This is a genomic window from Haladaptatus litoreus, from assembly GCF_900156425.1.
Lineage (GTDB): Archaea > Halobacteriota > Halobacteria > Halobacteriales > Haladaptataceae > Haladaptatus > Haladaptatus litoreus.
This window is the reverse complement of sequence record NZ_FTNO01000005.1, coordinates 223,931-337,384: the sequence shown is the minus strand read 5'-3', so window position 1 is coordinate 337,384 and position 113,454 is coordinate 223,931. Positions and strand designations below refer to the sequence as shown.

Annotated in this window: 112 protein-coding genes and 3 pseudogenes (2 of these 115 only partly in view); 60 read left to right on the top strand and 55 right to left on the bottom strand. The window is 59.3% G+C overall.

Annotated features, from left to right (window positions below):
- Both BW974_RS19670 and mct read right to left on the bottom strand, forming a co-directional pair.
- A protein-coding gene (locus BW974_RS19670; RefSeq protein ID WP_076432115.1) for an enolase crosses the window boundary here: on the bottom strand, positions 1–984 show its 5' portion. Its footprint begins 57 nt before the window's first position; 984 of the gene's 1,041 nt are visible here — the first part of the coding sequence; the start codon lies at positions 982–984; its stop codon lies off the left edge, out of view.
- A 72-nt stretch (positions 985–1,056) separates the two neighbouring features.
- Positions 1,057–2,211 carry a succinyl-CoA:mesaconate CoA-transferase gene (gene mct, locus BW974_RS19665; RefSeq protein WP_076432113.1) on the bottom strand — a complete coding sequence of 385 codons (1,155 nt, stop codon included), beginning with the start codon at positions 2,209–2,211 and terminating at the stop codon, positions 1,057–1,059.
- Between the two features lie 152 nt (positions 2,212–2,363).
- On the opposite strand from mct, the gene glmS reads away from it, so the two are divergent.
- The 12 genes from glmS to BW974_RS19605 all read left to right on the top strand — a co-directional run bounded on the left by glmS (position 2,364) and on the right by BW974_RS19605 (position 16,829).
- Positions 2,364–2,804 (top strand): methylaspartate mutase subunit S, encoded by a 441-nt coding sequence (gene glmS / locus BW974_RS19660; protein ID WP_076432111.1) that lies wholly within the window; start codon positions 2,364–2,366, stop codon positions 2,802–2,804.
- Between the two features lie 11 nt (positions 2,805–2,815).
- The gene (locus BW974_RS19655) at positions 2,816–4,264 is read left to right on the top strand and encodes a methylaspartate mutase subunit E (protein WP_076432109.1); all 1,449 of its coding nucleotides are present in this window, start codon (positions 2,816–2,818) and stop codon (positions 4,262–4,264) included.
- A complete protein-coding gene (locus BW974_RS19650; RefSeq protein WP_245800204.1) occupies positions 4,261–5,571 on the top strand; it encodes a methylaspartate ammonia-lyase in 1,311 nt (436 codons plus the stop codon). Before BW974_RS19655 ends, BW974_RS19650 begins: the two co-directional genes overlap by 4 nt.
- Before the next feature lie 3 nt (positions 5,572–5,574).
- On the top strand, positions 5,575–6,648 hold the full coding sequence (gene mch, locus BW974_RS19645; RefSeq protein WP_076432107.1) for a 2-methylfumaryl-CoA hydratase: 1,074 nt from the start codon (positions 5,575–5,577) through the stop codon (positions 6,646–6,648).
- A gap of 32 nt (positions 6,649–6,680) precedes the next feature.
- Positions 6,681–7,703 (top strand): L-malyl-CoA/beta-methylmalyl-CoA lyase, encoded by a 1,023-nt coding sequence (gene citE / locus BW974_RS19640; protein WP_076432105.1) that lies wholly within the window; start codon positions 6,681–6,683, stop codon positions 7,701–7,703.
- A gap of 107 nt (positions 7,704–7,810) precedes the next feature.
- The gene (acs, locus tag BW974_RS19635; RefSeq protein WP_076432103.1) at positions 7,811–9,745 is read left to right on the top strand and encodes an acetate--CoA ligase; all 1,935 of its coding nucleotides are present in this window, start codon (positions 7,811–7,813) and stop codon (positions 9,743–9,745) included.
- 157 nt (positions 9,746–9,902) lie between these two features.
- Positions 9,903–11,798, top strand: coding sequence for a bacterio-opsin activator domain-containing protein (locus BW974_RS19630; RefSeq protein ID WP_076432101.1), 1,896 nt, complete (start codon positions 9,903–9,905; stop codon positions 11,796–11,798).
- Between the two features lie 159 nt (positions 11,799–11,957).
- Positions 11,958–13,949 carry an acetate--CoA ligase gene (gene acs, locus BW974_RS19625; RefSeq protein WP_076432099.1) on the top strand — a complete coding sequence of 664 codons (1,992 nt, stop codon included), beginning with the start codon at positions 11,958–11,960 and terminating at the stop codon, positions 13,947–13,949.
- A 63-nt stretch (positions 13,950–14,012) separates the two neighbouring features.
- Positions 14,013–14,441, top strand: a complete 429-nt coding sequence (locus BW974_RS19620; RefSeq protein WP_076432097.1) for a DUF4212 domain-containing protein — start codon at positions 14,013–14,015, stop codon at positions 14,439–14,441.
- Positions 14,438–16,081 (top strand): VC_2705 family sodium/solute symporter, encoded by a 1,644-nt coding sequence (locus BW974_RS19615; RefSeq protein ID WP_076432096.1) that lies wholly within the window; start codon positions 14,438–14,440, stop codon positions 16,079–16,081. Before BW974_RS19620 ends, BW974_RS19615 begins: the two co-directional genes overlap by 4 nt.
- A 54-nt stretch (positions 16,082–16,135) precedes the next feature.
- Complete coding sequence (locus tag BW974_RS19610) at positions 16,136–16,609, top strand: universal stress protein (RefSeq protein WP_076432094.1); 474 nt, start codon at positions 16,136–16,138, stop codon at positions 16,607–16,609.
- Positions 16,602–16,829, top strand: a complete 228-nt coding sequence (locus BW974_RS19605) for a DUF8119 family protein (RefSeq protein WP_076432093.1) — start codon at positions 16,602–16,604, stop codon at positions 16,827–16,829. Before BW974_RS19610 ends, BW974_RS19605 begins: the two co-directional genes overlap by 8 nt.
- 37 nt (positions 16,830–16,866) lie before the next feature.
- Here the strand turns inward: BW974_RS19605 and BW974_RS19600 are convergent, their stop codons facing one another.
- The 4 genes from BW974_RS19600 to BW974_RS19585 form a co-directional block, all read right to left on the bottom strand.
- Complete coding sequence (locus BW974_RS19600; protein ID WP_076432091.1) at positions 16,867–17,484, bottom strand: class I SAM-dependent methyltransferase; 618 nt, start codon at positions 17,482–17,484, stop codon at positions 16,867–16,869.
- 118 nt (positions 17,485–17,602) lie between these two features.
- Positions 17,603–19,798: an amino acid permease gene (locus tag BW974_RS19595; RefSeq protein ID WP_076432089.1), complete on the bottom strand. Its 2,196-nt coding sequence runs from the start codon at positions 19,796–19,798 to the stop codon at positions 17,603–17,605.
- A 67-nt stretch (positions 19,799–19,865) separates the two neighbouring features.
- Complete coding sequence (locus tag BW974_RS19590) at positions 19,866–20,297, bottom strand: NAD-binding protein (protein ID WP_076432087.1); 432 nt, start codon at positions 20,295–20,297, stop codon at positions 19,866–19,868.
- Between the two features lie 134 nt (positions 20,298–20,431).
- A complete protein-coding gene (locus tag BW974_RS19585) occupies positions 20,432–20,893 on the bottom strand; it encodes an Lrp/AsnC family transcriptional regulator (protein WP_049972385.1) in 462 nt (153 codons plus the stop codon).
- Positions 20,894–21,210: 317 nt separating this feature from the next.
- On the opposite strand from BW974_RS19585, the gene BW974_RS19580 reads away from it, so the two are divergent.
- Genes BW974_RS19580 through BW974_RS19540 form a run of 9 tightly spaced genes read left to right on the top strand, consistent with a single transcriptional unit; the run spans position 21,211 to position 29,160 of the window.
- On the top strand, positions 21,211–22,254 hold the full coding sequence (locus BW974_RS19580) for a monovalent cation/H+ antiporter subunit E (RefSeq protein WP_175609750.1): 1,044 nt from the start codon (positions 21,211–21,213) through the stop codon (positions 22,252–22,254).
- Positions 22,251–22,526 (top strand): cation:proton antiporter, encoded by a 276-nt coding sequence (locus BW974_RS19575; RefSeq protein WP_049972384.1) that lies wholly within the window; start codon positions 22,251–22,253, stop codon positions 22,524–22,526. The genes BW974_RS19580 and BW974_RS19575 overlap by 4 nt, the downstream gene beginning before the upstream one ends.
- On the top strand, positions 22,526–22,840 hold the full coding sequence (gene mnhG, locus BW974_RS19570) for a monovalent cation/H(+) antiporter subunit G (RefSeq protein ID WP_049972383.1): 315 nt from the start codon (positions 22,526–22,528) through the stop codon (positions 22,838–22,840). Before BW974_RS19575 ends, mnhG begins: the two co-directional genes overlap by 1 nt.
- On the top strand, positions 22,837–23,370 hold the full coding sequence (locus BW974_RS19565) for a DUF4040 domain-containing protein (protein ID WP_076432085.1): 534 nt from the start codon (positions 22,837–22,839) through the stop codon (positions 23,368–23,370). Before mnhG ends, BW974_RS19565 begins: the two co-directional genes overlap by 4 nt.
- Positions 23,367–23,855 carry an MnhB domain-containing protein gene (locus BW974_RS19560; protein ID WP_076432083.1) on the top strand — a complete coding sequence of 163 codons (489 nt, stop codon included), beginning with the start codon at positions 23,367–23,369 and terminating at the stop codon, positions 23,853–23,855. The genes BW974_RS19565 and BW974_RS19560 overlap by 4 nt, the downstream gene beginning before the upstream one ends.
- Entirely contained in the window at positions 23,852–24,208 is a 357-nt protein-coding gene (locus tag BW974_RS19555; protein WP_076432081.1) for a cation:proton antiporter subunit C, read from the top strand. The genes BW974_RS19560 and BW974_RS19555 overlap by 4 nt, the downstream gene beginning before the upstream one ends.
- Positions 24,201–25,724, top strand: a complete 1,524-nt coding sequence (locus BW974_RS19550) for a monovalent cation/H+ antiporter subunit D family protein (RefSeq protein ID WP_076432079.1) — start codon at positions 24,201–24,203, stop codon at positions 25,722–25,724. Before BW974_RS19555 ends, BW974_RS19550 begins: the two co-directional genes overlap by 8 nt.
- Positions 25,721–27,442, top strand: a complete 1,722-nt coding sequence (locus BW974_RS19545) for a cation:proton antiporter (protein WP_076432077.1) — start codon at positions 25,721–25,723, stop codon at positions 27,440–27,442. The genes BW974_RS19550 and BW974_RS19545 overlap by 4 nt, the downstream gene beginning before the upstream one ends.
- Positions 27,442–29,160: a Na(+)/H(+) antiporter subunit D gene (locus BW974_RS19540; protein WP_076432075.1), complete on the top strand. Its 1,719-nt coding sequence runs from the start codon at positions 27,442–27,444 to the stop codon at positions 29,158–29,160. The genes BW974_RS19545 and BW974_RS19540 overlap by 1 nt, the downstream gene beginning before the upstream one ends.
- Positions 29,161–29,207: 47 nt before the next feature.
- On the opposite strand, the gene BW974_RS19535 is transcribed toward BW974_RS19540, so the two are convergent.
- Positions 29,208–29,993 (bottom strand): HAD-IIA family hydrolase, encoded by a 786-nt coding sequence (locus BW974_RS19535; protein ID WP_076432073.1) that lies wholly within the window; start codon positions 29,991–29,993, stop codon positions 29,208–29,210.
- A 208-nt stretch (positions 29,994–30,201) separates the two neighbouring features.
- Here BW974_RS19535 and BW974_RS19530 point away from each other — a divergent pair, with 208 nt between their 5' ends.
- Positions 30,202–31,836, top strand: coding sequence for a potassium channel family protein (locus tag BW974_RS19530; RefSeq protein ID WP_076432071.1), 1,635 nt, complete (start codon positions 30,202–30,204; stop codon positions 31,834–31,836).
- A 12-nt stretch (positions 31,837–31,848) separates the two neighbouring features.
- Here the strand turns inward: BW974_RS19530 and BW974_RS19525 are convergent, their stop codons facing one another.
- Positions 31,849–33,321, bottom strand: a complete 1,473-nt coding sequence (locus BW974_RS19525; RefSeq protein ID WP_076432069.1) for a stage II sporulation protein M — start codon at positions 33,319–33,321, stop codon at positions 31,849–31,851.
- Positions 33,322–33,602: 281 nt separating this feature from the next.
- Here BW974_RS19525 and BW974_RS25865 point away from each other — a divergent pair, with 281 nt between their 5' ends.
- The 8 genes from BW974_RS25865 to BW974_RS19490 all read left to right on the top strand — a co-directional run bounded on the left by BW974_RS25865 (position 33,603) and on the right by BW974_RS19490 (position 39,739).
- Positions 33,603–33,746, top strand: a complete 144-nt coding sequence (locus tag BW974_RS25865) for a hypothetical protein (RefSeq protein ID WP_175609747.1) — start codon at positions 33,603–33,605, stop codon at positions 33,744–33,746.
- A gap of 57 nt (positions 33,747–33,803) precedes the next feature.
- Positions 33,804–34,760, top strand: coding sequence for a DUF3179 domain-containing protein (locus BW974_RS19520; RefSeq protein ID WP_076432067.1), 957 nt, complete (start codon positions 33,804–33,806; stop codon positions 34,758–34,760).
- A gap of 73 nt (positions 34,761–34,833) precedes the next feature.
- Entirely contained in the window at positions 34,834–36,177 is a 1,344-nt protein-coding gene (locus BW974_RS19515) for an MmgE/PrpD family protein (RefSeq protein ID WP_076432065.1), read from the top strand.
- 331 nt (positions 36,178–36,508) lie between these two features.
- Entirely contained in the window at positions 36,509–36,847 is a 339-nt protein-coding gene (locus BW974_RS19510) for a hypothetical protein (RefSeq protein WP_076432063.1), read from the top strand.
- Between the two features lie 172 nt (positions 36,848–37,019).
- The gene (locus BW974_RS19505) at positions 37,020–37,340 is read left to right on the top strand and encodes a hypothetical protein (RefSeq protein WP_139328943.1); all 321 of its coding nucleotides are present in this window, start codon (positions 37,020–37,022) and stop codon (positions 37,338–37,340) included.
- Between the two features lie 289 nt (positions 37,341–37,629).
- Positions 37,630–38,457: a phosphosulfolactate synthase gene (locus BW974_RS19500; protein ID WP_076432059.1), complete on the top strand. Its 828-nt coding sequence runs from the start codon at positions 37,630–37,632 to the stop codon at positions 38,455–38,457.
- A 72-nt stretch (positions 38,458–38,529) separates the two neighbouring features.
- Complete coding sequence (locus BW974_RS19495) at positions 38,530–39,348, top strand: aldo/keto reductase (protein ID WP_076432057.1); 819 nt, start codon at positions 38,530–38,532, stop codon at positions 39,346–39,348.
- A 1-nt stretch (position 39,349) separates the two neighbouring features.
- Positions 39,350–39,739 (top strand): DoxX family protein, encoded by a 390-nt coding sequence (locus BW974_RS19490; RefSeq protein WP_076432055.1) that lies wholly within the window; start codon positions 39,350–39,352, stop codon positions 39,737–39,739.
- 218 nt (positions 39,740–39,957) lie between these two features.
- On the opposite strand, the gene BW974_RS19485 is transcribed toward BW974_RS19490, so the two are convergent.
- A complete protein-coding gene (locus BW974_RS19485; protein ID WP_076432053.1) occupies positions 39,958–41,532 on the bottom strand; it encodes an acetolactate synthase large subunit in 1,575 nt (524 codons plus the stop codon).
- Positions 41,533–41,724: 192 nt separating this feature from the next.
- Between BW974_RS19485 and BW974_RS19480 the strand changes: the two genes are divergently transcribed.
- Complete coding sequence (locus tag BW974_RS19480) at positions 41,725–42,654, top strand: calcium/sodium antiporter (RefSeq protein ID WP_076432051.1); 930 nt, start codon at positions 41,725–41,727, stop codon at positions 42,652–42,654.
- Positions 42,655–42,742: 88 nt separating this feature from the next.
- Here the strand turns inward: BW974_RS19480 and BW974_RS26645 are convergent.
- A pseudogene (locus tag BW974_RS26645) lies at positions 42,743–42,949 on the bottom strand (IS5/IS1182 family transposase); the annotation flags it as partial.
- Positions 42,950–43,093: 144 nt separating this feature from the next.
- Here BW974_RS26645 and BW974_RS19470 point away from each other — a divergent pair.
- The 4 genes from BW974_RS19470 to BW974_RS19455 all read left to right on the top strand — a co-directional run bounded on the left by BW974_RS19470 (position 43,094) and on the right by BW974_RS19455 (position 46,956).
- A complete protein-coding gene (locus BW974_RS19470; protein WP_245800208.1) occupies positions 43,094–43,948 on the top strand; it encodes a succinate dehydrogenase/fumarate reductase iron-sulfur subunit in 855 nt (284 codons plus the stop codon).
- Positions 43,949–44,040: 92 nt separating this feature from the next.
- Entirely contained in the window at positions 44,041–44,382 is a 342-nt protein-coding gene (locus BW974_RS19465) for a hypothetical protein (RefSeq protein ID WP_076432049.1), read from the top strand.
- A 586-nt stretch (positions 44,383–44,968) separates the two neighbouring features.
- Entirely contained in the window at positions 44,969–46,714 is a 1,746-nt protein-coding gene (gene ctaD / locus BW974_RS19460; RefSeq protein ID WP_076432289.1) for a cytochrome c oxidase subunit I, read from the top strand.
- The gene (locus tag BW974_RS19455) at positions 46,714–46,956 is read left to right on the top strand and encodes a DUF6684 family protein (protein ID WP_076432047.1); all 243 of its coding nucleotides are present in this window, start codon (positions 46,714–46,716) and stop codon (positions 46,954–46,956) included. Before ctaD ends, BW974_RS19455 begins: the two co-directional genes overlap by 1 nt.
- A gap of 11 nt (positions 46,957–46,967) precedes the next feature.
- On the opposite strand, the gene BW974_RS19450 is transcribed toward BW974_RS19455, so the two are convergent.
- The 5 genes from BW974_RS19450 to BW974_RS19430 form a co-directional block, all read right to left on the bottom strand.
- Positions 46,968–47,990: a Gfo/Idh/MocA family protein gene (locus BW974_RS19450; RefSeq protein WP_076432045.1), complete on the bottom strand. Its 1,023-nt coding sequence runs from the start codon at positions 47,988–47,990 to the stop codon at positions 46,968–46,970.
- Between the two features lie 102 nt (positions 47,991–48,092).
- Positions 48,093–49,334: an outer membrane protein assembly factor BamB family protein gene (locus BW974_RS19445; protein WP_076432043.1), complete on the bottom strand. Its 1,242-nt coding sequence runs from the start codon at positions 49,332–49,334 to the stop codon at positions 48,093–48,095.
- A gap of 94 nt (positions 49,335–49,428) precedes the next feature.
- On the bottom strand, positions 49,429–51,057 hold the full coding sequence (locus BW974_RS19440) for a glycosyltransferase family 39 protein (RefSeq protein ID WP_076432041.1): 1,629 nt from the start codon (positions 51,055–51,057) through the stop codon (positions 49,429–49,431).
- Positions 51,058–51,263: 206 nt separating this feature from the next.
- Positions 51,264–52,523: an ABC transporter permease gene (locus BW974_RS19435; protein ID WP_076432039.1), complete on the bottom strand. Its 1,260-nt coding sequence runs from the start codon at positions 52,521–52,523 to the stop codon at positions 51,264–51,266.
- Between the two features lie 135 nt (positions 52,524–52,658).
- Positions 52,659–53,090, bottom strand: coding sequence for a universal stress protein (locus tag BW974_RS19430; protein WP_076432037.1), 432 nt, complete (start codon positions 53,088–53,090; stop codon positions 52,659–52,661).
- A 136-nt stretch (positions 53,091–53,226) separates the two neighbouring features.
- Here BW974_RS19430 and BW974_RS19425 point away from each other — a divergent pair, with 136 nt between their 5' ends.
- The gene (locus BW974_RS19425; RefSeq protein WP_076432035.1) at positions 53,227–53,733 is read left to right on the top strand and encodes an immunoglobulin-like domain-containing protein; all 507 of its coding nucleotides are present in this window, start codon (positions 53,227–53,229) and stop codon (positions 53,731–53,733) included.
- A gap of 47 nt (positions 53,734–53,780) precedes the next feature.
- Here the strand turns inward: BW974_RS19425 and BW974_RS19420 are convergent, their stop codons facing one another.
- From BW974_RS19420 to BW974_RS19400, 5 genes are all read right to left on the bottom strand, one after another.
- Positions 53,781–54,218 (bottom strand): CopD family protein, encoded by a 438-nt coding sequence (locus BW974_RS19420; protein ID WP_076432033.1) that lies wholly within the window; start codon positions 54,216–54,218, stop codon positions 53,781–53,783.
- 108 nt (positions 54,219–54,326) lie between these two features.
- Positions 54,327–54,725 (bottom strand): helix-turn-helix domain-containing protein, encoded by a 399-nt coding sequence (locus tag BW974_RS19415; protein ID WP_076432031.1) that lies wholly within the window; start codon positions 54,723–54,725, stop codon positions 54,327–54,329.
- Between the two features lie 99 nt (positions 54,726–54,824).
- A complete protein-coding gene (locus tag BW974_RS19410; protein WP_076432029.1) occupies positions 54,825–55,322 on the bottom strand; it encodes a DUF6691 family protein in 498 nt (165 codons plus the stop codon).
- Positions 55,319–55,837: a YeeE/YedE family protein gene (locus tag BW974_RS19405; RefSeq protein ID WP_076432027.1), complete on the bottom strand. Its 519-nt coding sequence runs from the start codon at positions 55,835–55,837 to the stop codon at positions 55,319–55,321. The genes BW974_RS19410 and BW974_RS19405 overlap by 4 nt, the downstream gene beginning before the upstream one ends.
- A gap of 18 nt (positions 55,838–55,855) precedes the next feature.
- Positions 55,856–57,049, bottom strand: a complete 1,194-nt coding sequence (locus BW974_RS19400) for an MBL fold metallo-hydrolase (RefSeq protein WP_076432025.1) — start codon at positions 57,047–57,049, stop codon at positions 55,856–55,858.
- Positions 57,050–57,271: 222 nt separating this feature from the next.
- Here BW974_RS19400 and BW974_RS19395 point away from each other — a divergent pair, with 222 nt between their 5' ends.
- The 6 genes and pseudogenes from BW974_RS19395 (at position 57,272) to BW974_RS19370 (ending at position 62,661) form a co-directional block, all read left to right on the top strand.
- The gene (locus BW974_RS19395; protein ID WP_076432023.1) at positions 57,272–57,529 is read left to right on the top strand and encodes a sulfurtransferase TusA family protein; all 258 of its coding nucleotides are present in this window, start codon (positions 57,272–57,274) and stop codon (positions 57,527–57,529) included.
- Positions 57,530–57,531: 2 nt separating this feature from the next.
- A complete protein-coding gene (locus BW974_RS19390) occupies positions 57,532–58,107 on the top strand; it encodes a DsrE/DsrF/DrsH-like family protein (RefSeq protein ID WP_076432021.1) in 576 nt (191 codons plus the stop codon).
- A 265-nt stretch (positions 58,108–58,372) separates the two neighbouring features.
- Positions 58,373–59,737, top strand: coding sequence for a GTPase HflX (gene hflX / locus BW974_RS19385; RefSeq protein ID WP_245800203.1), 1,365 nt, complete (start codon positions 58,373–58,375; stop codon positions 59,735–59,737).
- 217 nt (positions 59,738–59,954) lie between these two features.
- Positions 59,955–60,569 (top strand): annotated as a pseudogene (locus tag BW974_RS19380) (NADH-quinone oxidoreductase subunit B); the annotation flags it as partial.
- Positions 60,566–62,203, top strand: coding sequence for an NADH-quinone oxidoreductase subunit D (locus tag BW974_RS19375; protein ID WP_076432017.1), 1,638 nt, complete (start codon positions 60,566–60,568; stop codon positions 62,201–62,203). The pseudogene BW974_RS19380 and the gene BW974_RS19375, both read left to right, overlap by 4 nt.
- A complete protein-coding gene (locus tag BW974_RS19370; RefSeq protein WP_076432015.1) occupies positions 62,200–62,661 on the top strand; it encodes a NuoI/complex I 23 kDa subunit family protein in 462 nt (153 codons plus the stop codon). Before BW974_RS19375 ends, BW974_RS19370 begins: the two co-directional genes overlap by 4 nt.
- Here BW974_RS19370 and BW974_RS19365 read toward each other — a convergent pair whose 3' ends face one another.
- From BW974_RS19365 to BW974_RS19335, 7 genes are all read right to left on the bottom strand, one after another.
- Entirely contained in the window at positions 62,662–64,059 is a 1,398-nt protein-coding gene (locus BW974_RS19365; protein ID WP_076432013.1) for an arylsulfotransferase family protein, read from the bottom strand.
- Positions 64,060–64,256: 197 nt separating this feature from the next.
- Complete coding sequence (locus tag BW974_RS19360) at positions 64,257–65,138, bottom strand: methyltransferase domain-containing protein (protein ID WP_076432012.1); 882 nt, start codon at positions 65,136–65,138, stop codon at positions 64,257–64,259.
- On the bottom strand, positions 65,135–66,220 hold the full coding sequence (locus tag BW974_RS19355) for a glycosyltransferase family 4 protein (RefSeq protein WP_076432010.1): 1,086 nt from the start codon (positions 66,218–66,220) through the stop codon (positions 65,135–65,137). The genes BW974_RS19360 and BW974_RS19355 overlap by 4 nt, the downstream gene beginning before the upstream one ends.
- Positions 66,220–66,597: a 6-pyruvoyl trahydropterin synthase family protein gene (locus BW974_RS19350; protein WP_076432285.1), complete on the bottom strand. Its 378-nt coding sequence runs from the start codon at positions 66,595–66,597 to the stop codon at positions 66,220–66,222. The genes BW974_RS19355 and BW974_RS19350 overlap by 1 nt, the downstream gene beginning before the upstream one ends.
- Before the next feature lie 29 nt (positions 66,598–66,626).
- On the bottom strand, positions 66,627–67,655 hold the full coding sequence (locus BW974_RS19345; RefSeq protein WP_076432008.1) for a zinc-dependent alcohol dehydrogenase: 1,029 nt from the start codon (positions 67,653–67,655) through the stop codon (positions 66,627–66,629).
- Between the two features lie 37 nt (positions 67,656–67,692).
- A complete protein-coding gene (locus tag BW974_RS19340; protein WP_076432007.1) occupies positions 67,693–68,286 on the bottom strand; it encodes a hypothetical protein in 594 nt (197 codons plus the stop codon).
- Positions 68,287–70,983 (bottom strand): PAS domain S-box protein, encoded by a 2,697-nt coding sequence (locus BW974_RS19335; protein ID WP_076432005.1) that lies wholly within the window; start codon positions 70,981–70,983, stop codon positions 68,287–68,289.
- A gap of 136 nt (positions 70,984–71,119) precedes the next feature.
- On the opposite strand from BW974_RS19335, the gene BW974_RS19330 reads away from it, so the two are divergent.
- The 3 genes from BW974_RS19330 (at position 71,120) to BW974_RS19320 (ending at position 74,486) form a co-directional block, all read left to right on the top strand.
- The gene (locus BW974_RS19330) at positions 71,120–71,746 is read left to right on the top strand and encodes a phosphoribosyltransferase (RefSeq protein WP_076432003.1); all 627 of its coding nucleotides are present in this window, start codon (positions 71,120–71,122) and stop codon (positions 71,744–71,746) included.
- Between the two features lie 354 nt (positions 71,747–72,100).
- On the top strand, positions 72,101–73,090 hold the full coding sequence (locus BW974_RS19325; RefSeq protein ID WP_076432001.1) for a transcription initiation factor IIB: 990 nt from the start codon (positions 72,101–72,103) through the stop codon (positions 73,088–73,090).
- 106 nt (positions 73,091–73,196) lie between these two features.
- A complete protein-coding gene (locus tag BW974_RS19320; protein WP_076431999.1) occupies positions 73,197–74,486 on the top strand; it encodes a hypothetical protein in 1,290 nt (429 codons plus the stop codon).
- A gap of 7 nt (positions 74,487–74,493) precedes the next feature.
- Here BW974_RS19320 and BW974_RS19315 read toward each other — a convergent pair whose 3' ends face one another.
- From BW974_RS19315 to BW974_RS19290, 7 genes are all read right to left on the bottom strand, one after another.
- Complete coding sequence (locus BW974_RS19315; protein WP_076431997.1) at positions 74,494–75,555, bottom strand: DUF7350 domain-containing protein; 1,062 nt, start codon at positions 75,553–75,555, stop codon at positions 74,494–74,496.
- A gap of 199 nt (positions 75,556–75,754) precedes the next feature.
- Positions 75,755–76,111 carry a hypothetical protein gene (locus BW974_RS24930; RefSeq protein ID WP_139328942.1) on the bottom strand — a complete coding sequence of 119 codons (357 nt, stop codon included), beginning with the start codon at positions 76,109–76,111 and terminating at the stop codon, positions 75,755–75,757.
- Between the two features lie 106 nt (positions 76,112–76,217).
- Positions 76,218–77,504 carry a DUF7405 family protein gene (locus BW974_RS19310; protein ID WP_076431995.1) on the bottom strand — a complete coding sequence of 429 codons (1,287 nt, stop codon included), beginning with the start codon at positions 77,502–77,504 and terminating at the stop codon, positions 76,218–76,220.
- A gap of 79 nt (positions 77,505–77,583) precedes the next feature.
- Positions 77,584–79,038 carry a hypothetical protein gene (locus BW974_RS19305; RefSeq protein WP_245800202.1) on the bottom strand — a complete coding sequence of 485 codons (1,455 nt, stop codon included), beginning with the start codon at positions 79,036–79,038 and terminating at the stop codon, positions 77,584–77,586.
- A gap of 1 nt (position 79,039) precedes the next feature.
- Positions 79,040–79,345, bottom strand: a complete 306-nt coding sequence (locus BW974_RS19300) for a DUF7344 domain-containing protein (RefSeq protein ID WP_076431991.1) — start codon at positions 79,343–79,345, stop codon at positions 79,040–79,042.
- A gap of 97 nt (positions 79,346–79,442) precedes the next feature.
- Positions 79,443–80,555: a tyrosine-type recombinase/integrase gene (locus BW974_RS19295; RefSeq protein ID WP_076432283.1), complete on the bottom strand. Its 1,113-nt coding sequence runs from the start codon at positions 80,553–80,555 to the stop codon at positions 79,443–79,445.
- Between the two features lie 175 nt (positions 80,556–80,730).
- Entirely contained in the window at positions 80,731–81,042 is a 312-nt protein-coding gene (locus tag BW974_RS19290) for a HalOD1 output domain-containing protein (RefSeq protein WP_076432281.1), read from the bottom strand.
- A gap of 334 nt (positions 81,043–81,376) precedes the next feature.
- Between BW974_RS19290 and BW974_RS19285 the strand changes: the two genes are divergently transcribed.
- Together BW974_RS19285 and BW974_RS19280 are read left to right on the top strand one after the other, a co-directional pair.
- Positions 81,377–81,595, top strand: coding sequence for a DUF8028 family protein (locus BW974_RS19285; protein WP_076431989.1), 219 nt, complete (start codon positions 81,377–81,379; stop codon positions 81,593–81,595).
- 45 nt (positions 81,596–81,640) lie between these two features.
- Positions 81,641–82,060, top strand: a complete 420-nt coding sequence (locus tag BW974_RS19280) for a DUF192 domain-containing protein (RefSeq protein ID WP_245800201.1) — start codon at positions 81,641–81,643, stop codon at positions 82,058–82,060.
- Here the strand turns inward: BW974_RS19280 and BW974_RS27050 are convergent.
- Both BW974_RS27050 and BW974_RS19270 read right to left on the bottom strand, forming a co-directional pair.
- Positions 82,057–82,188 carry a hypothetical protein gene (locus BW974_RS27050; RefSeq protein WP_281247718.1) on the bottom strand — a complete coding sequence of 44 codons (132 nt, stop codon included), beginning with the start codon at positions 82,186–82,188 and terminating at the stop codon, positions 82,057–82,059. The two genes, BW974_RS19280 and BW974_RS27050, sit on opposite strands and share 4 nt — an antisense overlap.
- A gap of 655 nt (positions 82,189–82,843) precedes the next feature.
- Positions 82,844–83,881: an NAD(P)/FAD-dependent oxidoreductase gene (locus BW974_RS19270; RefSeq protein WP_076431985.1), complete on the bottom strand. Its 1,038-nt coding sequence runs from the start codon at positions 83,879–83,881 to the stop codon at positions 82,844–82,846.
- Positions 83,882–84,192: 311 nt separating this feature from the next.
- On the opposite strand from BW974_RS19270, the gene BW974_RS19265 reads away from it, so the two are divergent.
- Positions 84,193–85,938, top strand: coding sequence for an ATP-binding protein (locus BW974_RS19265; protein ID WP_076432277.1), 1,746 nt, complete (start codon positions 84,193–84,195; stop codon positions 85,936–85,938).
- Positions 85,939–85,947: 9 nt separating this feature from the next.
- Here BW974_RS19265 and BW974_RS25860 read toward each other — a convergent pair whose 3' ends face one another.
- The 5 genes from BW974_RS25860 to BW974_RS19245 form a co-directional block, all read right to left on the bottom strand.
- Positions 85,948–86,109, bottom strand: coding sequence for a hypothetical protein (locus BW974_RS25860; RefSeq protein ID WP_175609746.1), 162 nt, complete (start codon positions 86,107–86,109; stop codon positions 85,948–85,950).
- A 17-nt stretch (positions 86,110–86,126) separates the two neighbouring features.
- The gene (locus BW974_RS19260) at positions 86,127–86,372 is read right to left on the bottom strand and encodes a hypothetical protein (protein WP_139328941.1); all 246 of its coding nucleotides are present in this window, start codon (positions 86,370–86,372) and stop codon (positions 86,127–86,129) included.
- A 146-nt stretch (positions 86,373–86,518) separates the two neighbouring features.
- Entirely contained in the window at positions 86,519–88,300 is a 1,782-nt protein-coding gene (locus BW974_RS19255) for an asparagine synthase-related protein (RefSeq protein ID WP_076431981.1), read from the bottom strand.
- Between the two features lie 169 nt (positions 88,301–88,469).
- Complete coding sequence (locus BW974_RS19250) at positions 88,470–89,879, bottom strand: DUF4397 domain-containing protein (RefSeq protein WP_076431979.1); 1,410 nt, start codon at positions 89,877–89,879, stop codon at positions 88,470–88,472.
- A 414-nt stretch (positions 89,880–90,293) separates the two neighbouring features.
- A complete protein-coding gene (locus BW974_RS19245; protein WP_076431977.1) occupies positions 90,294–92,153 on the bottom strand; it encodes a bacterio-opsin activator domain-containing protein in 1,860 nt (619 codons plus the stop codon).
- 166 nt (positions 92,154–92,319) lie between these two features.
- Here BW974_RS19245 and BW974_RS19240 point away from each other — a divergent pair, with 166 nt between their 5' ends.
- Together BW974_RS19240 and BW974_RS19235 are read left to right on the top strand one after the other, a co-directional pair.
- Positions 92,320–93,672, top strand: a complete 1,353-nt coding sequence (locus BW974_RS19240) for a M28 family peptidase (protein WP_076431975.1) — start codon at positions 92,320–92,322, stop codon at positions 93,670–93,672.
- A 106-nt stretch (positions 93,673–93,778) separates the two neighbouring features.
- Complete coding sequence (locus BW974_RS19235; protein ID WP_076431973.1) at positions 93,779–93,985, top strand: hypothetical protein; 207 nt, start codon at positions 93,779–93,781, stop codon at positions 93,983–93,985.
- Positions 93,986–94,077: 92 nt separating this feature from the next.
- On the opposite strand, the gene BW974_RS19230 is transcribed toward BW974_RS19235, so the two are convergent.
- Positions 94,078–94,605, bottom strand: a complete 528-nt coding sequence (locus BW974_RS19230) for a DUF6789 family protein (protein ID WP_076431971.1) — start codon at positions 94,603–94,605, stop codon at positions 94,078–94,080.
- Between the two features lie 89 nt (positions 94,606–94,694).
- Here BW974_RS19230 and coxB point away from each other — a divergent pair, with 89 nt between their 5' ends.
- From coxB to BW974_RS19215, 3 genes are read left to right on the top strand one after another with little or no spacing between them, the layout of a single operon-like run.
- Entirely contained in the window at positions 94,695–95,465 is a 771-nt protein-coding gene (coxB, locus tag BW974_RS19225; RefSeq protein WP_076431969.1) for a cytochrome c oxidase subunit II, read from the top strand.
- Entirely contained in the window at positions 95,462–97,924 is a 2,463-nt protein-coding gene (locus BW974_RS19220; protein ID WP_139328940.1) for a cbb3-type cytochrome c oxidase subunit I, read from the top strand. Before coxB ends, BW974_RS19220 begins: the two co-directional genes overlap by 4 nt.
- A 39-nt stretch (positions 97,925–97,963) precedes the next feature.
- On the top strand, positions 97,964–98,224 hold the full coding sequence (locus BW974_RS19215; RefSeq protein WP_076431967.1) for a cytochrome C oxidase subunit IV family protein: 261 nt from the start codon (positions 97,964–97,966) through the stop codon (positions 98,222–98,224).
- Positions 98,225–98,250: 26 nt separating this feature from the next.
- Here BW974_RS19215 and BW974_RS19210 read toward each other — a convergent pair whose 3' ends face one another.
- A complete protein-coding gene (locus BW974_RS19210; RefSeq protein ID WP_076431965.1) occupies positions 98,251–98,709 on the bottom strand; it encodes a hypothetical protein in 459 nt (152 codons plus the stop codon).
- A gap of 68 nt (positions 98,710–98,777) precedes the next feature.
- Complete coding sequence (locus BW974_RS19205; RefSeq protein ID WP_076431963.1) at positions 98,778–99,530, bottom strand: SIR2 family NAD-dependent protein deacylase; 753 nt, start codon at positions 99,528–99,530, stop codon at positions 98,778–98,780.
- A 127-nt stretch (positions 99,531–99,657) separates the two neighbouring features.
- Between BW974_RS19205 and BW974_RS19200 the strand changes: the two genes are divergently transcribed.
- Both BW974_RS19200 and BW974_RS19195 read left to right on the top strand, forming a co-directional pair.
- Complete coding sequence (locus tag BW974_RS19200) at positions 99,658–100,056, top strand: universal stress protein (protein WP_076431961.1); 399 nt, start codon at positions 99,658–99,660, stop codon at positions 100,054–100,056.
- Between the two features lie 246 nt (positions 100,057–100,302).
- Positions 100,303–102,033, top strand: a complete 1,731-nt coding sequence (locus BW974_RS19195; RefSeq protein WP_076431959.1) for a cbb3-type cytochrome c oxidase subunit I — start codon at positions 100,303–100,305, stop codon at positions 102,031–102,033.
- A 97-nt stretch (positions 102,034–102,130) separates the two neighbouring features.
- Here the strand turns inward: BW974_RS19195 and BW974_RS19190 are convergent, their stop codons facing one another.
- The 3 genes and pseudogenes from BW974_RS19190 to BW974_RS19180 form a co-directional block, all read right to left on the bottom strand.
- Entirely contained in the window at positions 102,131–103,054 is a 924-nt protein-coding gene (locus BW974_RS19190; RefSeq protein WP_076431957.1) for an NAD-dependent epimerase/dehydratase family protein, read from the bottom strand.
- 119 nt (positions 103,055–103,173) lie between these two features.
- Positions 103,174–104,080, bottom strand: a pseudogene (locus BW974_RS19185) (NAD-dependent epimerase/dehydratase family protein).
- Positions 104,081–104,442: 362 nt separating this feature from the next.
- Positions 104,443–104,934, bottom strand: coding sequence for a DUF6789 family protein (locus tag BW974_RS19180; protein ID WP_076431955.1), 492 nt, complete (start codon positions 104,932–104,934; stop codon positions 104,443–104,445).
- Positions 104,935–105,048: 114 nt separating this feature from the next.
- Here BW974_RS19180 and BW974_RS19175 point away from each other — a divergent pair, with 114 nt between their 5' ends.
- Positions 105,049–105,894: an aldo/keto reductase gene (locus BW974_RS19175; protein WP_076431953.1), complete on the top strand. Its 846-nt coding sequence runs from the start codon at positions 105,049–105,051 to the stop codon at positions 105,892–105,894.
- 34 nt (positions 105,895–105,928) lie between these two features.
- Here BW974_RS19175 and BW974_RS19170 read toward each other — a convergent pair whose 3' ends face one another.
- Positions 105,929–106,369 (bottom strand): DUF6653 family protein, encoded by a 441-nt coding sequence (locus tag BW974_RS19170; protein WP_076431951.1) that lies wholly within the window; start codon positions 106,367–106,369, stop codon positions 105,929–105,931.
- Between the two features lie 104 nt (positions 106,370–106,473).
- Between BW974_RS19170 and BW974_RS19165 the strand changes: the two genes are divergently transcribed.
- Positions 106,474–107,016, top strand: coding sequence for a SprT-like domain-containing protein (locus BW974_RS19165; protein WP_076431949.1), 543 nt, complete (start codon positions 106,474–106,476; stop codon positions 107,014–107,016).
- Positions 107,017–107,046: 30 nt separating this feature from the next.
- Here BW974_RS19165 and BW974_RS27550 read toward each other — a convergent pair whose 3' ends face one another.
- From BW974_RS27550 to BW974_RS19150, 3 genes are all read right to left on the bottom strand, one after another.
- Positions 107,047–107,409 (bottom strand): DUF7344 domain-containing protein, encoded by a 363-nt coding sequence (locus BW974_RS27550; protein WP_076431947.1) that lies wholly within the window; start codon positions 107,407–107,409, stop codon positions 107,047–107,049.
- 82 nt (positions 107,410–107,491) lie between these two features.
- A complete protein-coding gene (locus tag BW974_RS19155) occupies positions 107,492–107,938 on the bottom strand; it encodes a universal stress protein (RefSeq protein ID WP_076431944.1) in 447 nt (148 codons plus the stop codon).
- A gap of 72 nt (positions 107,939–108,010) precedes the next feature.
- Complete coding sequence (locus BW974_RS19150; protein WP_076431941.1) at positions 108,011–108,670, bottom strand: helix-turn-helix domain-containing protein; 660 nt, start codon at positions 108,668–108,670, stop codon at positions 108,011–108,013.
- Between the two features lie 88 nt (positions 108,671–108,758).
- Between BW974_RS19150 and BW974_RS19145 the strand changes: the two genes are divergently transcribed.
- Positions 108,759–110,114, top strand: a complete 1,356-nt coding sequence (locus tag BW974_RS19145; RefSeq protein WP_076431939.1) for a cytochrome P450 — start codon at positions 108,759–108,761, stop codon at positions 110,112–110,114.
- 40 nt (positions 110,115–110,154) lie between these two features.
- Here BW974_RS19145 and BW974_RS19140 read toward each other — a convergent pair whose 3' ends face one another.
- Together BW974_RS19140 and BW974_RS19135 are read right to left on the bottom strand one after the other, a co-directional pair.
- Positions 110,155–110,409, bottom strand: a complete 255-nt coding sequence (locus BW974_RS19140) for a hypothetical protein (protein WP_076431937.1) — start codon at positions 110,407–110,409, stop codon at positions 110,155–110,157.
- 303 nt (positions 110,410–110,712) lie between these two features.
- Positions 110,713–111,408 (bottom strand): SDR family NAD(P)-dependent oxidoreductase, encoded by a 696-nt coding sequence (locus tag BW974_RS19135; protein WP_076431935.1) that lies wholly within the window; start codon positions 111,406–111,408, stop codon positions 110,713–110,715.
- Positions 111,409–111,710: 302 nt separating this feature from the next.
- On the opposite strand from BW974_RS19135, the gene BW974_RS19130 reads away from it, so the two are divergent.
- Positions 111,711–112,508, top strand: coding sequence for a DUF7344 domain-containing protein (locus BW974_RS19130; protein ID WP_076431933.1), 798 nt, complete (start codon positions 111,711–111,713; stop codon positions 112,506–112,508).
- Between the two features lie 44 nt (positions 112,509–112,552).
- A complete protein-coding gene (locus tag BW974_RS19125; RefSeq protein WP_076431931.1) occupies positions 112,553–112,816 on the top strand; it encodes a HalOD1 output domain-containing protein in 264 nt (87 codons plus the stop codon).
- Between the two features lie 22 nt (positions 112,817–112,838).
- Here the strand turns inward: BW974_RS19125 and BW974_RS19120 are convergent, their stop codons facing one another.
- The gene (locus BW974_RS19120; protein ID WP_076431929.1) at positions 112,839–113,381 is read right to left on the bottom strand and encodes an Ntn hydrolase family protein; all 543 of its coding nucleotides are present in this window, start codon (positions 113,379–113,381) and stop codon (positions 112,839–112,841) included.
- Positions 113,382–113,441: 60 nt separating this feature from the next.
- Positions 113,442–113,454 carry the 3' end of an MFS transporter gene (locus BW974_RS19115; protein ID WP_076432275.1) on the bottom strand. It continues 1,232 nt past the right edge of the window, so only the last 13 of its 1,245 coding nucleotides appear in the window; its start codon lies beyond the right edge, outside the window — the gene reads right to left on this strand; it ends in the stop codon at positions 113,442–113,444.

Genomic DNA, 113,454 nt, shown 5'->3' with positions numbered 1-113,454 from the left:
TTCGGTCGGTTCCGGGTCGTTGTAGCCGCGCGGAGCCACGTCGTTCGGCGAATCCGGGTAGAACAGAGACGCGAGCAGTTGAATCTGTCCGCGGGCGATGCTCAACTCGAACTGGCCGCCGCCGTACAACTGTATTCCGTTGCGGTCACAGTGTTCCAGCGTGTCGAACAGCGATTTCACGCTTCCGAACCGCGACGGCTTGATGTTCAACCAGTCGGGTTCGAACGGGAGTGACTCCACGCTTTCGACGCCGGTAATCGGCACGTCCCACGAAATCCGCTCCTGTGCGGCGTCGAGAATCGGTTCGGTTTCGTCGGTGTACGCCGGGTCTTCGATAATCGCGCTCGGGAGTCCGTCCCGAACGCGACGATACAGTTCGGGGTCCGCGGATTGGCCGACCTCGGTGTTTTCGTACTGGGATTTCAAATCCACGATTCGGACTTTTTCGGTGTCGGCGAGTGCCGAAATCAGGTCGGCAGACCACTCCGGCGTCGGGTCGAGTTTGAACGCCAGCGAAGGGTCGATGTCGAGCCATCGCGTCACGCGCTCCGCACTTGGCGGGTCGCCAAGTCGTGTGCTCATCACGAACGTCACCGGAGACGGCGTGCGACCCAGCGCGGTCGGCAGGTCGGTGTCGGCCTGCCGGAGCGCCAAATCCAACGCCGCACTCTCGAATCCCCACTGTCTGTAGTGGCGGAAATCGTCGCGCGATGGCCCTTCGGGAAACAAATCGAGGTCTGAAATTTTCGCGGAAAACTCGTCGAACGTGTATTCCCCGGACAAATCGAACGCCGCGTCGGCCAGCGCGTACTGGTCGTCCGCGTCGTAGGTTACGTCCTCACCTCTGCCGGTTTCGTCAGCGCCGCGCAGAACGATTTCTGTGGTGACACGCGTGAAATCGCTGGACGTTTCGCGTTCGTGGGTTTCGTACTCGCAGGTTTCGATGGAGAGCGGGAGGTCTTTGACTTCATCGTAGAGCGCCATAGGTTGAAAACGGTGGCAAGGGGGATAACTGTCGGGTGAAATTTCGCCTTCTGTAACCGGCCGTTTCCGCCTTCAGACGGATTTTTCCTCGCCGAGCAGTTCCTCGCGGTGTTCGTCCAGCAAGGGCGCGCGGGTGCCGGGTTTCGGCGGCGTTTCGCTCATTTTGATGGGCGACCCTGCGATAGTCACCGACTCGTCCGTTCCCGGTTGTTCGACGTTCACGAGCATGTCGCGGGCATCGACGTGGTCGTCCTCGAACACGTCGGCCACGTCCTGCACCGGGGCGCAGGGAACCGAGCCTTCGAGGACGGTGCACACGTCGTCAGCGGAGTGGACGGCCGTCCACTCCGCGATTACCCCACGGAGCAGCTCTCGGTGCTTCAGACGGTCGGCCGTCGTTGGATAGTCGGCGGCGAGGTCGGGGCGCTCCATCGCCTCGCAGAGCGCGGTCCAGTGGTTGTCGCCGAACGCGGCGATGACGACGTAGCCGTCCGCGGTTTCGAAGGCGTTGTAGGGAAACAGCGTCGGATGGGAGTTGCCGCGGCGATTCGGAACCTCGTCGGTGTAGGAGTACTGATAGACGGTTCGTTCGCACAGCGAAATCATCGAATCGTACATCGCGGTATCGACGTACTGGCCCTCGCCGGTTCGGTCGCGGTGGTGGAGCGCGGCGAGGATGCCGACGGCGTTCAGCGTGGCGGTGAACAGGTCGCCGATTCCCGGCCCGACTTTCGTCGGCGGGCCGTCCTCGTCGCCGGTAATCTGCATCACGCCGCCGAGGGCTTGCGCGATGAGGTCGAAGGAAGGTTGCCCCTGGCGGTGGGTTTCGCCCGTGCGCGGGTCGCCGAATCCGCGGATTGACGCGTACACCAGTTCGGAGTTGCGTTCGCGGAGGGTTTCGTATTCGAGGTCGAACTTCTCCATCGTCCCGGCGCGGAAGTTCTCCACGACCACGTCGGCGTCCTCGGCCAGTCGGAGGAAATCCGCGCGGTCGTCCTCGTCGGTCAGGTCGAGTTCGAGACTTCGTTTACCACGGTTGATACTCTGGAAATACCCTCCGTAGGCGTCGTCGTCCCCGACGAACGGCGGGTTCGGCCTGATGAGGTCGCCGCCGGGGCGTTCTACTTTTACCACGTCGGCTCCCAAATCCGCGAGAAGCATCGTGCAGTACGGCCCGGCGAGCACCTGTGTGAGGTCGAGAACGCGCAGGTCATCGAGCGCTGGCATCGCTCCATCCGTCGCTAACCCGAAACAAAAACCTTATCAATTAATAATGTGGTTTGTGAATTAGGCACACACTAGCTCCCTAAAGGGCCTTAAACGCATTAATCATGAAAAAACATTACCTTTAACTTCTGTCCATTGTAGATACCGATGCGATGTCTGCTACAATAATCCTCGGTGTTATCGGGTCCGACGCACACGCCGTCGGCATCACGATACTCGACCAAGCGCTCTCGACGGCTGGCTTCGATGTCGTCAACATCGGCGTCCAGTCCAGCCAGCAGGACTTCATCAGCGCGGTGGAAGCACACGAGGGTGATGCGGTACTCGTCTCCTCGTTGTACGGCCACGCCGAACAGGACTGCCGTGGTTTCCACGAGGCCATCGAGTCCGCCGGTCTCGACCCCATCACCTACATCGGCGGTAATCTCGCCGTCGGGCAGGACGACTTCGAGCAGACGAAGGCGTGCTTCCGAGCGATGGGGTTCGACCGCGTTTTCGACTCCGAAACGAAGCCGATGGAAGCGATTGCCGCCCTCAAAGCGGACATGAACATCACGGAATCCGAAGCCGAACGAACGAGGCTCACGTCCTGAATCCCCTCCCCATGTTACGCGATACACGACTTTCCGCAGAGAAGCTGTCACGAATCGACGAACGAATACGCGACGACTGGTCGGTCGAGCCGTTCGATTTCGAGGAAGCAGTCGCCTACCACGACTCGCTTCCCGACAAAAAGCGGTTTGCGAAGGTGCTCCAGCGCGCCGACCGGCCGCTTCTCCAACCCCGCGCTGGCGTTCCGCGGCTGGACGACCAAATCGCACTTCTCCGCCACCTCGAAGGCGCGGGCGGCGCGGACTTGCTCCCGACGACCATCGACTCGTACACGCGGGACAACGAGTACGAAAAAGCCCAGCAGGGCCTCGAAAACGCCCGCGAAAGTGGCGACGACACGCTCAACGGGTTTCCCGCCGTCAACCACGGCGTCGAAGGTTGTCGGAAACTCATCGAAGGCGTTGACGCCCCAATCGAAGTGCGCCACGGAACGCCCGACGCTCGCCTCCTCGCGGCCGTCACCTTCGCTGGCGGGTTTCAGAGTTTCGAGGGCGGCCCAATCTCGTACAATATTCCGTACACGAAAGAGCGCGACCTCGCCCAGACAATCGAACACTGGCAGTACGTTGACCGCCTCGCCGGGGCCTACACCGCACGCGGCGTCGAAATCAACCGCGAACCGTTCGGCCCGCTGACCGGCACGCTCGTCCCGCCGTGCATCGCGATTGCAATCGGGGTGGTCGAAGGCTTACTCGCCGTCACGCAGGGTGTTCGGAGCATCACGCTCGGCTACGGACAAGTCGGCAACCTCGTGCAGGACATCGCTGCCCTGCAAGCCCTTCGTGAACTCGGCGAGGAATACCTTCCCGGCGACGTGACCGTGACGACGGTTTTCCACGAATGGATGGGTGGTTTCCCACCCGACGAGGCCCGCGCGAACGGCGTCATCGCGCTCGGCGCGGCCACCGCCGCAATCGCAAACCCGGACAAGGTTATCACCAAATCGCCGCAGGAGTTCGGCGGCGTTCCAACGAAGGAGGCAAACGCCGCAGGACTGCGAACCACCAGACAGATACTCGATATGGTGTGCGAACAGGACATCGACGTGGACGGCATCGAGGAGGAGCGCGAGTTCATCGAGGACTCCGTGCGGTCGCTGCTGGACACGATTCTCGAACTCGGCGACGAAGACGTTGCACAGGGCATTGTTGCGGCGTTCGAAACCGGAACCATCGACGTTCCGTTCGCTCCAAGCGATAGCGCGAAGAGCGCGGTGTTACCGGCCCGCGACGACGACGGGCGGGTTCGAATCCTCGAATTCGGCGACCTCGCGCTCGAACCGGAACTCAAGTCGGTTCACACCAACCGACTCGACCGCCGGGCGCGCGCGGAGAACCGAACCACTTCGTTTCAGATGGTCGCGGACGACGTGGACGCCATCAGCGACGGCCGACTCATCGGCCGTCGCGGAAGCAGTCAGTCCGGGGGTGGCGGAGCGTGACTTCCGCCGAATCCGGCCACACGAGAATCATCGAATCAGTTCGTGCGGTGCCCGCCGTCTCCGGATTTTTCTTCGACGACCAGCGCGCCATCAAGGCGGGCGCAGAACAGGACGGATTCGCGTATCGGGGCGACCCGGTGACGCCCGGTTTCGACCGCGTTCGACAGGCCGGAGAGGCCGTCAGTGTCCTGCTCGAACTCTCCGACGGCACAGTCGCTCGCGGCGACTGTGCCGCAGTTCAGTACTCCGGCGCGGGCGGCCGCGATTCGCTCTTTCGAGCGCCGGAGTTCGCGCCGGTAATCGAAGAAATCGTTTCGGATTCACTCGTCGGACGCGCCGCGGGACAGTTCCGCGACAACGCGGACATCCTCGAAGGACTCACCACCGACGGCGAACGACTGCACACCGCGATTCGGTACGGCGTCTCGCAGGCGCTGCTCGACGCCGCCGCAATCGCCCGCCACGGTACGAAAACCGACGTTCTGGCCGACACCTACGGGACTGTTCCCGCGAGCGACCCGGTTCCCGTCTTCGGGCAGTCGGGCGACAATCGGCGCAAAAACGCAGAAAAGATGCTGTTGAAGGGCGTTCCCGTCCTCCCCCACGGTCTATTCAACAGCGTCGAGAAGGTGGGTTCGGACGGCGAGCGATTGGTCGAGTATCTGGCGTGGCTCTCGAACCGTGCGGTCGAACTCGGCCCGGAGGGCTACGACCCGCGATTCCACGTTGACGTGTACGGCATCCTCGGGGAACTTTTCGTGCCGCCGTACGACCGCGCGGAAATCGCGGACTACTTCGCCGACCTCCGGGAGGCCGCGGCCCCGTTCCCGTTGCAGGTCGAAGGGCCGATGGACGTTGGCGGACGGGAAGAACAGATTTACGCCATGGCCGAACTCCGCGACGGACTCGCCGACGCGGGCGTTAACGTGGACATCGTGGCCGACGAATGGTGCAATACGTTCGAGGACGTGCGGGCATTCGTGGACGCGGGCGCGGCCGACGTGGTGCAAATCAAGACGCCCGACCTCGGCGGCATCGGGCGAAGCGCGGAAGCAGTGCTGTACTGCGACGGTACCGACACTCGCGCGTATCTCGGCGGGACGTGCAACGAAACGGTCACCTCCGCGCGAGCGTGCGCGCACGTCGCGCTCGCCACCGACGCCGCCCAGACCCTCGCCAAACCGGGCATGGGCTTCGATGAAGGGTACATGGTGATGGAAAACGAAATGCGGCGGGCGATTTCCCGCCGCAAAGCACGGACGAAGCAGATAGGAACGAAAGAGACACCGAATGAAACTCGGAGATAACAGATGACAGATTGGACAGACTCACGAACGTTTTCGAACGCGCTGGAGCGAGCAGAGACGCTGGAAAAGGGGAGCTGCTTCGAGGATTTCAGCGAGGGACAGACTATCGAACACGCGGCGGGACTCACGCTCTCGGCGCACGCCAACGAGCTGTGGATGAGCCAAACGCTCAATCACGACCCGGTCTACTGGCGGTCCGACGCCGCGCGAGCAGTTGGCTACGACGACTCCCCGATTCATCCGGATTACCTGCTCGCCAGCGTGATGGGGCCGAGCGTCGAGGATTTGAGCGAGAAAGGCGGCTACTTCCTCGGCAGAGACGACGTGTCGATTCACGACCCGACGGTCGCGCCGGGAACCGAGATTCGCGTCGAATCGATGGTCGAAGCCAAACGCGAATCGAGTTCCCGTCCCGACTACGGCATCGTGACGTGGGAGACGACCGGATTCGACGCCGAAACGGGCGACTCCCTCCTGTCGTACACCCGAACGAACATGATTCCGCGCCGGGAACCGATGGCCACGGACGGCGGGCGCGAGAGTCCGACGGACTCTCGCGCGACCGGGGAAACCGACGACTCCGGCCTCCCGAGCGAGTTCGTTTCGCCCGACGGCCCGTATTTCGAGGACTTCCGCGACGCTCACGAACGAACGACCAACCGTGATGCGGCGGTCGCTTACCGCCACGAACGCGGGCGAACGATGGACGACGTGATGGTGGCGACACTGCCGCTCGTGACGCTCAACACGGCGAAACAGCACCACAACGACGACTACATGGCCGACTCGCCATCCGGCGAAATCGTTGCGTATGGCGACGTGACCCGGTCGGTCGCGCTCGGGCACGCACGCTCGGACGAACGAACCTACCGCGAAATCGGATACGGCGACGAGCAATTTCACGACTTCGTGACCGTCGGCGACACAATCTATGGATTCACCCGTGTCCTCGCTACCGAGGACACGGACGACTCGGAGGCCGGGGAAGTCACGTTCGAACACTACGCGTTCAACCAGCGCGACGAACCGGTGTACTCCGGCACCCGAACCGCACTGATTCAGAAACGAAACCAGTAGGCGAAATCACGAAACACACCCACGAAATACCAATGACAAAGACGAGACTCTGCCGAACGTTCCAGACCGCACCCGCCGCCGTCCCCCGGGACGACAGCGCGAAATACCTCCGCTCCGGCCTCACCGCGGAGGGATTTTCGGCCCCCGACTGGCTGGTGCCCGACCTCGAAGACGGCACCGCGCCGGAGATGAAAGACGAGGCGCTCGAAAACGTCCGGGAGTTGCTTCCGGAGTACGCGCCCGCATTCTCCGGCGAGATCTGGCCGCGCGTCGAGTGGGCCTACGACAGCGAATCGCTCCGCGAGCGCGGCGTCGAACAAATCGAGACGCTCGCCGAAACCGTCGGCGAACACGTCGATGGATTCGTGGTTCCGAAAGTCGGGCGTCTCGAAGACGTGAACGCCGCGGAATCGGCGGTCGCCGCCGCGGGCCGCGAAACCGGCACTGACATCGAACTGGCCGTCATCGTCGAATCGGCGCGCGCCCGTTCTGACCTTCGGGAGATATCCAAATTCGGGCACGAATCCCTTCTGACCGCGCTCGTGTTCGGGCCGGTCGATTACACCGCGGAACTCGGCGGGCGCGAAATCGGGAAACGACCCGACTGGTCGGGACTCTGCGAAGCCCTCTCGAACGAAGCGAGCGCGAACGACCTGCTTTCGATTGGCGGGCCGTTCGACCGCCTGTTCCGCGAGCGCGCGGGTGTCACGTTCTACAACGGCGACGGCTACGCCGACCACGTCGAGCGCGAAGCGCGGGTCGGCCTCGACGGCAGTTGGTCGCTCCACCCCAATCAGACCGCGCAAGCGAACCGCATCCACCTGCCGACCACCGACGAACTTCGCACCGCGGTTTCGAAAATCGAGACGTTCGTCGAAGCGAAAGGAACCGGGACGGGGGCGGTCGCAATCGACGGTCAGATGGTGGACGAAGCGACGCTGAAGAACTTCGAAAACACGGTCGAGACGGTTGCTATCGTCCACGGGATGCAGGACGAGCAGACGAAAGAACGGTACGACGACGGGTTGCTCGACCGGGCGCTCGCACTCCGATAATCCGACCTAGCGGAAACGTGCCCGCTTTTCGCACGTCTCTTTCTGTCACTTTCGTCAACTCTGTGTAGGCGAACGATTTTTGTCTTTTTGCACGAACCTCGAAACGAATGGCCAACGGGAGTAGAAAGGAGACAACCCACGGACGCGACTGGGAGACGCCGCCATCGTCGTTCGTTAGCGGAGCAAACGTCACCGCGGGCGACCGCGACGCCCTCCGCGAAACGGGATGGCCGTCGTGCTGGAAGACCGCCGCCGAACTTCTGGACTGGCATCGTTCGTTCGACGCGGTACTGGACGACGATGGTTCGACGCGCTGGTTTCCCGGCGGTCGGTTGAACGCCTCGCACAACTGCATCGACCGCTACGTAGCGAATGGTCGCGGCGACGAGACGGCGCTTATTTGGGAAGGAAAACTCGGGGAGACGCGAACCTACACCTACCACCAACTTCGGGATGAAGTGAATGCGTTCGCGGCGGCCCTCCGAAATCTCGGCGTCGGCGAGGACGACGTCGTCACGCTCTATATGCCGATGGTTCCGGAACTGCCGATTGCGATGCTGGCGTGTGCGCGAATCGGCGCACCCCACAGCGTCGTCTTCGCCGGTTTTTCGGCCAACGCGCTCGCAACTCGGTTGGCCGGTGCAGACTCCGAATATCTCGTCACCTGCGACGGTTACTACCGCCGGGGAACCGCGCTCCATCTCAAAAGCATGGCCGACAATGCCTGTCTCTCCGTCGAACAGGACGTCGAACAAATCGTCGTCAATCGACTCGGTGACGACGGGGAAATCGGTGACGCTCGTTCCTACGCCGACCTCGTTGCCGACCACGACGGGGTCGAAATCGACCCCGTCGAGCGCGATTCGGACGATTCTCTGTTTCTCATCTACACCTCGGGAACCACGGGCGAACCGACGTTAGTCGAGCACACGACCGGTGGCTATCTGTCACACGTCGCGTGGACGAGCCACGCGGTGTTCGACCTCAAGCCGGAGGACACGCACTGGTGTTCTGCCGACGTCGGCTGGATTACCGGCCACTCCTACGCCGTTTACGGCCCCCTCGCGCTCGGGGCGACGACCATTTTGTACGAAGGGACGCCCGACCATCCCGAAAAGAACCGTCTCTGGGAAGTCATCGAGCGCAACGAGGTGGACGTGTTCTACACCGCGCCGACCTCCATTCGGGCGTTCATGAAGTGGGGAAGCGAATATCCAGAACAACACGACCTCTCCAGCCTTCGACTTCTCGGAACCGTGGGCGAACCCATCGACGAAACTGCGTGGCGCTGGTACCGCGAACACGTGGGCGGCGGCGAATGTCCAATCGTGGATACGTGGTGGCAGACCGAAACCGGCGGCGTCGTCCTTTCGACGCTCCCCGGTGCAGACCGAATGCGACCGGGTGCAGTCGGACGGGAACTCCCCGGAATCGGGGCGACAGTCGTCAACGAAGTCGGTGAGGAAGTCCCGCCCAGAGAATCGGGACGCTTGGTTCTCACTCGCCCGTGGCCGGGGATGGCGCGGTCGCTTTGCGAAGACGCTGGATGGGGTGTCCGCCGAACGAGTCGTGCCGACGGCCAGTGGCAGTACGACACCGGCGACAACGCCGTCCGGGACGAGGACGGCTATCTCCACCTTCTCGGGCGGGCCGACGACGTGCTCAACGTGTCTGGCCGTCGGTTGAGTACGGCGGAAATCGAATCGGCCATCGTCGGCGTAGACGGCGTCGCGGAAGCCGCCGTCGTCGGCGGGACGGACACGATGAAAGGGTCGAAAGTTCACGCGTTCGTCAGTCCCGAATCGAACGTCGCGGGCGACGAGGTGCTCAGAACGCGCGTCCAGTCGGCCGTCGAATCGGCCATCGGGTCGATTGCGGCACCCGATTCCGTCACGTTCACGCCATCTCTACCGAAAACGAGGTCGGGCAAAGTCGTCCGGCGGTATCTGAAAGCCATCGCAAACGGAGAAGACCTCGGCGACACGAGCGCGCTCCGAAACCCGGAGGTCGTCGGGGAACTCGAATCGCTTCTGAACGAGTAGTTTCGCGCTTTCGCACAAAGACGAAACGACTCGTTCCCGCTCTGGAAAACGGTTCTCACCTAATTTTGTGCAGTTCTCTTCTTTCGAGGGGAAGAACAGTCGAGAGCTGTCCGTTCTTACCCGAAGATTTATTCGTCTCTCCAGAGAAATACGAAATATGAGCGGTGCGGAAGACACGGAGTTCCTGACGACGCCGGAGTACGAGCGTCTCCGTCGCGGAACCGAAACCTACCGTGAAGACCTCGTCGTGGCGCTGGCAGGACGCGTCGGACTCCGTCCCTCGGAACTGACCCGCATTTGTCCCGCCGACATCACCGAGCGCGAACGCGACGGAGAACGATTCTATTTCCTCTCCGTCCCAGATGGAGACGGCGAAACGCGGGCGGCATACGTCCCGCCCGAAATCGCCCACGACCTCCGAAAGTTCGCTACCGCGAACGACGTTTCCCGGTACGACCCGTTTATCGCGGTGTCACCACGCCGCGTTCAGATGGTGGTAAGCGACGTCGCAGACCGCGTTGACGACCTTCGAGACGTTACCTGCCGCGACCTCCGCAAGTACTTCGCGTGGCGGAGCCTCGTCGAGGAGGACATCGACACGCGGGTGGTGCAGACCGTCGGTGGGTGGAAGAGCCTCGAAAGCCTCGCCCCGTATCTCGACAGGCCGACCACGACCGACATTATCGACGCGTTCGCGAAGCCGCACCGGCAATCGAGTCGTAACGGCGGCCGGGTCGGCCGCCGTTACGACCACCGCGAACACCGTCACGACCCCTGCAAAGACGACCACTGGGAACACGACCACCGCGAACACAATAGCCGGGCGGACTCTCGCCGCTCCGAACTGCTTCGATGTATGGGTGAGTTGGGCGAAACCCTCGCGGAGGCGTCCACGACTGAAGCCGTGGAACGCACCGTTTGCGACCATCTCTCGGGCATCTACCGCGCCGTCTGGATTTGCGACGCGGACGGCTCGCCACGAACGAGTGCTATGCCCGAACGAAACAACACTGACGACGTTCTCGATGCCGTCCTCGACGGTATCGGCGTGCTGAAAGACGAGATTCCCGACGTGACGATAGTCGGCGAAGCGGTGACCGACGACCCATCAGCCGATGGGTCGTCGGTCGGTGTGTCGGCCGATATGTCGGCTACTTCGTCGGTCGATAAAGTGCCGCTTACCGGGCCGCTGTCCCGGTGTTCGTTCGCCGTCGCGCCGCTCCGGTCGAACGAAACCGTTCACGGACTGCTCTGTGTCGCCAACGACGCGTTTCGGCCGACAGACAGGACGCTCCTCGCCGATGTCGGCAGACGAGTCGGCCGAACTATCACGTCGATTGCGCGCAAACGCCTGTTGTTGGCGGACACCGGCGTAGTGCTTTCGCTGCGCAGCACCGACGATGGTGTCTTTCTCGTTTCGGCTTCGGCGGAACTCGACTGTCGGTTCGCGCTCGAAGGTGTGGTGCCGATAGCGAACCATTCGCTGCTCTACTTCGTCACGGCCAGCGGGGCCGCCGTCGGCGACGTTCTCGATAGGATAACCGCCGCGGACGCTGTCGAGGATGCTCGTCTCATCCGCGACTACGAGGACGACGCGCTTTTCGAGTTCGTCGTTTCCGGCGACTCGCTCGCGACGATACTCGTGGAACGCGGCGGCACCGTCCGCGAACTGTCGGCCGAATCGGGTGTCCTCGACGTTTCCGGCGTTTTTTCGGAGCAGGTAGATATTCGTCGCGTCGTGGAAACCGTCGAACGGTCGTTTCCGGCGACGGATTTGCGCTCGAAACGCAAGGTTTCCGAACCCGCCCGGAGCACGGTCAATGTCCAGCAGACGGTACACGACCGGTTGACCGAGCGCCAGCAGACGGTTCTCCGGGCCGCCTATCTCGCCGGATATTTCGAGTGGCCCCGCGGGAGTACCGCCGAGGAACTCGCGGCGTCGATGGACGTTTCGTCGCCGACGCTTCACAACCACCTCCGGAAGGCACAACAGAAAGTGTTCGATACAGTGTTCGAGGACGACAGCGGGTCGGCGGACGCAAATAGACACTAACTGTTTAATTTCACTCGGCTGCTGGCGTCGGATTCGTCCTCTCTCGTCGGTAGTGAACTCCTACCCTCCCCGAGGAGCGTCTCTGTGTTGGAAAATCGACTGTTTTGTATAGTTAGCTCCACCACTTATATAATATCGTGAGTCTTGTGAACTTGGCCCATGACGGAAAATAACGATGTCGAACTCGAAGCGCGTCTCGAAAACCGAGAGCGGTTCGAGCCCCCACAGTCGTTTGTCGAGCAGGCGAACATCGTGGACGACGCCATCTACGACGAGTTCGAGCAGAACTGGCCGGAGTGTTGGACGCAAGCGGCCGATTTGCTCGATTGGGAAGCGGAGTACGATACGGTTCTCGACGATTCGAACCCACCGTTTTACGAGTGGTTCACGGGCGGGTCGCTGAACGCCTCGGCGAACTGCCTCGACCGCCATCTCGAAAATCGCGGGGACGAGGTCGCAATCGAGTGGGTCGGGGAACCGACCGACGAGGACGACCGAACTTACACCTACAACGACCTCCATCGGGAGGTCAACGAGTTCGCAGCAGCACTACGCGACCTCGGCGTCGGTGAGGACGACATCGTTACGCTGTACATGCCGATGGTGCCGGAACTGCCGATAGCGATGCTGGCGTGTGCGCGAATCGGCGCACCCCACAGCGTCGTCTTCGCCGGATTCTCCGCGGACGCGCTCGCAACCCGGATGAATGCGGCGGATTCCGAGTTCCTCGTCACCTGCGACGGTTACTACCGTCGCGGTGACGCCCTCGAACACAAAGCGAAGGCCGACGAGGGGCTTTCGGGCGTAGACCACGAGGTATCCGCGGTGGCCGTCGTTGATCGACTCGGCGACGAGTACGACCATCCGATGGCCGAGACGCACCACGATTACGACGACCTCGTGGCCGAAAACGCGGGAGCAGACGTCGAACCCGTGTCGCGGGATGCAGAAGACATGCTCTTTTTGATGTACACGTCCGGAACGACCGGACAACCGAAGGGCGTGAAACACACGACGGCGGGCTATCTCTCGTGGGCGTCGTGGACATCGCAGGCGGTTCTGGACATCAAACCGGAGGACACCTACTGGTGTGCGGCGGACATCGGCTGGATTACCGGCCATTCGTACATCGTCTACGGCCCGCTCGCGCTCGGGACGACGAGCGTGATGTACGAGGGAACGCCGGATTATCCCGACCGTGACCGTCTCTGGGAAATCGTGGACGGGTACGAGGTAGACCAACTCTACACTGCTCCAACCGCAATTCGCGCGTTCATGAAGTGGGGCAGTCAGTATCCGGAACGACACGACCTCTCCTCGCTCCGATTGCTCGGCACCGTCGGTGAACCCATCAACCCGCGCGCGTGGAAATGGTACTACAAGCACATCGGAAACGAGGACTGCCCAATCGTGGATACGTGGTGGCAGACCGAAACCGGCGGCATGATGCTCACCACGCTTCCCGGCGTGAAGGACGCGAAACCCGGCAGTGCTGGCCCGCCACTTCCCGGCATCGACATTCGCGTTGTCGATACGCGCGGTGAGGAAGTCGACCCCGGACGGGCAGGCTACCTCACGGTCAACAAGCCGTGGCCGGGGATGCTCCGGACGCTGTACAACAACGACGAGCGCTTCATTTCGGAGTACTGGGCCGAATACTCGGACACCGAGAGCGACGACCCGGCGGACTGGGTGTACTTCCCCGAAGACGGCGCGAAGATAGACGAGGACGGCTACATCACGGTTCTCGGGCGCGTGGACGACGTTATCAACGTCTCCGGCCATCGCCTCGGAACGATGGAAATCGAGAGCGCAATCGTCGGCGTGCAAGGCGTCGCCGAGGCCGCCGTCGTCGGTGGCCAACACGACATCAAAGGCGAGGCTGTGTACGCCTACGTCATCACGGAGGAGGATTCCGAGGGCAACGATGACCTGCACGACCGAATCGTCGAGGGCGTCGAAGACGCCATCGGTCCAATCGCGCGCCCCGAGGAAATCGTGTTCACGCCGGAACTGCCGAAAACGCGCTCCGGGAAAATCATGCGTCGGTTACTGGAAGACATCGCCAACGGCGAGGAGTTGGGCGACACTTCGACCCTCCGCAATCCGGATGTCGTCGAAGACATCGCGGAAACGGTCGGAGACGACTGAACGCCGCTCGAATCAGGACGACCACGAATCGGGACGACCACAACTCATCGAAACCAGTCAACAATGACAGATAATAGCTCACAATCAGACGGGACAGCTCCCGACATCGAGACGGACGGCGGCGTCCAGACCAGTCGGCGGAACGTCAACTATCTCGACGCGCAAATCAACATTTTCAAACCGGCGACACCGTTCATGCGCGACCACCTCAAAATCGTGTGGACGATGTTCGTCGTGTGGGCCATCATCGTATTTGGCCCCGTAACGGCGACGTTTCTCGCACCCGACGTCATGACGAGCATCACCGTCCTCGGGTTCCCACTGCACTACCTGCTGACCGCGATGGGTGCGCCGAGTGGTGCGCTGATTCTCTCGTTCATCTACGCGCGAAAGCGTGACCAACTGGACGAGAAGTACGGTATCGACCACTCCACAAAGCAGGCCGCGCCGGACACCGAAACCGTCGCGCCCGACGGAGGGACCGAACAATGACCTTCACGCCGCTTCAACTGCTTCCGGACGCGCTCAACGCGTCGTTCAAAATCGTCCCGGCCGCCATCGTTTCGGGAATGTTACTGCTGTTTCTGGGCATCGGATACGCATTCCGCGTGGCCGACACCGAAGACCTGTGGGTCGCCGGTCGTTCCATCGGTAACGTCGAAAACGGGATGGCAATCGGGTCCAACTGGATGTCGGCGGCGTCGTACCTCGGTATGGCCGCACTCATTGCGCTGTCGGGGTATTACGGACTCGCGTTCGTTGTCGGCTGGTCAACCGGCTACTTCGTCCTACTCATCTTCATGGCCGCGCAGATGCGCCGGTTCGGCAAGTACACCGCACCCGACTTCGTCGGCGACCGATTCAACTCGGACACCGCACGCGCAATCGGCGCGCTGACGACGATTCTCATCGGGTTCGTCTACTCGGTCGGACAGGCCCGCGGCATGGGATTGGTCGGTATCTACGTCTTCGGTGGCGACTACGCCACTATGGTGATTCTCATGATGGGAATCACCGTCGGCTATCTCGCGCTGTCGGGAATGCTCGGAGCGACGAAAAACATGGCCGTCCAGTACGTCATCCTCATAGTGGCGTTCCTCGCAGGCCTGTACGCCGTCGGCTACACACAGGGTTATTCGACCTTCCTGCCGCAAATCGAGTACGGCGCGCTGTTGAGCCAACTGAATTCGGAGTTCACCGAACCGTTCAGCGGGACTAGCTACTTCCTGTGGATTGCGACGGCGTTCTCGCTCATCGTCGGCACCTGCGGCCTTCCGCACGTGCTGGTTCGGTTCTACACGGTCGAAAGCGAGCGAACCGCTCGCTGGTCAACCGTCTGGGGGCTGTTTTTCATCTGCCTACTGTACCTGAGCGCCCCCGCGTTCGCGGCGTTCGGAACCGACCTCTACGCGAAGAATGTCGGCCCCGTCTACGGAGCGAATGGAATGAGCGGCGCAGAGGGTGACGTAATCGTCGTTCTCGCATCGCAACTCGCGAACCTCCCGACGTGGTTCGTCGGCCTCGTCGCGGCGGGCGGTATCGCTGCCGCGATTGCGACGACCGCCGGGCTGTTCATCGCCGCCTCGTCGGCCGCGGCGCACGACATCTACACGAACATCATCAACCCCGATGCGACACAGCGCCAACAACTGCTCATCGGTCGTACCACCATCATCGTGCTGGGGGCCATCGTGACGGTTACCGCACTCGATCCGCCAGCGCTGGTCGGCGAACTCGTCGCGCTCGCCTTCTCGCTGGCCGGACTGGTGTTGTTCCCGATGTTCTTCCTCGGCCTGTGGTGGGAGAACGCCAACCGACAGGGTGCGCTCGCGGGCATGACGACCGGACTCCTCATCTGGACTGCCGCCGTGTTCAACGAACTCATCCTCGCCACCGAATCCGGCCCGCTCGTGCCGATTTACGCCGAAGTGTTCCCAGCGGTCGGGGCTGCACTCGTCGGAACGCCAATCGTGTTCGCCGTCACCATCGGCGTGTCGATGGCGACCAGCGAACCGCCGGAGCGAATCAAACAAATCGTTCGGCAGTGTCACAGCCCCGAACCGATGGGCCAACAGCAGAGCGCCGAGGACATCGTCGATGCAAAGAGCGGACACAGCCCCGCAGACGACTAGCTACCGATAGATAATCACCACCGAACTATCAACGAATCCCAAAGCCACTAATCAATGTACGAACGCATCCTCATTCCCACGGACGGGAGCAAAACGGCGGAACTGGCGGTCGAATCCGCGCTCGACATCGCCGAAAAGTTCGAGGCCGAGGTTTACACGCTCTACGTCGTCGATACCGACGCCATGGACGTGAGTCTCGGCACCGAGCAAATCGACCGCATCCGGGCCGGTCGATTCGGCGAGATGGACGACCTCGAAGACCGAGCGGGAGAAGCGACCCAGTACGTCGTCGAGCAGGGTCGAAACCGAAACCTTTCGGTCGAAGAGCATTTCCGAGCTGGACAGCCCCACCGAGTCATCGCGGATTTCGCCGAGGACTACGACATCGACCTCATCGTGATGGGCAGTCACGGTCGGAGCGGTGTCCGGCGGATGCTCCTCGGCAGCGTCACAGAACGCGTCCTCCGCTCCACGCATCGCTCGGTTCTTGTCGTGGACGAGCGAGCCGAACCGGAGGACGGTGAGTAACGTGCAGTTCACCGGAACAATACTCGACCACGTCAGGGAACATCGCTCTGGCATGGTCGCAGACCTCGCCTTCGCCGTGATTTGGGTCGCGGTCGTCACCGCCCTGTTCGACCTTCTTCAGGGACCGACGTGGGCGTACCACCTGTCCCTGTTCGCTGGCGTTATCGGCTACTTCGCCTTCTTCATGTCGCTGGAGTCGGCGCTCGACGCCGACTCCTAACACCTCGGTTGTTTTGTTGTTATTCGAATAACTGCCATCAGAGCACTCGAAACACGCGAACCGTGTCGCGACTCCCCGGTTCGCAGACGAGTTGGGCGAGGCCGAGGCCGGAGAACACCTGTTTCCAGTTCCGGTGATAGAGCGGGAAATCGTCGTGCACGTAACTGACTTCGGCATCTCCTCGGCCTCGTTGCGGGCTGTTACCCTCGTTCTCGGCGGTTATCAACAGGTCGCTCGTGACGCGAATCAGTTCCTCGAACACCCACTCGTTTTCGGGGTGGATGTGCTGCAGCGTCTCCACCGAGTAAATCACGTCGAAGGCATCGTCAGGGTATTCGGGAAGCACGTCCTCTATCGCGCCAGTTCGGAACGTCCCAGTCTCCGCGAGTCGCGGATACCGGTCGGCCATCACGTCGAACGACTCGTCGTTGATGTCGATGCCGGTGAGGTTTGTGTAGCCATCGTCGCGGAGGCGGGCGAGGTGACGGCCGGAGCTACAGCCGATTTCGAGGATTTTGGCGTCCTCGTCCGCGTAGTACTCGAACACGCTGGCGAGAGTGTCGCTCACCTCGTTCGAGCCGATTTCGGCGTAGTAGGCGGGCGAAAAATCCCCCGACCGTTCGGCCCAACTGCGATGATTGTCGTCCGGTTCCATACCGACCGTCTCGTGGCCGGAAAGTTAAGCGTCATCGTCTCACCCCGAAATACGGGGCAAATTCGGGTCGATGCCGTTCGGTCGTGACAGAGGTCTAGAGAAAAAATGCCGACGGCGGCTAGAAGACGATTCGGTCTACCAACCGACGTAAGAGGCCGGGACGACGCGATTCGTGTGGATAGACCGTTACCTCGGTGCAATCGACGGCGGTGCGCTCCTGCGAGTCGCTTCCGCCCCATACTCGGGTGACGACGCCGCGACGGATGACGACCTCCGGATTCGGGATGTTGTCGCCGCCGTCCGACCGGACGACGTTTGCGGACACCGACGCGGAGAGCAGTTCGGCGAGTTCCGCCTGATACTCCTCTATCGTCTGTTGGCGCTGATTTGATTGGCCGTCCGCCATGCTGAACTGGAGGGTGACGCGCCCGCCAGTTTCACGCGCGATGGCGTCGGCCACGGCGACCGTCGTCGGGTCATACGGGCCACCCTCGCTGGAGAGCACGACCTGCTGTGGTCGGTCGTACCCGCGATTTTCGACCAACAGCACGTCACACGGAGCGTGTCGAACGACCCAGTCGATTGGGTCGGCCAACAGCCGCGACCGCAGACGCAGTCGTTCGTGTTCTGCGACGACTGCGGATACGTCGCGCTCGCTCGCGAAATTGACGATAGCGCGCTTCGTGTCGTGACTGACGATTTCACCGTACTCGACCTCGACATCCAGTTCGTCGGCGAGCGTGTCGGTCTGTTCTTCGAAGCGAACGTCCGCCGGCGACTGGACTTCTGCGGCATGGTCGAGCGGTGCTTGGTCGGGGACTTCGTCGAACCGAACGACGATCAAGCGGCCGTCGTCTGGCCTGGCGAGGTCGGCCGCAAGCCGCAGTAGCGACCGCTCGCGCTCCAATTCTACGTCTCGTGTCAGTGCGACCAGTATCTCGTTCCCGTTCCGTTCGGTGACCGATTCTCCCGTCATTAGCGTCTCCGTTTCGGCGAGGACGTTTTTGCCGACTCGGCGACGGACAACGTCTGTTGCGACCCCCTCGCGTTCGATGCGTGGGCGCGCGTAAACTATATACCAGATAATGCTCCCGACGATGATAATCGCCGCTCCCACGAGCGGGACGAGTCCCATCTGCGTGAGCAACAGGAGGCCGCTGATGACGCCGAAGCCCTGCATCCACGGGTAGAGCGGCGATTCGAAGACGGGTTCGTAATCGGCGGCTCCGTGACGGAAGGCGACGACGGCGAGGTTCACCAGCACGAACACGAGAATCTGGAACGCGCTGGCCAACTTGGCGATTTCGAGGATTGGAACGAAGGCGATGAGTAGCAGTACGACGACGCCGGTCAGCGTGATAGCGGAAACCGGGGTGCCGAAACGGTCATTTATCGTCGCGAACGAGGGCGGAGCGAGTTTGTCGCGGCTCATGGCAAACGGGTATCGCGACGACGAAAGGACGCCAGCGTTCGCGGTCGATACCAGCGCGAGAATTGCTGCGCCGATGACCGCCCACACACCGGCTTGCCCGAGCGTCGCTTCCGCGGCGACCGCAACCGGGGTATCCGACCCTGCGATACTCCCTGCCTCGGTTACGCCGACCATGACGGCGACGATTGCGACGTACAGCAACGTCGTGAACGCAAGCGACCCGAGAATCCCTAGCGGGATGTTCTTCCCCGGGTCTTCTACTTCTTCCGCGACACTTGCGACTTTCGTCACTCCGGCATAGGAGACGAACACGAGTCCCGTTGCGGCCAGCAGCCCTTCCAAGCCTCCGACAAAAAACGGCTCGTAGTTGGTCGTTTGGGTGCTTCCAGCGCTTCCCGCAACGAACCAGCCGAGCGCCGCGAGCATGATGACGACGATGCCGACTTGCAGTCTACCGGTCTGTTTCGCGCCGAGCATGTTTACGAGAATGAGAAACGCCGCCAGTCCGAGGGCGACGGGTTTCACCGGCAGGTCGAACAGCAGGACGAGGTACGGGACGCCGCCGACGAGTGCGAGCGCGCTCTTAAACGAGAGGGAAAACCACGTTCCGACGCCCGCGATCGTCCCCAAAATCGGCCCCATTCCGCGCTCGATGTAGATGTACGTGCCACCTGCTTCGGGCATTGCTGTCGCCATCTCAGATTTCGAGAGGGCGGCCGGGACGACTAACACCCCGGCGAGCAAGTACGCGAAAATCACCGCTGGCCCTGCGATTTTGAGTGCCAATGCGGGGAGGATGAAGATACCGCTGCCAATCATCGCGCCGATACTGATAGCGAACACTGCACCGAGTCCGAGGTCCCGTTCGAGCGTTTTTACCATATATGAAATCCCTTCCTGTTATCGAGCGTAACAACTTGTGGTGGCTCTTGTACTGCGATTGTGGACATTACCATCGCTCCGTAATCACGTGGCTAAGAGCGGCCGTGGCGTCGATTGCCTCGATGTCGAGGTCTTCGAATGCGCTCACACGTTGTGGGTCGTTCACTCGTGCGATGACCCGGTTGACGCCGAACTTCGTCCGGGCCAGTTGCGCTATCAACAGATTTGCGCTGTCTTTCGGACTAATCGCCAAAATTGTCGTTTCTTCGTGGACGTCCATGTGACGGAGTTCGGTCGCATCGAGCGATGTGACGTGATGAACCGTCAGTTCAGGGGGTGGGTCGCTCGGTGGCATCGAATCCACCAGCGTAACCGACACTCCTTTGTCGACGAGTTTGGTCGCAACGTCGCGGCCGACGTGGTCACCGCCGACGATGCACGCGTCGGGACTGTCTGTCTGTCGTGTGTCGTTAATCGAATCCTTCTGTGACTGACTCATGGTATAGTTCTCTATTGTTCTCGCTCGGCTACGAGAAGCACCTTGAACTCTTTTGAGAGATGAACGAATATAAATGTAGCTTATTTTCTGCGCCTATCGGAAAAATACGGGCAAAATTTACTATTATGTCCTCTTCAGCATTTGAAGTCATCCGACGGACAGGTGTACTCGTTTCTGATGAGGTCTTCGTCCACCACCTCCAAGCCGAGTTCGTCGAGTTCGCGTCCGATACGACTCAAATCGTCGCTATCGTTCCCGACGACGCTGACGTGGACGTTGTTCTCCCCGGTCATTACTTCCGTCACGCGAACGACGCCGGGAACGTTGAGTGCGGCTTCGGCGAGTTCCTCCCGATTACGGACGGACGCGCTACAGATGATGAGTGTGTAGAGTTGGTAGCCCGCTTGTTCGTAGTTCACATCAGCATCGTACCCCTGAAGAATCCCGTTTTCCTCCAATCGCTCGATACGGTTCCGGACTGTGCTTGCAGAAACGCCTGCGGCTTCGGCGATATCGTTGGAGGTCGTTTTCCGCGCGTCGCGCTGGAGCATATAAAGAATCGTTTGGTCTAACTCGTCAATTCCTTCGAGTGTCATGTACCTGTTCTCGAATCCGTGGAATATATGCCTGTTGAATACGAGAGTCCGTACAACCCGGACTGCACTGGCCGACGATTGGATGTCGAACTGTTGACTTCTACTCTCGCGTAAGTAGGAATATACCGTCCGTTCTACACACGTTGCGTCGAATTATGGGGTGATTTTTTGACTAGGTCGCAGATTATCAGATGAGAATTGGCGAAACTGACTCGATAAAGAAACCCTTTAAACTGTGTGGTCAAAACGTTACGCGAAGCATCGATGTCACCTACTCTCGTTCGAACAGCAACCCCGCCTCTATCGAGGTGGTCACGCTGACCAGTTCACGGCTACTGGTCCCGGTTTCAGAGTCGAGAACCCTCCGGAACACGGTTGCGTATGTCGTTCAGGAAGCTCTCGAACGTGCCACCGAAACCGGTTCATCGGCAACAATCCACTTCGTCTATCCACTCTCGGAGCGACTCACGTACGATTCGGAGACGAAGGAAACGGAGACGGCTCACACGCTTCTCGACCGAGTGGCCGTTTGGGCCGAAGAAGACCTCGGCGACAATGCCGACGACGTGACCCTCGAAACCACGATGGTCGGCGCCCGCGAATACCTGTTCAGCCCTGCAGATTACGCCGATGTTTTCGTCCGGTACGCTCGTGACCACGACCTCGACTGTGCGGTGTTCGACCCCGGGTTCAATCCGATTGGAACAGCGCCGCTCCTGCCACCGTTGGAGGCTGAAGTCCGCAGGACGGGTCTCTCCGTCGAAGAGGCACCAGTCCAGCGAGAACGACGGAGTCCACTGCTGGTAAAACGCGGGACGCTCGCACAGTTCTTTTCTCTGTTCAGCGTCTCGTATCTGTTCTACCTGCTGCTCGCAGGTTCCCTTGCGCCGTTCGAACTCGCGACGGGCGCAATCACCGCCAGTATCGTCGCGGTGTCACTTTGGGGCATCTCGCTTACGACCCCGGTTCACCCCATCCGGACAATTAAACGGCTTGGACGGTTCGCACTGTACATCCCGTATCTGCTGTGGCAAATCGTGAAAGCAAACGTCGAAATCGCTCGGGTCGTTCTCCACCCCGACCTTCCAATCGACCCGAAAATGGTGGAGTTCGACGCCGCCGTGTGGTCTGAACTGCCAGTGACGACGCTCGCAAACAGCATCACCCTCACTCCGGGTACCCTCACGGTGGACGTTTCTCGACGACATTTCACCGTCCACACGCTCACCGGTAGCTCACGCGAGGATTTGTTCGACGGTTCCCTCGAACGAGCGGTTCGATTCGTTTTCTACGGACTCTCGGCCGCACGCATTCCGAGTCCGGTTGAGCGAATGGACAGGGACGAGGAGGATACTCGATGACGCTCATCAACGATATTCTGTTGACGGCCGCCGCGGGATTCGTCCTCACCTCCTTGGTCGGCGTCTACCGCATCATCAGCGGCCCGACGATGCCCGACCGCGTCATCGCCATCAACGTCATCGGTTCGAACGTCGTCATCGTCATCGCGCTGTTGGCGGCGGCTATCGGCGAACCCGGTGCGCTCGACATCGCGCTCGTGTACGCACTGCTCAACTTCCTGTTGAGCATCGCCATCTCGAAGTTCACCGTCGAACGCGGAGGTGTCCTGTGATGACGCCACGGGAAATCGCGGTGCTCGTGCTCGCCGCTGGCGGCGTCTTCTTCGCCGTCGTCGCCGTCATCGGACTGGTTCGACTTCCAGACCTCTACACGCGTGCCCACAGCACGTCGAAGAGCGAGACGCTTGGCGCTATGTTGACGCTCACGGCGGTCGCAATTTCGTTCGGCATCGACCTCTCGACCGTGAAGGTCGTCTTGCTCCTGTTGTTCATGTTCATCACGAATCCAACCGCCGCACACGCCATCACTCGTGCCGCAACCGAACAGGGTATCGAACCGTGGACCGTAGATGAGGACGAATCATGAGCGCGATAGAAATCGCACTACTGGTGTTCGTCCTCTCCTGTGCGCTCGCGACGGCGCTCCTTCGGGACGTTCTCGGTTCGATTATCGCGTTCAGCGCGTACAGCCTCGGCATCGCAATCGTCTGGGTGTTCCTCAGAGCGCCCGACGTGGGCCTCACGGAGGCCGCAGTCGGTGCCGGAGTGATGACCGTGTTGTTCCTGCTGACCATCGCAAAGACGGTTCGACCGACGGACAATCAGACCCTCGAAAACATCGATTTCCGTGCGTTGGGGGTCGCGGTCGCGCTCGTCGCGGTGCTTTCGACGACGCTGTTCGCGCTTCCGCCGGTTGGCGCCGCCGACTCGGCGGTCGCCACCGACGAGGTAACGGAGTACTATCTCGAAAATGCATACGAGGAAACGGAAGTGAAAAACGCTGTGACCGCCGTCCTCGCGTCCTATCGTGGGTTCGATACGCTCGGTGAGGCCGTCGTCGTCTATTCGGCAGGCGTTGGGCTGTTGCTGGTTCTCCACAAGGAGGCGTTCGAATGAACGAAGACACAAACGAGGGTAACGAGGCCGCGGTGAACGACTCACGGATACCCTACGTCGAGAGTCCCATCATCATGGCGACTGTCCGAGTCATCACGCCGTTCGTGTTCACGTTCGGACTGTTCATCATGTTCCACGGTGCCGACACGTCGGGCGGCGGCTTCCAAGGCGGCGTCATCGTCGGCACCGTCATCCTCATGCTCGGTATTGCGTTCGGCATCGAAACGACGCGCGACTGGGTCGGCCCGAAGCTTCCGGTCGCACTCATCAGCATCGGCGTTCTTGCCTTCTTGCTGACTGGCGTCGGTTCGGTGATACTCGGCGGCGGATTCTTGGAGTACTCCGTCTACGGTATCCACCACGCGTCGAAATACGGAATCGAGTTCGTGGAGTTAGCCATCGGCCTCATCGTTTCCAGCATCGTCACCGGCCTCTTTTTCGCCATCGCGGCCGGAATGCGGAACAGCGGAGGTGAGACTGCATGATAGACCTACTCGCGTCTCGAATCTACTACCTCGTCGCGTTCTCTCTGCTAGGTGTTGGCACGTACATGATGATAGGAAATCAGAACCTCGTGAAGAAAGTCATCGGTATGAACATCTTCCAGACGGGGATTTTCCTCTTCTTCATCGTCACCGCGTTCGTCGAGGGAGGAAGTCCCCCACTGCTGACCGCCCCGGAACCGCACGTCAGCCCGCTTCCACACGTGCTGATACTCACGGCCATTGTTGTCGGCGTGAGTCTCACCGCGGTCGCACTCGGCCTCATCGTCCGCATCTACAACGAGTACGGAACGCTGAACGAGGAGGCTATCCAGAAGGTGACCACCGATGAATGACCTCGCTCCCTTGCTGGTCGCGCTCCCCATCTTCGGGTCGATTATGGTGTTCCTCGCCGGACTCGTCCGGTCGGAATCCGGGTGGCCGATTGCAGTGCTCGCGTCGCTCGCGCAACTCGGTGCCGCGGGAATGATTGCGATTCGGGCGTTCGGCGAACAGCCAGTCCAGTACGTCGTTGGTGGGTTCACCGCACCCTACGGCATCGAACTCGTCATCGACGGACTTTCCGCGACGATGGTCGTGCTCATCGCGGTGGTCGCACTCGGTGTCCTTGGCTATGCACGCGTTGCGGGCCCGCGTTCAAACTCGTTTTACGCGACGTACCTGCTCCTCGTCGCCGGACTGACCGGTATGAGCATCACTGGCGACATCTTCAACATGTACGTCTTCCTCGAAATCACGGGGCTGGCGGCATACGCGCTGGTCGCAAGCGGCAGGGGCGGACGCTCCGCGCTCGCGGCGTTGAAGTATCTGCTCGTCGGAACCGTCGGCGCGTCGCTGTTCCTGTTGGGAATCGGCTACGCCTACGTCGCCACGGGAACGCTCAACATGGCCGACCTCTCACAGCAACTCGCGGTGGAGGGGTACACGTCAACGCTCGTGCAGGCGTCCTTCGGACTCCTCGTCGCTGGCCTCTTCGTCAAGGTGGCTGTCTTCCCAGTTCACACGTGGCAACCGGAGGCGTACGCCGGGGCACCGGATTCGGTGAGTGCGTACATCTCCGCGCTCGTCTCGACCGTCGCGGCCTACGCGCTGATGCGCATCGTCCTCTCGGTTTTCACCGTGGACTTCTTGGCCGCTAATTCGTTCGCTCGCACCGTCCTCGTGGTGGGTGCCGTGGTGAGCATCATCCTCGGAAGCGTTCTCGCGGTCACGCAGACCGAAATCAAACGGATGCTCGCGTACTCGTCGGTTTCGCAGTTCGGCCTCGTCGTTGGTGCTATCGCAGTCGCCAACGTCTCCGCGCTGACGGGTGCGATGATTCACCTCGTCGGCCACGCCATCATGAAAGGTGGCTTGTTCCTGACGACCGGCCTGGTCGCAAACTCGACCGGTGACCGCACCATCGACGGTTACGAAGGACTCGCCGAGCGCTCGTCAATCGGCGCGGCGGTGTTCGGCGTCCTCGCGCTCGCGATGGTGGGCGTTCCCCCGGCAGTCGGATTCGTCGGGAAGTGGTACATCGCGGTGGGTGCAGTCGAAGCGGAAGCGTGGCCGCTCGCGGTCGTTATCCTCGCGAGTACGCTTCTCACGCTCGCCTACTTTATCCGGATTGTCGAGCGGATGTACTTCCGTGAACCCGCAAAACCGTCCGAAGCAGTCGAAACCGCGGAAACCGAGATGGCCGCAAGCGTCGTTGCGGATGGACACGGAACCGATGCCGAACTAGCACCTGTCTCGACGGGGATGCGAGCGACGATTCTGGCGGCGGCAGTGCTGGCCATCGTTCTCGGCCTCGGTGCTTTCGAGTACGGACAGCTCCTCGAACCAACGATTGAACGCCTTCTCGCATGACAGAAATAGATTCCCTCAGACCGTTTGCGGCAGTGTTGGTATCGGCTATCGCTATCGTTCCGATTCTCGCCTCGCGAGGACGGCCGAACGTTCGAGAATTTTGGACCATCCTCGCGGCCGTCGCAAACCTCGGTATCGTGGCGAGCATGGTTCCGGGCGTCCTCGACGGAAACGTGTACGTCACCGACTTCGGAACGTTCGTTCAGGGCGTGCAGTTTTCCTTACAAGCCGACGCTCTCGGCATCCTGTTCGGCCTGTTGGCGAGTCTGCTGTGGTTGGTGACGAGTTTCTACAGCATCGGTTACATGCGCGGCTTAGACGAACACGACCAGACGCGATACTTCGCGGCGTTCGCGGCCAGCGTTTCCGCGGCAGTGGGAGTCGCTTTCGCTTCTAATCTGCTCGTCCTTTTCGTCTTCTACGAACTGCTCACGGTGGCGACCTATCCCCTCGTCGCGCACGACGAGACCGACGAGGCGCGCGCCGCCGGGAGAAAGTACCTCGCGTACACCTTCGGCGGTGGCGTTGCGGTACTCGCTGGCGCGGTGCTGGTGTTTTGGATGACCGGCACGACGACGTTCACGCCCGGCGGAATCGCCGACTTGGCGGACGCCGACCCGATGTTCGCTCGTGCCGCGTTCGCGCTGTTGATGACCGGATTCGGCGTCAAGGCCGCGCTCATGCCGCTCCACTCGTGGCTTCCCGATGCGATGGTCGCTCCGACGCCGGTTTCGGGACTCCTGCACGCCGTTGCAGTCGTCAAATCCGGCGTCTTCGGAATCGCCCGCGTCATCCTCGACGTGTACGGGCCTGACGTGGTCGCAGACCTCGGCCTCGGTTTGTTGTTGGCAAGCGTCGCGGCGTTCACGCTCGTCACCGCGAGCATCATCGCGCTCCGACAAGACAATTTGAAGCGCCGACTCGCCTTTTCGACGGTGAGTCAGCTTTCGTACATCGTCCTCGGACTGGCGGTGCTGAATCCGATGTCGCTCGTCGGCGGTCTACTCCACATCCCCGCACACGCGTTCATGAAACTCACGCTGTTCTTCTGTGCGGGAGCTATCCACGTCGAGACGCATACCGACGACATCAGCAACATGGCAGGTATCGGCAAGCGAATGCCGTTGACGATGACCGCCTTCGGCATCGCGGCGTTGGGGATGGCCGGAATCCCGCTGGTCGCAGGATTCGTCAGCAAATACTACCTGCTCATCGGAACCGTTACCGCCGGGGACGTGGTGTTCACCGGCGCACTGCTCGTTTCGGGCGTGCTCAACATCGCGTACTTCTGGCCGGTCATCTACACCGCCTTTTTTGAATCGCCCGGGAAGGCCGACCCGAAACCGGTCGTCGAAAACGTGCTGGGCGGCCGATACGGTGAAGCAGACGCAACTGCCGGAACGGCCACCGATGGCGGCCGTTCCCCCGACGACGACTCTATCGAGCGAGACGACCACGGATACGCACCCGACCACGAGGGTCAAGGAGCCATCGACCGGAGCGAAGCCGAGGCGCACATTCGACCGGAACACGGTCACGACGACAGCCTCGCGTGGGAACACCGTAGATGGAACGGCGACGAATCGACGTGGTTCATGCTCGGACCGATTCTCTTCGCGGCGGCCGGGTCGATTGTCCTCGGCATCGTGCCCGGCAGCGCCGTCTTCCTTCGAATCGTTAGGCTCATCGTCTCCGGCGTTACGGGGGTGACCGTCTGATGGTAGACCCACTCGTTCCGCCGTTCGTTCCGGTTCTGCTCGCCGCCATTTTACTGCCGTTCGTCGGTCGGAAAGTCGGCCACGCGCTCGGCATTCTGGCCACGGCCGCCGTCGTTCCATACGTTTGGCTGTCGCCGGAGGGCCAACACCTCCCCGTCTCGCTGTTCGGTTTCGACGCGGTTCTGTACAACGTGGACGGCTTCTCAACGCTGATGGGACTCATCTTCGGGTTCATCGGTGCAGTCGCCGTCCTCTACTCGTTCTACTCGAAGGCGGACTCGATTCAGACCGCGTTCGCGCTCTCTTACGTCGGGACGAGCCTCGGCGCGGTGTTCGGCGGCGACTGGCTCACGCTCATCCTGTTCTGGGAGCTGATGGCGATTACCAGCACCCTGCTTGTCTGGTACTACGGTGGTCGAGCAGTTCGCGCAGGCTTCCGGTACGCACTCCTGCACGGCGTTGGCGGGACGCTCCTGCTCGGAGCAGTGGTGTGGCACTACACCGAAGTCGGGTCGTTCCTGTTCACGGCGACCAGTGCCGATGTCGGTATGGCGGGTGACGTTGCACCAATCCTGGCCGCAATCGGTATCGGTGTCAACGTCGGGTTCGTCGGCCTCCACGCGTGGCTTCCGGACACCTACCCGCGACCGCACATCGCCGCGAGCGTCTTCCTCTGTGTCTACACGACCAAAACCGGCGTGTACGGAATGTATCGGGTGTTCCCGGACGGTCACCTCACCATCGCGTACATGGGTGCGTTCATGGCCGTCTTCGGCGCGAGCATGGCGCTCTTGCAGAGCGACATGCGACGACTGCTTTCCTACCACATTCAGTCGCAGGTCGGCTACATGGTCGCTGGCGTCGGTATCGGCGGCGCGCTCGCAACCGGCGGCGCGTTCGGCCACGTCTTCAACCACATTCTCTACAAGAGCCTGCTGTTCATGACCGTCGGCGTGATTATCTTCCGGACGGGGGAGGAGAACCTGAAGAAGGTGGGCGGCCTCGCGGGGAAGATGCCGATTACTGCCATCACGTTCACCATCGCGGCGCTTTCTATCGCTGGATTCCCCGGATTCAACGGCTTCGTCTCGAAAGGGATGGTTCTCGCGGCGGCGCACAAGAAACATTACGACATTCTCTGGTATCTCCTACTGGCTGGTGGCGTCGGAACCTTCCTCTCGTTCATCAAACTGGGTTACAGCGCCTTCGTCGAAGGTGAGTACGATAGCTCGGTAAAAGACGCCAACTGGGGGCAGTCGGTCGGCATGATTCTCGTCGCTGGGCTGTGTGTGGTGTACGGATTGTTCCCCTCGGCGCTGTTCGCTATCCTTCCCACGGAAGGGTTCGACTACACGACCTACACTCTCGGGCACATCGAAGAAGGGCTGATACTGGCAGCTATCGGTGCCGTCGGCTACGTGTTCCTGAAAAAACCGCTCAAGAAAGTCGGTCGTGTCCCTGACATCGACAACCTGTACAATCCACTCGCATTGTACGGAACTCGCGCAGTGGTCGTCGGGACGACGAATCTGTACGCTGGCGTTGACCGTGCGGTAGTGAAACTGTCACGCGTTTCGACCGATGCCGTCAAACATCCCGACTCTGCCCTCGGTCGGCTTACCGGCCACGGCCGCGTTCGCTTGAGTGCGGGCATCGGAATGAGCGTCGTCCTCGTGGTGCTCGTTCTGGTTAGCATCCTCTCGCTGATGCTGATATAATCTCCATCTCACGCTTCGAACACCAATTTTCGATTCCTATCAGCAGTTCAGTTTTCAAGCAGTTCTCTAATCTGTCCGACGTTGTCGAGAATATACTCCGGTTGCACAGCGTTTTCGTCGAGACTGTCCGGCGTTGTTACTCCTGACCGCACGAGCACCGTCGTCGCGCCGATACGCTCCCCGAGCGCAATGTCGGTGTCCAATCGGTCGCCGACGACGAGACAGTCTTCCGCTCGAACACCGAGGCGTCCGAGCGCCGCCGCTCCCGCTTCCGGCGCTGGCTTACCGAGGATGTGCTCCGGTTCCCTCCCGGCAACGCCCGCGATGGCGTTGATGATGGCACCCGACCCGGGGACGAGACGTTTCGAGGCCGGAATCGTCACGTCCGGGTCGGTGCCGACGAAGGGTGCACCGTCTTCGAGCGCCCAGAGTGCGCGCGTGAGTTCGTCGTAATCGAACTCGCGGTCGATAGAGCCGACGACCAGTTCCGCGGCGTCTGGGTCGTCACGTACCGTAAATCCCCGTTCGCGCAGGAGGTCGCAGAGATACGTCTCTCCGACGACGAACAGGTCGCGTTCGCCGTACTCGGCTTCCAGAAACTCGGCGGTGACGAGCGCCGACGTGAGCACCTGCTCTTTGCTGATGCTAATGCCGTGTACGGCGAGTCGCTCGATGTACCGCTCGGGTGGTTGTGTCGGATTGTTCGAAAAGAGGAGGAGGTCTGTCCCGTTCTCTCGGAGTGCTCGTATCCCCTCGTTTGCCCCGGGAAGGAGGCTGCCGCCCCGAACCAACGTTCCGTCCATATCCACGATTGCACCGCGATAGCTCGCCATTACGCTGAATAACGAACCGAATGGTGTTCAATCGCCCGCACGAGTTGTGATACGGGAAGTGCGAAAGAAACGCGAACACGAACGATGGTACGGGCATCCAGCGGTTTTGGTGTCGGTTTGTGGTATAATTCTATGCCCACTCACACAGGAGGCTGTTGTGGTAAAGGCGGCAAGGTAAAGGGGATAGGGTGATAGACCGAACATAAGAATGAAACGACAATGGCGACGGGCGCTACTCTACATCAGCGCATTCTTCACTATTCTCGTCGTGTACACGTTTCTCTATTCGTGGGCGATGGGAACCTTCGAAAATGTCGACCGGAGCTTCATCGAATCATTCGCTATCGTCATCGAGACGTTCACGACGACCGGATACGGGATAGACTCCATCTATTGGGATTCCTCGGAGATGAAATTTCTCATGATTGCGATGCAGATGACGGGTGTCATTCTCATTTTCATTGCCTTGCCGCTGTTCGTCGCGCCGTGGATACAGGAGGTGATACGCGCGAGTCCACCGACCTCTGTGGACGAACTGGACGATCACGTCGTCATCTGTGGTTACTCACCACGAGCCGAGACGCTCATCGATGAACTTCTGGCGTGGAACCACGACTACGTCATCGTGGTTAGCGACCGCGAGTCGGCCCTCGATTTGTACGAACAGAACGTCAACGTCGTTCACGGTGACCCCGAATCCGCTGACGTACTCGAAAATGTTCACGTCCAGCAGGCGGACTCGGTCATCGCGGATGCGACCGACGAACAAAACGCCAGTATCGCGTTGGCGGTTCGAGAAGTTTCATCGGACGTGCGGATCATCACCCTTGTGGAGGATGCCAGTCTCACCAGCTATCTCGAATACGCCGGAGCAGACCAAGTGTTCTCCCCGCGCCACCTCCTCGGGCGCAGTCTCGCGGAAAAGGTAACCGCATCTGTGTCTACCGACCTCGGCGGGACGGTCACCATCGGCGAGGATTTCCAAATCGTCGAGTTGTCGATTCAAGACGGCAGTGAGGTTGCGAACACGAAACTCGCGGAAAGTGAAATTCGCGAACGAACAGGGGCGAGTATCATCGGCCTCTGGCGGCGCGGCGAGTTCCAGAGTTCACCGTCTCCCGATGTCCTGCTGGACGAAAATACGATTCTGCTCGTCGCGGGTAGAGGGGCACAACTCGAACGCTTAAAGGAGATGACTCTCTCGAACGAACTCGATACGGCACGCAGTTCGGTCATCGTTGCAGGATACGGAGAAGTCGGTTCGACGGTCGAGAGCGAAATGCAATCGACGGCCATGCGACCTGTCGTGGTCGATAGTGAAGAGAAACCCGGCGTCGATGTCATCGGGAACGTGACCGAGGAGAACGTTCTGCGCGATGCCGGTGTCGAACACGCGAACGCGCTTATTTTGGCGCTCGGCGATGACACGACGACGATTTTCGCCACGCTCGTCGCGCGCGAACTCGCGCCCGGCGTCGAAATCGTCGCTCGGGCCAACGAGACGGACAACATCGGCAAACTGTACAGCGCGGGTGCGGACTACGTCCTCGCACTCGAAACGGTCAGCGGTCGGATGCTCGCCTCGACGATTCTGGACGAGGAGGAAGTCATCTCGCCGGACAAGCAGGTAGACATCGTCCGAACGACCGCACCGGGCCTCGTCGGGAAGAGTCTCGGAGATGCCGAAATCCGTTCTCGAACGGGATGTACCGTCATCGCAGTCGAACGAAACGGCGAAGTCATTACCGACCTCGGCCCGAGATTTACGATTCGGGCGGGCGACCAACTCATCGTCGCCGGGACTGACGAAGATACGAATCAGTTTGCCGAACTCGCACAGTGACGGTTGCCTGCTTTACGTGAGCGCGGCGGCGACCCACCACGTCACGAACGCTTCGATGAACGCCGCGACGACGAACACCGGGAGGAGTCCGAGGAGGATGTAATACGCTCGGCCGAGTTCTCCCGCGAGGTCGGTTGCAGTCGCGGAACCGCGAACGTACGACCACGCTGAACCGCCGAGGTGGAGGCCGAGCGCGCCTGCAATCGCCAGTGCGGGAATTTCGATGATACCGTGCGGCGCGATGAGCGCGACGGCGAGCGACGTGTCGGGAAGCAGTCCGACCACAGCGCCGACGATGAGTCCGTTGAACACGAGTGCGATGACCGTCGGCGCGCCGAACGCGAGTCCGGAGAACGCCGCGGAGATGGAGACGAGCCAATTGTTGGCCGTCAGCATGACGAATGTATCGACGGGGAGGGCACCGAACACGTTCTGGGAGACGTCGGTCTGGAGGCTTTCGAGCGCGAACTGACTGGTTGCGAGCCAGCCGCCAGCAGTTCCGGCGGCGAACAGCGCAGTCGAAACGACGACGAGTCCGGGGCGTCCGAAGACGAACGATTTGAGTTCGCCGAGTCCGCGTCCGAACGCGCCGCGAACCGACCCGCGCGCTCGGGGTTCGAGGGGCGATTTATCGAGATAGAGCGCCGTCTTCAGCACGCCGAGCGTCGGTAGCAGGAAGAACGCGACGACGATTCCGAGGAGGCGGCCAACGCCGAGGAGTTGGAAGAAAAACGAGACGAAGCCGAATATTCCCACGAGGCCAATCACGACGACGAAGTAGGCTCCGACGCGGGCTTTGTTGTTCCACACGAAGCGTCCACTCCGGCGGATTCCCGTTCGGACGCCGACGCCGTCGATGACGATAGCCTGCGGAACGAACATGAACAGGAGGTAGACGAGGAATCCGCCCGGAATCAGTAGGAGGCCACCAAGGAAGACCAACAGAAAGAGCGCAGGGCTAACAGTGACTGAAAGGTACGCCAGTATTCCAATCGGAGTCAGCAAGAAGAGGTACGCAAGCACGCGGACGACCGCGAGTTTGATAAACGTCCACCAGTCGTCGCTCGCACCGGCGACTCCCGACAGGAGTGCCGGTTCGTTTCGAAGCGCCGCCGTGGTCGTGTGAACTTGTGCCGCTTCTGCGATGGCGCGGCCGAGGATTCCTACGACGATTGCGCCGATAACCGAGAGGACGAGGATGGCGATTACTTCCGGCGTGAACAACTCCATCATCGCTTCCCTGATTCGCTCGCTTTCCGCCTCGCTCAGGGTCGATTGGTTGAAATCAATGCCCTGAATCGTCGTGAAAACCGATTCGATGCGGCCCGACCCGAGGAGGAGCAGATAGGCCAACACGACGCCGACGATCGGCACCGACTGTGCGACCATGCCGACGCTCGTCCCGGCGAAAAATACTGGGAGTATCGTCGCAGGCCGGGAGAGGAGGACTGCCCGAACCGAGGAACTTGCGTCACTGAACTTCATACCATTTACATTTCACTCGGGTTAGATATGTGTGATGGTGTCCCCATCGGCAAAATGGGCCACCCGTTGGATTCATCTTCGAAAATGTTCGTTCGGTGGAAATAGCCGCCACTTACCTGTTCTCGAACGGCGAGCGACAACTTCTCCGAGAACGCACCATCGAAATTCCCCCACTAGAATGTTCACGGTAACCGATTAGTCGGTTCTATGTTCAAATTCAGTCGTTCCCTGTCGGTGGGTTATTCGGTTCATAATAAAGGACGATGAGGTGTTTTATACACATGATGATTGCCACAGAAACGAAATCGAAGAAGACGAAAACGACCGAGATGACGCAGGAAGAAGCGGACGAAAAACCGCGTCGTCGCCGGTCGTTTTCGCTCCGCGCGCTGCTTCCCGGTCCCTACGTCCGGTATCCGAAATAACCGCCCGGAAACGCCATCTTCCTCAATTTTTTATCTCATCACGCGGAATCCCCGCTTATGAACGTCAGGCAGGTCATTCCACGCGACGCGATTCCGAGCGTGGACGACCCCGAATTCGGTTCTGCGTACGACGGCGACGACGACGACCGAGTCGTCGTCTTCGCCCCCGAAGAGGGGCCAGCGAGGGCGTATCCGATTCGGTATCTCCACTATCACGAAATCGTCAACGACCGGGCCGGAGGAACGCCGATTGCGGTGACGTGGTGTCCCCTCTGTGGCAGTGCGGTCGTCTACTCCCGTGATAGTGACGGGAAGACGCTTCAGTTCGGCGTCTCGGGCAAGCTCGCGGACGACGACTTCGTGATGTACGACCGCGAGACGGAAACCGAATGGAAACAGTCGAGCGGCGAGGCAATCGCGGGTGAACTCCGTGGCGAATCGCTCACCGTCCTCCCCGCCGGACTCCTTTCGTGGGAACGATACCGCGACCGGTATCCGAACGGCCTCGTCCTCCAGTCGCCGGGGGGCGAGAGCGAAGCGAGCGGCCCCGGCGACGACCCGGAGCCAATCGACTACGACGAGGAACCGTACCGGGCATACTTCGAGCGCGACGGGTTCGGACTGAATGCCCACCGCGGCGGCGATTCGCGCGAATGGAATCGTGACGACTTCGGCCCGAAAACGGTCGTCCTCGGCGTGGAATCCGACGGCGAAGCAGTCGGATTCCCCCTTCCTCGGGTGGAGGTGGCTGGTGACGTTGTTACTGCGACAATCGGCGAAATTGATGTGGTCGTCCTTTCCGGCGACGGGATTCACGCCTACCAAAATCCCGCCCCCGACTACGAGTTCGAACACGACGAGGGGCCGTACTTTTTCGCCGACGGAACCCGCTGGCACGCGGCGAGCGGCGAAAGCGAGGACGGTCGCGAACTGACGCGACTCCCGGCCCGGAGATTGTTCGCGTTCGCGTGGCAAGACGACCACGGCGCGGACAGTTTTTGGTCACCCGAGTAACGCCGACTTTCCGCTACGAACCGCGCTGAACGCCCAAGGGTGCTTTTGGTCGTGCCGGTTGCAGGGGCCTCACATGACGACGACAACAGAAATCGCAGAGTTCGTCATCGAAACTGAGTTCGACGACCTCTCGGGCGAAACCGTCGATGAACTGAAAAAGCGCGTTCTCGACTCGATTGGCATCGCGGTGGGGGCGATGGGAGAAGACCCAGTCGAAGCAGTTCGCGCGACAGTCGAGGAGATGAACGGCGAGGGATGCACACTCTGGGGCGGCGGCGCGGCCTCTCCTCCGGATGCGACCATGCTGAACACTGCATACGTCCGGTATCTCGACTACATGGATTCGTTTCTCGCGCCGGGCGAAACGCCGCATCCTAGCGACAATATCGCGGCGATAATCGCGGCCGGGGAGTACGAGGACAGTTCAGGGAAAGACCTGCTCACCGCGATTGGAATCGCCTACGAGGTACAGGCCGAACTCGCGTGGAACGCGCCGGTTCGTGACCGGGGGTGGGACCACGTCACTCACACGGTCATCTCGGCGACTGCGGGTGCGGCGAAACTGCTCGGACTCGGTTCGGAAGAAATTCGGTCGGCAATCGGCATCGCGGGAACCGCACACAACGCCCTTCGGGTGACGCGAACCGGGGGGATTTCGGAGTGGAAAGGAATCGCTTCGGCGAACGCCGCCAGAAACGGCGTCTACTCGGCCATGCTGGCGAAAAGCGGCGTCGAAGGGCCGACGAACCTGTTCGAGGGCCAGAAAGGGTGGAAACAAATCGTCTCCGGCGATTTCGAGGTCGATTTCTCGCCGGGCGAGCGCGTCCACGACGTGATGACGAAAAAATACGTTGCCGAGACGTACGCCCAATCCGCCGTCGAGGGCATCATCGAACTGGCGGAAGGGGAGGACATCGACCCCGAAGACGTGGATTCGATTCATCTCGACACCTTCGCGGGCGCGAAACTCATCATCGGCGGCGGGGAGGGAAGCCGATACGAAGTGGAGACGAAGGCGCAGGCAGACCACTCTCTTCCCTACATGCTGGCCGCGGCGCTCATCGACCGTGAGATGACGAACGCGCAGTACGACCCCGAACGAATCCAGCGCGACGACGTGCAGGAACTGCTTCGAACCGTGGACGTGGCGGAGGACGACGAGTTGACCGACCGATTTGAGACGGGCGAGATGCCAGCGATTATCGAAATAACGATGGCGGATGGAACGACACACCGCGTCGAAAAGGACGATTTCGAGGGCCATCCAAACAACTCGATGTCGTGGGAGCAGATAGAGACGAAGTTCGAGCGGATGACTGAAGCGAGATACGACCACTCACGGCGGGAACGAATCGTGGACACCATACTGCAACTCGAAAATCATGATGCCGCAGACCTCGTGGCGCTCCTCGACTGATTTTTCGTCGCTAATCTCTCACTAACTCGGATAGTCTTTGTTGCCTGGTAACCTATGACATTGTGGATGGGGTGTCAATGTTACCACCTGAGTGTCATTATATCGGCGAGTAGAACGAGCATATTCGATAAGCGCTTCCAAATCTATTCGCGTTTATCCGCCGAAATTTGGCTCCTCGGGCGTTTTAATTGCTTATACGAGGTTAGCCATTCCCGTCACCGGTGGCGGCTGAATTGAACGGTACTGTGGGTTGAAATACAGTCGCGGCATCACGAGTAATTGGCCGACACGGGGCACAACGGTGCTCCCGACGTTGGCCGAGGTTACAACCATGAAGAAAGCAATCAGGCTACTACTCGCACTCTCGCTCGTCGGCGCGCTGTTCGCCGCCGGGTTCGCCGGAACCGCCGCCGCAACCGACAAACACGACAAAAAGGACAAATGGTGGAAAAAAGTAGAGCAGAAACAATCGAGTTGGCAGTACGCTGACTCCGACGTTGACCAGAAGCAGTACGTGAAGCAGTCCAACGCCAACAAGCAGAGCTACGCGGTCGCTAAGGCGTACTACGGTGAAGCCGAGGCCGAGCAAGAAAACGAGCAGTACAACACGAACGTCCAGTACGCGGACTCCGAAGCTGAAAACGAAAACGAGCAGAAGCAGAAGGCATAAGCTCGCAGCACACTCGGCGCTGAATCATCGAGGGGAATTCTCCCCACACAATCGCGTTTTCGGTTTTTTTGTACGACACGACAGAGATGGCCGTGCTTTTCGTTTCGGTAATCCGGAGTACGGTACTGGTGTCCGCCGAATAACAAAGGACGAGTGTCTCTTTCGGAGGAGTATGTCCGGACGGCGGAGTGGGAGTAATCAGATAAATAAGTTGAACCACGAAACGATCATAATCTGCGTCGTTTTGCTCTCCGTGCTGGCGGTCAGCGTCGTTTTCGGCGCGATGGTTGGGACAAATGTGGCCAGTTCGACGGTTCAGAGTGGGCCGCCAGCAGGGGATTTCGCACCTATCGAGGATACCGCGGATGCGTGTGTCCCTGACGAAGGCGACACTGTTCTGTGGCATCTGGAACGCTACGGTACCGGGTGTCCAGAGCAAACTGGCGGTTCTCCTGTGGGGAAGCGAACCAACGGAATCGACTCTTCGCCGTGAAAATCGACGCTGAGAGGGATGGTCGAACGGCAGATTCGACAATCACAAGGATGCGCCAGCGCACTTCGCGCGAACGGTGAGCGGAGCAAACCGTGAGCGCAACCCCGCGTTGGCGGGGTGGAGCGGGGGAGACTGCGGTGGCGGTGCGGAGGCGGTTACTGTGGAGTCGGGAACTGCTCGTCGTTCGTTTCACTTCACACGTTCGAGAACACTGATTTAAGTGGTGTCGAACTATTCTATCCGCCCCACTTCTTTTGTAGGTGTTCGTCGTACCGGATTCGGGGGTTTCATGACCGACAGAGCATTCGACTTTCTGCACGTCAACGAGCGCGAATCGAAACCACGCGAGAAGGGAATCACAGAGATGCGCGGGCCGTACTACGACCCGATGGGGCCGCGCGAGCTACAGGACATCCTCGACACGATGGGCGAGTACGTGGACATCTACAAGTTCTCGGGCGGGTCGTTCGCCCTGATGCCCGAGGACGTAGTGGAAGAACTCATCTCGGTGTGTCACGACTACGACGTCCAAGTTTCGACGGGCGGATTCATCGAGAACGTTCTCGTACGCGACAGCGACAAGGTAGAACAGTACGTCGAGGAAGCCGGAAACCTCGGCTTCGACATCGTAGAAATTTCCTCGGGGTTCATCGCCATCGACACCGATGATCTGGTGGCGCTGACCGAACTGGTGCAAGACCACGGCCTCAAGGCGAAACCCGAAATCAACGTCCAGTTCGGCGCTGGCGGGGCCTCGGCGGTCGAAGAACTGGAGAGCGAGGAGGCTATCGACCCGGCGAGCGCGATTCGGGAGGCAAATCGCCATCTCGACGCCGGAGCATACAAAATCATGGTCGAATCGGAAGGCATCACGGAGCAGGTGCGCGAGTGGCGAACCGACGTGGCCTTCGCTATCGCCAACGAGGTTGGTATCGAAAACTGCGTGTTCGAGGCCGCAGACCCGGAGGTGTTCGAGTGGTACATCAAGAACTTTGGGCCCGAGGTGAACCTGTTCGTGGATAACTCCCAAATCGTCGAGTTGGAGTGCATGCGCTCCGGCCTGTGGGGGAAAAAGAGTTCGTGGGGACGGGTGGTGTCCTACGACGGCGAGGAGTAGAAACGCCACCTCGAATCGGTTCCCGCACCAGTCCGCCATTCCCTATTTACACTTCGGTAGCGACTGCCATCCATGGAGTACGAGACGATACAGGACACGGACATTCCGAAAATCGGCCTCGGAACGTGGCGAATGGAGGGCGCGACCTGCCGAAACGCGGTCGCAACAGCACTCGATTTGGGCTATCGACATATCGACACCGCACAAGCCTACGGAAACGAGCGACAGGTCGGACAGGCCATCCGGAATTCGGATGTCAGCCGCGATGAGGTCTTCCTGACCACCAAGGTGTGGCCGATGCACCGGAAATACGACGCGATTATCGACTCGATTCACGAAAGTCTGGCGCGACTCGGAACGAAGTACGTCGATTTACTGCTCATTCACTGGCCGAATCCGGCAGCGTCCACCAGCGAAGTGATGCGTGCGTTATCGGATGCGCGAAGTCGCGGACTGACCAGACATATCGGCGTGAGCAATTTCGACGCAGAACAGCTCGAATCGGCGCAAGAGAGCGCAGATGCACCGATTCTCACCGACCAAGTACAGTTCCACCCGTACAGCCCTCAGCGTGAGCTGCTCGACTACTGCCAAGCAAACGACGTGGTGCTGACGGCCTACAGTCCGCTTGCCCACGGCGGGGCGATGCACGATGAACCCCTCGCGACACTTGGCACAAAATACGGCAAAACCCCGGCGCAGGTCGCGCTTCGCTGGGTCGTCCAGCACGAGGGCGTAGTGACGATTCCGAAATCAACGAGCAGAGCGCATTTAGAAGAAAATCTCGACATATTCGATTTCGAATTGACCGAAACGGAGATGGAAGTCATCAGTCGCCCGTCGCGCGTTCGAACCGGGCTGTCGATGCTTCGCGGTCGATTCGGGGTGTAAAATGAGCGTCACGAGCCAACTCAGAACGTGGCTTCCGCTCGTCCTTCGAGTGCTGATTGCCCTTCTCGTCGCGCTTCCCGCCGCTGGCAAGTTTTTGGATTACGCCGGACAAGTAGAGTTTTTCACCAGCCTCGGTATTCCGGCACCCGAACTGATGGTTCTCGTGGTTGGCACTGTCGAGGCGGCATCTGCTGTCATGCTTCTACTGGGAATCGCCGGGCGAGTCGCGGCGCTCGCACTGACGAGCATCATGCTCGTCGCCATCGTCACCGCCGGGGCGAACCCGCTTAATCTCACCATACTGCTCGCGTCGCTCGTCGTTCTCGCTCTCGGCACTGGGCCGTACTCGCTCTGGGAACCGGAAAATCGACTTCGGCAGTCAACTGCATGACGGTGAGCGACTGACCAGTCGCTCACCGTCTTTTTGGTTGCTCACGTCTCCCTTTTCTCGCCTTTCGCTTTCCTCACTTCTCTCGTTTCACTGTACTCGCAATCCGTTCACTATCCGCGACCCGACTCGAAAGCTGTTCTCCACTCCGAGTTCCACGGCGGGGTCGCCGAGGTTCGATGGCGGATGTATGCTGATAGCCAACTGCCGATGGTTGGTCGCTACATCGGAATTTCGACCAGCATCATCTCGTCGCTTTCGACCGCGGATTGCAGTGCATCTCCGATTTCGTTCCACGATTCCGCGCGAATCGCGTCGATACCGAAGCTTTCGGCGAACGCCACGAAATCCGGATTTGTCAGTTTGGTGCCGTAGTGTTCCTCGCGGTCTTCTTCTTGTTCTTCGGTGATGAGTCGATACTCGGAATCGTTGAACACGACTATCGTGTAGCCACAACCGAGTCGCGTCGCCGTCTCGATTTCCGCCGCGTTCATCATGAAACCACCATCCCCTGTCGCGACCACGACGTTCGAATCGACCGCGAGGTCTGCTGCGATTCCGCCCGGAACCGCGATTCCCATGCTGGCCAGTCCGTTGGAGATGATGACCGAGTTCGGTTCGTAGGTCGGAAACGCCTGCGCGATGGCCATCTTGTGACTGCCGACATCGGAGATGAGCACGTCTTCGTCGGCCATCACATCGCGGAGGATGGGCAGGAGGTTCCGTACCGTCACGGGGTCGGGTTCGCCCGGCGTGCTCGTCGTCTGCTCCACGAGTGCTTCGCGCTGGTCGCGGTACCAAGCTTCGGGGCAGGCCACATCGACGTTGTCGAGCAGCGCGTCGAGCCCCGCGGAAATGTCACAGACGATTTCCACGTCAGGGTTGTAGTGTTCGTACACTTCGGCGGGTTCGTGGTCAAGATGGACGATATTCTTGTCGAGGTTCGGGTTCCACTTCTCGGGGTCGTGTTCCGCGATGTCGTAGCCGACGGCGAGGATGCAGTCCGCCCGCGAGATGGCGTCCGCGGATTCGCCGTTTTCCCCCGAATCGAGCGTGAAAAGAGAGTGGTCGTTCGCGTCCGAGAGCGCCCCTTTTCCCATATAAGTTCCGACGACCGGAACCGCGGTTTCCGCGACGAACTCGCGGAGGCTGTTCGCGGAGCGCGTCCGAACCGCACCATTTCCGGCAATGACGAGCGGATGGTTCGCGTTTTCGAGCAGTTCTGCGGCCTGCTCCACGGACTTTTGGTCAGGGTCGGGCCGTCGAACCTGCTTTCGCGGTTCGAGCGGTTCGGCGTCAGTTTCCTCGCCCGCCACGTCCTCCGGAAATTCGAGGTGGGTCGCCCCGGGCTTTTCGTACTCGGCGAGTTTGAACGCCTTCCGAACCGATTCGTTGACGATTTCCGGGTCGCTCAACTGTGCGTTCCACTTCGTCACCGACCGGTAGGTGTGAAGGATTTCGAGCGCCTGATGGCTCTCCTTGTGGAGTCGTTCGAGTCCGGCCTGTCCCGTGATTGCCACGAGCGGACTTTTGTCGAGATGGGCGTCTGCAACCCCCGTCAAGAGATTCGTCGCGCCCGGCCCGAGCGTCGAGAGGCAGACCCCTGCCTGCCCGGTCACGCGCCCGTGAACGTCGGCCATGAACGCCGCGCCCTGCTCGTGACGCACGGGAATGAACTCGATGTCCGAATCACGAATCGAAAATAATACGTCTTCGAGTTCTTCGCCGGGAAGGCCGAACACGTACTCGACTCCCTCGATTTCGAGACACTCGACAAGTAAGTCGGATGCTTTCATCGTCGGAGGTACGACGGAGGGCGATTAGTTCTTGTTGGCACCTCTGTAAGGGGGTCGTTTAGAGGCGTGATGAGTCCGATGCTAACTGTTAGTTACGCTCAGTAGTCCAGTTCGGGACCAAGAGTTTATTGAACTATGGGATGGTGATTGTAAAAGTGTGATAGGAACGAGCATTCCCTGGTGTGTGGGCGGATGACGGACGGCGGATTGATTGCACTCGTCACGTTCGGTCTGAGCATCGGGGCCTTGTGGGTCGGTGCGGAAGTATTCGTGTCCAATGCAGCTAGGGTAGCACGTCGCTTCGGCCTCTCAGAGCTTGTCGTCGGTCTCACGGTGGTCGCGCTGGGAACTTCGGCACCGGAGGCTGCCGTCAGTATCGACGCCGCGCTCGTCGGAAATGGTAATATCGCAGTCGCGAACGTCGTCGGCTCAAATTTCTTCAACATCGGGGTCGTTCTCGGCGGAATCGCTGTCGCCGTCGGCGTTCGAAGTTCTTCTCGGATGGTTCGCCGGGACGGATTGGCAATGATACTCTCGGCATTGCTGATGTTGGCGCTTCTGTGGAACCTCCAAGTGAGCCGTCTCGATGGGATTGTCCTTCTCGTTACGTTCGTCGGCTATCTCGCCATCCTGTTTATCCGACCGGACGAACCGGTGAAACCGCCGACTGATGAACGTGCGACAACGTGGCACACGGCCCTCCTTCTTGTCGGCGGGCTTGGCATCATCGTCGTTGGCGCGCACTTCCTCGTGGAGTCGGCGGTGTTCATTGCTGCGGCGGTGGGGCTCTCCGAGTGGGTCATCGGGGAGACTATCGTGGCAGTGGGCACGTCAACCCCGGAGGTCGTCGCCTCCGCCGCTGCCGCCCGGAAAGGAATGGGCGATATTGCCGCTGGCAACCTCATTGGGAGCAACGTGTTCAACTCACTGTTCATTTTAGGTATCACGTCGACGCTAACGCCTATCGAGGTCGTCGAGACTGCCGTTGGGACTACAATCTGGCTGCTTGGCCTCTCCGTGCTCACCGTCGTACTCCTCGGAACGAAAGGAAAGTTAGGTCGGCTCGAAGGGGCAGTGCTCGTAGTGATAAACCTGACCCGGTGGATACTTGACGTATTGTAAGTGTCGGATAGATACTGAATCGGAGACTCACCTGTCCACGTTGCCTTGGCATATCTTCTGCAACAGACATCCTCCGTACTGATCAAAGTTAGAGAGCACGTTCAAAATTTTCCACAGCCGTTTTCGGAACGACCTCTCGGAATTGTCCGACCCACGTTCGCGCCCGGAGCGTGTCGCCGCACCGCTGTTTCAGCGCCAAAAAGACCGCCTCAACGATTGACCGCTGGTGGTTGACATCGTCGTCGAGGCGATTGTCGTGCGCCGTATCCAGTGAATAGAACTCACGGTGCTTGATACTGGCCGAACGCTATCGAAGAGCATGCGGCGGTGACGAGGTTTATTGTTCTTCATCCCGACAGAGACTTAGAAGGGGTTTCCAGTGAGTCAACAGGAAGCGGAGCAGTCCGAGGGGGAGGGACAGATGCGAGCGGAGGAACCGATGGAGGATACGCAGGCCGAGGAGTTCCGGGCCAGCCAATCGCCGCAGGAACGTCGCATGGCGGAAAAACGGCAACGACGGCGGGAACAACGCGAAGCCGAAATCCGGGCGGAAGAAGAAACCTCGGCCGACACGGTTCACCTCAAGGTGTTCCGGTACGACCCGGACGTTCCGGAAAAGCAAAAGCCGCGATTCGACCATTTTCACGTTCCATACGAGCGCGGGCTGACCGTGTTGGACGCGCTTCTCTACGCCCGCGACGAGTTCGATTCGACGCTGACCGTGCGCCACTCCTGTCGGCAGGCCATCTGCGGAAGCGACGCCGTGTTCATCAACGGTCGCCAACAACTCGCCTGCAAAACGCAGGTCACCGAACTGGACGAACCGATACAGGTCGAACCGCTTCCGCATCAGGAAGTCATCAAAGACCTCGTCGTGGATATGGAACACTTCTACGACCAGATGCACGCGATAGAGCCGTTTTTACAGACCGACTCGCTTCCGGACGACGAATTGGTTGAACAGCGCCAATCGCGCGAGAACCGGGAGGAAATCAAGATGGCCACGCGCTGTATCTGGTGCGGTGCCTGTATGTCTTCCTGCAACATCGCGGCGGGGGACAATCAGTACCTCGGCCCGGCGGCCATCAGCACGGCCTACCGGTTCGCCATGGACGAACGCGAGGACGAGGCGGCGACGGAACACCGAATCAACCTCATGGACCAAGAACACGGCGTTTGGCGCTGTCAAACCCAGTTTTCCTGTACCGAGGTGTGCCCGAAGGACATCCCGCTGACCCAGCACATTCAGGAACTCAAGCGCGAAGCGGTGAAGCGAAACCTCAAATTCTGGTAATTTTTATTATCACTTGCGTTGTCGTTAGATCGCATGACGTCGAATCGAAGGGACAGGGCTAGCATATCGCCCGAAAGCCGAAACTGTGGGCGATGGTGTTCGTCACCATTTCTTCCACGCTGACAATTCTCCTGTGGAACACGAGAGACGCGGCGTGGCCGGGAGCTCTGACTGGTGGGGGTGTGACGCTGTACCTGTTCGCCGCCGCGAAGATTAACGAGTGGGCCTCTCGTGGCGATGGTCGTCCCACTGCCCGACCTGAACTCTGGTTCGGCGTGTGGTTCGTCGTCTCCGCGACTTTTGCCCTGTTGGAACTGCCATCCTCCAGTGGCACCGTTGTTGGAATTGCACTGTACGGCCTATTCGTCGGCGCGGGTGTAACTATCGGCCTCTTTCTCGTGGCTCTTCTGAACCGTGTGTTTTTCTCACGATAACTGGGTTTGGGTGAGGTCTTAATTGTTCAGCCGAAAGGGTGCGCCAGCGTGATTCGCGTGAGGGGTGAGCGAAGCGAACACCGAGCGTACTTCCGCGCTGGCGGGGAGGTGTGGGGAGACTACGGTGCGGAGGCGGTATTTGGAGTCGTGATTTGCTCACTCTCGTCTGATTGTACAGTGTTTCAGCAAATCACGACTCCAATCATACCGCAAACCGCCCCGCACCGCAAACTACATGCCTCCCCAACCGATTCCCATCATTCGTTTCACTCATTCCGGTCATCCCTCGCGCGGAAATCAGCAGGCTCTCGGCGTGACTCGCGGTTACACCGCTCGCTTTCGAGATTTCGGAGAAATCTCGCTTGCCTCAAGCCTGCCGACGTACGCGCCATCATGGTTTATCGAAATTCCGTAACTCGAATTTCACTCAGGATTTTCGAACTCCTCCCGTCGCACACAATTCAGGTAATAGATTGGACGCTATCCTCCCCGAAACAAATGACAATTCACCGAAAGGAATTACCCCACTCCGCCCAACTACAGTACGATGGCAGCGCTACCAATGGACTTGGCGCTCACCGTCCTGATGGGTGGGTTCTTACTCGCCGTTCTGTTCTTCGTCCTCCGGGTCGAAGACTGGCGGTCGTACACGCCCGCGGGAGGGGGGTTGGGGCAAGTCGAAGAGCGACGCGTCGAATACGCAGAGAAACCGAGCGGAATCCTTCGCTGGTTGACGACGGTTGACCACAAGGACATCGGCATGCTGTACGGCCTGTATGGTCTCATCGCGTTCATCTGGGGGGGATTGGGTGTTCTTCTGATGCGAATCGAACTCCTTGCTCCCGACATCGACCTCATGCAGGCGGGGTTCTACAACGCGCTACTCACCACGCACGGGTTGACGATGCTTCTCCTGTTCGGAACGCCGATGATTGCGGCGTTTGCGAACTACTTCATCCCGCTGCTCATCGGGGCCGACGACATGGCATTCCCGCGCATCAACGCTATTGCGTTCTGGCTCCTGCCGCCCGCCGCAATTCTCGTCTGGATAGGCTTCCCGCTCGCGGCGATGGGAACGGGTATTCAAGCCCCGCAGACGAGCTGGACGATGTACACACCGCTTTCGGCGGAACAGCCGAGCCCCGCGACTGACCTGATGATTCTTGGCCTGCACCTTTCTGGTATCAGCGCGACGATGGGGGCGATAAATTTCATCGCTACCATCTTCACCGAACGCGATATCGGATGGCCAGAACTCGACCTGTTTTCGTGGACGATGCTCACGCAGTCAGGGCTCATCCTGTTTGCGTTTCCGCTGTTGGGCAGTGCGTTCATCATGCTCTTGCTCGACAGAAACTTCGGTACCACCTTCTTCGCGGTGGACGGCGGTGGCGGGCCGCTCCTCTGGCAACACCTCTTCTGGTTCTTCGGCCACCCCGAGGTGTACATCCTCGTCCTGCCGCCGATGGGTCTCGTTAGCCTCATCCTCCCGCGCTTCTCCGGTCGAAAACTGTTCGGCTACAAGTTCGTCGTCTACTCGACGCTCGCAATCGGCGTCCTCTCGTTCGGCGTCTGGGCGCATCACATGTTCGCCACTGGAATCGACCCGCGAATTCGCGTTAGCTTCATGGCAGTGTCGATGGCGATTGCGATTCCGAGTGCCGTGAAGGTGTTCAACTGGATTACGACGATGTGGAACGGAAACCTCCGGATGACTGCGCCGATGCTGTTCTGTGTCGGGTTCGTCCAGAACTTCATCATCGGTGGCGTCACAGGTGTCTTTCTGGCGTCTATTCCCGTGGATTTGGTGCTTCACGACACCTACTACGTCGTTGGCCACTTCCATTTCATCGTAATGGGTGCCATCGCGGTCGCTTTGTTCGCAGGCGTCTACTACTGGTTCCCGATTTACACCGGAAAGATGTATCAGACGAGACTCGCCCACTGGCATTTCTGGTTGACGATGATCGGCTCGAACGTCACGTTCTTCGCCATGATATTCCTCGGCTACGGCGGCATGCCGCGCAGATACGTGACCTACCTTCCGCAGTTCACGACGTGGCATCAAGTCGCGACCCTCGGGGCGGTTATCCTCGCAATCGGTCAACTCATCTTCATCTGGAACATCGTCCAATCGTGGCTCGAAGGCCCAGTTGTCGAGGACGGCGACCCGTGGAATCTCAAAGCCGACGGAATGGAATCACCGGAGTGGACGTGGTTCGAGAAGAAACGCGAGACAGCGTTGGCGGACGGTGGCGAAACGGCTAATAGCGAATTGGAGGGGGAAAGCGAATCTGACGGCGAGCGCGAATCAACGGAGGATGATAACTGATGGCCGAGACGGAAGCCAACCCCGAATCGGAATCCGACGTCGTGTTCGACCGCGAAACCCTCCTCGACATCTCGGTTAACATCGTCCCGATGGTCATTCTCCTCTTCTTTATCGTCCTGTTTGTCGTCTGGACGCCGTGGTCGGGGGAACCGCTGATTTCTGCGATGTCCCACCTGCTGACCATCATCCCCTTCGTCTTGCTCGGCCTACTGACGTGGATTGCGGCCCACTACGTCAGATAGCTTTTCTGCTCTCAGTCCAAATTTATCGAAATCCGTTCGCCGGTTCGCGCCGATTCGTATGCGGCCTCGGTCAGCGCAGTCACGGCGAACGCATCGCGGGCGGTTGCGGGCGGTTCCTTCCCGCTCTCGATGCAGTCGATGAACGCTCCGGCTTTGCTCTCGTGGACTCGGTTGTCCATGTACGGAATGACGGTCGTGCTGTCCTCTTCGATTTCGGTCAACTGACGCGGTTCCCACTGTCTTCCTTCGAGATAGAGCGCGCCCTCGTCGTCCCAAACGTGGATGTGCTCGCGCACGCACGGCGCATCGCTGTACACTGAAATGCTGGCAGACGACCCGCCTTCGAACTCGACGATGAGCTGTGCGCGTTCGTCCACCCGATTTTCCTCGTCGGCGAATTTCATCTCCGCCTGCACCGAGGTCGGTTTCAACCCGGTCGTCCACAGAACCGCGTCGATGAGGTGACTGCCGGTGTCGTAGAGGTTGCCGCCACCGGAGAGGTCGGGATCGGTTCGCCACGTCTCCTCGAACCGGGAAATCCAGTTCTGCGTGATTTCGGCGCTGATGAACCGCGGCGTCAGATTCGTCTCGTCCCATCGCTCTCGCGCCCGGATGAACGCCTGATTCAAGTGTCGTTGATAGCCGACCATCAGCAGTTGGTCACTCTGCTCGCTTCGCTCGGTGAGTTCGCGGGCCTTCCCGCGGTCGGTCGTAAGCGGTTTGTCACAAAGGACGTGAAGTCCCTCGTCCAGCGCGGCCATCGTCTGCTCGTAGTGGAAGACGTGCGGCGTTCCGATGAGAACCGCGTCCAACTCTTCGGCAGCCAGCATTTCGGTGTACTCTTCGTACCGCGAACCTTGACCGACGTAGAGGGTATCTCCGGCCTCGTCTCGGGCCGGTTCGCTCACGTCTGCAATCGCGACGACCGTCGAACGTGGGTCTTCTTCGAACTGTCTACCGACTGTCGTGCCGATGTAGCCACCGCCGATGACGCCGACGCGGAGCTTTTCGGGATTTGTGGTTGTTCCTGACATAATTTCACCGTACGAGGACAAAAATCCGTACTGTCGTACAGTGCGGAGGGGCTTAATTCATGCCCTCGTGGCAAGTTCCAGTACCGCTTCCACACGCGTCACTTACGATTCGTACGAGAGCGAGACGACCCGCCCGTCGCCGTAGATGACGTATATCTCCTCGGCACCGTCGCCGTCGAAATCCGCCAGCGCCGGATGGGTGTAAATTGGCACCGACCGTTCGTAGGTCGCCAACACGTTTCCGGAGTCAGGCGCGACGACGGTTACCTTTCCGTCGTTCGTGGCGGCCACGATTTCCGTCTCGTCGTCGCCGTCCACGTCGCCGACGATTGGCGGCGGCGTCATCTGCGTTTCCGTCGTCAGCGAGGTTTCCCACTCGACGCTCCCGTCGGTCGCGTCGAGCGCGAACAGCGTGCCTTCGCGGGAGACGGCGTACACTTCCGGAGTTCCGTCCCCGTCTCCGTCCGTAATGTCGTGCACTGCGGCGAGGTCGCCGACCGACCGCCGCCATTCGACGCTTCCGTCAGCGCCATCGAGAACGACGATTTCGCCGTCCGAGGTCGCAACCGAAATCTCAATCGCGGGGTCGTCGTCCGCTTGTCCGTAACCCATCCAGAGAACGGAGCCGGTGATGTCGTCGTTTTTCCAGACGGTTTCGTTGTTGCCGTCCAACAGACGGACGTGGCTACCGCCTCCGGGTGTGACACCGACCGCGAGTTCGTTGCTGCCGTCCGCATCGAAATCATCCGCCATGGGGCGTGCCCACACCATGCCGCCCAAATCCCGCGACCAGAGTTCGGTTCCGTTCGTTCGGACGAGCGAGAGTTGTCCCTGTACGTCCACGACGGCGGTTTCCGGCTCGGAATCCGCTGTGAGGTTCGCAACTACCGGTTTCGTGTAGCCGTACTCATCGAGTTCGTGTCGCATCTCTTCGTCTCCCGAAAGTACGTCGTAGGCTGTCACACGCTCTTCCGTGCTCGCGGCGAGAACCTCCTGCGTGCCGTCGCCGTCGAAATCGGAGACGGTCGGGTCGGCGACGGCGTGAATCGTGCAGTTTGCGGGCGGAACTTGGTATTTCCAGACGGTGTCCCCGGTTTCGCCATTGAGTGCGAATAGGCCGCATCCAGTTCCGTTTCCTCGGTCGCTAATCGGTGCGAAGACGAACGATTGATTTCCAATCGTGGCCGCCGCCGGAGCGTGATGATTTCCTTTCATATCTCGGCCGGTGTCGCTCACCCAGCGTTCCGAGAGGGTTCCGCCGTCGTCTCCCGTAAACGCGACGACGCCGACACCCGCGAGGACGGCGACGATGATGAGGAGGACTGCTCCGGTTGCGAAGCGCATCGGTTACAGTTGGCAGTCATCGGGCAAAAGCCCTGTCCATCGGTGGCCGGATTCGAGCCGTGAACCACGGTTATCAGTCGATTTTCGTCGCCGACTATATTGGAACCGGCCCCGCCGTTCCCGGCCTCGGTGGATGCCAGCCGTCGGACAGTCTGAAGATGGCGACATCTTCGTTCTCGAACGCGAGGTGATACTGTGGCGATGTCACCATCCTCGACACCATTTCTCTCGGCTGTTCCCGCTGCATCCCGCGAACCGTGTAGGTGCCCTTCGGGATGTAGACGTAATCCGGATGGACGTTCATCTGCATCAATCGCACGGTCAGGCAGTTAGAACTGTGACACCGCGACAGTTGGCGGAACTGTCGTAACTGCGTGCTGTACTGTTGGTGCCCTTTCCATTCGACGCCCCACGGAGCCACCAACATCGTTCTGTCCGTTTGCTGTGGGAACCACTCCGCGGCATCACCGAGAACGACGAACTCCGCCGATGGGTCGGTGTTCTCTTTCGTCCACTCCATCGCTTCCACGTCCCCGTCGGTCACGAACTGCGGGAGCGACGGGCTTCCGGCGTGGGCATTCAGCCCACCTGTCGCGTACAGCGCGCCGCCGCTGAGACTGATGGTGACCAGTACCACGACTGAGAGCGTTACGATTTCTTCCCGGCCAAGCATTCCCGACGATTCTCGTCGAAGCCACGGAACGAGTCCGGTGAAGACGAACCGCGAACTCACGAGCGCCGCGATGAGAAATATGAATCGAGCTTCCTCGATTGTTACGGCGATGAGCAACAGCCACGCTGGGAGGAAATACTCGCGTTTCAACACTAACCAGAGACAGCCGACGATGGCGGTTAGATGCCACACCGACAACAGTGGCGATTCGCTGAACTGCTGTTCGACTAGTCGTTCGAGCGTCGGAATCGTGTTCCCGATTCCGCCGTGCGTTCCCGCCGCGGCGGTGAACACGGTCGAACCGTGTGCGACCAGTACCGAACTCCACCACGGTGTCGTCAGGAGAACGCCACCGACGCCGACGAACAGTCCTCGGAGCAAACCGTTGAGCGACCGGTCGAACCGAACGTACAGCAGGAGATAGCTCATCACGAAGAAAATAGTGTACATCGGATGGGTGAGAATCGTCAGCGTGAAGGCGACGAGCGCGGGAACGAGCCACCTCGTATTCTGTTCCCGAAAGAGATGTAATCCGGCGTAAAGTCCGATGAGCGAAAACAACAGAGCTGGTGCGCGAACGATGCCTCCGGCTGAGATGTGCCACTGCAAAACCGGCGGACTGACGGCGACGATGAGCGTCGCCAAGGACGCTTGTGGGCGTGACCCCAGCAAATCGCGCGTGAAAAAGTACAGCGGAATCAGGTACGCGATGCTGACCAGTCCAGGAAGATACCGCGCGATGGTAAACGGGTCGAGTCCGGTCACGTCGAGTAGTACCGCAGAAACGTAAAACATGAGCGGTGGGTACGCGAACGGCACCCCATCGGCGGTGTACCCCGGTATGGTTTCGGGGAGCGCGTATCCGTTTTCGACGATACGTTCCGCGATGTGGAGGTAGAGTCCAGCGCCGAACGACGGGTACGAATGCGAACTCACGTAAAAATAAAGAATACAGATTCCGGCCAGCAGTCCCGGAACGAGCCATGGCAGTTCGTATCCAAGTCCGCGCGATTCCGGCGTCGTTTTCGAATCCGTCTGATGGCTGGCCATGGGTGGAATCCGAGCGGCCGCTCAAGAACGCGTGGCGGCGGTATTCTCGTTCGAGAAAACTATCGCAGGATTCACTCTTTGTTATCCAGTGGCTATCCGGATGATACCGTCGAATACTGATTGTGAAGTGATGCTAGGTGTTCGTTCACGCCGCGGTAACGGTTGCTTGCGACGGTCGTCGCGGCCCGAACGCACAAAAATCAAAATTATTCGTATCGCAGCGCGTCGATGGGGTCTGTCTGGGCGGCGTCCCACGCGGGATAGATTCCCGCGAGGACGCCGACTAACACACCCACTACGACCGCGATACCGAACCACTCGGGGCGGAACGCCAACGGCAGGCCGATAATCGAAGCGGCGACGTATCCGCCGCCGAGTCCGACGAGTGCGCCGACTGCCGACCCGAACAGGCCGAGCAGAACCGCTTCGAACAGGAACAACTGGAGCACGTCGTTGTTCCGCGCTCCGACGGCTTTCATGATACCGATTTCGCGGGTTCGTTCCGTGACGCTGACGAGCATGATGTTCGCAATGCCGATAGCGCCGACGACCAGCGAGATGAGCGCGATACCAGTGATGTACGCCGTGAAGGTGTTGCTTACCTGTCTGACCTGATTGACGAGTTCGTCCTGTGTCGTAACTTTGAACCGATAGCTATCGGATTTCAGTTCCCGTGCGTCGGACTGTTCCCCGAGATACGTATATACGCGCCCCTGCACCGCATCGACTTGGGATGGGCTTTCGGCCAGCACCAGCGCACGTCCATACACGCGCTGGTTCTCGTTCGCGGAGGGACTGTACACCGTCCGCTGGTAGAACGGGTCGGTCGGCGCGTAGATTTGCGGTGACGCACCCTCACTGATGCCGAGCGCCGACTGGTCGGTGGGTTCGACGATGCCGACCACCGTCGCGTTCACTCGCTCCCCGCCCGCGGCGCGCGTGACGGTGATGTTGTCCCCGACGGTGACGTTTTCCTCGCCGAACATGCTCACCGCCGGGCGGTTCAAGACGACTTCCCGCTCGCCGCTTTGGAACGACCCGCCCGAAATGAAGTCTTGGTTTCTCACGTCGAAATACGGCGGCGTCGTCACTACGACCCACTGTCGCCCGACCGTCGAGTTGTTGAACTCGACGGTCGAAGCCGCAACGCCACTTTCGGGGACGGCGGCCTCGACTCCCTGCAACGACCGAATTCCGTCTATATCGTGTTCCGTGAGAACTGTTTGCCCTCCGTCTCCGATGTCCGGAAGTCCGGTTTCACTCTCCGACTGCGCCGATACGTACATCGTCGCGGCGTTTCCCCCCGCGACGGTGCTGATGATGTCCGCCTGCAAACTTGCGCCGAGCGTGACGAACGTGATGACTGCGGCCACGCCGATGATGACGCCGAGCGTCGTCAGCGTCGAGCGAAGTTTGTGTTCGCGGATGTTTCGCCAACTGATTCGAAGGCTTTCGAAAAGGTTCATCCGCCCCAATCGTTCATTGTGTCTTTCATTTTCTCGACTACCCGTCACGCTCTACGGTAGCATCCATCAAAAGCTTGTGACCGGAAACGCGGGCTTAAACGCTTGAAACGCGAGATTATCGACTATTCGCGGATTTTACGACGGTTCGTCCATTCGAACCGTTAGCACCGGTCGCTCGGAGAGGCGAACGACCTTCTCCGTCACGCTTCCGAGGAGGTAGCGGTCGATGCCGCGTCTCCCGTGCGTTCCCATCACGATGAGGTCTACGTCATGGTCGTCCGCGAAGTCGAGGATGGCCCTGTACGGCGTTCCGCGGGGAATCGACGTTCGAACGTCGATTCCCGCGTCTCTCGCTTTCTGCTCGATGTCGTCCACCGCCCGCTCGCCTTCCTCCTGTAGCTCTTCATACAGTATATCTGCCCGAACGTCCGGCGGAATCGCTGTTTGGTCAACTATCGAAATGACGTACAGCCGCGCGTCGTAGGTTTCTGCCAGATTGAGGGCCTGTTCGATTGCTCTGTCCGCGGCGTCGCTCCCGTCCGTGGGCAGGAGGATTCGCTCGTACATCCATCTCTTTCACGTTCCCTATCGGCAAATGGCTACTGGTGGTTCACATAGTCTGGATTAAATTTCCATTACCAAATTCAAACAGAAAATATATATTATTCAAATTAGGATTTACGGCTGTAATCCCCTCCAACACATGAAACGAAGAACATTCATTGCATCCGGTTCGGTCGCCCTCCTCGGTGGTGTCGCAGGAACTACACTCGGTTTCAAATCGCAGTTCTCGAAGGACGAATCGCAGGCCGATTACCAAGATGATGACCGAATTGTCTACGAACACGACAATATGAAACTGCGTCCTCGGCAGGAAAGTGCCAATCTTGGAGATACAATCCAGTTCGAGGTGACCAATACGAGTGATTCGAAAATCGTTCTCGGATGCAACAATCCGTGGGCGATACAGCGGTTTTCGGACGGCAAATGGCGACACGTCGCGTGGACTAAAGACAGATACTACCAGATGTGCGCACAAGAAGTCGGTTCGGGTGATCTGTACACACAGAATGTCACGATGTCGAAATCCGGCCTCGAACGGCAATCAGGTAACGTCGCTGGCAAACTCGGTCCCGGTCAGTACCGATTCGTCCTCCTCGGCACGTCACCCTTTTTAGCGACCGATTTCACCGTCCTCGATTCCGAGTAGTACGGTGCGCCCACAACCCCTAACGTTCGAAATTTATCGTCTAAACTTTACAATCGCCCGGCGACGATGAGCAGGCCGATAGCCACGACGCCTCCGGCGTAATACCACGATGCGTATTTGGAGGCGGCACGCATCGCGCCATCATCGAGATTCTTCAGTAGACCGCTGCTTGCGCCGTGGCTGATGCCGGTCAGGACGAACCAGAGTGCGACCATCGTAAGGACGAGGTGGCCGCGCGGGCTTCCACCGAGGAGTTCGACGGTGTACCGGGTTCCAGCGAGATGGCCACCTGTGGCGAACAGAACGAACGAAGCTAGCATGGAAAACCGCGAAAATCGTTTCGTGAGCCATCTGAGGCCCTCTGTTCCGAGATGACCTTTCTGCGCCGCCGGAATCACGAGGAGCGCCATGAACAGCGCCCATCCTGCCCAGACGCCAGCGAAAACGGTGTGCAAAACCTGCATCAGTACGTCGATTACTGCCATTTTCCGGAAGTTGTCACAGACTCCTCAAATAGCTTCCCATGACTTTCGAAAGCGTAGAATCGACCACGAAATACCAAGTGGACAGCAGACAGATACGAACGAGTTCGGTTAGACCGGTTGGCCGGGTCGTTCGGTTTCGTTGTACTTGTCCTCGAACTCCTGAATCAGTTGGCCCATCTTCGCGTACCACTCGTTCAGCATTCGCTGCATCTCGTGGGATACCTCGCCGGGGTCGGTCGGCCGGTAGACGTGGTAGTAGCCGCCTTGGTCGTAGTTCACCTGCTCTTTCTGGATGAAGCCTGCCTGAAGCAGTCGCTGGATGGAGCGGTAGGCGGTCGAACGCTCGCGCTCGATGCGGTCTGCGATGTCGTCGATGGTCAGCGATTCCTCGCTCTCGACGACGACCTGATAGCACTGTCTGTCGAGTTCTTTTAGTCCGTGGATACACTCCAGCAGGCCTTCACACTCCATATCCTGCTGAAGATACTCCGCCATCGAGTTTGCCATTGTCTACGCGAAAGTTGGTCGCTGAGACGTAAAAGGATTTTGCAAGGTTTTCACAACACTCCACTCGGCAGAGGTGGATAAATCGCTCACCCAGCTTGCTCAGTCTGCACTCGTCGCCGGACTGGTTGCGTCTGCACGGTGTTTTCGCCACAACCCTTGGAGATACGCACCGAGGAACATTCCGCCGATGCCGAACAGGATGAGGTAGTTTCCGAGGCCGACGCTGGCGTAGGCGGCCCCCGGACAGATGCCCGAAATACCCCAGCCGACGCCGAAGATTCCGCCGCCGACGAGGACGTTTTTGTCGAACGATTTCAGCCGTCGGGTGTACGATTTCCCGGTCAACGGCGCGTTCCCGGACAGTCGAGTTGCGACGGCGAACGTCGTTCCAGTAACGACCGCCGCACCACCCATGACGAACAGCAGGCCGAAATCGTCGAACTGGAGAAACTGCAGCACGACTTCGGGTTTGGCCATCTGACTGAAACCGAGTCCGAACCCGAAAACGAGGCCGCCGACCAGTACCAAGGGCATGAACAGCGGCCCGCGTTCGTTCGTGTCCACGCCAGATTTTCCCGCCCTCGATTTCCCGCTCATGGCGAAATCCCCATTCCCATCGCCTGCATCAGTTGTGCGGTTCCGATTGCAATCGTCATGAACGTCGCCACGTTGACGATGGAGGTGAACGAGGCCGAACCAACGCCACAAACACCGTGGCCGGACGTACAGCCCTTCCCGATTCGCGTACCGATACCGACGAGGATACCGCCGCCGAGGAGTCGCCACCACTCCACATCAGTCGTCCAGATTTCGCCGTGGAAGGCGGCCTGGTAGATTGCCGCACCGCCGATGATTCCCAGCGTGAAGACGACGCGCCAATCGCGGGAGGCGACGTATTTTCCTCTCTGAAATCGCGGCACGTTGGAGACGTACGACAGCGTCGTCTCCAAGAACGTGCTCGCCCCTGCGATGATGCCTGTGCCGAGGTAGATGACGGCGACGCCGAGTCCGATGAATACGCCGCCGATGGCGTAGTGGGAAACGCCGTTCGGGAATAGCTCTGCGAACGTGAGTGCTGGCATGAGTGCTGATTGTAGTAACGAAATTGCCATATATTCTCCCCCGCCGCGTTAGTCGCTCGTGAGCGAGTCTCGACTCGCGGCGCAGTTGTTCGGTCCGAGTTCGAGCTCGAACGCTTCTTCGTCTTTTGTGTGCTGTTTACCCAAGTTCGTTGCGATGATGTCCTCGTAGTTCGCAGGACGTGGCGGCATATCCGACAGCACGAACTCCACGAACTCCTCGCGGCTCATCGAGAGCGCGTCCATCGAGTCGGCCAAATCGCCGATTGTCGCGGTGTAGGTGCCATCCTCGGCAGGAACCGCCGAATCGCTGAAATGTGCCGGCGCGACCACGGTTTCGTCGGGAAGCGACAGAATCCGCTCTTGAAGCGTCTCGTGGAGGATTTTCGCGGCCTCCGGCGCGCCTTCGTCACCCTCTTCGAGGTCGGGGCGGGCCACGCTCTCGGTGAAGAGGGTATCTCCAGTGAACAGCACGCCGCCGACCCCGTAGGAGGTCATTCCCGTCGTGTGGCCGGGGGTGTGAATCACGTCGATTTCGGTGTTCCCGAGCGGGAGTTTCTCGCCGTCTTCGACGGTTCGGTACGGCACGTCGTACTCGATGCCGCGGGCGTCTGCGGGTGCGGGAACGACCGATTCAGCACTGCCGGATTGCGTTACGGTTCGAACGCCGCTGACGTGGTCGGCGTGAACGTGCGTGTCGATGGCGTATGTGAGTTCGGCATCCCGTTTCTCTGCGTCTTCTGTGTACTCCTCCTCGAACGCTCGAAGCGGGTCGATGACCGCCGCCTCGCCGTCCGAAACGACGAGGTAGGACAAACATCCGCTGGAGGGTCGTTGATACTGGATAATCGCTGTGTCTGCGTTTTCACTTTCGATTTCACGCCGTTCGAGGACGCGCGCCCAGCCTTTCATTCCGTCTTCGAGATGGTTCACGTCGTAGCCACGCTCGGCGAACAGCCCGGCGATGTACTCGCTCGACCCACCTTTTGCGCACAGAACGGTCACGTCCTCGTCCTTCGGAACCGGGTCGAACAGTTCGTCGTCCGGGTCGTCCGCGAGATATTCGAAATAGGGGACGTTGCTACTCTCGACGTTTTCGCCGTCGATTTTCCACTTTTCGTACTCGTCGGTCGCGCGAACGTCGAGTAGCGTGACGGATTCGCCCGCGTCGATTCGCTCGTACAGTTCGTTCGGGGTTACCGACGCGACTTCGGCGCTCGGTGATGGGAACGGTGATTCGCTCATGGACAGCAGTAGGTATCGGACACAGACACAAAAGGGTTCGCATAGTATTCCAAATTCTCTGCAATACCAATATCGGATTCGCTTTTGCTAGGCTCAATTAGGCCTTTAAACACTGCTTTCGCACTATTTTGTTGTGCGCATTAAGCACAATATCCAACACACTTTTAATGGTTCGGGCGGTATTGTCCAATACATCCAAGACAACACATTGGTGACCTCACAATGAGTACGAAATTCGACATCACGGAGACGCTGGACGTAACAGGACTGAACTGCCCGATGCCGGTCGTCAAGACGAAACAGGCGACCGACGAACTGACCGAAGGCGACGTGCTGGAAGTCGTCGCAACCGACTCCGGGAGCATGAGCGACCTGAAGGGATGGGCGAACACGACCGACGGCGTCGAACTGCTCGAACAGCAAGAAGGCGAGGACGGCGGCGAAGCGGTCTACCGCCATTTCGTCCGGAAAACGGAGTAAGCATGAGTACGGATACGCCATCCACCGCGGAAGCAGACGAGACGAACGAAACAGCACTCCGCGAGCGAATCGAGCAGTTGGAGGGCGAACTCGCCGACCTGAAAGACGAAATCGGCGGTCAGAAGAAGATGACCATCATCGCTACGAAGGGCACACTCGACATGGCATACCCCCCGCTCATCCTCGCCAGCACTGCCGCCGCGTTCGGGTGGGACGTGGTCGTCTTCCACACGTTCTGGGGACTAGACATCCTCCACGAGAAAAAATCCAAGAACCTCAAACTCAGCGCGGTCGGCAATCCGAGTATGCCGATGCCGAACGCGATGGCTGCGCTCCCCGGCATGGACTCCATGGCGACGAAGATGATGCAGAAGAAAATCGAGGAGAACGGCACCGCGACCATCGAGGAACTCATCGACGTGTCGTTAGAAACCGGCGTGGAACTGCAGGCCTGCCAGATGACGATGGAGTTGATGGACTACGACGAAACTGAGTTCTACGACGGCGTCGTTTCGGGCGTCGGCGCGGCCACCGCCCTCGAACATATGGCCGAGGCGGACATCCAACTGCTCGTCTGACGATTCGTTCTCGGTTTCCAATTAGTTCCCATCGTTGACACCACCACAAAGCTTTTCATGGGTGTCGTCATATCGGGAAGCAAGGTCGAATCATGACCACCTCTCTCCTTCACTGACCGGGCCACTGCGGGGTAGTACACCGTCTATCTTCGGATAGCCACGGCTGTCTCCCCTGTTTCCCGGTTTCGTTCGTTACCGTCGAATAGCGTCGACTGTCGATGTTCGACAGTCGGCTTGACAGAAATACACCACATAAGCAATCACTATGCAATCAGGTTCAGCAATTATCGCACAACGGATGGACAGCGGAGCGGCAACTGACGGAACGGCGGATGACGGAACGGCGGACGACGAAAATATGGGCGGCGAAACGACGACTCCGCGGGACACGGCGGAGATTCGCGCGCTCGCCGACGCGGCAGGGTACGACGTGGTTGGCGAAGTCACGCAAACACGGGTCGAGGATTCGAAGTACCAGTTCGGGCGCGGAAAGGCCGAAACGCTAGCGGAGCGAGTGAAAACGAGCGACGCACGCAACGTCATCTTCGACAACCCGCTTTCGCCACAGCAGACCTACGAACTCGGCCAGTTGTGCCCCGACGAAACTCAACTCATCGACCGTTATCGACTCGTTCTCGAAATATTCAGCCAGCAGGCCGGAACTCGCCGGGCGAAACTACAGGTCGAACTCGCGCAGTTGCAGTACGAGCTTCCGCGGGTGCAGGCCGAAATCCGCTTGGAGAAGGAAGTCGCCAACGAACGCCGTTCTCGGAACGGACTCGGCGAGAAAGAAGACAGGCGAATCACGGACATCAAAGACCGAATCGACCGCATCAAATCGAAATTGGACAGTCTCTCCGACGTGGGCGACCAGCGACGCGAAAAGCGCAGGGAACAGGGCTTCGACCTCGTCGCACTCGCGGGCTACACCAACGCCGGGAAATCGACGCTTCTGCGTCGATTGGCAGACGAAATGGCGTTCGACTCGGATACTCACGACGACCTCCACGAGAGTGCGGCGGCGGAAGACAGACTGTTCAAGACGCTCGAAACGACGACCCGCCGGGCCGAGATTCAGGGCCGGAGGACACTCATCACGGATACGGTCGGATTCATCAGCGACCTGCCCCACTGGCTGGTCGAATCGTTCGAAACGACGCTCACGGAGACGTACGAAGCCGACCTCGTGCTTCTCGTTGCCGACGTGAGCGACCCGCTTCCCGAACTACGCGAGAAGCTTCAAACGTCGCTCGATTTGCTGGACGGCGACGCGGAGCGAATCGTAACGGTGCTGAACAAGGCCGACTGCGTTTCGGGCGAGAAATTGGACGAGCGAGTTTCGGGCGTGTCCGACCTCGTGTCGAATCCCGTCGTCGTCAGTACGACCGAAAACGACGGTATCGACGCGCTTCGGGAGCGAATCGTGGACGAACTACCGGAGTGGCAAACCGACCGACTGACGCTTCCCAACACGAGCGAAACGATGTCGCTCCTCTCGTGGCTGTACGACCACGCCCGCGTCGAAGCCGTGTGGTACCCGAGCGAGAGCGAGGACGTGGTGGTCGAGTTCGCCGCAGACCCCGCGATAGCCGAGCGCGCGACGGTGAAAGCCGACACGATTTCGGCGTGAGTAGAGCCAAAACGCCGTTTCGAAACTGACCCTTGAAATAGCCACCAAATATTCATCACTGTCCTTCCCTTACGCCCACTGATGCCCGGTAACACGGGTTTCGGGGGAAGGGGATATGAGCCACGATTCACCGTCAGCAACAGGGATGGATAGTCCGCCAGACCAGCGCCCGGTCGGCCAAGCCAGTCGCTCCGAGGCGAAAGACCAACTGCCGAGTCGGTTCGATTCGAAACTCCGCGATGCGCTCGGAACGTCGCCGTTCATTTTGACGAAGTTCGACGCGTTCATGAACTGGGTACGAGGGTCGTCGATGTTCATGCTCCAGTTCGGTATCGCCTGCTGTAGCATCGAGATGATGCACACCTACGCGGTCAAACACGATTTGGACCGCTTCGGTGCGGGGGTTCCGCGAGCGTCGCCTCGGCAGGCCGACGTGATAATCGTGCCGGGAACCATCGTCTCGAAGTTCGCGCCGCGGATGAAGCGCATCTACGACCAGATGCCGGAACCCAAGTTCGTCGTCAGCATGGGGTCGTGTACCTGCTCCGGCGGGCCGTTTCAGGAAGGATACAACGTCATCAAGGGTGCAGAAGAGGTCATCCCGTGCGACATTCACGTTCCCGGCTGTCCGCCGCGCCCGGAGGCGCTCATCTACGGCGTCGCCAAGCTACAGGAACGAATCGCCCACGGGGAAGCCAGTCCAGTCGTCGTGAAGCCCTACGAACTGGAGCAGTTCGGCGATTTAGAACGTGACGAACTGGTACAGTCGCTCGCCGACCAAATCGACGAAGAGACGCTCGTCATGCGGTACAACTGGGTGGATTCGCCATGAGCGTACAGGAACAACTGGTGGACGGCGACGAACTCGCCGACCTACTCGGCGAGTTCGTCATCGGGCGCGAAGAGCATCTGAACGCGCCCGCGTTCGTTATCCGCCCGGACGAGGTACAGGACGTGCTGAGCGTCCTTCGCGGCGAGGCCGGATTCGACCATCTCTCGTGTTTGACGGCTCAGCAGTACGAAGACCGGTACGAGAGCATCTACCATCTGAAAAAGTACGACGACCCGCGACAGGAGGTGAGCGTCGTCGTCCCGACGGCCATAGACGAACCGAGAAGTCAGACGGCGGAACCCGTCTACACGACCGCGAACTGGCACGAACGCGAGGCCTACGACCTCGTCGGAATCGAGTACGACGGCCATCCGGATATGCGCCGGATTCTGTTGCCCGAGACGTGGCAGGGCCACCCGCTTTCGCTCGACTACGACCAAGACCGACCGCAGGTCGTGGCGTTGGAGGAACATCAAAACCCACTGTTAGAAGACCACGTCGGCGGTGACTCCGACACCGTCTTCATCAACATCGGGCCGCACCACCCGGCCACGCACGGTGTTCTCCATCTGGAAACCGTCCTCGACGGCGAGCAGGTGCTCGACGTCGAACCCGACATCGGCTACCTCCATCGTTGTGAGGAACAGATGGCCCAGTCGGGCAACTACCGGCACGAAATCATGCCGTACCCAGACCGCTGGGATTACACTGCGAACATGACCAACGAGTGGGCCTATGCGCGGGCCATCGAAGACCTCGCGGACATCGACGTTCCCGATTACGCGAAGGTGCTTAGAACGCTCGGCGTCGAACTCTCGCGGATGGCGGGTCACTTCCTCGCCCTCGGAACGTTCGCGCTGGACGTGTACGGAGACTTTACCGCCATCTTCCAGTACGCGTTCCGCGACCGCGAGAAGGCACAGAACGTCTTGGAGGATTTGACCGGCCAGCGAATGATGTTCAACTACTTCCGCATCGGCGGTGTCATCTGGGACCTCCCGGAACCGCGCGAGGAGTTTTTCGACAAGACGATGGATTTCGTCGACGAACTGCCGCAGGCACTCGAAGAGTACCACGACTTGCTCACGAACAACGAAATCTTCCAACTGCGGTGCGTCGGAACCGGCGTCCTCGAACCCGACGTTGCGAAGCAGTACGGCGTCACCGGCCCGGTTGCTCGCGGTTCGGGCGTCGATTACGACATCCGTAGAGACGACCCCTACGGCTACTACGACCGACTCGATTGGGATGTCGTTACGGAACCCGGTTGCGACAACTTCTCCCGCGTCCTCGTGCGACTGCGGGAAGTCGAACAGTCCGCGAGAATCGTAGAGCAGTGCGTCAATATACTCGACGACTGGCCGGAAGACGACCGAGAACTCCAATCGAACGTGCCGCGAACGCTCAAACCGCCGATGGATGCAGAAACGTATCGCGCGGTCGAAGCCGCGAAGGGCGAACTCGGCGTCTACATCCGTTCTGACAACACGTCGAAGCCAGCACGGTTCAAGATTCGAAGCCCGTGTTTCCACAACCTCTCGGCGCTTCCCGAGATGGCGAACGGAGAGTACGTGCCGGATTTGATTGCCTCGTTGGGAAGTCTCGACATCGTCCTCGGGAGTGTTGACCGATGATTGGCCTACTCAAAGGAATGGCGACGACGATGAAACACGCGCTCGACGGCGAGACGTTCACCGTGGAGTATCCCGACGTACCGCCGGAAGTCAGCCCGCGATTCCGCGGGATTCACAAGTTCAGTCAGGAGCGATGTATCTGGTGTCGCCAGTGCGAAAACGTCTGTCCGAACGACACCATCCAAATCGTGATGGACGACCAGCGAAACGGCGAACAGTACAACCTCCACGTCGGGCAATGTATCTACTGCCGACTCTGCGAGGAGGTTTGTCCAGTGGACGCAATTTTGCTCACGCAGAACTTCGAATTCACGGGGGACACGAAGGACGACTTGGTGTACAACAAAGAACAGTTGAAAAACGTCCCGTGGTACAAGGATATCGACCCGCTCGAATCGCGCGAACCAGATAGGGGTGCGTGGATTGGGGAGGGAGAGGGGGACGTGGATTATCAGTAATCAGGCGAACCGGTGTTTCACGCCGGAGTAAATCCGGCGTCGCTGGTACACCAACTCACCGATGAGCCAGCCCAGCACGATCAGGATGGCGAAGATTGCGGCGATGAAGGCGTACTCGTTCATCCAAATTGGGCGGATGAACGGCGTGGCTTGGTCCCACACCTCGCCGTATTCTCGCATGTCTTCCTCGATGGCCGTTCCCGAGAAGGTGTTGCCGAGGAGGACGGACATCTTCACGCGGTCACCGGTTCCGGGGTCGATGTTCGCACTACCCGAAACTTGGTAGTCGCCGGTCGTTCCGTGGTCGGCCATCGTCGGGCCGTTCGAACCGTCACCGTGAACGACGCGCTCCGCGTCGTAGGGAAGCCACGGCGAGTAGAACTCCCAGACGATTTCGCCTTCCGGCGTCACTTCGATGACGCGGTGGTTCGAGGAGTCGGTGATGAGCGTGTTGCCGTTCGGCAGGCGGTCTGCGTCACGGGGCCAGTTGAACTTCTCGGAGGAACCCATCTCCCACGTCGATTCCCACTCGTTACCGCGTTTTTCGTACTCCACGATGCGGTGGTTCTCGGAGTCGGCGACGAGGATGGTCGGGTTGCCCGATTCGCTTTCGAGATAGTCCGGATTGTGCTGTTCCTGAAGCGTGTCGTAGTCGCCGTCCTCTCCGAGCTTCATCGTGACTTCTTTGGACTCACGGTCGACGACGATGACTTCGTCCATGTTTCGCGGGTCGGCCATGTACTTACCGGGGCCGATTTTGTCAACGTCGTTGACGTGCGTCCAGTCGTCCGTGTAGTCGCCGCCGTTCTTTTTCTCGTAATGGCTGCGGAAGTACCACTCCCACGTGATTTCGTCGTCCTCTAAATCGTAGATGAACAGTCGGTCGTCGTTCTGGCCGGTGCTCTCGTTGTAGGCGCGCATGTTGGCGACGAGCAGTTGGTCACCGTTGATGAGGTCAACGTCGTGGGTGTCGTGGATTTCGAGGAACTGCTCCCACTCCTTTTCTTGCGTGTCGGGGTTGTACTCGTAGACGAGGGTGCCACCGCGCTGTGTCGAGGTGACGAGCAGGTTGCCGTTGTCCAGCGGGTCAACGTCGTAGAACCACGACGCACCTTCTTTCGAGCCGTTGTGAACCCATTCGACGTTTCCGTTCGGGCCGACGGCGACGAGGCGAGCGGGCTTTTTCTTGTTTCCTTGTCCTTGGAAGTGGTATCCCTGAACACTGATAACTGTCGTGCCGTTAGCAGGGCTTTCGATGGTTCCTTTGGTCAGATTCGATTCCTCCTGGTCGTAGGTAATCGCGGAGACGGCGGAGGGGGCGAGTAGGGAGACGACCAACAATAAGACGACTCCGCGCACGAGCCACGGCCGTGGCGGGAGTCGTTCCGTCCAATCCATAAGCTATACTCGGTAACCTTCACTTTGTATATTTTGTGTTTTCTCTACCATTTCCCGACTGCTGATTTCGGTGACACGACCCGGATACGAAATGGACAGTTCGAAAATAATTTCTCGAATTGGTTAGTAAGTAGACCACTCTTTGGCGGGAACCGGTGAATCTTCTCCGAAGCAATTCTCTCCCCCACCTACCGCGGTCACACCATCTTCGCCAGCACGTCGAACTGGTGGGCGATGTAGGTGAGTTCCCCTTCACCGACCTGTCTGTGGCGCGTCGCCAACCAGTCGGAAAACGCCTCCGTGTCGATTTCCGAATGGCCGTCGAGAACGCCCGCAATCGTTCCGAGAATGTGCCGGAGGAAAATCCCCTCGTCCGCGTGGTACGACCCGTTTTCGGGATACACCACCCAGTCGGAACTTCCGACAGCGAGCAGTTCCGTCTCTCGGTTTCGACATTCGGCGAGCAGTCGTCGCCCTGCTCTGCTCGACCCGTCGCCGTCGTCCATGTGCCGGTGGTACAGTTCCGTGACTCGTTCGTCCAGTTCGTGTGCCGGTTCGAACATCGTCTCTCCATCGAAAGTAATCGGGAAGTAGCACAATCCGCCGGAGTCGACTACCGAACGGAACGCCGGAAATGCCGACTCCAAATCGAATAGGTCGGCGACTGCGTGCCCGACGAGGGCGTCCCACTGTCTATCGGTTTTCTGTGCAAATTCGACTGCCTCCGCGACTTCGAAACGAACCGTAAGGGACTGCCCGTTTCGCTCGTACCGGAGTTCGTCTCCGTCGCCGTCTCGTTCGAACCCACCCGATTGTAGTCGCTCGCGGGCCATCTCGACGTTTTCCGGATTAATATCGAGTGCGGTGTACTGCACCTGATTCGGCAGGCAGTTCCACGAGCGAAGTCGCTCTATCATCGTGCCGATTCCGGCCCCGATTTCGAGCACTCGCACGCGGTCGGCAGGGGTGGCGGATTCGGCGGCGTCGCACAGTTCGCGCTGAAATCGGCGGAGTACCCGCCGATTCAGCGCCCGGTCGTCCACTGTTCGTTTCGCGTCGAGATATTGTTGAAACGTCATTGCTCCGGTGGAACCCTTCTATCTTGGTAGATTTCTCTCAGCAGTCTTTCGGCCGATTCGGTCGCCTCATTCCATCCCGGTTGGCGTTCGTACCGCTCCCGCGCCGAGATGCTCATTTGCGCGAGTCGGCGTCTGTCATCCCGAAGCGTGCGAACTGCGTCGGCAATCGCACTGGGGTCGTCGGGGGGAAGCAAAAATCCGTCGTCGCCGTCCGAGACGATTTCTCTCGCACCCCCTGCCGTCGTGGCAATCGCGGGCAGACCGAACGCCATCCCTTCGAGGTAGACGAGGCCGAAGCCTTCGTACAGCGACGGAACCGCGAGAACGTGGCTCCGGGCGAGCTGTCCGGCGACGGCCTCGTCCGGCAGTCGGCCCGCAAACGAAACCTTCTCGCGCAGGCCGAGTTCATCGCGGAGACGACGAACTCGGGTGGCGTACTTCCCGTCCGTTTTCGCGCCGATAACCGTGAGATGCCAGTTTCCCGAGACGGAGGAAAGACCACCTAGTAGGACGTGAAGCCCCTTTCTGGGAACGACGTTTCCGAGAAAGACGAGTCGAAGCGTGCCCTCGAACTCCCGGCCAATCGACAGCACTGGAACGAATCGCTCGAATCGGTCGCCTGCGGGGTATGCCACTGCTGCCTTCAGGTCGCTTCGCTCCTGCGAATCGAGCAGGTCGAAAACCGACTGTCGCGTCGTCTCGCTGTTGCAAATCACGCCGTCGAGATGCCGGAAATAGTCACGCTCAATCGCACGGTACCCCCGATTTTTCCACGCCGCTCGTGGTTCGTCCGACCGAAGATGGTGGACGACGGCAACGATTGGCGCGTCTATCTCGCGGTTTGTCCGAACCAGCGACGGATGACAGAGGTGGTCTTCGAGCAGCACGTCGAATCCCGAAAGTCGGGAGCGACGTCGGCGCGAAAAATTGTGCAGGAGACAGCGCCGGTACGACTCCCACGGAAAGCCGATGATTTCTACGCTGTGGCCTCGTTTCCGCAGTCCCTCGACCAGTTTCCTGTCGTACCGAAATCCACCGGAACGCTCGGAAAGCGAACCGTATACGACGAGTCCGAGATTCATCACACCGACCGTTCGAAGCTAGCCCACGCGTCGTCGTCCTCTCGCAGTGTTACCTCGATTTCGCTGACCTCCGGGGCGTCGATTCCGGCGAGAACGCGGTCACAGAACAGCCGTGAAAAATGCTCGACGCTGGGGTTCAATCCCTCGAACTCCGGCAGGTCGTTCAGCGTCTCGTCTCGATAGTGGGCGATGGTGTCGTCCAACGACTCACGCAATCGGTCGATGTCCACGAGATAGCCGAATTCGTTCAGCGACTCGCCCCGGAGACGAATCTCGGCCCCGTAGCGATGAGAGTGCAATTCCCCCTCCGGGCCGGGATTCGGAACTGTCAGGTAATGCTGTGCGACGAACGGTTTGGAAACGGTTACTTCGTACATGTTCGGTAATCTGATGTCCTCCATTGCTGTTAGTCGTACGTCAGAAGGACGCCCACTGCCTCGTTCGGGCGTTCGTCCAACAGTCGATATGCGTTGTGGGCGTTCCCAATCGAAATTCGGTGAGTGACGAGCGACGTCACATCGAGATTCGAGAGTCGCCGCCACGCCACCGCGAGTCTGCGGTCTGCATCCCATCGTCCCCGCAATTCCGGGGAAATCGTACTCACCTGCGTGCTCTCGATGTCGATGCGACTCCGGTGAAACCCCCCACCGAGATTGATGTCGGCGCGCTTTTCGCCGTACCACGACCCGACCAGAATCCGTCCGTCGTATCCCGTCACCGCGATTGCGTCGTCCAGTGCGGATGGATTACCGGAGAGTTCGTATGTCAAATCTGCACCCGCGGGCGTTTTTGGACGGGAGAGTTCGGCGTCGATTTTTTCGCACACGTCGCCTGTCGCATCCAGACTGCAATCCGCACCTATCGCTTCCGCGAGTTCGCGCCGCTGGGGATAGCAATCAACAGTTACGAGGTCGGAAAGCGGACAGTCAGCGAGCAGCCCCGTCGTCACCAATCCGACGAGTCCTTGCCCGAAAACGACGGCCTGCTCCCCGATTCGCGGTGTCCCATCGAGGACGAAGTTCACCGCCGTCTCGACGGTCGGTAGGAAGACCGCTTCCGCCAGAGTGACCCCGTCCGGAATCCGGACGAGGTCGGACGGTGACGCGAGAAAATGACTCGCGTGCGGGTGGAACGCGAACACGGATTCGCCAATCCAATCGTCGGAAACGTTCCCGCCGGTCGAGACGACACTCCCGGCGGTCGCGTAGCCGTATTTGAGTGGGAACGCAAGCGACCCGGACAGCGCGTCGATAGTCGCGTCGGTCGCCAGTTCGGTCGGTGCGTCCCCTCGATAGACGAGGAGTTCGGTGCCCGGACTGACTGCCGACACCTCGGCGCGAACGAGCACCTCGTCCTGCCCCGGTTCGGAAACCCCTTCCACGCGAACGTCGAGTTCGCGCGGCCCCGTGAAGTAGACCGTCTGTGCTGATGGCACGTATGCTATGCGACGGATTTAAAGAAATTCCTTTCGGCTACCACGTTCGCCGACGGCGTCGGCGAACGAGTTCACAGACGAACTTCCGAATCGGCTTCAGAACGGGTCGGGATGGAACACCGACATACGCCGAAACTGGGTCGTAGGTGCCTGTTTCGACGAGGTTCAGCGCCCGCGCCGTCGCCCGGTAGTTTCCGTCCATGACGCGCGGAGGGCGGCAGTTCCGACGGTCAACCAACACCAGTGGTTCGTCGGGCGGGTTTTCGGCAATCGAACGTACCTGACGAACATCGACTCCGGTTTTTGCGGTCAGGTCGTCCGGGTTTCCAGTCGATACATTGCGCGCCGCCCCGAGAACCGTTTCGTCCGGCGAGAGCGCCCGCCACGACAGGTTTTCCGGGCCGTCGATGACGCGCAGTCGCTCGAATGCGTGTCGAGAGAGCGTCACTTCTCTCCACTCAATCGGTGCCTCGCGCCAGAGGAACGATGCGGCACCCGGTTTCGCGTTCAGCAGTTCGTCCAGCGCCTCGCGCTCTGTGAGCGACTCGGCGTCCACCGAGGGAACGTCGGATTTTCGAGTTTCGAGTTCGAGCCACCGTTTGATGACGTGTTCCTGTGAAACGCGCGTCATTCACTCTGCCAGTTCGACGCCAGTGAACTCGAATCGTGTGCCTCCAGTTTCGCCCTTTCGGAGTGACACGTTCCATCCATGCGCCTCGGCAATCTGTTTGACGATAGTTAACCCGAATCCGGTGCCGGTTTCGGCGGTGGAGTAACCCGTTTCGAACACCGATTCGCGCGACGATTCGGGAATCCCGGGCCCGTCGTCTTCGACGTAAAACCCAGCGCCGGAGTCGATGGACGAAACGCTCCTCGCAGTTCCTGCTCCGCTTGTGTTTCTCCCGACTTTCCCCTCGCCGACTGCATTCAGTTCGCCGACGGTAACCGCCACGTCCGACCCGGCGTGTTCGATGGCGTTTCGGAACAGGTTTTCGAGCACCTGCTGGAGGCGACTCGCGTCCGCGTCGATGGTGGTTTCCCACGAGACATCGAGCGTGGCCGACCCCGTTTCGACGGACGCCCACGCGTTCGTCGTGATTTCTGACCCGTACACCGGTTTGGTCTCGCTCACCGTCTGGCCCTGTCGCGCCAGCGTCAACACGTCCTTTACGATTCCTGCCATTCGCTCGTGGGCGTTGTCCACTCGCGCCAGATGCTCCGATTCTTCCGTCGCCCGGTACAGGTCGAGATAGCCCTGTGCGACGTTGAGCGGGTTTCTCAGGTCGTGTGAAACGAGGTTTGCGAACTCCTCGAGTCGCTCGTTCTGGCGCTCCAGTTCGCGCTGGTTCGCCTTGCGCTCGTCCTCTCGCTCCGCTCGGTCGAGCGCGGCGGCGGTGTTCGCGGCCAGCAGTTGCGCGTAGTACACGTCGAAGTCGTCCAATTCGTCGCCACCGAACGCCATCACGCCGCGACTGCCGAGCGGGACGAACGCCTCCGATTTTTTCGATTCGGTTTCGTTTTCCCATTCTTCTTCCCGTTCTTCCTCACCGTCTCGTTCTTCCCATTCTTCTCCGTCTTCCTCGCCCTCCCGTACTTCCCCGTCTTCCTGTTCACGTCTGATGATCGTTTCGTCCGCTTCGAACGCTTCCAACGTGGCACGCCGGTCGGAGATGGAGACGCCCGTTCCGTACTCCTCTCGATGCATTTCGGTTCTGGCGGCCAGTCGGAACTCGTCGTTTTCGTGCTGCCAGATGCCGGTGACCGGCAATTCGAGAACGTCGGTTGCGATTGTGACCGCGAGTTCGCTCACGTCGGCGCTCGTTTCTGCCTGCATGAGTTCGCGGGTCGAATCGTGGAGCGATTCGAGCGTCTCCTCGCGGTTCTTGCGCTCGGTTACGTCCCGAAGGTAAATCGACACGCCGTTGTCGGACGGATAGACGTTCGCTTCGAACCACCCGTCGAGGGGTTCGTAGTATCCTTCGAACGTGGTCGGTTCCTGTGTCCGCATAGCCTCCCGAAATCCTTCGTAGAAGAACGAATCGACCGTTTCGGGAAACAGTTCCCAGATGTTCTCGCCGATGATTTCCGGAGCGGTTCGGCGAAGAATCTGCTCCGCTCGTCGGTTCAGATACGTAAATCGCCATTCGTCGTCCAGCGCGAGGAAGGCGTCGGTCATTCGGGCGAGAATTTCGTTACGCTCTTCTTTCATCCGCCGGAGTTCGGTCACGTCCCGCGAATTGAGAACCAAGCCCTCGACTGCGGGGTCGGTGAGATGATTTTCACCCGTCGTTTCGAGGTAGTTCCACGACCCGTCCGCGTGCTGGAACCGATAGGTAATCGTCGGTGTGACGGTCGGGTCTTCTAGCGCCCGGTAGAACGTTTCCATCACGTGCTGGCGGTCGTCGGGGTGAATGTAATCGAATGCAAGTTCGCCCAACAGGTCGTCCATGTCGTAGCCGAGCCGGGAGACGGAGGGGCTTTCGTACCGGATAATGCCAGTTTCGTCGATGAGCGTGACGATGTCCTGTGAGTGTTCGATGAGGGCTTGCAGGCGTCGCTCGCTTCGTTTGCGGTCGGTTACGTCGCGAACGGTTCCGATTGTCGCCGGTTTGCCGTCGTAACTCGTTCTGCGCACGGAGAAGTCGCCGTATCGAACGTCATCGTCCTTCGTTTTGAACTTCGCTTCGTAGGTCGAAACGGAGTGGTTGCCGCGCTTTCGACTCGCCGCGATTTCTTTTATGCGTTCGTGGTCGGCAGGATGCAGGAGCGTCCAGACGTTCATCCCTCGCAGTTCCTCGGCGTCGTAGCCGGTAATCTCGCAGACGCGTTCGTTGACGAAGGCGAAGCGGTTGTCCTGATAGATGTATATCGCGTCGTGGCTTCCTTCCACGACGGTTCGATAGCGTTCCTCGCTCTCTCGAAGCGCGTTCTCGGTGCGATAGGTGTGAACGGCGTTCTCGATTCGGTTTGCCAACACCGCACAGCCGTCAGACGTGATTTCCTTTTCGATATAGTCGGTGACGCCAGCGGAAATCGCACGGCTCGCGATTTCCTCGCTTCCAGCACTGGTAAAGAGAACGAACGGAAGTTCGGGATACTCTTCCCTGACGACATCGAGGAGTTCGAGGCCGTCCATTTCGGGCATTTCGTAATCGCTGACGATGCAGTCGATGGCCGTCTCTCGAAGCACGGAAAGCGCCGCTTCGCTGGAGGTGGCGGTGTGAATGCGTAGCTGTTCTGACTCTCCTTCGAGAAAGGTCTTCGTGAGGTCGAGCAAACTGTGGTCGTCGTCAACGTGGAGAACGACGATGGGGGACGTATCACTCATTTTGCTCAGGATACTCGATAGAGATGGCATACTGCCATAATTGTTATGAATGGAATATTTGATTTATAATTGACTTGTACGGTGAGGCGTCCATCTTTATCCGCGCTTCGCTCGTATCTAAAACGGGTGGAAGGTCATGTTTAAGGACAGAACTGACGCAGGCGAGCAACTCGCGGAACTCGTTCAACACGAAGGTGTCAGTGCGGACATCGTACTCGCAATTCCACGCGGCGGATTGCCGATTGGGCGACCGGTCGCCGACGCGCTACAAGCGCCGCTCGACGTCGTCGTTGCGAAGAAGTTGGGGGCACCACGGAATCCAGAACTCGCAATCGGGGCCGTCGGTGCCGACGGAAGCGTGTGGCTGAACGACGCACTCATAGAGCGAATCGGGGTGGATGACACCTACGTCGAACGAGAGCGGGAACGGAAAGCAGAACAGGCTCGTGTGAAAGCCACACAATACCGTGGTAACGGGCCGATACCGAGCCTCGATGGCGAGCGAGTCGTGGTCGTGGACGACGGCGTTGCGACCGGTGCGACGACTATCGCGTGCCTTCGGCAGGTGAGAAACGCGGGTGCAGACCACGTCGTTCTCGCGGTTCCGGTTGGGTCGCCCAGCTCCATCGAGCAACTGCGTGGGGAGGCGGACGATGTAATGTGTCTCGAAGCGCCACCGCATTTCAGTGCAGTCGGGCAGTTCTACCGAGTGTTCGAGCAGGTTCCGGACGAAGTCGCACGGACGTATCTGCGCGAGGAGTGAGACGACACACCGATATCTCCGCAAATCGTGTGGTGTGCAAACAGTCAGCGTATGCACCCATTTTCGACCGAAGAGCGAGGACACAACTGACAGCAACTCGGCAACCGGAACCGCAACCGTCCGACGGTAACCGACAGATTTTTGTCCGTTTCGATGCACGTTTCGTGGAATGTTAGGCGCTCAAACTGCGATTAATGCGAGGTACAGGCTTCATTAACTCGAAATACGGTACAGTGAATACTGCACCATACACCGAAACACTTAAGTATATTTCGTCCTAACCGATAGTTAGGAAGTAAGCTTCCGGGTTTTTCAGGATTTACCCTGCCGGGAGCCTCCGCCAACGCACTAACCATGACTTCAACCAGAATCCAACGCTACGACGAGTCCGGCGTAGCGACCCACAACCAAGAGCGCGAGAGCGAGGACGAACAGGAGCAGGAAAACGTCTGCCCCGAATGTGGTGGGAACCTCGTCAACGACGAGGGCCACGGCGAAACCGTCTGTGCCGAATGTGGTCTCGTCGTCGACGAGGACAACGTTGACCGCGGGCCAGAATGGCGCGCGTTCGACGCCACGGAGAAAGACGAAAAATCCCGTGTCGGTGCCCCGACGACCAAGATGATGCACGACAAGGGGCTTTCGACCAACATCGGCTGGCAGGACAAAGACGCCTACGGCAACACCCTCGGCTCCCGCCAGCGCGAGAAGATGCAGCGACTCCGTACGTGGAACGAACGGTTCCGAACCCGCGACAGCAAGGAACGAAATCTCAAGCAGGCGCTCGGTGAAATCGACCGCATGGCCAGCGCCCTCGGCCTGCCGAAGAACGTCCGTGAGACGGCCAGCGTCATCTACCGCCGCGCGCTGGACGAAGACTTGCTTCCGGGTCGTTCCATCGAAGGCGTGGCGACCGCCTCGCTGTACGCGGCGGCCCGCCAGTCCGGCGTTCCGCGCAGTCTCGACGAGGTAGCGAGCGTCAGCCGAATCGAGGCGATGGAGTTCAAACGCACCTACCGCTACATCGTGCGCGAACTCGGCCTCGAAATTCAGCCCGCAGACCCACAGAGCTACGTGACGCGGTTCGCCTCCGACCTCGACGTGAGCGACGAATCGGAACGCCGAGCGCACGACCTGCTCGAAACCGCGAAGAAGCAGGGCGTCCACAGCGGCAAGAGTCCGGTCGGACTCGCCGCCGCGGCGGTGTACGCCGGTGCCCTGCTCACCAACGAGAAGGTCACCCAGTCCGAAGTGAGCGACGTGGCCAGCGTGAGCGAGGTCACCATCCGCAACCGCTATCAGGAACTGCTCGAATCCGAGGAAGACCGTCGTGCAGTCGCCTAAACTGCTGTAACCGCTGTCTACCTCATCTGTCTTGTCTATCTCGTTTTCTCTTCATTAGCACACGACCGGTACATTGATTTTCTGCGGTTCGGTAGCTCTTGATTATATGCCCGAGTCACGAGTCGGGTTCCGTCGGTACGTCACGACGATTCTCGCAATACTTCTAGTCGGCGCTCTCCTCTTCGCTCACCCCGGGGTTCTCGTACCGAACTCAGTAGACGATGACGAAGAGTCGAAAGGCCCCGACGACGTTCGGATTGTCTCACCACATCCGGACAGCGAAGCAAAGCTGTGGCCGTTTACGAGCCGCGGGAAGTCGTTCGATTCGCTGACGCTCCCCATCAACGCCATCGTTCAAGGCCGCTCTTCACGAGTAGTCTCTCATCTTCAAAATGAGCGGGGAGCGGACTGGCGAAACGACACGCAGGAGTGGCAAGGAATCGGCCACGAGGACGAATCGACGGCTGACGATGACGTCGCTATCGAGTGGCACAACACCACGGGGGCGGTGCGCTACACCTACATCGACGCACCCGGTTCGCGCGGCGGCTGGGTCGCGGAGACGGCGCAAATCCACGACGGTTCCTATTTCGGGTCGCGCTACCATCTTCGACTGTACGAAGGTGGAACTGGCGGGGACACGTGGACTGCTATCCAAGCCCATCAGGAACATTGGGACTGGTTTCGCCTCCGACACTCCGTCGGGTCGCTGTCTTCTGCACAGTACTACCTCGATAGTCAGTTCTACGGAAAATGGTACGTAGAGGATGTTTCCCGCGAACGCTTCGCCAACGGTGGCATCGCCGACACTGATGGCTGGGTTTCGGTCGTGGAGTTACGAGCACCGACTGATGTGTATCCGATAACGCTCCTGTGGGTCGCGTTGCTCCTTGGTTCCGTCGGCGTCCAGCAATCCATGCGTTCGTTCGTTCGGGAGTTGCTGTCGTGGTTGTCGGCTGAAACCACCCAGCGTGGCATTGCGCTCGGTTTCTTGCTTCTCAGTCTGCCAGTCGCCGTGCGCGGCGCGAGTATCGCTGTCGAGACGACGATTCCGACGATTCCGATAAAGGCTGTCGCCGGTATTGGCTACGTCGTACTCGCTGTCGGCCTACCGCTTTCCGCTGTCATCCTCCCCACGGGACAGCAATCGTCCGACTGGTTCGGTGTCGCAATCCTCGCTCTCGGCCTCGGATTTCTGCTCGACTACCAGAGTATCGGCGTTACAGTTCTCCCGATTACGGTCGTCCTTCATCGTCTCACTGTGCTCGCCGTCATCGGACTGCTTGCGGTTGGTGGGGTGCGACAGCAAACGGATGGACGCTGGAATCTACTCGTGAAAACCGGTTTCGCCCTGTGGGTTGGCGTCCTCCTGTGGCCGCTCTTTTTCAGTCTCTAAACCGAGACTATCGCACCGAAAACGTCATCTCCGGCATCTGCAGGAACGCCGTTTCGTACCCTTCGTGTCGGGACACCTGCGGCACCGAATCGACCGACACGACCAGTTCGTCGCCGGATTCGATGCCGGAGACGTTCGCGCCGTAATGGTAGCCCATCTCGGGGTCGAGCGTCGGTTTCAGCGTCCCGTCGAAGACGGATTCGCTTCCTCGATGTACCGTCGCCGAGAGCGACATCATCGGAATCGGGTAGCTTCGGTACGGTGTCCGCGGCGAGACAGCAAGGTAGGTGTCTTCGGCCATTTCTGTGTCATTCACGGCGATTGCGAGGAATTTCGCGTCTCCGCTTCGCTGCTCGCCGATGAACTGCCCCGGGAGGTCGTTCTTTGGAGGGACTTGACTCATCGGCATCATGTCCATCTCCATCATGGGCAACGCGCCTTGCGACCCTTTTTTCTGGTCGTACTCCTCGAACGATAGGTTGTCCAGTTTTTCCTGCGTTATCTCGAACTCGGTCGAGAGCGTCGCGGCGGAACCGAACTGCCCCGCTAGTGCGCCGGTTCGGCGGATGCTTAACCCGCTCACTTGTACGTCCGCGGTGTAGGTGCCGTCGCCGTCCAACCCCATGTTGTCGCCGAAGTGAAAGCCCATGTTTTGGGAGAGCATCGGCCACATCGTTCTGGTGTCGCTCCAGTCGTCCTTCGACAGTTCGACGCGGACATCTCCGGCGGGAAGCACCGTCATCGTTTCCGCGTCCCAGACGGTGGCCATCAGGTGCACGTCGTCGCCGTCCTCGATAGTCACCTTTTCTTGCTGTTGGGAGGTTCCGCCGCCCATCAGCCAGAAGCGGTGCGGGAACGAGTACATCAGTCCGAGTCGCCAGCGCCCCTGTTTTGCCATTCCGGCCATCTCCATCCCTTCGGAGTGGGTCGGATAGTACACTGCATCCGGCCGGTCTTCCACCAGCGGCGGTTCGGTCGGTGTGGTGTCCGTTTCGAACAGTCCGGCACACCCTGCGAGCGCAGTTGCGCCCGTGAGGCCCGCAGTCTGCAAAAACCTGCGACGATTCATTAGATGGGATTTGTCATCGACTCCGAAAAGGGGTTCTGGTACACCCATCGAAAAGAGTGTGTTTGGAGCGGACGACTGGTTTTGTGTATCTGATAGTACTCTGTCGGTTGTGCTTCTTTCTAGTTTTATATAATGGCTGTTTTCAGTTTTAAATGACTGTTTTTTGTGTTCGTAGACAGTTGCCGACAACAAATACCCGCTACCGCACCGCAACCGCCCACCAACCTCCCCAGCCGATTCGTTCGCTCCTCCGTCGCTCACTCATCCCTCGCGCGCTATCAGCCCGAGCCTCCGGGCGAGGTGCCCTCCGACTCGCACCAGCGCGCGCCGCGTGGTCAATTCGGGATTTTCGGATGGACATAAACCACGTGGCGCGTGCGTTCGCAAGCCTGAGGACTCGTCGTCCGAAGGCTTGCTGATTATCCGCGCGAGGGATGAGTAACCGAGCGAAGCGAGGGAACGAATCAGTTGAGGAGGTGTGTGGCGAACGAGATTTCTGCGAAATCTCGGTGGCGAGCGGTGCAACCGCGAGCGGGGGTGCGGTGGCGGTTTTCATGGGAGTCGGAAGTAGCTAGCTGCAATACCGACCAAATGTCTCAGAAGATACAAAAGCAAAACCAGATAACTCGTAACCAAACGCCAACCAAGAAACCAATAATCTTCTACCGATTCGGATTCGGAAGCGACCGACGCGAGCGTGGCGGCACCAAGAAATTCCCCCGGCGCTCCACGGTCATGTACTGCAGAATGCCGTTGTTCACACGCTGGCCGACCGATGAATTTCCGGCGAGGTCGTCGCCGTTCATGGCTTCTCGCGTCTCCTCGAAGTCCGAAATCGCGCGCTGAACCGCGACGAAATGCAGGCCTGCCTCGCCGCCGTCGGTCGAATCGAAATCCCGGCGCAGGATGAGCGGGGAATCGTCCTTTCGCGCGGAGGCGGATTTCTGGGAGTGGCCGACCATCCCGCGGGTTCGAGCGTGTTCTTCGACCTGTCCGATGCAATCATCGCCCATCCCGCTGGAATCGCCGAGGTTGTCGCCTGCGCCCTCGACGCGTCCCTCTTCTGCGTGAACAGGGCAGAACATTTTTGCGACGCGCTGGTCACGACTGTCTTGTTCGTACCACTGGTCGAGATGCAGGCTGATGTTGGAGACGTGCTGTGTGGTGCCGCCAGCGAACGGGCCGTCCTGAATCGTCACGCTGTCCTCGCTGGCCTGATTCTTCCGGAAGCCAGATTTGAAGCCCATGTAGAGCGGGGAGTCTTCCGGAACTGGTTCCGAATCGGGAATACCGTTTACGTCCTGATGGTCGGCGGGGAGGCCGTCGCCGACGAATCCGGTTCGGCGGTCTGCCTTCTCGAACACGTCGGACAGACCCATCACGTTGACGCCGTTCAACTCGTCCCGATTGCCGAGTAGGGCTTCCTCGACGGCCAGCACGAGTTCCGGGTGGTCGCTGGCGAGGTGGACGACGGCGTCCTGTTCGTCCAGCTTGGGGTCTTCGAAGGACGCGAGGGCTTTCGGTTTCGGCAGCATGTTCTCGGCACCGAATCGGGCGAAGTACGACGGTGAGTAGCCGACCGAAAACAGCAGTCCATCGTGACTTCGCTTGTAGGCGCGTTCGAGGCTTTGGAACGCGGATTCGACGGTTTCGCGCTCCGATTCCGTGGGCGTCGTTTTCGCTCCGGCGTCATTTTCGTTCCCGACGTAGTTCAGAAAGAGGAGCACCTGATGCCGAGGGGCAACATCGTTATCGTGGTCGTCCGTCGCCAGAAATTGATTCCACGCGTGCTGGCGCTCCGGAAGGGTAGAGAGGTCGTCCGGCCCTTGCTCCACGTCGGGCATTCCACCGCCCCGGTCGAGGCAGGCCGACAGCGCCGCCGACCCGCCGATGGCGACCGCGGCCTTCATGAACTCGCGTCGGGGGATTCCGCGCGTCGAGTCGCTCATTGGGTAGTTCTAGCGACCACGCGAGAAAAGGGGTTCTGGTACGTCCGTCGAAATCACCGCTGAACAAAATCGACCGGATTCAGGTCGCAACCGGACGCGAAATTATCCACAGAGAAAGGACGGTGTAGCCGACCATCAACGCGGTCAGCGGAAGGTGGGTTCGGCCGACGCTGGCGACGCGGTTCGTGTGCTCCAGCGCGACGTAGTGCGCCGCGACGACCGCGACGAGATGTCCCAAGACGATGAGTAGCACCTGCGAGGCCCAGAATGCCGGAAGGGAGAGCCAACCCAGCAGTTCGATTTCCGTCCCGCCGAGAACCGTCAGCAGACGCGACAACTGCTGGAGGACGAAGGGATAGTTGTGCGCAACTTCGTAGGCCACCGCGATTGGGACGACGGTCGGCGCAAGCGCGAGGGCCATTTCGCGCCACGATTCGCGGGTTCCCCCGCGTTTTGCACTTCCCGAAATTCGTTGAGTCACCATCGCCACGAGCGCGAAGACGGCGAGAAACGCCAGAAACCCGCCGAGATACAGCGGAACCGAAACGACAGAGCCGAGTCCAGTCACGTCCCGCGCCCAGAAGAGAATCGTCTGGTATTCGGGCGTCTCGGTGAATCCGTCGAAGCTGACGGTGTAGACGCTCGCCACGACGAATCCAGCGAGCGAGAGCGAGCGGACGCGTGGAAGACACCCTCGCCACGGCGGGCGAAGGTCGATTCCACTGCCGTCGATTTTCAGCGGTGCAACTCGCCCGAACAGTCGGTAGAGCACCGCCAGTGGGTCGGCGCGCTCGAACCACGTCGTTCCGAACAGCACGCCGCCGAACAGCATGATGAGTGCGTAGCCTGCGAGAAGCACGGCGGTCAGTCGCGGGGAGTCCGGAATCCGGGTCAGATTCTCCACGATACCGACGAGGGCGAGAAAGCCGACGAGGGCTGGCCAATCACCGAGTTGGTCGGGATAGTCGAACAGCGCCAACTGCTTCCCCTCTAGTTTCGATAGGCCGTCGTAAATCGTCCGCCACGGCGCGAGCGTGCGCCACGGACTGCCGAACAGCACCGCGAGCAGGCCGATGCCTTTCAGCCAGACTGACCACGTAAACAGGGTCGCGGGATTGTCCCGCGCATTCGCCGGGCCGACCGAACCGACGGCGAGGACGAGCAGAAAAATCGCGAGAAACGCCACTCGGGCGGTAAGTCGAAGGGCGGCAACTGTGCCGGAGGAGAGCACGGAAATCCGACGCATTCCGGTCGGCGTGCGCTCGACCGTGGCGGAAAGAAAGAGCGCTGTGAGCGCGACGGTGGCCCCCGCACCGCCGAACAGCAAGGTGAGCGGAATCGGCGCGTCGAACCGCGTGGTGACGCCGTGGGCGGTTGCGACGCCCGCAAAGAGGACTACCGAAGCGAGGAAAGCGAAGATGGGGAGGGGCGTCCGGCGAAGTCGCATAATCGAAATCGGTGATGCGGGAAAAAGGGGTTGTTGGTCTGCGATTCGAATCTTCGATTTCGAATCGCATTTTTGCCGCCGTGACACCTCAGTTGAGTCCGTCGAGCACCAGACGGACTTCCTCGAATTGCGCTCCCCGTCGAATTTCGTCGGAATCGCTGTGCCACTCGATAAACTCGAGATCGTCGAGTTTCGGCAGATGAATGGTGTACAGCGCCAGTTCGATTCGGTCGCGGTCATCGCCGTACTCAGCCGCCAATCGACGAGATGCCTCCGAAACACGGAGGCGTCCCGCTTTCAACTCGAACAGGATTCGTCGCCGGTAGGCGCTCGAAAGCACGTGGAATACCGCGTCGAGTTGTGCCGATTTGTCGTGCCATTCACAGTGACTCATGTCCCTCGCTAGCGAGGGGAATAATAAACAATCATACCCTGCACTGTTAGGGATGGAGATGTGGATGTCGGTGGAGAGGAGTGGAGGCTGCAGACCGTCACGAGTCGTCCAGCACGTCATCCACGCGCTCCGCCGTTTCGCTCGCCCGAATGTTCGAGTAGCTTTCGTGCGTCGTCGCAATCGAGGCGTGGCGGAGCGCGGATTGGGCCAGTTCCGCGTGGCCCTCGCTGTACAACTGATGGCCCAGTCCCCGGCGTGCCCCGTGGGGTTTCAGATATTCGCCGTCGATGTCCAGTCCGGCCTCCTTGCAGAGGCGTTTCATCAGGTTGCGCGCGCCGCGGGTCGAAATCGCGGGGATGACGATTTCGTACTCGCGTACTACGTCGTCGATGTCGTTTTCGTCGAGGATGGTTTCGATTCGGCTCTCCGTGTATTCGCCAGTCAACTGCTCGCGGACGGCCCGATATTTCGACGGTGCGTGGTCGGTCGGAAACACCGGAAACCGTGGTGTCGGCGGGTCGGAGACCCGGTGATAGCGCTCCAGCGCCTCCGCTGCTTTTTTCGGAAGTTGTGCATATTCGTACTCGCGGGATTTGCCGAACACGCGAAGCGACCCGCCTTCGATGTCCACGTCTCTCCAGGTGATTCCGGGTCGCTTGTCGTCCGCCGGGGCGCGGAACACTTCCGCGCCCCGGACTCCCGACAGCGCGAGCAAGCGGACGAGCGCCCGGTCGCGGTAGGCGCGTTCGCGCGAAATTTCGTTGCCATCGCTGTCGCCATCCGTCTCCAACGCCTGCTCTACGCGTCTATCCATGAACGCGAGGATGGCTTTTCTGTCGCGCTCCGACCAGAACTGGCGGTTCGCGTCGGCGGTGTTCTCCGGCAGTTCGGCTTGCGCCCGCGAGACGGCGGCGGGATTCCGTGAGAGGAGTTCGTCAGCCTCGCAGAACCCGAGAAACGCCCGAACGTAGGCGTAGTAGGTGTGGGCCGTCGAGGATTTCAGTTCGTCTTCGCGCACCTGCCGTTTGAGGTGGCGGGCGTACCGACGACAGTCGATGACTTCCACATCGTTCAGTTGGGTGACTGTTCGCTCCCGTGCGAGCCACTCAGACCACTGCGTGAGCGCGGAACCGGCGTTGGTGCGGTAGTTTCCGGCCTCAATGCTGGAGAGATACTCCTCGATTGCGGCGGTGAGCGTCGTCCCTGTCATGCTAGCCGTGGGTCGAACGTCCCACTCAGTTCGGTGCCGCACCGGGGACATGTCAGTGTTCGATCTTCTCCCACGAACCGTCCGACCGGGCCGAGATAGCCGCAGGCGGAGCATCGCCGTATCGGTAGCTGAATCATCGCATCTGTCGTTTCGTGGGGCCGGGAGGGATAAAAATCTACGTTCCTTCTTCGGGTGGATGAACCGCGATGAGGCCGTCGCTTTGGATGAAGATGTAGTACTCCTCGAACGTGAATCCGACGTGACTGTCCGTCCGGATTTTCCCACCCTGTCGCGGGGAGAACAGTCCATCCAAGGCGTCCGGGTCGAACTGGTCGTACAGCGGGCCGATTTCCGTCGGCTCTTTGTCCATCGCTTCCGCAACCGCCGTCATGACTGTCGTACTGAGTGATTCCGCGTCTGTCCAGTCGTGAGTCGTGTGGTACGTTGCCGGGAGTGCTCCCGGTCGGGATGTGTTCGATTTACTCATTGGGGACACCTTCGAAACACGTGGTTCGTGTTCGTCACACATACACCCTGAAAAATCATAAAGCCCTGTCAGACGAAAAACCGGTTGTGGTCATACGCACAAGGTAAAAAGGCAAGCAGGGACCACTCCCGTCGCCTTTTCCCCGTCTTACACGCCGCAGTCATTCGATTTCCCGATTCGAAGGACGAAAACGAGGGGGCGAAGGACAGATGAGCACCACCCCCATTCACCATCGAACGCTGTGGCTTCGCGCCCACTTACCAGCTAACTTAACAGCTAGTTAGAACCGTTTAACTGGTCAATAGTATTCATATCACATCTCGTAGGATTTTTCATGTCGTTGGTCGAAATCGCCACCGCAGTCAGCCACCAGTTCGTTGCCGCCCCCGTCCAAATCGCAAGCTTTTGGCTTTCAGTTACTCTTCCGCTGTTCTACATCCCATTGATTTTCGATGGACTCGGTGCGAAGGTTCTCCCGTCGTTTATTGGATTGCTGTCGCTCCACCTCGTAACGCTCTTTCTGGGGCGAAATTACAGACAGGAAAAAGCATAGAAACGCCCCGGCGTGCGATAGCGACCCGAAAACGAACGCCCTGCGTTGAGCCTACTGCTGTTTTCGTTGATTTCCACGACGGCGGTCGAAACCTTCGAGGGGGGACGAACCGAAAGCTATCCTATGTGCGTCATTCGGCGACGAGACGGAGTCGAACGGACGCTTTCCTCGCGGGCAGACCGAATGGATTCGCTCGGTTCGCGGATGAGAGGGCTGCTTCGTCTCTTTCGGAGTGAGGACTGCGCGCTCGTATTCGATTTCGATTCGGTTGCGGAACGTCGTGCTTCGACGCTGCTCACACCACTGGCGCTCGACGTAGTGTGGACGGAGAACGGACAGGTGACGCGAGTGGCTCGTTTGAATCCGTGGATGGGATTCGCGCGTGGAAGGGGCGACGGTGTGATGGAGTTTCCGGCAGGTGTCGCGGAGGACGTTCGACCGGGCGACGAACTCGTCCTTCGTTAGTCCCAGTCGTCCCGTTCGATGGTGTAGCCACCACATTCGGGACAGACCTGATACCGAACCGTGAACGAGGCTTCGCATCCTCGGCACTCGTATGGTTCGTTCGAGTCCGATTCCGACTCTGAACCCACTCCGAGTCGTCGCATCAGTCCCATGGCCGGCGGTTCGAAGGTGACAACCAAATAGTTCACCAGAGCGGAGTGAAAGTGAAACTGTCACAAATTGTACCTCAATTCTAAGAGGAAAAAGACGTGCTGAGGAGGTTGCTCGGCGGTTACGTGTGGTTCAGTGGGAATTCAGCCAAAATGTTTTTTGTTCACATTCGGCTACATTTAGTATAGAAACGGCTTCCACGTGGGGTGCGTTGTTCCGACTCGCACCGCTGGTCGTCTTTTTCTTCGTCGGAGTCGTATTCTGGGGTTCCTCCCTGCTCCACTGGATACGGGTCATTAGAGAGGCAGGTGACGCATTTTACGATGGTATGAGTTCTATTTCTGGCTATTCTCGAACGACTGGTGATGGATGATTCTATCGCCGATACGCGAAATTTACACTGGGAATCGCTTTTTGCCTGTGCGTGCTGGTGTCAGTACTGACGCCACAGCCGGTTCTTGATATGTCTCCCGGCAAACTGGTTGGAATGACTATCGGCAACTTCCTCCTCTCCGCGATTTTGATTCCCGCCTTTGCTCTCTGTTATCTTTCGTACGTTCGGTTAAACAGGGACTCCGGTCGAGTAGTGAGTAGCAGTCCGAATACACAGCAAACTTCGACGTTGTCTCGTCATTACCCTCGACGATTTTTGTTGCGGATTCGCTCGCCAACGTCGAGTCCACTCCCCAGCGCGCGGTGCACTCGTCCATCTCCGGCGACCCAGTCGCCAGCGAAGTGAAGGTTCACTTCCGCTGCCCGTCGAAGAACGTCCGTATCAGCACCCGAATCCGGCAGTGCGTCGCGCCAGCGAATCACGTCGAACCAATCCGGAGCAGAAAGCGAGTGGTCGGAAAGCAAGTCCGCGACGTGGTCTGCCGCCGCCGCAACGATTTCCGAATCTTCCCAGTCGTAGTGTTCCGCCGACCAGTCGGGGGCCATCTGGACGACCAACAGACTCTCGCCGTCCGGAACGTGGCCCGGTTTGCAGGACTCGCGCGCCAGCCAGCCGATTTCGTGTTCTTTGTCCGTGTTCACCAGCGCGTAGTAGGGTCGGTCGATTTCGAACGGATAGTGGAGCACGACGGAGAGAATCGTTCGGTACGGAACGTGGCCGACGTGTTCGCGGAGTTCTCGTCGGGTTTCGTCGTCACCCCACGCGGCGAACTCCAGTAGGGATGCCGTAAGCGGCGCAGGCGGTGTCAACACGAGTTCGTCGTATGGGCCGTGTTCGTTCCCGCTATCGTCTTCGACGTACCACCCGTCGCTTTTGTCCTTTTGACTCCCAACAATCCGCGTATTGGTTCGAACAGTTGCATCACTGGCATCCAGCAGTCGCTGACCGAGCGTTCCGATTCCGTTTCGGTACGTCCACTTCTCCGTATTTTCGTCACGTCCTTCCGAAATCGTTTCGTCCGCGTCGAACGTCCACACCGGTTCCTCGACATCGACCAATCCGTCCGAGAGTTCGCGGACGACGCGGGAAACACGCTCGTCGTCGCTTTTCACGTAGTTCGCCCCCGTGTCGTAGACACAGTCTGCTTGCTCGCGCGTGGCGGCGCGGCCGCCGACGCGCTCGCGCCGCTCGAACAGGGTAACGGGTGCCGCATCTCGCAACGCGTAGGCGACGCCGAGTCCCGCGACACCTGCCCCGACGACGGCGATACGGGTCATGCTACAGAGCCTCCTCTCTGCCCTCGATACGAGCGTCGTCTCTCACTGTCGGCAGGGGAATTCATCGTCCGACGGTTCGGAGGCAGGCAGGAAAGCGATTGTGGCGATGTCGCGGATTGTAGTGTCGAGATTTCGGCCACGTTCCAAGGAAACGAACGTTTATATCCGAAAACGAAGCCAGAGCCAGTCGTTGACCACCTACCTACCCACCCGTCTAACCAACTAACCAACCACCCGATTCACCAATGGTCAACAGTCCGAAGCGTGATGCAAAAATTCAAGGAATCTCTGCCGAATCCAGCACCAAGAAGATGGACAACGAACAACAACTGCCGGTGGGCCACCTCGTCGCCGACGACACCGAGGTGTCGATTCCCGTGGTCGAAATCTTGACTGGGCGCGGGTTCGTCACCGGGAAATCCGGGTCGGGGAAGTCGAACACCGCGTCGGTCATCGTCGAAAAACTGCTGGACGCGGGCTATCCGGTCGCCATCATCGACGCTGACGGGGAGTACTACGGCTTAAAAGAGGAGTACGAACTGCTCCACGCTGGCGCGGACGAAGAGTGCGACATCCAAGTCGGGGCCGAACACGCTGAAAAAATCGCGTCGCTCGCGCTCGAACAGAACGTTCCCGTCATCGTGGACGTGTCCGGCTATCTGGACGAGGACGAGGCCGACGAACTCATCCGCGAGACGGCGCGGCATCTGTTCGCCAAGGAAAAGAAGCTGAAAAAGCCATTTTTGCTCGTGGTCGAGGAGTGCCACGAATACATCCCGGAAGGCGGCGGCATGGGTGAAACCGGGAAGATGCTCATCAAGGTCGGCAAGCGCGGGCGAAAACACGGGCTGGGCGTGATGGGCATCAGCCAGCGCCCCGCCGACGTGAAGAAGGATTTCATCACGCAGGCGAACTGGCTCGTCTGGCATCGACTGACGTGGGAAAACGACACGAAAGTCGTCAGCCGAATCGTCGGCGACGAGTACGGTGACGCAGTTCCAGACCTCAACGCCGGGGAGGGATTCGTTCAAACGGACTGGACAGACGGCGGGATTCGTCGCGTGCAGTTCAACCGAAAACAGACCTTCGACGCGGGGGCAACCCCCGGGTTGGACGACTTCGAGCGCCCCGAACTGAAATCGGTCAGCGACGCGCTGATGGGCGACTTGGAGGACATCACGGAGCTTCAGGAACAAGAACACAACCGAGTTGCGGAACTCGAAAGCCAACTGGAGCGCAAGCAGGAGCGAATCGCGTCGTTGGAAGACGAACTACAAACCGCGCGCGACGTGTCCGCCGCCGCGCGGAAGATGGCCAACGCCCTCGCCCACGGGGAGGTTGGCGGCCCGGAGGATTTCGGACAACAACTCCGCGAGAAAGACGAGCGAATCCGCGAACTCGAAGCGCAGGTCGCCGAGTTGGAAAACGAGCAGACCGACCTGAACGCGTTCGAGGCGAACAAGGAAGTCGAAGGAGCCGAGAAAACCAAGCAACCTGAAGGAATCGAACAACCCGGGAAACCTAAAGAAACCGAGCAATCCAAACATCCCGAGAAAACCGCAACAGCGGACGAGGTCGAGGAATCGACCTCGTCCGCCGACACCGTCGAATCTTCCGCCGCTGAACTATCCGGGAGCGAAGACTCCGTCGAAGCCTATCGAAAACGACTCCGTCAGCGCGGCTACGAACTCGGCAAATCGGTTTCACAGCAGTCGGTGTCCGACACCGCATCGCTCGTGGAACTGGCGAACGCAGACCCCGTGGTGGTTCGCATCGACGCGGCGCGGCGGGAATCGCTCTGTAACGACGACCATACGTGGGACGTTATCGCCACACTCGCGGCGGACGGCCCGATGACGGTTCACGAAATCGAAGAGAGTGTGACGGCGTCCGTCGAACAGATTCAGAGCCTCCTCGCCGAACTCAGAACTCGGTCGCTCGCCACGCGAAACGACGCTCGACAGTACGCCCTCGACCGAGGAGGAATGGTTTCGATTATCAACGACCCGGACGAGCGAGCGCACAACACCGAACTCCACGGACAGTGGCGCGAATAATCGGAGAAATTAACGCCACTCCTCTTCGATTCCAGCGTCACGTTCCGCGTCCTGTAATCCTCGCGGTTGCCACTCGCCGGACGCCCGACAGCGGTGGACGAGAATGCCACCGACCGAAAGGAGTACAACTGCGACGAGGAGTTCGATGAGGAGGAATACCCCGACGTTCATCGGGCGATGTACGCGCCCTATCTGCCTTGTTCTTCCGGTGTTCTCTCCACGGAATCGGTCGTGCGAAGGAACCGGAACGTGCCAGCAACCATCAGTCCTGCACCGAGCGTCATCGCGACGAAGTCCACGTTCGCCCCGCCGCCGTACAGCTCGGAGTAGCCGAGAAACGCCAGCCAGCAGACGCCCAGCGCGGGAAGGATGAGTGTGTTCCGGCGGTTTTCGGATGTTTCGTTTGTCTGTTTGTCGTTTGTTCGTCGGTCCACTCGTGACCAGCCTGTCTCCCACTGCTTCTCCAAGGTTTATAAACTTTTGTCAGACGACCTGAAAAGTAGAGGAACCGGCGCAAATAGAATGAAACCTGAAACATATCAAAAGCCGTAGAATGACAATTAAAATATATTTGTATTCGCTATCGCACTGGAACGCGCTGGCCCGCGGACGGACGAAGCGCGTCGAGGTGCTTCTGTAACCAGAGTTCGACGGTCGTCAGCGCCGAAATCGGTTTGATGTAGTCACCACGTTCGTCGAGATGTTCGCGTTGGAGGTCACGAACCCCGTTCGAATCGAAGATGTCGCGAGTACACGCATCGTCGAGTAGGTCGTCGATGAAGGCTCGCATGTCGCTGTTCGTTCGGTACCACGTTCCCATCTGCGACGTGGTTTGACCGAGCACTCGCTTTTTCACGTTGTCCGCAACGAATCCCGCGGCGTGCAGCGCGAGAGGCGAGGTGGGCGGACGTTTCGTTCGATTGTACGGAACTTTTGCGGCAGGGCCAGCGACTCGGCGAGCGACTTCGAGTTTGAGTGGCGCGACGGCGGACGGAACCGTGCCGCGAGTGCCGGGAATCGACCCGATTCGGTACCGATTGTACGGCATTCGCGCGACGTGGTTCATGAACTCGCCGTCCGCGAACGGGACGCGAGTTCCGGCTTGGCTCCGATAGAGGCGGTTCGAGCGAAAATGCGAGTCCGCGAAGATTTCCCAGAGTGCATCGAGCGTCCTGTGTTCTCGCCGGGGTTGCGTGCTTCGTTCGACCACACGGCCCAGCGATTGCTTCGGGGAAATTTCCGCGGAGAGGAGGGTTTGCACGTCAGCGGGGGGTAGCTGACTCTTCAGGGCGGCGAGGGCGTCAACCGGTTGTTTTCCGGTCAGATACGAGCGATACATCACGTCGCCGAAAAATTCGCCTTGGCTGCTTCCTTCGAACAGCACGTCAACCTGCCCGGAAACGTTGTTCAGCGAGGGCGCGAGATTGACGAAAAACGACCACTGCAACATCCCATCCATGATGTCCACGCCGCGTTCGATGGCGCTCACGAACTCCTCTGCGGAGTAGTCGTAGAACTGGTTGGGTAGTTCGAGCGAATCGGCGACGCGTTCCGCACCGAGTCGGTCTTCCTGCGTCGCAGAGTTGTCGTAGGTGAACGTCTGAACGGGGCCGATTTCCTCTTTCAGCGCAGCAGCGAGTGTTCGACTGTCGAGTCCGCCGGAGAGCCACACACCCGTCCGTCCGTCGATTGTATCCGCGACGTTGCCGACGACCCGGCGGTAGCGCCGAACCGCTTCATCGACGTATCCTTCCTGCGGTGCGATGCCGAAGTCGGGTTCCCAGTATCGCTTCGTTCGGAGATTGCCGCCCTCGTAGTGGATGTACGACGCGGGGCGGAGTGAACGAATGTCAGAGACGAGCGTTTTCTTCCCGAACACGTATCCCATGTGGAGCATGTCGCTTACCGCTCGTTCGTCCACTCGCGGTTCGCGAAGTTGCGTGACGAGCGATTTGAGTTCGCTCCCGAACAGGAAACCGTTAACCGTCGAATAGTAACACGGTCGCGTGCCGATTTTGTCGGTTGCGACGACAGTAGAACTTCCATCCGCCACCGCGAGCAAAAACGGGCCGCTGAGTTCCGGAAGGGTGCGGTCTGGGTCGGCGAGCACTCGCTCGAAGATTTCGTCGGTCGTCAACCCCAGTTCGGAGCGATTCGAAATCACGCCGTGAAGGACGCCGATTCGGTCGCCGTCTCGCCACGTCGTCCATCCGCGTGCGTCTCGCTCGCCGTGATGGACGAGTCCGATTCGACAGTCGCCAGTCGAGCGTTCGGCAGTGCCATACCACGATTCGTCGTCCATCGTGCCTATCATCTCATCGAGAGCACGACTGCTGACAGTACCACCAGTTACGCCGGGCATAGCAGAACCGTTCACGACTGCCTATATTGTTATGAGACGCCTTCGACGGAATTAGGCCGCGTATTCCGCGAATCGTAGGTCGAGAAAAACGGGTTTGGGACTGCTTACTTCGGCCGGTTGGTCGGTTGGTCAGTCGGCCAATCGACCAATTAGCCAATTGGTCGAACGACTAGTTCGATTCGGTCGTCGCGTCCTGTGCGACGACGAGGTCGAAGGAATGGCAGTCGGGTTCGTCGTCGGGCGTCAGGTAGCCCTCCGCGAAGCCGGTGTACGCCTGTCCGCCTTCGACTTCCACGTCGAACGTCGCAACCGGGTCACAGCCTGCGTCCTCTGCGGGCCACACCGCGAGCGTGTAGCTTCCGGCAGGCACCTCCATGTAGTCGCTTGCCTCGCCGTAAGCCACGTCGCTGAACAGTTTCTTCTCGCCGTCCATCACCGTCACGTCGACCGCTGGCGCGTCCGGTGAGGCGTGTGCGAGACGGACTGCGGCCATGTCGTCGCTCGGGGACGCATCGTCCGCGAGCACCCACGGCTTGAACTCCGTGTCGTCGCTCGTCAACTCGCCGACCGCGGCGACCGTGTAGGACATCGCATCCACCGTCAGGTCACCTTCGAAGGCGACCGTGTCCGGGTCACCTGCGGCGGTAATTGTCACTGTGTACGTTCCGGGTTGTAGGCTCAGGTAGTCGCTGACGGCCTTGAACGGCACGTCGGAGAGGACTTTCTGGTCGTCCACCCACACGTCCACATTTGGCGCGTCAGGCGAAGCGTGGGCCACGCGAACCATCGCGTCGCCCATGTCGTCCGTGTCGTCGGAACTCTCCATCGAGTCCTGTGCCACGACGAGGTCGAACATCTCGTTCGTCGGTTCGTCGTCGGGCGTCAGGTAGCCTTCCGCGAAGGCCGTATACGTCGTTCCGGCTTCCACCGTCACGTCAAAGGTTGCCGCCACATCGCCGTCGTTCGAGTCCGTATCGCCGCGGACTTCGAGGGTGTACTGGCCGGGGTCAACTTCGAGGTAGTCGCTCGATTCGCCGTAGGCGACCCCATCGAACAGGGTCGTTTCACCGTCCATCACGGTCACATCGACTGCTGGCGCGTCGGGTGCGGCGTGCACGAGTCGAATCCGCGCTTTGCCCTCGGTCGTGCTCGTATCGTCCTGAAGCACCCACGGCTTAAACGCCGTGTCGTCGCTCGTCAGTTCGCCGACTGCCGCGACCGTGTAGGTCATCGCTTCCAGAGTCAAATCACCCTCGAACGCGACCGTACTCGGGTCGCCCGCGGCGGTGATTTTCACCGTGCGGGTTCCCGTCGGCACGTCGAGGTAATCGCTGACGGCCTTGAACGGAACGTCGGAGAGGGCTTTTTCGCCGTCTACCCACACGTCCACGTTCGGGGCGTCGGGCGAGGCGTGGGCGACACGCACTTTCGCCGTTTCCGAGTCGTTGCTGTCCGAGTCGTCGCTGTCGGACTGGTGGTCGTCTGCACCGACGACCGCTGCTACGCCACTGCCGCCGAGCATAGTCAAAACGCCTGCGCCGCCGATGGTTTTTATTGTATCACGTCGGGTTGTTTGCATCGAATCTCCCCGTTCTGGTGATGGAGTGCCTGTAATAAATCAGAACTACCCAACTAGTTCGGTCTGACTGTTCGAGAGTAAAAATACCGTGCCTACCAACAGCACTCTGAGAGATTGAATTTGGTTGCTTTGGGGACTCTAACGCCAAAATCTGAAAATAATCGTGGAATCAATCTCGATGAAGATAGCGGTTACATGTGACTACCGAAATCCATCGGCGTAGAAGCACTATTTTTGATTCGTTCGGCCCGTTCTCCAACCGCGGAGCAGGTGTTCAAACGATGTTACTGAGAACGGATTTTTGAAATATATTTATATCCGAATAGTTACTACTCTGGCGTAGTGCCCGCCCTCCGAACCCCACTTTGAGTCGCTATCTTCAGAAATAGGAACGACTCGAAGATGAATCGTCTCTCAGACCGGTTCGTCGCCGAAGAACTCGCCGCAGAGTTTTCGCTCCGCGGCCCGCAGGTGCTCGTGGAACGTCGAACGCGAGATTTGCATCGACTCGGCGAGTTCCTCGCCGGTGACGGGCCGCGGCCAGTCGAAGAAACCGCTGACGTAGGCGGTTTGGAGCGCGGTTAACTGGCGTTCGGTGAGATTTTCGGTGAGGTTTTCGATGAAGTCCTGTCTCGTTTTCGCAGGTCGCTCGCGGTGGCGGTACGCCAGCAGTTCCGTTCCGGGGTACGATTGTTTGAGTCGCTCGACGAGGCCGCGAACGTCCGCCTCCTGTGGGAACTCCACGACGACCCGTGAATCGTTCGGCGTCGCCGAAATCGCTTGGGTCTTGCCACCGTACTCGGACATTGTCGAAACGAGCGTCCCCGACGGAAGGACGAACTCGAAGAGGGCTTCGCCGTCGTTTTCAGCAACTAACCTGGCCTCGGTGACGCTTTCTCTGTCCTCGACGGCAGCAATCACGTCGTCGGGAGACGCGCCGCGAACCGAGAAGAATGAAACGACAGAGCCGTCATCCCGGTTGGTCGATTGCAGATACTCGATGTCCGCGCCGGTTTGCTTTGCGATGTCAACGAAGAAGAGGTCGGCGCTCCGGAAGGCGAATTCGGCTTCGACCACGCTGTCGGCGATGAGGATTCTGCGCGTCTCGCGGGCGTTGATGGCGCTGGCGATTGCTCGGCCCAGCGACCGAAGGACGACCTGTTCCCGTTCGTCGAAGGCATCCTGTCTCGTCGCGCAGATAACGAGGACGCCGTACTCCGTATCGTCGTAGGCGATGGGGAGCGCGGCGACTGCCTCACAGCCTTCGACGCCGAGTTCGTCCACCTGTAGTTCGCCGGTTTCGAGCGCGTCGATGACGAGCGGATGGTCGGGTTTCGGGTCGCAGTCGCCCGCGACGGCCCGCACTTCGACGCTGTCGGTTCTGATGTCGCGCTCGCCGACCCACGCGAAGTTGTACGGTTCGACGCTCGACACGCGCTCACAGACGGCCGTTTCGATTGCCGTTCTGGTCGGTGCTTCGACCACCGCGCTGGTCACGTCGCCGAGGAGTCCCTCGATTCGTTCGAGCAGGTGTTCGCGCTCCTTCGCCCGTCTGCGGGCCGCGAACTCGGCGTCCTTCCGCTCTGTGATGTCCGTTTGGAACCCGCCGTAGTGGGTGACCTCGCCTGCGTCGTCCCGAATCGGGGCAATATCGACCCGGTTCCAGAACTTCTCACCGTCGTTCCGGTAGTTGCACAGTTCGACCGAAACGGGTTCCTCGTTGTCGATTGCGGTTCGCATTTCCGCAACCGCGTCCGGGTCGGAATCTTCCCCCTGCAAGAATCGGCAGTTCTGTCCGAGAACGTCTTCGGAGTCGTAGCCCGTCAACTCCTCGAACGCCTCGTTGACGTAGATGAGCGGTTCGTCGTTCGGTTGCGCGTCGGCGATGGTGATGCCGACCGGGGCCTCGTTGATGGCGCGCTCTTTCAGTTGGAGTTCCGCGGCCACGTCCTCCAACACGTCGCATTCCTGGAACACGAGGGTTACCCCGTCTTCGTCGGGATGCGTCGTCGCTTCGTACTGTGTATCGCCGAGCGACAGCCAGAAAGAGCAGGAGTCGCCATCCGCAATCGACGCCTGACAACGTTCGTGCATCGTCTCGCCCGCCGTCGTCGGCAGCGCTTCGGGTAGTCGCTCGCCGATACCGAATCCGAAGATGTCGCGGGCCGGGTCGTTCAGATAGGTGACTTGCCAGTCGGTGTCGAACGCGACGACCGGGTCGGCAAGACGCTCGACGGCCTGCCGGGCCGTGCGAGTCTGGTCTGCGGTATCCATGCGGGTTTGTACGTCCTGCCGAAAGATAGTAGTTCAGTTATCGACCGCAAGTTGGGCGACAGTCGCGGACCGGCGGTTGGCCGTCGAACGTGAAGTAACCCCGACCGATTGCTGTAAGGCGTGCCGGGTTCCGGAGGTTCTTGGTTCCCGCGCTGGACGACAAACCATGTCACGGATACCCAACTCGGTCGTCGGCGACGCCGTTACGAGCACCGAATCGTGGGACACCCTCGAAGCGCTCGTCTCGGTCGGCAACCGAATGGCCGGACAGGCGGGCGAAGCGGAGGGCGCGGAAATCATCGCCGACGCCTTCGAGCGCGGCGGCGCGCGCGAGGTCGAAATCAACGAGTTCGAAATTCCCGGCTGGTGGCGTGGGTCGTCCTCGCTTTCGGTCGGCGGCGAGACGCTCGCCGCCGACCACGAAGTCATCGCGCTCCCCGGAACGCCGAGCGGCGAGGCGACGGGCGAACTCGTGGACGTGGGCTACGGACTCGCCGAGAATTTCGAGGAGCGCGATTTGGACGGCAAAATCGTGATGGCGTCCAGCGAGACGCCCGAGGGCCACGGGCGATGGATTCACCGAATGGAGAAGTACGTCTGCGCCGCGAACGCCGGTGCGGTTGGGTTCGTCTTCCGAAACCACGTCGAGGGCTGTCTTCCCCCGACAGGAGAAATCGGCTATCACAACCGTCCCGGCCCGATTCCGGCAGTCGGTGTCTCGAAGGAGGTCGGAACGCGACTGCTCCGCGAACACGCAGCGGAGGGCAATGAAGGCGAGGAAGACAGTGGAAGCGAGACGACGATTTCCGTCGAATGTCGAAACGAACCGACGAACTCCCGAAACGTGGAGGCGGTCGTCGGCCCGGATACGGAAAAAGAAGTGCTGGTCACCGCGCACGTCGATGCCCACGACATCAGCGAGGGAGCGAACGACAACGGCGCAGGGAGCGCGCTCGTCGCTGAAATCGGGCGATTACTGGAACAGGTCGAACTCGCGTGTCGAGTTCGACTCATCACCTTCGGCTCCGAGGAAATCGGACTCTACGGGGCGTACCACGCGGCCGAAACGCACGATTTGGAGTCGATAAAATGCGTTATCAACATCGACGGCGCGGGGAACTCTCGAAATCTCGGCGTCGGAACGAACGGCTTCACCGAACTCGGTGACGCCTTCGAGGAAGTAACCGACGAGATGCGTCTCCCACTCTCGATGCACGAACGAATCAGTCCCCACGGTGACCAGTGGGCGTTCGTGCAGGAAGGCGTTCCGTCCGTGATGGCCTACTCGCGGTCGGAGGGAAGCGGGAGAGGATGGGGTCACACCCATGCCGACACGCTGGACAAACTCGACATCCGCGACCTGCGGGCGATTGCGCTCGCACTCTCGAACGTGGTCGTCGCAGTTGCCGAAGAAGACCGCGAGATTCCGCACAAATCGCGCGAGCAAATCCGGGACGAAATCGACGAGGGGTACGTCGAGGAGTTAAAACTCGGCGGCAGATGGCCATACGACGAGTAACTCAAATCGGGTGAAGTAGCCGGTAGACGGCACCCAATTGTCAAATTATTTACCCTGCTCATTCAGGCATGGGGCCTTTCACTTGCAAGCTCTGTTTTCGAATACGATGATCACAGTTGACCTCAGTAACAGCGACATCAACCGTCTCGTTTCGATACTGTCGGAGTACCAGATGCAGACGGGGAAGGACGTCGAAGACCTGCTCGAAACGTTCCGGGAGAAAAAACAGGAACCGGAGGAAGTGTACTCGACGCCGACGCGACCACCCGACGAGAGCGGTGAAACCGACGACAACGAATCGTCGTGGGAGTAGTGAAAAGGAAACGGACGGCTGTGGACGGCAGTAGCGGTCGTAGGTGGCAGAAGCGGTTGTGGACGGCTTACGACGCCACAGAGGTGGCGTCGTCAGACCAGCGTCGTCGGACGTTTCGACAGGTAATCGAACACGGCCCCGAGTGCGAACCCGTAGGCGAAGTGCGAAAGCAGGGTCAACACGAGGTAGAGCACGAGCAGGAGGCCGGTGTAGCCGTCGTAGAACGCGAGGGCGAATCCCGTCCAGAGGACGAACCCGTACGGGATTCCCTTCGTGGCGTACTTTTCGCCCGGCAGATACGAACCGATGGAGGCGAACAAGAGCGGCCACGTCACCATACCGCCGCCGAGGAAGACCAGATACCCAATCGCCGCCGGATTTGCGGGGAACAGCGCCGTGGTTCCGGTGAGTTCGGCGAGAACGACGAACGAGTTCAAATCGAACGCGTTCAGCGTTGCCGCGACCAAGAGGACTGCGGTCATGACCGCGGTGCCGACCAAACCGCCAACAGCGCCGATGACCCCGTCTACGACGATTCCGGTGAGGTTGTCGAAATCCGGTTCGGCGGCACCCTCGCTTACATCGACATCCACGACTGGTTGTGTGTCATTATCTGCCATGATATATGGTACCATTTCAAACGGCAAAAACCTTCCCAGCGCCCTCCCCGAAACTACTAATATAATGGAAATTCATTAATTATAGCGGGATGCTGGAGCAGATTCGATTTCTCCCACTCCACGACGGTGTGAGCGGCCTGATTCCACGCGGAACGCGTGCGGAGGTGTTCCAGCAAATTTTCGGCGTCTTTCTCCTCCTCGGTATTCTGGTCACCGTCGTCGTCATCGGCTACATGCTGTACACGGCGTACAGATACCGAGACGGCAACGGAACACACGAGTTCGACCCGCCGAAACTCGGCGAACTGCCGACCGAAAGCGGCGACGGACGAAAACTGCTCTTTTCGTTCTCCCTGAGCGCCATCATCGTCGTTTCGCTCGTGCTCTGGACGTACGGGACGCTCCTCTACGTCGAGGACGACACGTCAGTCGAAAACCAAGATTCGATGCAGGTCGAAGTCGTCGGTTCGCAGTTCAACTGGGAGTTCGTCTATCCGAACGGCCACGAAAGTAGCACGCTCCGCGTTCCGGAGGGGAAGACGGTTCATCTCACCGTTACCTCCACCGACGTGTTCCACACGTTCGGCGTTCCCGAGCTACGCGTAAAAACGGACGCGATACCGGGACAGCAGACCGATACGTGGTTCGTCGCGGACGAGACGGGAACCTACGAAGTGCGGTGTTTCGAACTCTGCGGCGCGGGCCACTCCTACATGACCGCTGATGTCGTGGTGATGGAACGAAGCGAGTACGAGTCGTGGTACGAGAGTACGAACAGTCCAGCGACTAGTTCGACAGCCAACTCTGCGAACGACTCCGCGGACAGTTCTGACAATCAGACGAAGACGAGGGCAACATGACCGACGAAACCCACGCCCACGGCGACTTTCCCCCGACGAGTTCCGTCCGGCGATGGCTCGTCACGACCAACCACAAGGACGTGGGAATCCTCTACACGATTACTGCGCTCTTCTTCCTCGTCTTCGGCGGCGTGCTGGCGCTGTTGATGCGACTCCAGTTGTGGACGCCGGGAATCGGGATTCTCTCGTCCATGTCGTACAATCAGGCCGTTTCCACGCACGGCCTCATCATGATTTTCTGGTTCCTCTCGCCCTTCGCCTTCGGTTTCGCGAACTACGTCGTTCCGCTCCAAATCGGCGCGAAAGACCTCGCCTTTCCCCGACTCAATGCACTTTCGTACTGGCTCTATCTCTTTTCCGGCATCCTGCTCGGCGTCTCGTTCTTTCAGGGTGGGAGTTTGGCTGGCGGATGGACGATGTACGCGCCGCTGAACCTGCCCGTCTACACGCCCAACATCGGGGCATCGACGGCAGTACTCGCGCTGATGCTGTTCGTCGCCTCCGTAACGGTGTCGTCCGTGAACTTCCTCACGACGATGCACAAAATGCGAGCGGAAGGCATGACGCTCTGGCGGATGCCGCTTTTCTCGTGGACGATTCTGCTCACGGTGTGGATGATGCTGTTCGCGTTCGCGGCGCTGCTGGCGGCGCTGTTCATCCTCGCCTCCGACCGACTGCTCGGGACGACTTACTTCACCGCGCAGGCTGGCGGGTCGATTCTCTGGGCGCATCTGTTCTGGTTCTTCGGCCATCCAGAGGTGTACATCGTCTTCTTCCCGGCACTCGGCGTGATGGCCGAAACGTTTCAGACGTTCACTGGTCAGCGAATCGTCGGGCGAAGGTGGTTCATCTGGGCGATGATTCTCGTGGCGATTCAGAGTTTCATGGTTTGGATGCACCACATGTTCCTGACGAGCATCAACCTGCAAATCAAGACGCTGTTCATGGCGACGACCATCGGCATCTCGCTCCCCTTCGACCTGATGGTGTTCGCACTCATCTACACGATGATTAAGGGTCGCGTTCGGTTCGTCACGCCGTTCCTCTTCTCGTTCGGTGCGCTCCTCCTCTTTATTCTCGGCGGCGTCACGGGCGTCTTCCTCGGCGCAGTCGTCCTCGACTACGAGTTCCGTGGCACCTACTGGGTGGTCGCACACTTCCACTACGTGATGGTCGGCGGGGTGACGGCCCTCGTCGGTGGTCTATACTACTGGTTCCCGAAGATGTCGGGGAAGATGTACGACGAGTTCCTCGGGAAGGTGCACTTCGCGATGTACTTCGTCGGCTTCAACCTCCTCTACTTCCCGATGTTCATCGCGTGGGAGACACCGCGGCGGGATTTCGTCTACGACCCGGCGTTCATTCCGTGGCATCAACTGTCCACCATCGGCGCGTTCATCCTTGGAACCTCGTTCCTCGTGATGTTTTACAACCTCTCGAAAAGCCTCGTTGCGGGTGCCCCGGCGGACGACAATCCGTGGTCGTATTCGACGACGACCGAATGGGCGATTCCCTCGCCGCCGCCGCTCGGAAACTTCCCCGGAATCCCGAGTTTCGCGGACGGGACACTTCGATTCAAACGGGGTGAGCGCGGCGAGCGAATCCCGTTGGATAGCGTAGTAGCAGACGGTGCGACCGACGGAGGAATGGTCGCATACGGAACTGAATCGGGACAGGCGACCCACGGCGAGCACGACGAAGACCACGCGAGCATCTGGCCCTTCGTCGTCGGCGTCGGCGCGTTCTTCACTTTCCTCGGTATGTCGGGGTTCGAACAGGGCGAACTTACGGGTGGAATAATGTACCTCGTCGTTCTCGGTGCTGGAATCGCGCTCGACGGGGTCGCCCTCGTTTCGATGGCGAGGGAGCGATTCCACGGCCCGGAAGGGCCGTTCGGCGAAAGTTGGCCGTTCGCGGGCGTGGAAAACACGAAACTCGGGATGTGGATTTTCCTCGCCTCCGACGTGGTGTTGTTCGGGGCTTTCATCGGGTCGTATGCGTTCATCCGGGTCGCAAGCGGGTGGGTGCAGTGGGAACCGGTTCCGCACGACCCACTACCGGGACTGGTGAACACCTACCTCCTGCTGACCAGCAGCTTCAGCGTCGTGTTGGCGCTCGTCGCGGCGGAGCGAAACAGCAAGCGCGGACTCATCGCAAGCCTCCTCGTCACGTTCGCTCTCGGGGTTGCCTTCCTCGTGAACAAGGCGCTCGAATGGCAGGAGTTGTTCCACGAGGGATTAACGATTTCCAGTAGCGTCCGAACCTCGACGTTCTACTTGACGACGGGACTGCACGCCGCGCACGTCATTGTCGGCCTGTTCATCGTGCTGTATCTCGTCGCCAGAGCGTGGAACGGGGCGTATTTGGACGACGAACGGCCGGTGGAGTATTTCGGCCTCTACTGGCACTTCGTGGACATCGTCTGGCTATTTCTCTTTCCCCTGTTCTACATTCTGTGACCATACGACCAACGCAAAACCCATGATCGACGAAAATCCATGACCAACGCAAAACTGTACACCGTGATTTACGTCGTGCTGTTCGTGATGGCGACCGTACAGGTTCTCGTGGAGTTCGCGGGACTCACCTACTGGACTGCTTTCGGGGCAATCATCGCACTATCGTTCGTGAAAGCCCTGCTCGTCGCGGGCTACTACCAGCATCTTCGCTCCGAACCGCGGTCGATTTCGCTCGTCGTGCTGGTCGGCCTACTTGCGGCGCTGGCGCTCACGCTTGCGGCCTCGTATTCGATTCTGTGAACGGCGCGAAATATACAGACACGAACTCACGCCATCACGAGTTGGAGAATGACGACCACCACGAACAGCATTCCCCACAGCCACAACGCTGTGAGCGTCGCCTTCGCGCTGTCCAACCCTCGATAGCGGATAGATTGGTAGGTTCCCCAGAAAATGTATCCGGCGACCAGCACAATCGACAGCGAAACGAGCGCCAGCCACGCGGATTGCCGTATGGACGCCGGAACTGCGGTGCCGCTGACGAAGAGGATGGCACCCGCACCGATTCCGAGGGTGAGGAACAGAAAACAGACCACCCAAACGGTCGAGTTCGTGGCAATCCTTTGGAGCAGTTGGAACTCGGCTTCGCCGTCGTTCCAATCAGGTTTGGACTGATTCGACGTGGCGTACTGTTGCCAGTCCCTCCCACGTATCAGTCCGACTCCGAGCAGGACGAGCAGAAATCCCATCACGAAGGCGCTGACGACGTAACCGAACGGTGCCATACGCTATCATGACACATTGCACGCCCAACCGCATAACTGTTCGCCCGGCGATGTGATACGAACTGTACTCAGTCGGCGACTTCCTCACACAGCGTCGGAAGTACGTCAGTTACGTCGCCGCGAATATCGAAGTCGGCGAGCGCGCTGAACGGCGTTTCGTCGAGATTCACGACGGCGGTTGTCGCGTCGTTTCGCTCGGCGATTCGCGGCAGTGAGGCCGCCGGTTCGACGGACAGCGACGACCCGATTGCGAGAAACACGTCCGCGTTCCGCGACCGCTTGCGGGCGCGCTGGAGGTCACTTTTTTCCAACTGCTCGCCGAACAGCACCACGTCGGGTTTGAATATTCCGTCGCAATCCCCACAGCGCGGCGGTCGCTCCCCCGATTCGACGCGCTCTCGAATCGGGGCTGCATCCGTTTTGTGACCACAGGAATCACAGACGACGCGGTGGGCATTGCCGTGTAGTTCGATGAGTTCGGCGCTCGTGGCGGTTGTATCGTGTAAGCCGTCGGTGTTCTGCGTGACGAGCGCGTGGAGGTGACCATTCTTGGAGAGTTCGCGGAGAGCATCGTGGGCCGAGTTCGGTTCGATTCCGTCGCCGAACATCGTTTCGTGGAGGGAAACGCGGTCTTTCCAGAAATCCTCGGGGTCGTTGCAGAATCGGCGGTAATGGAAATCTTCGGGGTCGAATCGGTTCCAGATGCCCGAATCGCTCCGAAAATCCGGGATTCCCGACGCGGTACTGACGCCTGCTCCGGTGAGTGCGACCACGGAGTCCGCATCTCGAATTGCCGCCGCGAGGTGTGCGACCTGTTCCATACGACTGTGTCAGGCATGACGGGGTTGAATAGCTGTGGAAGTTTCGGCGGGCCGTTTCTTTCGGGCGAGAGTATCATCATTTTCCCCTGCCATCTGCTTTATATCGTCCCCAGTTCTCTTTCCGCGCATGACCCACATCGTCGTTGGAACCGACAGCGCCGAGACGAGCGAGAAAATCTGTGCGTATCTCCAGTCGCGACTCGACGGGAACGAATCCATCTCGGTTCTCAACTCGCTCCACGGCGGAAACGACGAGGAGAAGGTGAGAGACGGACAGGACGCCCTCTCGGTGTTCGAAGAACAACTAGGGGAACTCGCGGCCGTCGAGACGGAACAGAACACGGGGGCCAGCGACCCGGCACACGACATTCTCACGCTGGCGGACGAAGAAGACGCCGACGAAATTGTCATCGGACTGAGTCAAAAGCGGAGTCCGGCCCAGAAAGTGCTGTTCGGTAGCATTACACAATCGGTGCTTACCCAGACAGGACATCCAGTCGTGGGGGTACCGCTGAAATCCGACTGAGAACGGGCGTTTCGGTTCCGATTGCAGTTCGGATTTGGTTGCGGTTCCGATTCGAATTTCGATTCGGTTCCAGTTCAGGTTCGGATTCAAACTTCGGTTTCGATTCGGATTTCCAACCTGATTCCGTTTTCACTCGGTGAGAATGGCCCGGAGGGTTAAGAGATGTCCGTCCTAACCACCGGCCAAGACACCCGTATCGCGCGGTAACCATCGCCAGCATTCGACGACATCGCGTACTCGACTACAATGAACCTCTTCGGTGAAGCCGCCGCTGGTGCAGGACTCGGCATCGCACTGGTAGCGGTCGCACTCTGGCTGTCCCGTTCGATAGACGAACAAACACAATCCCCGACTCCCAAACCCGACGGGGGATACGCCACCGGTTTCGAATCCGGCTACGGCAAGCCGTCCGGCCTCGTCAGATGGATAACGACGGTTGACCACAAAGACATCGGCGCGCTCTACCTATTACTGGGCGCGGTGGCGTTCCTCTGGGGTGGTACGGACGCCATGATGATACGAACAGAGTTGTTCACCTCTCAGGTGGAGGTGTGGAACGCCGAGACGTACAACGGTCTGTTTACCATGCACGGCATCACGATGCTTTTTTTCTTCGCTACGCCCGTGCTGTTCGGGTTTGCGAACTACTTCCTCCCCCTGCTCCTCGGGGCTGACGACATGGCGTTCCCCCGACTGAACGCAATCGGCTTTTGGCTCCTGCCGCCCGCCCTGTTGTTGGTTCGGTTCGGCCTCATCTCCGACGTCGGTGGCCACATCATCCAGCCGATTCTGGGCCAAGCCGCCGCACAGCCGTTTTTCGAACTCAAGCCGCCCGAAACGGGGTGGACGATTTACACCCCGCTATCGGCGGAACAGCCGAATCCGACGATTAACCTGATGCTCCTCGGACTACATCTGTCCGGGGTCAGTACCACGATTGGCGCGATTAACATCATCGCCACGACGTTCACACTGCGGGAAATCGAGTGGGCCGAAATGGACATCCTCTCGTGGACGTTCCTCACGCAGGCCGGACTCATCCTGTTCGCGTTCCCACTCCTCGGCAGTGCCCTCATCATGCTCCTGCTCGACCGCAACTTCGGTACCACCTTCTTCGCGGCCGAAGGTGGTGGGGCAATTCTGTGGCAACACCTGTTCTGGTTCTTCGGCCACCCCGAGGTGTACATCCTCGTCCTGCCGCCGATGGGGCTTGTCAGCCTCATCATTCCGCGGTTCGCCGGACGACGACTATTCGGATTCAAGTTCGTCGTGTATTCGACACTTGCAATCGGCGTCCTCTCGTTCGGCGTCTGGGCACACCACATGTTCACCACGGGTATCGACCCGCGAATCCGCGCGAGCTTCATGGCGGTGTCGCTTGCCATCGCCGTGCCGAGCGCGGTGAAAGTGTTCAACTGGATTTCCACAATGTGGAACGGAAACGTCAGACTGGAGGCACCCATGCTGTTCTGCGTGGGGTCGATTGCGACGTTCATCATCGGCGGCGTGACAGGCATCTTCCTCGCGTCGATTCCCGTCGATTTGGTGCTCCACGACACCTACTACGTCGTCGGCCACTTCCACCTCATCATCATGGGGCTGATTCCGTTCGCCATGTTCGCCGCCGTCTACTACTGGTTCCCGCTGTTTACGGGCCGGATGTTCAACAAGACGCTGGCGCGAGTCCACTTCTGGCTCACGTTCATCGGCGTGACGATTACGTTCAACATCCTCATCGTCCTCGGCATGCTCGGCCTGCCGCGCCGGTACGCGAACTATCCGCCGGAGTTCCAACTGCTCCAGCAGGTTGCCACGGTCGGCGCGGTCATCATCACGCTCGGGACGATGGTCTGGATGTGGAACATGCTTCAGTCCTACCGGAAAGGGCCGGTCGTTACGGACGCCGACGTGTGGAATCTCAAAGAGTACGGCTTCTTCTCGGGCGAATGGCAGTGGTTCGAGAAGCGACTGAAGTAGTTGTTTTCCAACCTGGCAATTGGTGCTGCATTTTGGTTTTCCGCCTATCGACAATCACGACTCATCCGACTGCGAGGAGTTCGTCCGAGACTCCAGTTCAGGTGTACTGTCTACACACCCGCTCTAGACCCTCTTCGAACGAAATCTCCGGTTCCCACCCAGTTGCTTCGTACATCGCCGTCGTATCGGCCATCGTGTCGTGGACGTACACGTCGTCTGGAATCGGATTCTCGATGTACTCCGGTTCGATATCCGTCCCCAGTTCTTCGTTCAGCATTTCGACGACTGTGTTGAAGTCGTAGCTCTCTCCCGTACCGAGATTGTAGATTCCCGTCAGTTGGTGTTCTGCGGCGAGTTCCAATCCACGGACGATGTCGGAAACGTGCGTGAAGTCTCGGGTTTGTGTGCCATCACCGTAGAGCACGGGGGTTTCCCCTTTGTCCATGTCGTCGGCGAACTGTGCGATGACGTTCGCGTACTCTTTTTTGTGTTCTTCAGCCCCGCCATAGCCTTGATACACCGAGAAGAATCGCATTCCGGCCATGTTCATATCGTAGTGATTGGCGAAGTACTCGGCGTAGCGTTCGCGAGCGAGTTTCGATGCTTCGTATCCGGTGTTGACCGTCACGTCCATGGTGACCGGCGACGGTTCCGTTCGGTTCCCGTAGATGGACGAGGTGGAGGCGTAGACGACGGTGTCACAGCCGTCGTCTCGTGCTTGCTCGACCGTGTTGACGAAGCCTTCGACGTTCACCCGAGCACCTTTCGTCGGGTTCTCCTCGTGCATTTTGTAGGAGGAGAGGGCGGCAAGGTGGAACACGACGTCAACGTCGGTCGGCAAATCGTCGTCGAGCACGCTTGTTTCGTGGAAGTCAACGGCATCAGTGAGGTTCTCGGCGGTTCCGAGATAGCCATCGTCAACGACGATGACATCATTTTCTTCGGCGAGGTGGTTTGCGAGGTTCGAACCGATGAAACCCGCACCGCCGGTAACGAGGACTCGTTTTTCAGTTAGTTGCATTTGGGCCACGCTATTAGTGACTACTACAACAGGTATACTTATAGTATATATTTACACTATATTAAAAATATAACTGGTCAAAATAGATTATTAACTGACTCGAATACGGAGAAATATCTTTATAAGAGGATCGAAAGTCTCTCATCCAATGGAATCGTCGGCTCGTAACCGAGGTTTTTCTTCGCCTTCGAGATATCTGCTTCACTCTCCGCAATGTCCCCCGGGCGAGGATCCGTGTGAACGATCTCCGATGACCCAGAACCGTGCCGTATAGTTTCGGCGAGTTCGTTTATCATCACACTTTCTCCGGTACCGATGTTATACGCTTCCCCGACGTGCTCCGTTGTCGCGGCCAGCAGATTGGCCCGTACCGCGTCGTCAACGTGGACGAAATCGCGTGTTTGCTCGCCATCACCGTCCACGGTTATCGGTTCGCCGTTCGTCGCTTGGCGTCTGAAAATGCTGATGACACCGCTGTAATCGCCGCTTGATTGTCGCGGGCCGTAGAGTTGAAGTACCGGAGCGCGACGGTCTCCAGCCCGTACAGATCTTCGTATAGACTTGCATAGCGGTCGAGAGCGGACTTCTGTAATCCATACGGGGACGATGATGAAATCGGTTCATCCTCCGTAATCGGGACGTTTGTCGGTTGTCCATAAATCGCACAACTCGACGCCAAGACTAAGCGGGCATCGTTTTCTCACGCACACTCTAACAGCTGAAGCTTCGCATCGAGATTAACCTCGTTCGAACGCACTGGTTCTTTGACCGATTTCCCAACGCTCACACATCCGCTTCGTGAAAGATTAGGTCTACGCCCGACGTTGCGCGGTCTAATATTTCGGGATCACAGATGTCGCCTTCGATCACCGTCGCCCCTTCATTCACGTTCGAACGCTTGCCTGTGGTAAAGTTATCGAGAACCCGAACATCGTTTTCCGGAACGAGCGCATCTACGAGATGACTGCCAACGAATCCCGCGCCGCCGGTGACGAGAACCGTTTGGTCGACTGGAGGATGTTCCATTCGTCTATGCTGTGGTGACCTCTACATTAATCGAGACTGGGAGAAATTGTCTACGCCGAGCATTTTCTCCGATTAAGACGAGCGACCCGAACGCACCCGCGAAGGTGAGGCCACCGAGAGTGTTCGGGTTTTCGAAAATCGACTGAAGAAATTGGACGAGGGTAACTGGTCGGAAGTCGCCCGTGAACGGGTCGAGTGAAAGTGAGGTAGAAGTTTTTTGTTGATCTTATAAACTCATTTTTGTTCCTCAGGGGCTACTGTAGACATAGTACCATAGCATAAAAAGAGTAAGTCATCAAACTAGCATTAATTTTCGTGAAGATACCATCGGAAAACGAATTTTGAATACTGATACGTGCTGGTCACTGCGTCGTCGGCTGATGCGTAAACCGCGCGTACAAAATCCCAAGCGAGTAGCCATACGCGAGATGTGCGAGCAGAGTGAAAACCAGATACAGGACGAAAAACGGCCCCGCGAGTTGCAAGCCTGCCGAGCCCAGCAGGAGGAACGCACCCCAGAGAATCAGCGCGAAGACGATACCGCGGATTCCAACGTCCTCGCCGGATGGAACGACTCTGAGATTGTCGTCTATCGCCGCGAACAGCAGGGGCCAGACGACGACGCCCGCGAAGACGAACACCGCGAATCCGAGATACAGTTGGCCGGGCATGCCGACGAACTCCGCGACAGCGGCGGGGACGCCGAGCGCGAATCGGGTTTCCGCCTCGGCAATGGCGAAGATGAACAACATTAGGCCGGTACTCAGGATTCCCGCCTTGACGGTTTGGAGTGCCTCCCAAACGGCAGGTGGGAGGCCGGATTCGTCGTCGAATCCAGCGACTTCCTGTGACATACTAACAGGCAGGAGCGGAAGTGATTTATAAGTACTGCCCTCTCGGTGGGAAATCAATTCTATCCAACCCAGTTTGCCAAAAGAGGTTACCCGTTGTCTCACAACCGTCCCTGCATGGTACTCGAAAACGAAAGCGACACGTTCGACATCGGCGGGGAGAGAACTGTCCACCGACTGGGCTACGGCGCGATGCGACTCACCGGCGAGAACATCATCGGCAGACCCGACAACGAAGAGGAAGCACGTCGCGTCCTCCACGAGGCGATTTCGCTCGGCGTGGATTTCATCGACACGGCGGACTCTTACGGTCCGTGTGTCAGCGAGCGAATCATCGGGGACGCTCTCCATCCATACCCCGATAATCTGGTGGTTGCAACGAAAGGCGGCCTCCTGCGGAACGACGAGGGAGATTGGCTTCCGAACGGCGACCCGGACTATCTCAGAAACGCGATTCTGGGTAGTCTCGACCGCCTCGGAACTGACAGCATCGACCTGTATCAACTCCACCGTCCCGACCCGGACGTGGAGTTTTCGGATTCGGTTCACGCCCTCGCAGAACTCAAAGACGAAGGGAAAATCGAACACGTCGGGCTGAGCAACGTGGACGTAGACCAACTCGAAACAGCCCGCGACATCGTCGAGATTGCGACGGTACAGAACCAGTACAACGTCGGCAATCGGGAACACGAGGACGTTCTCTCGGCCTGCGAAAATGCCGGAATCGGGTTCATCCCGTGGTATCCGCTCGGCGCGGGCGATTTGGGCGACAAAGCCGACGCACTGCGCGAGATTGCGAACGACCACGACGCCTCACAGCGGCAAGTCGCGCTCGCGTGGTTGCTTCACCATTCGCCCGTCACGCTCCCGATTCCCGGCACGTCGAGCGTTGACCACCTTCACGCGAACATCAAATCGGCTTCCATCGACCTATCCTCGGACGAGATGGAGCGACTGGATTGAGTGATAAAAGCGAATCAGGAGTAATAAAAACGAATCAGGCGGCTTCTGCCGCCTGATTCGCCTCGTAGTATCGAACCATCTCGCCGACGAACCAGAACTTGAGTCCAGCGGAGAGGACGGTACAAATCGCCGTTTTTCGCGGCTGTTGACGGTATGCCGAATACAGCCCATACAGGAAAATCGGAACGTTGAGCCTGTTCAACGCGTTCGGATAGCCCGATTTGTCGCCGTGGGCAAGCCAGAGCTGTTCGCCGAGAACACCTTTGTACATCCAGCTATCTCCGACTTTGTCGGGGTCGGGTTTCGGAAACAGAACTGGGTTGACGATGACGAACAGCACGGTTAGTCCCAGTAGTTTCCAGTTGTGGCGGTACAACGAAATCATCAAAATGGGATACGACAGCACTCGCGTCCAGCCGCTTTTCGGGTTGGAATGGCGTTCCCAGAACGATTGCGTCAGTTGCTCCCCTGTCATACAGGGAGTTCGAGGGCAGGAGAGAAAAACCGTGAGTCGAATTGGAGCGTGACGGTGGTGAGTTCAAGAGGAGTTATGTCCCGCTGGTGAGAATGCCCCGGCGAATGGAACCGGCGACGCGCGACGAGCTGCTCTTGGCCGCGGAACGCTACGCAGAGACGGTTCCAATCGAGGTCGAACCGTCGAACGTCGACTGGGAATGTTCGGAGCGCGCGGTGCGTCGTGCAGGTGCCTGTATCTACGACCGCCGAACCGAGGCAATCACGATTCGACTGACGTGGAGCGCCTACCGCGCCTTCGGGTGGGAGGAGTTCACCGGCACGATTCGGCACGAACTGGTTCACGCGTGGGAGTTCCAGCAGTTCGGCGAGTCCGGTCACGGAACGCGATTCGCGGAGAAAGCGAAGGAGGTGAACGCACCGCGACACTGTCGAGCGTTTTCGGAGGCTCGACTCCGATTGCGGTGTTCGTCCTGCGACTGGGATGCACGCCGCTATCGCGCATCGAAGGCGGTGAAAAATCCGGCAAAACGCCGGTGCGGAGCCTGTGGCTCGCGGTATCGAGTCGAACACACGGAAAGCGGGCGATGCTGGCGAACCCACGCGGGGTATCTGGTCGCGCGCAGAAAACTCGGCGACGAGTGGTGAGTCGGGGGAGATTGGTGGTTTGTCGCAATCTCACTCGGAAACATCTTCGACGAACGAAAGCAGTTCGGCGAGGGGTTCTGCGTTCTCCTCGGGATGGAGCATCCGACTCGGGCCGTCGGGCGCAGAGAGGACACCTGCGTCCGCTAGCACCGAAATGTGTTGCTGATAGAACGTCGTGTAAACCGTGGTTCGCTGGTTGCTCGTAGCATTGGGGCCGAACTCCCGCGCTGTTACCTCATCAACCAGTGTTCGCATCTGTATCGGAGTGTCCACCTCGGACAGAATAAAAATCGCGTGTCTCCGACGTTCTACACGGCAGAGATTGAATAGCTCGTCCGCAGACAGAGCTATCGGCTTTGAAACCGGACTACTGCCGAGTAATCGACCCAACATTCGGTCTGATTGTCATCGAAGCGTCACCTTACCAGTTCCGATTCGATGTTTGTTGCTGTTTGTTGGATTCCGGTTCGAAACCCTACTCCGTAACGACGGTAACCGCGCCGTCGAAGTCGAGGATGACCGACTGCGTTCGGTCACCGAAAATGGCTTTTCCGGTCGGTGACCGCTTGCGCCCTGCGAGGAAAACGTGGTCGCAGTCGAACTCGTCGGCGGCGGACAGGATTTCGTCGCGTTCGTCACCGACGCGGCCTGTGGATTCGTATTCGACTTCGATACCTTCGAGAACTTCTCGACCGATGTCCTCCGCGAACTGGCGCGCGCCTTCGAGCGCCTGCCCGGCGGTGTAGGACGTTTCGAGTTTCGGGATATTTTCGAGCGATTTTCGGGTTTTTTCGTACTCTTCGTCGCTCGTGACGTGGAGCAAGACGAGATTCGCCCCGACGCCTTCTGCGAGTTCCCCCGCTTCCGTAACTAGTTCCTTTGCGGATTCGGACGCTTCGACGACGGCGAGTGCTTTATTCATACCAGAAATTGCCACAGACGAAAGCTAAATAAATTGTCCTTCGTCGGAGCCGAGTTTTTCGTGTTCGCCGACCTATCCGAGATAGCCCGAGACGAGTTTTGCTTCGATTCGCTGGAGATGTTCGCTCACGGTTCCGGTGGCAATGTCGAGTTCATCAGCAAGTTCTCGGTGGGTCGTCTCCCGCGGTACCTCGTAATACCCCTCACGCACGGCGAGTTCGAACAGTTCTAACTGGCGGTCGGTTAGCATCGAGGAGAGTCGTCCCGCACTCGGTCGGTACTCCCCAAGTCGTTCGAGTCGAAGGTGAATCCCGTCCGGAAGTTCGCTCGCCGCGGTTCGAATCGCCCCGTCCGTGCCGAGGACGGTGAGTTGGAGTCCCCGCGAGTCGCCGGTGTCGATGTACTGCATCGGCCAGTCGAGGACGAGTTCGTGTTCGTGCAGGAGCGAAAGGAGTTCGTCTACGAGTCCGGCGGTTCGACACTGAAGGTAGACGACGCCGCGCCCGTCGCTACCGACCACGTCGAACTCGACTGCGTCCGGGGACGCCGCGAGCAGCGTTCTGGCGCGTTCTAAGTTACCCCGCAGTTCGAGCAGTTCGACGTACATCCCCTCGTGGACGGGACTCACGTACCGAATCGCCTCAACCGTCAGGTCGTCGTCTCGTGCGAACAGGTCGTCGATGGGGTGAACCTGCACGTCGTCCCACGTCAGTACGACAGTGGCAGACCGCATGGTCGAAGTCCGATTTGACTACATTTAAATCCACCTAGGATGCTCGGCTACAGAGATAGAGGGAGCGGGTGACACTAGTCGAATAAGAATGAGTAGCGACACACCCCCAGTCACGAAAGAAACGCCGCCCGGTCCCGACGGATTACCGATAGTCGGAACTCGGTTAGCCTTCCTCCGCGACCCGTTCGGTTTCATGACGCGAACCGCGCGCGAGTACGGCGACATCGCGTATATGGAGGAGCCACACGGAAATCTCTACCAACTCAACCATCCGGAGTACATCGAACAGGTACTCGTGCAGAACAACCAGAACTACGTCAAGGGGGACATCTTTCAGGGCACTCTCGGCCCGATGACAGGGAACGGCATTTTGAACAGCGAAGGTGCCGTTTGGCGTCGAAATCGACATCTCATCCAACCGGCGTTCCATCCCGGTCGAATCGAAGCCTACGCCGAGATGATGACGAACCTGACCGAGGAGATGCTCGAAACGTGGGCGGATGGCGAGACGCGGTTGGTTCACGAGGATATGATGACGTTGACGCTGAAAATCGTCGCACAGGCGCTGTTCGGCGTCGATATAGACGACTACGTGGAACCCATCGCCGAATCGTTGGAAGAGTTCATGGAAGCCACGGAAAGCCTCGCGAACATGGTGCTTCCGCCGGGGATTCCGACGCCGTCACGAATGCAAACCAAAGCGGCCAGAAAGAAACTCGACGAAGTGGTGTACCATCTCATCGAGCAACGACGCGAAAATCCGGGCGAAAATGACGTTCTCTCGACGCTTCTCGATGTAACCGACGACGACGGACATCGGATGACCGACGAACAGATTCGGGACGAAGTGGTGACCCTTCTGCTCGCGGGACACGAAACGACTGCGCTCTCGCTAACCCTGACGATGTACGTTCTCGGCGAACATCCGAAAGTCGAGGAGAAGTTGGTGGCGGAGTTGGACGAAGTCCTCGACGGGCGTCCGCCGACGATGGCAGACCTGCCGAACCTGACCTACACGGAGCAGGTGGTCAAAGAATCCATGCGACTCTATCCACCCGTGCCGGGAATCATCCGCCAACCGGTCAAGCCCGACATCATCGGCGGCTACGAGATTCCCGCGGGTTCGACGGTACAGATGAACCAGTGGGTCGTCCACCGCGACCCGCGATGGTACGACGACCCGCTCGCGTTCCAACCGGAACGCTGGACGGAGGAGTTCGAGGGGTCGCTTCCGAAACTGGCGTACTTCCCGTTCGCGGCGGGGCCGCGGCGCTGTATCGGCGACCGATTCGCCATGTTGGAAGCCCGACTCTTGCTTGCGACCATCTACCAGCAGTACCACCTCGAACTGACGCCGGAGACGGAACTCGACCTGATGGCGACGGTTACCGCTCGTCCCAAAAAAGTAATCCCGATGACCGTTCGTCGTCGAACGAACCAGTAGCACGATTCGTCGTCGGAATTTGGAAAAATCGTCCGCCGTCTCACCGCTTCATCTCGTCACGGCTCGGTTGTGTGAACTCCGGGTCGTGTGCGAACTCGTCCCCGATAAGTGCCTTTACCGCTTCCAGCGTTTCCAATCGTTCGCCGATTTCGGCGAGGAGTTCCATCCGTCGTTTCTCGTACTGAACGGCGTCGTATCCTTCGAGGGTTCGTGAAAAATCATCCATCAGTTCGACGTATTCGGCGAACAACTGTTGTTCTGTGAGCCGAGAGGGAGGAATATCTGTTATTTTCATCGGAATATTTTCTCGGTTGCGAGCTTGTATTTTTTGATTGCATATGCAGGTTTTGGTCACCGAATTAACGAGTTAAAAAGCGATTTTTCATCTGGCCATCCCTCACTCGTCGTTGTTTTCACACAATTAGTTTTATTTTCCATTATAATAACTTCTTCTGAATAGTTCCAAAACCCCGCAAGTCTGGCTATTTTCGAGATAAATTCATATTTGCTACGATAATGTCAAATATATATTTAAAATATCCGATATTTGGCAGTTCCGACCGGAGGTTGGTCTATTTCGTCGAGTTCGATTTGTCGCTCACCATTCGATGAGTCGCTTATCTCGCCAAAGCCGACCGCTCGGATTGCCACTTCGAAATCGAGCGAGCCAAACCGGCGTCTCTGCACCCTTCTCGACGCTTCGCGGCGCGCCGGAACCACCCATTTCGGTTCGAACCCACCCCGGACAGACGGCGTTCACGAGCAAACCCGGATACTGAGACGCGAGGGAGTTGGTGAACGCGTTCAGGCCTGCCTTGGAAACGCCGTAGGGGAGGTGTCCGGCGTCGATCCCGCCGCCGCTGAACTGCCCGGAACCGCTAGAGACGTTTACGATTCGGGCACCGCTCTGCTCGGCGAGCAGCGTCAGCGCGTGTCGCGTCAAAATCATCGGCCCGTGGAGGTTCGTCCGAAGGGTCGTGTCGATGTCGTCGGTCGGAAGCGTGCCGAGTTTTCCCGTTTCCCCGTAGACGCCAGCGTTGTTGATCAGGATGTCGAGTCGGCCCCGTTCCTCCGAAATCGTCTCAATGGCGGTTCGAATCGTCGCTTCGTCGGTGACGTCGAGTCGGACGGTTCTCGAACGACTCGTTTCTACGTCCTCCGGAGTGCGCGCGGCGGCGTACACCGTCGCATCGAGTTCGATCAGTTGCTTCGTGATTTCCGCGCCGATACCCCGGTTTGCCCCTGTGACGAGTGCGACTTGGCCGGAAAGCGATTCGTGGTGGTCTACGTCCATAGCCACTGTACGCGGGCAACCGATATACCAGTGGTTGACGAACACCAGTATTGGCGAATCCAGTGGTTGACCACGCTATCGAACTGCTCGTTTTTCGGCTATTTTGAGGTAACTGCCGTTGTAACTTCGGCGAATTCCTCTCGACAGTGAACTGTCCGAATCACAGCGTCCGGAAGTTTACCAGTATACTCAAAAATAGTATAATATTTACACTCCAAAAGTTTTGATTTTTTAATAATTCTAATCCTCATACAAGTCCAATATCGTTATTACTGGCTATTTCGTAGTAGAGATATGTGAGCATGGAACAGAGCAGTCTACTCGAACGGCATGAAATCAATCCGGAAGGGGCCGGATTGGTGGTTGCGACGGTCGGAGCAACGCTCGCTATCGTCAGTGCAGTGTACACATTCAGGGATCCGGCTTCGTCTTCGGAGATGGCTGTCGAGTTGCTGATGGGGATTGGTGTGTCTGCGATTCTCGTGTTTCTGGGCTATAAGTTGGCGACGAGTAGTTTTGCCGGAAAAGAGGCGTGGGAAGTGACTCGATGGTGGCTCGTCGGCTCGTTCACGTTTTTATCGCTAACCCTCTTGATATTTCTGCACGAGATTATCGTTGGGAATACAATCGTCAACTTCCCGTTTATTCTCGCTTCGGCAGCCGCCGGAGGAGGCGTTTTTGGGATTGTTGCAGGTCGTTACGAAGTGAGTCGTCTCCGGCAGGAAAACCAGCTGCTAGAAGAGTCTCGTGGTGGTGCCTTCACGCCCGAATCAGCTACCGAAACGGCATCCACCGAGCAAACGGATTTCGAACGGCCAACGCAGAGTGCTTACGAAAAAGCACGGGAACAAACTGTCCGTCGTCAAAGGACGATACTCGAATACGTAGAGCAGTCGGACGGAGAATCCGTGTCCACCGAAGAACTCACTGATTACATACTCGCCCGCTCTGAGTATCCGACCGATCGCCAAGCGACGACGCTACAGCTTCATCACCACGATTTGCCGGAGCTTGCTGATATGGACGTTATCCAATACGACGCTGCAAGCAAGCAGATAACGACTTACCATCCGCAGAACTGGCAGAATGGGAAGCGATAGTCAGTCACAACTGTCAACGTTTTCGCGAGGAGGGAGGATTCACAATGGTGATTCGAAGGAGGCACGACTGGAACGGCGGAACATCACTTAGCATCTCGGTCGTTCAGACGGTTGCCGAGGCCGCCGAAACCGACCCTCTCGAACTCGACCCACTGTACCAGTACATCCAGCCGGAGGCGCTGAATACGATATTTTCACCGCAGATTGGGAGTCGCGGCCACAATCTCGGAACGATATCTTTCACGTACATGACATACGATGTGACGGTGTACGCAGATGGAACGATAGAAGTAACACCCGAGGAGTAGACGGCGTCATTCGAATTTCGGATTATTCGGTGCGTTCGAGTCGGAACACGTCGATGTCGCTTCCCGTGTCCGTCGTTCGCTCCGCTACGGCGCGGAGCGTCTCCCGGACGAGTGTTTCCGCGGCGTCCAAATCGTCCGGCATCTCCCCATTTTCGAGTCGTCCGAACGCGACTGGGGAACCGCTCCCGAGCGCCGCAGTTTCGGTTTCGACGGTTCGCCCGTCGGTTCCGACTTCGTAAAGGACGACGGAACCGTCCTCGTCTCGGCCCGCGACGAGCGCATCGACGCCTGCTTCCGTCGCGATTTCGCTCGCCGTTCGTGCGAGTCGGCTCGAAGACATCGGTTCGTCGCGTTCGGTTCGATACGTACGAAGTTCGGCGTCGAATTGGCGGTCGAACTCCTCGATTGAACCGGGGTTTCCCACGACTGCACAACCGGCGAAATCGTAGTCGAACACACGCCGTACCGAGTCAGAGACGACGGTTCCGTCCTTCGTCTGTCGGCGGTCACCAGCGAGAACGACTCCGCCTCCCGCAGAGCAGACGACTCCAACGACAGTTGCCATGGGCTACCAACGAGAGGCGACGAAAAGAGCGTTGTTGCTGTCGGAGTTCCGTGCCGATTCTCACGCCGGTTCT

Bases quoted from the DNA above. Each gene is read 5' to 3' on its own strand.
- BW974_RS25865 (WP_175609747.1), top strand. From the start codon at position 33,603: ATGATGATTGCCACAGAAACGAAATCGAAGAAGACGAAAACGACCGAG.
- BW974_RS19415 (WP_076432031.1), bottom strand. From the start codon at position 54,725: ATGGCAAACTCGATGGCGGAGTATCTTCAGCAGGATATGGAGTGTGAA.
- ctaD (WP_076432289.1), top strand. From the start codon at position 44,969: ATGGGTGGGTTCTTACTCGCCGTTCTGTTCTTCGTCCTCCGGGTCGAA.
- BW974_RS19375 (WP_076432017.1), top strand. From the start codon at position 60,566: ATGAGCGTACAGGAACAACTGGTGGACGGCGACGAACTCGCCGACCTA.
- BW974_RS19595 (WP_076432089.1), bottom strand. From the start codon at position 19,798: ATGGTAAAAACGCTCGAACGGGACCTCGGACTCGGTGCAGTGTTCGCT.
- BW974_RS19495 (WP_076432057.1), top strand. From the start codon at position 38,530: ATGGAGTACGAGACGATACAGGACACGGACATTCCGAAAATCGGCCTC.
- BW974_RS19485 (WP_076432053.1), bottom strand. From the start codon at position 41,532: ATGAAAGCATCCGACTTACTTGTCGAGTGTCTCGAAATCGAGGGAGTC.
- BW974_RS19490 (WP_076432055.1), top strand. From the start codon at position 39,350: ATGAGCGTCACGAGCCAACTCAGAACGTGGCTTCCGCTCGTCCTTCGA.
- acs (WP_076432103.1), top strand. From the start codon at position 7,811: ATGGCCAACGGGAGTAGAAAGGAGACAACCCACGGACGCGACTGGGAG.
- BW974_RS19180 (WP_076431955.1), bottom strand. From the start codon at position 104,934: ATGTCACAGGAAGTCGCTGGATTCGACGACGAATCCGGCCTCCCACCT.
- BW974_RS19525 (WP_076432069.1), bottom strand. From the start codon at position 33,321: ATGAAGTTCAGTGACGCAAGTTCCTCGGTTCGGGCAGTCCTCCTCTCC.
- BW974_RS19130 (WP_076431933.1), top strand. From the start codon at position 111,711: ATGGAACAGAGCAGTCTACTCGAACGGCATGAAATCAATCCGGAAGGG.
- BW974_RS19295 (WP_076432283.1), bottom strand. From the start codon at position 80,555: ATGACAGGGACGACGCTCACCGCCGCAATCGAGGAGTATCTCTCCAGC.
- BW974_RS19315 (WP_076431997.1), bottom strand. From the start codon at position 75,555: ATGAATCGTCGCAGGTTTTTGCAGACTGCGGGCCTCACGGGCGCAACT.
- BW974_RS19585 (WP_049972385.1), bottom strand. From the start codon at position 20,893: ATGACACTCGAAGGAATTGACGAGTTAGACCAAACGATTCTTTATATG.
- BW974_RS19190 (WP_076431957.1), bottom strand. From the start codon at position 103,054: ATGCAACTAACTGAAAAACGAGTCCTCGTTACCGGCGGTGCGGGTTTC.
- BW974_RS19445 (WP_076432043.1), bottom strand. From the start codon at position 49,334: ATGCGCTTCGCAACCGGAGCAGTCCTCCTCATCATCGTCGCCGTCCTC.
- BW974_RS19450 (WP_076432045.1), bottom strand. From the start codon at position 47,990: ATGTCAGGAACAACCACAAATCCCGAAAAGCTCCGCGTCGGCGTCATC.
- BW974_RS19520 (WP_076432067.1), top strand. From the start codon at position 33,804: ATGAACGTCAGGCAGGTCATTCCACGCGACGCGATTCCGAGCGTGGAC.
- BW974_RS19535 (WP_076432073.1), bottom strand. From the start codon at position 29,993: ATGGCGAGCTATCGCGGTGCAATCGTGGATATGGACGGAACGTTGGTT.
- BW974_RS19235 (WP_076431973.1), top strand. From the start codon at position 93,779: ATGATCACAGTTGACCTCAGTAACAGCGACATCAACCGTCTCGTTTCG.
- BW974_RS19220 (WP_139328940.1), top strand. From the start codon at position 95,462: ATGACCGACGAAACCCACGCCCACGGCGACTTTCCCCCGACGAGTTCC.
- BW974_RS19530 (WP_076432071.1), top strand. From the start codon at position 30,202: ATGAAACGACAATGGCGACGGGCGCTACTCTACATCAGCGCATTCTTC.
- BW974_RS19655 (WP_076432109.1), top strand. From the start codon at position 2,816: ATGTTACGCGATACACGACTTTCCGCAGAGAAGCTGTCACGAATCGAC.
- BW974_RS19435 (WP_076432039.1), bottom strand. From the start codon at position 52,523: ATGAACCTTTTCGAAAGCCTTCGAATCAGTTGGCGAAACATCCGCGAA.
- BW974_RS19545 (WP_076432077.1), top strand. From the start codon at position 25,721: ATGACAGAAATAGATTCCCTCAGACCGTTTGCGGCAGTGTTGGTATCG.
- BW974_RS19365 (WP_076432013.1), bottom strand. From the start codon at position 64,059: ATGGATTGGACGGAACGACTCCCGCCACGGCCGTGGCTCGTGCGCGGA.
- BW974_RS19145 (WP_076431939.1), top strand. From the start codon at position 108,759: ATGAGTAGCGACACACCCCCAGTCACGAAAGAAACGCCGCCCGGTCCC.
- BW974_RS19480 (WP_076432051.1), top strand. From the start codon at position 41,725: ATGACGGACGGCGGATTGATTGCACTCGTCACGTTCGGTCTGAGCATC.
- BW974_RS19250 (WP_076431979.1), bottom strand. From the start codon at position 89,879: ATGCAAACAACCCGACGTGATACAATAAAAACCATCGGCGGCGCAGGC.
- BW974_RS19620 (WP_076432097.1), top strand. From the start codon at position 14,013: ATGACAGATAATAGCTCACAATCAGACGGGACAGCTCCCGACATCGAG.
- BW974_RS19205 (WP_076431963.1), bottom strand. From the start codon at position 99,530: ATGGAACAGGTCGCACACCTCGCGGCGGCAATTCGAGATGCGGACTCC.
- BW974_RS19320 (WP_076431999.1), top strand. From the start codon at position 73,197: ATGCCCGAGTCACGAGTCGGGTTCCGTCGGTACGTCACGACGATTCTC.
- mct (WP_076432113.1), bottom strand. From the start codon at position 2,211: ATGCCAGCGCTCGATGACCTGCGCGTTCTCGACCTCACACAGGTGCTC.
- BW974_RS19175 (WP_076431953.1), top strand. From the start codon at position 105,049: ATGGTACTCGAAAACGAAAGCGACACGTTCGACATCGGCGGGGAGAGA.
- BW974_RS19240 (WP_076431975.1), top strand. From the start codon at position 92,320: ATGTCACGGATACCCAACTCGGTCGTCGGCGACGCCGTTACGAGCACC.
- BW974_RS19510 (WP_076432063.1), top strand. From the start codon at position 36,509: ATGAAGAAAGCAATCAGGCTACTACTCGCACTCTCGCTCGTCGGCGCG.
- hflX (WP_245800203.1), top strand. From the start codon at position 58,373: ATGCAATCAGGTTCAGCAATTATCGCACAACGGATGGACAGCGGAGCG.
- BW974_RS19245 (WP_076431977.1), bottom strand. From the start codon at position 92,153: ATGGATACCGCAGACCAGACTCGCACGGCCCGGCAGGCCGTCGAGCGT.
- BW974_RS19285 (WP_076431989.1), top strand. From the start codon at position 81,377: ATGTCGTTGGTCGAAATCGCCACCGCAGTCAGCCACCAGTTCGTTGCC.
- BW974_RS19340 (WP_076432007.1), bottom strand. From the start codon at position 68,286: ATGACGCGCGTTTCACAGGAACACGTCATCAAACGGTGGCTCGAACTC.
- BW974_RS19325 (WP_076432001.1), top strand. From the start codon at position 72,101: ATGACTTCAACCAGAATCCAACGCTACGACGAGTCCGGCGTAGCGACC.
- BW974_RS19610 (WP_076432094.1), top strand. From the start codon at position 16,136: ATGTACGAACGCATCCTCATTCCCACGGACGGGAGCAAAACGGCGGAA.
- BW974_RS19210 (WP_076431965.1), bottom strand. From the start codon at position 98,709: ATGGCACCGTTCGGTTACGTCGTCAGCGCCTTCGTGATGGGATTTCTG.
- BW974_RS19310 (WP_076431995.1), bottom strand. From the start codon at position 77,504: ATGAGCGACTCGACGCGCGGAATCCCCCGACGCGAGTTCATGAAGGCC.
- BW974_RS19125 (WP_076431931.1), top strand. From the start codon at position 112,553: ATGGTGATTCGAAGGAGGCACGACTGGAACGGCGGAACATCACTTAGC.
- BW974_RS19165 (WP_076431949.1), top strand. From the start codon at position 106,474: ATGGAACCGGCGACGCGCGACGAGCTGCTCTTGGCCGCGGAACGCTAC.
- BW974_RS19255 (WP_076431981.1), bottom strand. From the start codon at position 88,300: ATGCCCGGCGTAACTGGTGGTACTGTCAGCAGTCGTGCTCTCGATGAG.
- BW974_RS19600 (WP_076432091.1), bottom strand. From the start codon at position 17,484: ATGGAACCGGACGACAATCATCGCAGTTGGGCCGAACGGTCGGGGGAT.
- BW974_RS19330 (WP_076432003.1), top strand. From the start codon at position 71,120: ATGTTTAAGGACAGAACTGACGCAGGCGAGCAACTCGCGGAACTCGTT.
- BW974_RS19540 (WP_076432075.1), top strand. From the start codon at position 27,442: ATGGTAGACCCACTCGTTCCGCCGTTCGTTCCGGTTCTGCTCGCCGCC.
- BW974_RS19135 (WP_076431935.1), bottom strand. From the start codon at position 111,408: ATGGACGTAGACCACCACGAATCGCTTTCCGGCCAAGTCGCACTCGTC.
- BW974_RS19150 (WP_076431941.1), bottom strand. From the start codon at position 108,670: ATGCGGTCTGCCACTGTCGTACTGACGTGGGACGACGTGCAGGTTCAC.
- BW974_RS19500 (WP_076432059.1), top strand. From the start codon at position 37,630: ATGACCGACAGAGCATTCGACTTTCTGCACGTCAACGAGCGCGAATCG.
- BW974_RS19155 (WP_076431944.1), bottom strand. From the start codon at position 107,938: ATGAATAAAGCACTCGCCGTCGTCGAAGCGTCCGAATCCGCAAAGGAA.
- BW974_RS19615 (WP_076432096.1), top strand. From the start codon at position 14,438: ATGACCTTCACGCCGCTTCAACTGCTTCCGGACGCGCTCAACGCGTCG.
- BW974_RS19170 (WP_076431951.1), bottom strand. From the start codon at position 106,369: ATGACAGGGGAGCAACTGACGCAATCGTTCTGGGAACGCCATTCCAAC.
- BW974_RS24930 (WP_139328942.1), bottom strand. From the start codon at position 76,111: ATGAAAACCGCCACCGCACCCCCGCTCGCGGTTGCACCGCTCGCCACC.
- BW974_RS19265 (WP_076432277.1), top strand. From the start codon at position 84,193: ATGGACAACGAACAACAACTGCCGGTGGGCCACCTCGTCGCCGACGAC.
- BW974_RS19440 (WP_076432041.1), bottom strand. From the start codon at position 51,057: ATGGCCAGCCATCAGACGGATTCGAAAACGACGCCGGAATCGCGCGGA.
- BW974_RS19215 (WP_076431967.1), top strand. From the start codon at position 97,964: ATGACCAACGCAAAACTGTACACCGTGATTTACGTCGTGCTGTTCGTG.
- BW974_RS19290 (WP_076432281.1), bottom strand. From the start codon at position 81,042: ATGAGTAAATCGAACACATCCCGACCGGGAGCACTCCCGGCAACGTAC.
- BW974_RS19550 (WP_076432079.1), top strand. From the start codon at position 24,201: ATGAATGACCTCGCTCCCTTGCTGGTCGCGCTCCCCATCTTCGGGTCG.
- BW974_RS19400 (WP_076432025.1), bottom strand. From the start codon at position 57,049: ATGAGCGAATCACCGTTCCCATCACCGAGCGCCGAAGTCGCGTCGGTA.
- BW974_RS19410 (WP_076432029.1), bottom strand. From the start codon at position 55,322: ATGAGCGGGAAATCGAGGGCGGGAAAATCTGGCGTGGACACGAACGAA.
- BW974_RS19465 (WP_076432049.1), top strand. From the start codon at position 44,041: ATGGTGTTCGTCACCATTTCTTCCACGCTGACAATTCTCCTGTGGAAC.
- BW974_RS19370 (WP_076432015.1), top strand. From the start codon at position 62,200: ATGATTGGCCTACTCAAAGGAATGGCGACGACGATGAAACACGCGCTC.
- BW974_RS19590 (WP_076432087.1), bottom strand. From the start codon at position 20,297: ATGAGTCAGTCACAGAAGGATTCGATTAACGACACACGACAGACAGAC.
- BW974_RS19505 (WP_139328943.1), top strand. From the start codon at position 37,020: ATGTCCGGACGGCGGAGTGGGAGTAATCAGATAAATAAGTTGAACCAC.
- BW974_RS19455 (WP_076432047.1), top strand. From the start codon at position 46,714: ATGGCCGAGACGGAAGCCAACCCCGAATCGGAATCCGACGTCGTGTTC.
- BW974_RS19395 (WP_076432023.1), top strand. From the start codon at position 57,272: ATGAGTACGAAATTCGACATCACGGAGACGCTGGACGTAACAGGACTG.
- BW974_RS19565 (WP_076432085.1), top strand. From the start codon at position 22,837: ATGAGCGCGATAGAAATCGCACTACTGGTGTTCGTCCTCTCCTGTGCG.
- citE (WP_076432105.1), top strand. From the start codon at position 6,681: ATGACAAAGACGAGACTCTGCCGAACGTTCCAGACCGCACCCGCCGCC.
- BW974_RS19350 (WP_076432285.1), bottom strand. From the start codon at position 66,597: ATGTACGAAGTAACCGTTTCCAAACCGTTCGTCGCACAGCATTACCTG.
- BW974_RS19405 (WP_076432027.1), bottom strand. From the start codon at position 55,837: ATGGCAATTTCGTTACTACAATCAGCACTCATGCCAGCACTCACGTTC.
- mch (WP_076432107.1), top strand. From the start codon at position 5,575: ATGACAGATTGGACAGACTCACGAACGTTTTCGAACGCGCTGGAGCGA.
- acs (WP_076432099.1), top strand. From the start codon at position 11,958: ATGACGGAAAATAACGATGTCGAACTCGAAGCGCGTCTCGAAAACCGA.
- glmS (WP_076432111.1), top strand. From the start codon at position 2,364: ATGTCTGCTACAATAATCCTCGGTGTTATCGGGTCCGACGCACACGCC.
- BW974_RS25860 (WP_175609746.1), bottom strand. From the start codon at position 86,109: ATGAACGTCGGGGTATTCCTCCTCATCGAACTCCTCGTCGCAGTTGTA.
- BW974_RS19120 (WP_076431929.1), bottom strand. From the start codon at position 113,381: ATGGCAACTGTCGTTGGAGTCGTCTGCTCTGCGGGAGGCGGAGTCGTT.
- BW974_RS19140 (WP_076431937.1), bottom strand. From the start codon at position 110,409: ATGAAAATAACAGATATTCCTCCCTCTCGGCTCACAGAACAACAGTTG.
- BW974_RS19335 (WP_076432005.1), bottom strand. From the start codon at position 70,983: ATGAGTGATACGTCCCCCATCGTCGTTCTCCACGTTGACGACGACCAC.
- BW974_RS19515 (WP_076432065.1), top strand. From the start codon at position 34,834: ATGACGACGACAACAGAAATCGCAGAGTTCGTCATCGAAACTGAGTTC.
- BW974_RS19390 (WP_076432021.1), top strand. From the start codon at position 57,532: ATGAGTACGGATACGCCATCCACCGCGGAAGCAGACGAGACGAACGAA.
- BW974_RS19420 (WP_076432033.1), bottom strand. From the start codon at position 54,218: ATGGCAGTAATCGACGTACTGATGCAGGTTTTGCACACCGTTTTCGCT.
- BW974_RS19360 (WP_076432012.1), bottom strand. From the start codon at position 65,138: ATGACGTTTCAACAATATCTCGACGCGAAACGAACAGTGGACGACCGG.
- BW974_RS19430 (WP_076432037.1), bottom strand. From the start codon at position 53,090: ATGTACGAGCGAATCCTCCTGCCCACGGACGGGAGCGACGCCGCGGAC.
- BW974_RS19425 (WP_076432035.1), top strand. From the start codon at position 53,227: ATGAAACGAAGAACATTCATTGCATCCGGTTCGGTCGCCCTCCTCGGT.
- BW974_RS19555 (WP_076432081.1), top strand. From the start codon at position 23,852: ATGATAGACCTACTCGCGTCTCGAATCTACTACCTCGTCGCGTTCTCT.
- mnhG (WP_049972383.1), top strand. From the start codon at position 22,526: ATGACGCCACGGGAAATCGCGGTGCTCGTGCTCGCCGCTGGCGGCGTC.
- BW974_RS19270 (WP_076431985.1), bottom strand. From the start codon at position 83,881: ATGACCCGTATCGCCGTCGTCGGGGCAGGTGTCGCGGGACTCGGCGTC.
- BW974_RS19630 (WP_076432101.1), top strand. From the start codon at position 9,903: ATGAGCGGTGCGGAAGACACGGAGTTCCTGACGACGCCGGAGTACGAG.
- BW974_RS19560 (WP_076432083.1), top strand. From the start codon at position 23,367: ATGAACGAAGACACAAACGAGGGTAACGAGGCCGCGGTGAACGACTCA.
- BW974_RS19575 (WP_049972384.1), top strand. From the start codon at position 22,251: ATGACGCTCATCAACGATATTCTGTTGACGGCCGCCGCGGGATTCGTC.
- BW974_RS19195 (WP_076431959.1), top strand. From the start codon at position 100,303: ATGAACCTCTTCGGTGAAGCCGCCGCTGGTGCAGGACTCGGCATCGCA.
- BW974_RS19470 (WP_245800208.1), top strand. From the start codon at position 43,094: ATGGAGGATACGCAGGCCGAGGAGTTCCGGGCCAGCCAATCGCCGCAG.
- coxB (WP_076431969.1), top strand. From the start codon at position 94,695: ATGCTGGAGCAGATTCGATTTCTCCCACTCCACGACGGTGTGAGCGGC.
- BW974_RS19200 (WP_076431961.1), top strand. From the start codon at position 99,658: ATGACCCACATCGTCGTTGGAACCGACAGCGCCGAGACGAGCGAGAAA.
- BW974_RS19300 (WP_076431991.1), bottom strand. From the start codon at position 79,345: ATGAGTCACTGTGAATGGCACGACAAATCGGCACAACTCGACGCGGTA.
- BW974_RS27550 (WP_076431947.1), bottom strand. From the start codon at position 107,409: ATGTTGGGTCGATTACTCGGCAGTAGTCCGGTTTCAAAGCCGATAGCT.
- BW974_RS19355 (WP_076432010.1), bottom strand. From the start codon at position 66,220: ATGAATCTCGGACTCGTCGTATACGGTTCGCTTTCCGAGCGTTCCGGT.
- BW974_RS19230 (WP_076431971.1), bottom strand. From the start codon at position 94,605: ATGGCAGATAATGACACACAACCAGTCGTGGATGTCGATGTAAGCGAG.